Source organism: Marinobacter nauticus ATCC 49840 (assembly GCF_000284615.1).
GTDB classification, from domain to species: Bacteria; Pseudomonadota; Gammaproteobacteria; order Pseudomonadales; family Oleiphilaceae; genus Marinobacter; species Marinobacter nauticus.
In genome coordinates, this window is the sequence record NC_017067.1 from 2,645,901 (window position 1) to 2,761,243 (window position 115,343).

Here is a 115,343-nt window from a genome sequence, read left to right on the forward strand (position 1 = left end):
TGGAAGCAGTACCCCGACCATCGTGCGGAGCCAGAAGACGCTTATCAGCTTCTTCTACTCGCCAGGAAGCACCGGCAGATAACGTGGTATTGAACTGAGCCTCAACATCACCCATGTAGAACGAGTATGCTGCTGCCTGGCCGGACACACCGGCGGCTATGGCTACGGCAAGTGGTAACTTGGTCCAACGCTGCCACGGTTGAGTTTTTCTTGTCATTGGAAGGCTACTCCGTTGTTGTTCTGAGTCGCTGCTCGATTGTTCTGGTGTTAGGTGTCCTGACGGCTGTACACACAGTGCCGTGATGATTGCACTATAGCTAAGCCTTTCGGGGGCTTTGATCAGTCAAAAGTATGATTTTGCTGTCACTCTCTGTTCAGCCGGGGCTCGCACTCCCTCACTATAGACAAGATTCAGGAGTGCAACCACCTGTCGTCTTACAGCATTTCGATCGCCATTGCGGTGGCTTCACCACCTCCGATGCAGAGCGCGGCAACACCCTTCTTTTTGCCATAGCGCTTGAGGGCATGCATCAGGGTAACCAGAAGACGGGAACCGGTAGATCCAACCGGATGCCCCTGGGCACAGGCGCCACCGTGAATATTCACCTTGTCCGGATCCAGGCCCAGCTCTTTGATAGGCATCATGGCCACCATGGCGAAGGCTTCGTTGATCTCGTAAAGGTCAACATCGTCCTTGGTCCAGCCGGTTTTCTGGAAAAGTGTCTGGATCGCGCCCACTGGCGCACAGGTGAACTCGCTGGGATGCTGGGACTGAGTGCTATGGGCAACGATCCGCGCCAGGGGCTTGAGGCCACGTTTTTCAGCTTCGGATTCACGCATCAGTACCAGTGCTGAGGAGCCGTCAGAAATGGAAGACGCGTTTGCCGCAGTCACCGTACCGTCTTTGGCAAACGCCGGGCGCAGTGTCGGAATCTTCTCAATGTTGGCGTTGTGGGGCTGCTCATCATCCTCTACCACCACCTCGCCCTTACGGGTCTTGACGGTAACGGGGATGATCTCTTCTTTGAGCAGGCCTTCTTCAATCGCTTTCTTGGCACGATTCAGGGAGGAAATCGCGTAGTCGTCCATTTCTTCCCGGGTATAGCCTTTCTTGTCCGCCATTTCCTGGGCGAAAGATCCCATCAAACGGCCAGTCTCGGCGTCTTCGAGGCCATCCAGGAACATATGGTCCTGGGGCGCCTGCCCAGGCCCCATGCGGTAGCCCTGGCGGGCGCCCAGCAAAATGTGAGGCGCGTTGGACATACTCTCCATACCACCGGCTACCATAATGTCGTTTGAGCCGGCTTTGATCAGGTCATGGGCAAACATGGTGGCTTTCATGCCGGAGCCACAAAGTTTGTTAATGGTGGTGGCGCCAGTACTGTCTGGCAGTCCCGCCTTGCGCATGGCCTGGCGAGCGGGCCCCTGTTTCAGGCCAGCCGGCAGCACGTTACCCATAATGACTTCCTGAATATCGGCAGGCTGCAGGCCGGCGCGCTTCACCGCCTCAGCGATGGCAATTGCGCCCAGTTCCGGCGCGGAAACCGGGGCAAGACTACCCATAAAACCACCCATGGGGGTGCGAACACCGCTCACGATGACAACGTTGTCCTGACTCATGCTGTGACCTCTCTGTTGGTTCTTTATGATTCTGGTTATGGTTTGTGGGGCGCTTCGAGATACTCCTGGGATTGCATTTCCAGCAACCGGGATTCCGTGCGCTCGAATTCAAAGCTCAGGCGCCCGCCCGAATAGAGCTCGGTGATGGGCGCCGCAGCGGAGATAATGACCTTGACGTTGCGGTCGTAGAACTCATCGATCATGTTGATAAAACGGCGCGCCTGGTCGTCCTTGTCGCCACCAAGCACCGGTACATTGCTGACGATAATGGCGTGGAACTGGCGCGCCATTTCGATGTAATCGTTCTGACTCCGGGGGCCGTCACACACGTCTTTGAAGTCAAACCAGACCACATCGTCTGCGTGGGCCTGGGCCGGAATCTTGCGACCGTTGATTTCCATGGTTTTACTGTGCTTCGCCGCTTCGACGGCCAGGGCGTCGAAACTGTTCCGCAAGCTGATATCCGCCTCATCATCCAGCGGACAGTGATAAAGCTCTGCCTGCTCCAGGGTACGCAGGCGATAGTCTACGCCGCCATCCACATTCACCACATCGGTGTACTTCTTTACCAGCTCGATGGCTGGCAGGAACCGCGCGCGCTGGAGGCCATCTTTATAAAGGCCATCGGGGACGATGTTGGACGTACACACCAAGGTAACACCACGACCAAAAAGCCCATCCATCAGCGTGGCAAGGATCATGGCATCGCCAATATCGGAAACGAAGAACTCGTCGAAACAGATGACACGGGTCTCGTCCGCAAACTTTTTAGCCACCATCTCAAGGGGGTTTTTCTCCCCCTTCAAAGCCTTCAATTCGTTGTGAACGCGCTGCATAAAACGGTGGAAGTGCACCCGCATCTTGCGCTCGAATGGCAGCGACTCAAAAAAGGTGTCCATCAGATAGGTTTTACCCCGGCCAACGCCGCCCCAGAAATAGAGGCCTTTAACCGGCTCTTCCCGGCCCTTCTTGAGTTTGCGGCGCAGTTTGGCCAACCCTTTGTTGCGCTCGTTTTCAGCAGCCACCAATTTATCGTACAGTGCCTGCAGGCGTTGGACTGCATCTACCTGGGCGGGGTCCTTGTGAAAATCCGGGCGTTCAAGATCCTTTTGGTAACGCTCCCAAGGGGTCAGGTTCGCAACGGTATCGGAGGACGTAGCTGCAGTCATCAGGCTTCCTGAATAGTTGAGTCGAGTGAAAAATCGGCGCGGTATTGTCGCCTATTTCGCGTTTTTTCGCCACGCCGGGCGGCTCTCGGGGCAATACGACGATTGGCTCAGTGTTTCAGCATGGGCTCAATCGGTTTGGGGCGTTATACTCCGTTTACGGGGATTGGCTCACTTCCAGGCAATATAAGGACGATTTTCATATGACAAACCTGATTCTGGCGGCAGTTGCCGCGTTGGTAGTTGGCATTGTCATCGGGATTCTGGTTGGCCGTTCCGGCCAGGGAGCAACGTTACGGCAGCGCCGGGCGGAGCAGCAGATTGAAGAGCTGCGCAGCGAGTTTACGCGCTATCAGGCCCAGGTGAACGAACACTTTATGGAATCCGCGCACTTGTTGCGCCGGTTCAACGACGCCTACCGGGATGTGAACCAGCATATGGCTCGCGGCGCCAACCGTCTGTGCAATGACGAAGACTGGATGGAAGAGCTGGATCAGAAATCCAAGGGCAGACTGGAGCATGGCAGTGATGGCGAGCCTTCAGAACCCCCCAGGGATTATGCACCCAAGGCCGACCCTGAGGCCAAAGGCACGCTTGCCGAGGACTACGGCCTGGACAAGGGCGAGAAGCGCCCGGCTTGATTCGAAATCAGAGGCTGCGCCACGCGCAGCCTGACAACGATCTTCATACCGGATTATCACAATCGATGAAACGGTGTGTAACACCAAACGCCTCAGCAATCGCCGCCCCTAACGCCTGCACTCCATAACGCTCTGTCGCGTGATGGCCCGCCGCAAAGTAATGAATGCCGCATTCCCGGGCGGTATGAGTTGTCGGCTCCGAGATTTCACCACTGATGTAGGCGTCTACGCCCGCCTCCAAAGCAACGTTGATAAAGCCCTGAGCGGCGCCCGTACACCAGGCGACGGTTTTGATTTTGTCTGCCCCTGCACCAACGTGCAACGGCTGCCTGTGCAGAGCCCGAGCCATCTCTAACTCAAACTTTTCTACTGACAAGGGCTCCGGCAACTCACCCTGCCAGACCAGCCCCCCCAGCGGCCTCGGATTCTGGATTCCGAGCACTTCCGCCAGTTGCCGGTTGTTGCCATACTCTGGATGATCGTCCAGTGGCAGATGGTAGGCGACGAGGTTGATGTCGTTGTCCAGCAACTGCTTGATCCGGTTTTTCTTCATGCCGCGGATGGCCTGATCTTCGCCTTTCCAGAAGTAGCCGTGGTGGACAAGGATCATGTCTGCGTTCTGTTCGACTGCTGCGTCGATCAGTGCCTGCGATGCCGTCACTCCCGTCACGATAACGCCTACGCTCTCCTTACCCTCTACTTGCAGCCCATTGGGAGCATAGTCCTGAAAATTATCGGGCTGGAGCCATTCGGCTATTTTAACGAGGATTTCGTTTCTAAGGGCCATGACACCTCTCCTGCTCTATCTGACTCATGATCATCGTAAGCTGGCGTGCACTCAGTTCAGCGGTGACGGGCGGGAGGGGCTTTCCGGAAATTTCGGAGGCCATGGATGGCCGGAGAGAAGCGCACAGGGATGTGCTTGTAGCGGTTTCCGGGAAGCCCCTCCCGCCCGTCACTACCACCGAAGTTCTGCACGCCAGCTGGCTCAATGCTTAGCGAGCCCGCCCTTTGGGAGCAAGGCCTTACAGCACACCGAGACCTTTTATCAGAGCATTGTTCTGATCGCTCGTACCAATCGTGATGCGCAGAAAATCGCTGATTCTTGGCTTATTGAAATGCCGGACAATAATGCCCTGCTCCCGAAGCTTCGCCGCAATCGCAGCGCCTTCATGGCCGGGATGGCGGGCAAAAACAAAGTTTGCCTTGGATGGCAGCACCTCAAAACCAAGCGTTTCCAACTCCCTGGTCACCCGCTCGCGCTCGCGGATCACGCCACTGCAGGAATCCTCGAACCACTGTTTGTCCTCAAACGCAGCCACGGCACCAGCCAGAGCCAGACGGTCCAGCGGATAGGAATTGAAGCTGTCTTTGACACGGTTGAGAGCCTCGATCAGATCTTCATTACCAACCGCAAAGCCAACTCTCAGGCCAGCCAGTGAACGGGCCTTGGAGAGGGTCTGGCACACCAACAGGTTCGGGTACTGGTTCACCAGACGAATCGCCGTCTCGCCACCGAAATCAACATAGGCTTCATCAACCACTACCACGCTATCCGGGTTGGCCTGCAGGATATCCTCTACGTGCCCAAGTCCGAGGTAGCGTCCCGTCGGCGCATTCGGGTTCGGGAAGATAATGCCGCCGTTGTCACGCTTGTAGTCGTTCGGATCGATCTCAAAGCTGTCAGTCAATGGAATGACCGCACTTTCGATCTGGAACAAGCCACAATACACAGGGTAGAAGCTATAGCTGATGTCCGGAAACAGGATCGGCTTGTCGTGTTTCAGCAGCCCCTGAAAGATATGCGCCAGCACTTCATCGGAGCCGTTGCCAACAAACACCTGTTTGGGATTGATTCCAAAATCCACGTGGTATTCGGCAATGGCATCTTTCAGGGCCTGGCCTTCCGGGTCCGGATACAGGCGCAGGCTGTCATTTAACTCTCTCTGAATGGCTTCAATCACTTTTGGCGATGGGCCGAACGGGTTTTCATTGGTGTTCAGCTTCACCAGATTGGCCATTTTCGGCTGTTCACCCGGCACGTAGGGCTTGAGTTCACTGACCAGGTCGCTCCAGTACTTACTCATTGATCCGGTACTCCGCTGAACGTGCGTGTGCAGTCAGACCTTCGCCACGAGCCAGAACCGATGCCACCCGCCCCATACGATCGGCGCCCTGAGCGGTAAAGCCAATAAGGGAAGAGCGCTTCTGGAAATCGTACACACCCAGAGGTGAACTGAATCGTGCGGTGCCGCTCGTTGGCAAAACGTGATTCGGGCCTGCGCAATAGTCACCCAGGGCTTCGGCCGTGTGCCTGCCCATGAAAATCGCGCCGGCGTGGCGGATGTCGTCGAGCATGGCCTGCGGGTCTTCCACTGAGAGCTCCAGGTGCTCCGGCGCAATCCGATTACTCACTTCTGCGGCTTCTTTCAGATCTGCCACCTGAATCAGTGCACCCCGTCCCAGCATGGAGGTGCGGATAATTTCTTCTCGCTCCATGGTCGGCAGCAGCATATTGATACTGGCTTCCACCGCATCCAGGAAGTCTGCGTCCGGGCTGACCAGAATGCTCTGGGCCTGCTCGTCGTGTTCGGCCTGAGAAAACAGGTCCATGGCGATCCAGTCCGGGTCGGTCTTGCCGTCACAGATCACCAGTATCTCCGAAGGGCCGGCAATCATGTCGATACCGACAACTCCGAATACTTCGCGCTTGGCGGTGGCCACGAAAATGTTACCGGGGCCGACGATCTTGTCGACAGAGGGCACGGAGTCCGTGCCATAGGCCAGCGCAGCCACGGCCTGGGCGCCACCGATAGTAAACACGCGGTCTACCCCGGCAATGGCGGCCGCTGCCAGCACCATGTCATTCACCACACCATCCGGGGTCGGCACCACCATGATAACTTCAGAGACACCAGCGACTTTGGCCGGAATCGCATTCATCAGTACCGACGAAGGATAGGCCGCCTTGCCACCCGGCACGTACAGACCGGCGCGATCCAGCGGCGTTACCTTCTGGCCCAGCACGGTTCCGTCTTCGTCCTGGTATTGCCAGGATTGCTGATTCTGGCGTTCGTGGTAGTCACGGATGCGTTCCGCCGCTTTTTCCAGACCCTCACGCTGATCCTGGGGAATTCGGTCCAAAGCTGCCTGCAAACGGCTTTTATCCATTTCCAGCTCAGCCATGGAGCCAACGTCCAGGCGATCAAACTTGGCCGTAAACTCCAGCACCGCCGCATCGCCCCGGGTCTTCACCTCGTGCAGGATATGCCGAACCGACTCATTCACCTGATGATCCACACTGTCGTCCCAGGCCAGCAGCTGGGCCAGCGCACTGTCAAAGTCGCTCTGGGTGGTGTTCAGTCTGGTGATTCTGTCGGTCATTTTTCAGATCCTGTCTTGGAGTAACACTACGAATCGCGGCGTCGTTCAACGGCCGCGGACATCTTCTCGATTATGGGGTTTATCTGGCCGTGTTTCATCTTCATGGAGGCCCGGTTAACCACCAGTCGGCTACTGATGTGGTCAATCAGTTCTCTTGGCTCCAGCCCGTTGGCCTTAAGGGTATTGCCGGTATCCACGATATCAACAATCTCATCGGCCAGGTTCAGGATCGGTGCCAGTTCCATGGCCCCGTAGAGCTTGATGATATCGGCCTGCCGGCCCTGAGCCGCATAATAGCGCCGGGCCAGGTTGACGAATTTGGTGGCAACACGAATCCTGCCTGCCGGTGGCTGCTCGCCTTTTTTGCCTGCGGTCATCAACCGGCAACGGGAGATGTTCAGATCAAGCGGTTCGTAGAGGCCGTCGCCACCGTGCTCCATCAGAACATCCTTACCAGTAACGCCCAGATCCGCGCCACCATATTGAACATAGGTGGGCACATCGGTCGCCCGGATGATCAGAATCCGCACGTTCGGGTCGGTGGTGGGAAACACCAGTTTGCGGGACTTTTTCACGTCGTCGACAAGCTCAATGCCCGCTTCCGCCAGCAGCGGCAAGGTTTCTTCCAGAATGCGACCCTTCGACAAGGCGATGGTGATGGAATCTGTCATGTATCCTTCCGGGTTCCCGTTGGTCAAATTCAGGCTGGCAGACGGCGGATGCTGGCACCCAACAGCTGCAATTTCTCTTCAATGCATTCGTAACCGCGGTCAATGTGGTAAATGCGGTCGACAATGGTATCGCCGTCTGCCATCAGACCGGCGATCACGAGGCTGGCTGAGGCCCGCAGATCGGTTGCCATCACCGGAGCACCGGTCAGGTGTTCAACGCCCTTGATGATGGCCGCATTACCTTCAAGGGTAATGTCTGCACCCATCCGGATCAGTTCCTGCAAGTGCATGAAGCGGTTTTCAAATACGGTTTCGACGATGGTTCCGGAACCCTCGGCGACCGCATTCATGGCCGCAAACTGAGCCTGCATATCCGTTGGGAACGCCGGATACGGCGCGGTCCGCAGGCTGACAGCCTTGGGCCGCTTGCCTTTCATGTCCAGTTCAATCCAGTCCGGGCCGGTCGTGATGTGCGCCCCCGCCTCTTCCAGCTTGAGCAGCACCGCTTCCAGGATATCTTCCCGGGTATCTTTTACTTTCACCCGACCACCGGTCGCAGCCGCCGCCACCAGGTAGGTTCCGGTCTCGATCCGGTCCGGCAACACGTTGTAGTGGCATCCGTGCAGGCGCTCCACACCATTGATTTCAATGGTCGCGGTACCGTGGCCTTTGATATCGGCACCCATGGCGATCAGGCACTCGGCCAGATCCACCACTTCCGGCTCACGGGCCGCGTTTTCGAGGATGGTTTTACCCTCGGCGAGCGCAGCTGCCATCATCAGGTTTTCGGTACCCGTTACGGTGACCGTATCCAGGAAAATGTGGGCGCCCTTCAGCCGGCCATTGGTCTTGGCCTTGATGTAGCCATTCTCCACCTTTATGTCGGCACCCATCATTTCCAGACCGTGGATGTGCAGGTTAACCGGTCGGGTACCGATGGCACAGCCACCCGGCAGGGAGACTTCGGCTTCGCCAAAATGTGCCACCAGCGGGCCAAGCACCAGTATGGAGGCGCGCATGGTCTTTACCAGCTCGTACGGTGCATGGAAGTGCTTGATGGTGTTGGCGTGCACTTCAACACTCATCTTTTCGTCAATGAGCAGCTCCACCCCCATGCGACCGAGCAGCTCGATCATGGTGGTAATATCGTTCAGGTGCGGCAGGTTGCCGACGGTAACCGGCTCATCCGCCAGCAGTGTCGCCGCCAGAATGGGCAGGGCCGCGTTCTTGGCACCGGAAATGCGAATTTCGCCGTCCAGGGGCTTTCGACCCCTGATCAATAGTTTGTCCACGGTAATTATCCTGTTCGGTTCAGGCGCCGGCCTGCTGATCGGCCCACTCGCTCGGGGTAAAGGCTTTCGGGTGAAGGGCGTGAATGGTGCCGTCCATGACATGCTGGAATAGCACCTTGTTGATCATTTGCTGCCGTTTGATGGTGGGCAGTCCCTCAAATACGTCACCCACCACCACAACAAGATAGTGGTTGCCATCAACCTGTACCTGAACCTCGCAACCGGGCAGGGCTTCTTTGACAAGTTCGGTAACCTGGGCGGCGTCCATAAGGATTCCTCGACTAAGTTGAAATCAGGGGCGGAATTGTAACCAATTCCCGGGCGCCGGTCAGCTGTGCTCGGCAAATCCGGGAATCTGATCCTGAAGATTACTGAGTGCGGCCAGAGAACGAAGTCGCTCACTGGCGCCTGTGAAGGAGAGATGGCAATGTCGGCTTAACGCCAGACGCTGCCAACATAAAAGCATCGAAAGCACCACACTGTGGGCGGTGCCAAGCCCGGACAGATCAACCTCAAGCGTCCCATCGGCCTGTCGTATTTCCTGTTCCCCCTGCTTGCGCAGCGCCAGGACCGTGTCGGCATCGACATCGCCGGTTACGCGAAGAGTTTTGCCGTTCCGGACGATGCCCGGCAACCGATCACTCATGAACGATCCACCTGCTCGTCCAGATTCAGGGCCTCAACCGCGTCACCCCAGCCGTCAATGACCGCCTGAACCTGGCCGCGATTCTCTTCCATTTCCTGGGCAAAGCGATCCCGGAAGGCAAGGCCGATGTTCACGCCCTCTACGATGACGTTTTCCATCATCCAGCGGTCGTCACCTGTCCGGTACATTGAGTAAGTGACCGGATAACGGTTGCCGGAGGCACTGATCAACTCCATTTCTACCGAAGCGCGATCCTCATTCTGAGGAAGGATGGTGGCTTCCTTGACGATGATCTCGAAATCTTCCGCAGAAACCAGGGCCTGGGCATAACTATCAAACAGGCTGCGCTTGAACTTCTCGACAAAAGCATCCCGCTGCTCTGGCGTGGTCTGGCGGGCATATCGACCCATCACCCGGGCAGCAATCCGGCGAAAATCGACAAACTCCTGAAGGGTTTCATCCATGCTGGCATAAAACGCCTCAGGATCCTTTTCGTACAACCCTTTCTCGGCATTGAGCTTCTGCACCAGCTTCTGGGTATTCTCGTCCACGTAACGCTTCAGATCCTCCTCCGGGCCGGCCCAGACCTGGCCCACCATCAGGGCGACCATGGCAATCATCAACGTCAAACGGTGTTTCAGGACACTCATTAGTTTCTCCTGTGCATGGCTCTGGCTCAGCGGCCGGAGGCAAAGTTACTGATCAGCCGTTCCAGATTCATGGCGGACTGGGTGGAATAAAAGGTATCCCCCGCGTTCAGCGACTCCAGGTCCCCGCCAATCGATATATCAATGTACTGCTCACCCAGCAGTCCGGATGTACGTATTACTGCTGCACTGTCGGCCGGGATGTTATCAACCTCAGCATGGATAGACATGGTTACCCGCGCCTGGAAAGTGTCCCTGTCCAGGGTAATGGATTCGATGGTACCGACAGTGACACCAGCCATGGAAACCTTGCCTCGGGGCGTCAAGCCACCGGTATCGTTGAAATTGGCATACAGCGTATAGGTCTGCTCCGCGGATTTCGGCGACAGGCCACTCACCTGCAGCGCCAGAAACATGAGCGCGGCCAAACCGGCAATCATGAACAGCCCAACAATGATTTCTGTGCTTCTTTGTGCCATGAAAGGCTCCCTGAATCCTGTTAAAAATCACCGAACATGACGGCAGTCAGTACGAAATCGAGACCGAGCACTGCCAGCGATGAGTAGACCACGGTTTTGGTGGTCGCCGAACTGATACCAGCAGAGGTGGGCACGCAATCATAGCCCTGGTAGACCGCAATCCAGGCACACACGAACCCGAACACCACACTCTTGATAAAGCCGTTAAGCACGTCATCCACAAAATCGACGGAGGACTGCATGTTGCCCCAGAAGGAACCCTCAAACACGCCCAGCCATTCCACACCAACCAGCATGCCGCCCCAGATCCCCACTACCGAGAAAATCATGGCAAGTACCGGCATGGCGAGAAAACCGGCCCAAAGTCTCGGTGCAACGACCCGGCGCAACGGATCTACCCCCATCATTTCCATACTGGAGAGCTGTTCCGTCGCCTTCATCAGGCCGATCTCTGCCGTCAGGGCGGAGCCCGCGCGACCGGCGAACAGCAGGGCCGTCACTACCGGCCCCAGTTCGCGCACCAGCGTGAGCGCAATCATCTGACCAATCGCCGACTCCGAGCCGTAATCGCTGAGAATGGTATAGCCCTGAAGCCCCAACACCATCCCGATGAACAAGCCAGACACCACCACAATCGCCAGCGACAACACGCCGACTGCGTAAAGCTGTTTGACCAGCAGGGGAAAACCTGTTGCAGGCCTGGGGACGCCGGCCAGCACGCCGAAAAGAAACTGCCCGGAACGACCGAAGGAGGCAATGATCGCGATCCCGAGCCGCCCCAGGCCGGCAATACGATCCATCATGAAGACCGCCCTCCCACACCAAAATCAGCCGCCGCATCGCCACTCGGGTAATGGAACGGCACCGGGCCATCAGGCTGCCCTTCAAGAAACTGCTGAACCCGCTCAGACGGATGTGCCCGCAGCTCCTCGGGAGTGCCCTCACCGATCACCTTGCCGTCGGCAATAATGCAGGCGTAATGGCAAATACTCAGGGATTCAGGCACGTCGTGCGACACCAGAACGCTGGTCAGCCCCATGGAACTGTTGAGATCCCGGATCAGCTTGACCAGCACGCCCATGGCAATCGGATCCTGCCCGGCAAAGGGTTCGTCGTACATGATCAACTCCGGGTCGAGTGCGATACTGCGGGCCAGAGCGACGCGCCGGGTCATGCCACCGGACAACTCTGAGGGCATCAGCTCTCTGGCACCACGCAAGCCCACCGCCTCCAGCTTCATCAGAACAATGTCCCGAATCATATCTTCGGGTAACGACGTGTGCACACGCAGCGGGAAAGCGACATTCTCGTAGACACTGAGATCGGTAAACAGCGCGCCACTCTGGAACAGCATGCCCATTTTTTCGCGCAGCTGGTAAAGCGCCTTGCGCTTTAGCCGGGGCACGTCATGGCCTGCCACAATCACCTGGCCGGAATCCGGGCGAAGCTGACCCCCGATGAGCCTGAGGAGCGTGGTTTTACCGGTACCACTGGGCCCCATGATGGCAGTCACCTTCCCTTTGGGAATATCCAGACTGATTCCATCAAAAATCCGGCGCCCGGAACGGGAAAACACCACATCCCTAAGTGTTATGTACGCAGATGACTCCATAATCCATCCCTTTCAAGGAGCGCCTACATTATGACAAGCTCTCCCAGACCTCAATTAAAGCAACGTAAAATGTCTTGATGGCAATGATCAGAATCCCTGATGCAGGCGAGCCGGGGGCACCAGAAGTGATATACTTCGGCCTCAAATCCCAGATCGAGCAGACAGCCAGCCGACATGACCGAATCAAATACCTTCAACACCCAGGACTTTTGCAACTCGGCCCTACGGGCAATCCGCATCGAGCGCGAAGCCATTGAAGCGCTGGAAAGCCGTATAAACGGTGATTTCAGCCGCGCCTGCGAGGTCATCATGGCCTGCAAAGGCCGGGTTGTGGTGACAGGTATGGGCAAATCGGGGCACATCGGCAACAAGATTGCCGCCACGCTCGCCAGCACGGGCACGCCCGCCTTTTTTGTTCATCCCGGCGAAGCCAGCCATGGCGATCTGGGCATGATAACACCCCAGGATGTGGTCATCGCCATATCCAACAGCGGCAGCACCAGCGAAGTGGTCACCATTCTCCCTCTGATCAAGCGCATGGGCGCACCATTGATCAGCATGACAGGCAAACCCGATTCCGTACTGGCACAGGAGGCCGTTGCCAACCTGGATGTCAGCGTGGCCATTGAAGCCTGCCCGCTGGGCCTGGCCCCGACCTCCAGCACCACCGCCACCCTGGTCATGGGGGATGCCCTGGCCGTGGCGCTGCTTGAAGCCCGGGGATTCAGCGCCGAGGATTTCGCGTTCTCCCACCCCGGCGGCAGCCTTGGACGCCGCCTGCTGCTGCGGGTATCCGACATCATGCACACCGGTGACCAGATTCCTCAGGTTGCCGAGGGCACAACCCTGAGCGGGGCACTGCTGGAAATAACCCGCAAGGGTCTGGGTATGACCACGGTCGTTAATGCCGCCGGCACCCTGACGGGCATCTTCACAGACGGCGACCTGCGCCGGACCCTGGACAAATCCGTGGATGTGCACACTACTCCCATCCAGGACGTGATGACCCGCAACGGCAAAACCATCCGGGCAGACCACCTGGCGGCAGAAGCCTTGAATATCATGGAAGAAATGAAGATCAACGCCTTGCCGGTTACCGACGCAAACGGCACCCTGGTGGGCGCCATTAATATGCACGACCTGCTGCGGGCCGGAGTGATTTGATGACTCAGACAGCGCATCCGTTACAAACCCACTGGGACGCAGCCCTGAAGGCCAAAGCCTCGGACATTCGCCTGATCGCCCTGGACGTGGACGGCATCATGAGCGATGGCCGCCTCTATTTCAGTGCCAGCGGCGATGAACTCAAGGCCTTCAACATTCTTGACGGCCTGGGCCTGAAACAACTGATGCAGGCAGGCATCACCGTGGCGGTGATTACCGGACGACGCTCTCCGCTTACGGAAAGACGAATGTCGGACTTGGGCATCCCGCACCTGATGCAGGGTCGCGAAGACAAAAAAATTGCATTACTGGAATTGATCCGGGATATGAACCTTGCGCCGGAGCAGATTGCCTACATGGGCGACGACCTGCCCGACCTGCCCGCGCTGCGTTTTGCCGGCCTTGGCATCACGGTACCCAACGGCTACTGGCTGGTTCAGCAACACGCCGACTACTGTACCCGCAGCCCCGGTGGACAGGGCGCTGTGCGCGAGGCCTGCGATCTCCTGCTCTGGGCGCAAGGGCATCTGGACAACACTCTTGCCCCCTATCTGGACGAGCCAGCATGATCACCGAGCGGCTTTTCGGCGATCGTGGCAAACGGCGGATTACAGCCCTGGCCCTTGCCGCCACCGTAACAGCAACCGTTTTTCTGCTGTGGCAAAGTGACGAGCCTGTCAGTTCGCGGAATGCCGCCAGCGAACTACGGGGGCCCGCAGAGCCCGACGGCTTTGTGATCGGCGGCCAATACCGCGCCTGGGATGAGCAAGGGAACCTCCAGTTTGATCTCAAAAGCCCCAGAATTGAGCAGTTTGAAGCAACCGGCACGGCTCATCTGGATACGCCGAGAGCCCGACTTTTCAGTGAGGGCAGTCCCGAACCTTGGCTCATCGAGTCTAATGAAGGTAGCCTTCAGCAGAACAATGAAATGCTGGAACTGATGGGGAACGTCCGACTGACCCGACAGTCCAAAGGCCGCGAAGCCATTCTGGAGACCGGGGCGCTGACCTTGGACAACAGCAACGGCACCGTCTATACCGACCAGCCGGTGACCATCACCGAGCCTTTCGGCGTCACCCGCTCCACCGGCATGAAAGCCTGGATCAACGAACGCATTCTCGAACTCAACTCCCGGGTAGAGGGACAATATGAAACCGTCAGGTAAACGATCTTTCTGCCGGCCAGCGATTCTGGCCCTGGCATTGCTGGCCGGCCCGGCATCGGCATTCAACCTGGATTCCGATATCCCCATAAAGGTCAGTGCAGATTCGGCCCGCCTGGATGAAAGCGCCGGAACGGCCGTTTACACCGGCGCTGTCGAACTGATTCAGGGCGAAACCCGGCTGGACGCGGATCGGGTGGTACTTTACCGCAACCAACAGGGTGTCAGCCGGATTGAAGCCGCCGGCAACCCCGCCCATTACCGGCAACCCGGCCAGGAAGGCGAAGGCATGACCGATGCCAAGGCCCTGAACATCACCTGGTCTGGCGATGAAAACCTGGTCATTTTTGAACGCCAGGCCGTTATTGAACAAGACGGCAACGTATTCCGGGGCGATGTCATCCACTACGACACCGTTCGCCGCGTTGTTACTGCGGAAGGCGGCACGCCATCCGACGGCGGCTCCGGCCGGGTGGAAATGGTGATTCAGCCTCGTAATTCAGCTCAATCCAGTGACGGGAAAGATTCGGATGGCAGTTCTCAGGGCCAGTAATCTGGCAAAAAGCTACAAGCAGAAAAAAGTAGTACTGGACGTTTCTCTGGAAATTCGCTCCGGAGAGATTGTCGGCCTGCTCGGCCCCAACGGCGCCGGCAAGACGACTTGCTTCTACATGATCGTGGGCCTGGTGCCTGCGGATCACGGCCGGATCACCATCGACACCCAGGACATCACCCCACTGCCAATGCATGGGCGCGCCCGCAAGGGCATCGGTTACCTGCCCCAGGAAGCCTCCGTGTTTCGCAAACTGACCGTGCGGGACAACATCATGGCCATCCTCGAAACCCGCAAAGGCATGAGTCGGGCGGAACGGGAGGCCAAGCTGGAAGAGTTGCTGGAAGAGTTTCATATTACTCACATCCGAGACAGCGTGGGTATGGCGCTATCCGGAGGCGAACGCCGCAGGGTTGAAATCGCCCGGGCGCTGGCCATGGAGCCCGCGTTTATCCTGTTGGACGAACCCTTCGCGGGCGTAGACCCTATCTCCGTCAGTGACATCAAGCACATTATCCGGCACCTGCGGGATAAAGGTATAGGCGTGTTGATTACCGACCATAACGTTCGGGAAACCCTCGACATCTGCGAGAATGCCTACATCGTTTCCGGCGGCCACATCATCGCCTCCGGCAATGCCGAAGCCATTCTGGCAAACCAGCAAGTGAAAGAAGTGTATCTGGGTGATGAGTTCCGGCTCTGACCTGATAAAACAGGGTTTATCCGAGGTCTGATTGTTTTGATGATCTGTAGCAAGTAAACTCGGCAAAAAACTTGCTTATACTGTTCACAGACAATGGCAAGTAACCAGCGTACAACATTTTTTTCGGCCTGTGCGCCGGCAAAGCAACAACCGGGATGCCCATGAGTTATGGATCTTGAGCCATGGTTATGAAAGCCTCATTACAGCTTAAGCTGGGCCAGAGTCTGACCATGACGCCCCAGCTGCAGCAGGCCATACGCCTGCTACAGCTTTCTACCCTCGATCTCCAGCAGGAAATCCAGCAGGCGCTGGAATCCAACCCCATGCTGGAAACCTCAGAGGACGATGAGCACGCGGAAGGCGACGAGCGCGAAGAGCACGAGCACAGTGACGCTTCCAGCTCTGAGGCCAACCAGGACGACAGCCACCAGGACGCGAGCCCGGACTGGGACGAAACCGAGAACGGCCCGGACTGGTCGTCCGAGAACGATATTCCGGACAACATTCCCGATGATCTGCCAGTGGATACCGCCTGGGACGACATCTACCAGTCTGCCCCGGCTCCGGCCAGCAAAGGCGAAGACGAACACGAATCGGATTTCGAAACCCGGAACTCGCCTACCGAAACCCTGCAGGATCACCTCGAGTGGCAGCTGAACCTGACGCCTCTGAGCGAGCGGGATCAGGCCATTGCCCACGCGCTGCTGGATGCTGTGGATGAGCGCGGCTACCTGACGTCTGACATTGAGGACATTCACGCAGGCCTGCTGGACGAAACCGAAGAAGACCCGTTAGAACTGGACGAAGTGGAAGCGGTACTCCACCGCCTGCAACACTTCGACCCGCCCGGCGTGTTCGCTCGTGATCTCCAGGAATGCCTCCTTATTCAGCTCAATCAGCTGCCACCGGATACCCCCTGGCTGCGCCAGGCGAGACTGGTGGTTACCCAGTTCCTGCATCTGCTTGGCAACCGGGACTACGCGCAGCTGTTACGCCGCAGCCGGCTCAAGGAAGACCAGCTGAAACAGGTACTGGCCCTGATCACCAGCCTGAACCCGCGCCCTGGCGATGTCGTGGACCGGGCCGAACCAGATTACGTTATCCCGGACGTTATCGTACGCAAACACGAAGGCCGATGGCGGGTTGAACTCAACCCGGAAATCGCTCCGCGTATCCGGGTGAATGCCAGCTACGCGTCACTGATCCGCCGGGCTGACAGCAGTGCCGATAACACCTACCTGCGCGACCAGCTGCAAGAAGCGAAATGGTTTATCAAGAGCCTGCAAAGCCGGAATGAAACCCTGCTGAAAGTGGCCACCCGCATCGTTGAACACCAGCAAGGGTTCCTGGATCAGGGCGAAGAAGCCATGAAGCCTCTGATCCTGTCTGACATTGCCCAGGCGGTGGAAATGCACGAGTCCACGATTTCCCGGGTTACCACCCAGAAGTACATGCACACGCCCCGCGGTATTTTCGAGCTGAAGTACTTTTTCTCCAGCCACGTCAGCACCGCCGAGGGCGGCGAATGCTCGTCTACAGCCATCCGGGCGATGATCAAGAAGCTGATTGCCGAGGAAACCCCGAAAAAGCCATTGAGCGATAGCAAAATTGCAGCCATGCTAGGGGAACAGGGAATCAACGTGGCGCGGCGTACCGTCGCCAAATACCGGGAGGCCATGCATATTCCTCCCTCGAACGAACGAAAACGCCTGGTTTAAACTTTCGCCGGTGCAAGATGCACTGGCATGCAAGCCGGCAAGCACGCCGGCAGTATGACAACAGGAGACGCCTATGCAACTCAACATTTCAGGCCATCACGTAGAACTGACTCCCGCTCTGAAGGATTACGTCAACACCAAGTTCGAGAAGCTGGAGCGTCACTTCGACCATATCAGTAACTGCCAGGTCACCCTGGAGGTCGAGAAGGTGCGCCAGATGGCGGAAGCCACGCTGCACGTGATTGGTGGTGAGATTCACGCAAAGGCAGAAAATGAGGACATGTACGCCGCAATCGACGCTCTGGTCGACAAGCTGGACCGTCAGATCCTCAAGCACAAGGAAAAGAACGTAGACCGGATGCACGGTAACGGCGGTCGCTGAAGCGCGAACCTTACCGGGTGTTTCATGAAACGAGCTGCGGCGGGGCTAACCGGCCGCAGCCTTTTTTTTACGGACATGCAGTCGATCCATGAGCGAGCCATCCCTGACCATCGACAATATTCTTGCCCCTGAACTGACCCTCTGTAAGGTGCCGGCCTCAAGCAAGAAACGTGTGCTGGAGTTCATCGCTGAACGGATTCACTTTCAGGATGAAATCCTCAGCGACACCCAGATCTTCAACAATCTGGTCTCCCGCGAACGGCTGGGCAGCACCGGTATCGGTGAGGGTATTGCCATCCCCCACTGCCGACTGGAAGGCCTGGACCGGGTCATCGGCGTGCTGATGACTCTGGAGGAGCCGGTAGACTTTGATGCTATCGATAACCAGCCGGTAGATCTGGTGTTTGCACTGATCGTCCCCAAAGAAGCCACCAGTGAACACCTGGAATTACTGAGCCAGCTGGCGGAGCGCTTCAATGACAGCACTTTCTGCGCCCGGCTGCGCCAAAGTGAAGATCCCGCGACCCTTTACCAGCGTATGGCGGAGAATAATCACTGAGATCAGCCTGATATCTGGACAGGCTGCCAGGCAGATTGAAGGAGAAACAGTCCCATGAAGCTGATTATCGTCAGTGGCCGATCCGGTTCCGGCAAGAGTACGGCTCTGCATGTGCTGGAAGACCTGGGATTCTACTGCATCGACAACCTGCCCATTGGCTTGCTGTTCCCGCTGACCCGAGAGGCGGCCACCCAGGAAGCGCCCGGCCGGCTGAAAAAAATGGCCGTCAGTATTGATGCCCGTAACCTGTCCGCCGAGCTGGCCAATTTTGAAACCATTTACCAGCAACTGAAGCAGACCGGTGTCGAGGTTGAAATCATATTCCTGGATGCCGACGAACAGTCACTGCTGCAACGCTTTCACGCAACCCGCCGCAAGCATCCGCTGAGCGATGACAAGACGTCTCTGCGGGAGGCAATCACCAACGAAAAGCAATTACTGGAACCCCTGTCAAAGCTGGCCGATCTTTACGTCAACACGACCGGGCTCTCCATGTACGAGCTACGCGACATGATCAAGCAGCGCGTGGCCGGCCGCAAGGATCAGGAACTGGCACTGCTGTTCCAGTCCTTTGGCTTCAAACATGGCGTGCCGGTGGATTCAGACTATGTCTTCGACGTCCGCTGCCTGCCCAATCCATACTGGGACACCAGCCTGCGCAAGCACACCGGCGTTGATCAGCCGGTCATCGAATTTCTGGAACGGGAACCGCTGACACGTCAGATGGTGGATGACGTCACGGGCTTCCTGAATACCTGGCTGCCCTCGTTTGCCGACAGCAATCGTAGTTACATGACCATTTCCATCGGTTGCACCGGTGGCCAGCACCGCTCTGTTTATGTGTGTGAGCAGCTCGGGCGCTATTTCCGCGATAATTACCGCAATGTGCAGGTGCGCCACACCGAACTGCCACACCTTCAAACCCGGGGAGAAATCTGAGCGCCTATGATTTGCCGCCCCATCACCATCATCAACAAACTCGGCCTGCATGCGCGGGCCACGGCGAAGCTTGTGGCCACCGCATCAGACTTTGACAGCAAGGTGCGAATCCGCGGCAAAGGCCGGGACGTAGACGCCAAGAACATCATGCAGGTGATGATGCTGGCCGCCAGCCAGGGCACCGAAGTGGAACTGGTTGCCGATGGCCCGGACGAACAGGATGCCATCGACGCGCTGGCTGCCCTGATCAACGATTATTTTGGTGAAGGGGAATAACCTCCGGTTTCGTCATTCACCTACAATCCTTTCTCACGTGTGCCACCTAACTCCGCTATAATGCAAAGGTTTTCTGATCGCAGGTGGTTCAATGACCGACATTCTGGAAAAAAGCCAGGCCCGCCAACGCCTTCGCTCACTCAGTGAAGCGCTGGACAGTGGTGCCCTCAAGCAGGTGGCCCGCATTCTGAATGGCGGTCTGAGCCCCAGCGATATTGCTCACCTTCTGGAATCCTCGCCACCACGCCAACGGGCCCTGCTCTGGAACCTGGTCGACAAGCAGCTGGAAGGGGAAGTCCTCCAGTACCTTGGCGACGATATTCGTAGCTACTTCCTGAGCCAGCTGAACGCGCAGGAGCTTGCGGACATTCTGGAAGATTTCGAGTCGGATGACCTGGCCGACTTGCTTCAGCAATTGCCGGACACGGTGATCCAGGAAGTCCTGGACACCATGGATGAGCAAGACCGTCAGCGGGTCGAGGAAGTCCTCGCTTACCCGGAGGACACTGCCGGCGGCCTGATGAACACCGATACCATCACGGTACGGCCGGACATCAGCATCGACGTTGTGTTGCGCTACCTGCGCCGTCACCGCAGCCTGCCCCCGATGACCGACAGCCTGATTGTGGTCAGCCGTCGGGACGAGTTTATCGGCATGCTGCCCATTACCCGGATGCTGGTATCCAATCCCGCGGCTACCGTTCGGGAAGTGATGGACACGGACATTGAACCCATTCCCGTGTCCCTGTCCGACACCAAGGTCGCCACTCTGTTCGAACGCTACGACCTGATTTCTGCCCCTGTGGTGGATGAGACCAACAAGCTGCTGGGCCGGATCACCATCGATGACGTGGTCGACGTTATCCGTGAGGACGCAGACCATTCCCTGATGAGTATGGCTGGTCTGGATGAAGACGAGGACACCTTTGCCCCGGTGATGAAGACCACCCGCCGGCGCGCGGTCTGGCTGGGCATCAATCTGATCACGGCCTTTACCGCATCGGCCGTGATTGGACTGTTTGAAGACACTATTGCCAAAGTCGTTGCACTGGCCGTACTGATGCCAATTGTGGCCAGCATGGGCGGCATTGCCGGTAGCCAGACTCTGACCCTGGTGATCCGGGGTATGGCCGTTGGCCAGATCAGCGGTGCCAACGTGGGCTGGCTGCTGAACCGTGAGTTTCTGTCCGGGGTACTGAACGGCCTGCTGTGGGCGGTGGTGGTTGCCACCGCCGCGGTGGTCTGGTTCCAGGACTGGCTGATTGGTGCCATCATCGCGGCGGCACTGGTGATTAACCTGGTGGCGGCGGCGCTGGTGGGCACCGTCTTGCCGCTGTTCCTGAAATCCCGGAACATTGACCCGGCCCTGGCCGGCAGTGTGATACTCACCACCGTAACCGACGTTGTCGGCTTCATGGCCTTCCTGGGACTGGCCACCATTTTCTATGCCTGAGCAACCTGTGACCTACCATGACTGACCAATTTGACGACGAATTCCAGGACGACCTTGGCCCCAGCAAATCGCAGCTGAAGCGCGAAATGCACGCGCTTCAGGATCTGGGCAAACGCATGCTGGACCTGAACGACGAACAGCTGGCCACCCTGAGCATCAGCGAGACCCTGAAAGCGGCGATCATTGAATCACGCCGGATTCCCCAGCGTGAGGCCCGCCGGCGACACTTGCAGTACATTGGTAAGGTGTTGCGCCAGGAGGACGACCCCGAAGCTATTGGCCGTGCCATCGACGCCTTCCACGCTGGCAGCGAAGAGCATACCCGCCGACACCATCTGGCCGAGCGCTGGCGCGACCGGATGATTTCCGAAGGTGACAAGGTGGTAGGAGAGTTTATTGATTACTGCCCTTCGGCCGATGTACAGCACCTGCGCAATCTGGTGCGCAATGCCCGCAAGGAAGTCGAAAAAGGCAAGAATACCGGCCAGGCCCGAAAGCTGTTCCGGGCTCTGCGGGAATGGATCGACGACGCCGAGCAGTAATCAGAGCCGCCGGTGCTCCCACACGGGCATACGGCTTCGCAACTGATTCAGCTGCTCCAGGTCCAGATTGGCGCAAGCCATGCCCGGACCTTCGTCGAACTCACTGACGATCTTACCCCAGGGATCGCAGATCAGGCTGTGGCCATAGGTTCTTCGCCGGCTACTGTTCTGCCCCCCTTGCCCCGGCGCCACCACCCAGACCTGGTTTTCAATGGCGCGGGCGCGTATCAGGGCGTGCCAATGGGCATTGCCCGTCTGCCAGGTAAAGGCGCTGGGCAGGCAGACCCATTCGGCGCCCTGCTCTCTCAAGGCCCGGAACAGTTCTGGAAAGCGAAGGTCGTAACAGATCGCCAACCCCAGTCGTCCGGCCGGCGTATCCACCGTAATCGCCTGATCACCGGGCTCAAAGGTATCCGATTCCCGATACTGGCCGTGGGCGTCTTCAACCATGGCGTCAAACAGGTGAATCTTGTCGTAGCGGGCCACTTCTTCGCCATGATCGTTGTACACCAGACAGGTGGCGCGTACCCGGTCTGTTATCTCTGAACCATCTCGCCGACTGGCCAACGGCAGGGAACCGCCGACAATCCAGAGCCCCAATGACCGGGCCTGCTCGGCCAGAAAGCGACGGATAACAGGCTCGCTACTCGCCTCCCGGCGGCCGCACTCCAGCATCTGCGCGGTGGCCAGAACGGCGAAGTTCTCGGGCAACACAGCCACCTTCGCCCCTGCGCCTGCCGCTTCAGCCAGCAGTCTGCGGGCCTCTTCAAGGTTGGCATCGATGTCATGGGTACTGACCATTTGTATTGCCGCGACCTGAACCATCATGGCCTCCTTACTCACCGGTATCGAACACGCCCCGCAGATCCACTTCCGGATTGCTCCAGGTTCCTGTGACACTGTACGTGGCACTGGTCAGTTTGCTCAACGGGTCGCCCAGAATTTTATCGAGCACGAACAAGGCGCCGCCGATGGGGGCGCTCGCCCCCATCAGTATGGCAGCCAGGGGCAGATTCTGTGTCACGGGTAGCACTAGGACCAGGCGCATATCCAACGTTTCTTCGGCCATGTTGGTATTGCCACTGAGCTTGAACGCGCCGGACGGACCCACCAGTTGCAGTTCCGGATCCATGGTCACCAGGCCATTTATGATGTTGGCTTTACCGGAAATGGCGTCAAAGGCTACGCCCCGTTCGTACAGATCCGAGAAGTCCAGCCGCAACCTGCGCCAGAGCGTATCAGTGTTCAGCAGGTTGAAGATCCGGAACAATTGCGCCGAATTGCTCTGCTCCATGATCATGCCGTCGTCCAGGCGGGCACTGACCGTGCCGCTTATCTTGCTGAGAGCAATGTTGTTCGGGCTTCCCGGCCAATCCAGATCCAGTTCAACCGCCGTTTCTTCGTTGGTCATCGGAATGGTGCTGCCAGTCAGCGCTTCCAGATCCTTAAGGGCCCCGCCCTCCAGCTTACCAGTAAACCGGGTCGTTTCCCGGTCATCCACAATGCTCCAGGTCATATCGCCGGACAACACCAGGGATCCAAGCCGGCCTTCCACCTCCTGCACACGCAACCGATAGGGTTCAGGGCGCAGCTTGAAACGCCAGCTTCCCGCTGACTCGCCATCCAGCCGGAGATCCGAGATTCTGGCATCAATGTCGGGCCAATTTCCCATATCCAGCTCCCTGAACGCCTGCAACTGCTCCTCAAGAGTCAGAAATTCGTTGTCCTGCTCTGCGGCACTGGTCTCCCGTACCAGGCGCAGGGTTGCAAAGTCGGCCTCTACCGTGCCTCCTTCTCTGGGTAACACCACCCTGCCCCGGGCCCGATCCGAGTCGGTATGAACGACCCACCGGTCCTCCAGCTCAAGCGCATCAATGGCGATATTGGTCAGATGGTGAGCGCCCAGATTCAAATGTTCGAAGACCAGCTCGAAGCCCGTCTCTTTAAAACGAAGTTCAGCGTCCAGACGATCCTGCCATTGCGCAGCGATCGCCACGCCTTCGCTCTGGAACGGATCAACCCGGACCGACAGGGGGGTTCGCTCGCGCGCGGTCTTTGCCAGTGGTTTGGGCCAATCCACCTGCAGACCTTCAAGGTCTGAAAACAGGGAAATCACCGGTTCGCTGGCACCGCCTAATTCCAGCTCAGCGGTGTAGACAAGTTCTCCGGAAAGTCCGCGCGCCGCATCGTTAGCCAGGCCAAAGGCCGCCAGGGAGCCTGGCAGCTTCAGACCACCTTGCTGGCGTATCAGCATGGCGTCGCCGGCCTCCGCGGTGGAAAAAACAACACTGACCGGTTGATCGAAAAAACGAGCAGTGACCGGTGGCCCGGAAAATCCATCAACACTGTCGTAAGTCAGGTCAGCCCGAATATTCCGCCAGCGAAGTCCCGCATCCGGTAATTGGAATCCGGCATTATCGGTTTTTACCTGCGCCGTAACCCGGGTGTCCTGCCCTTGCGATAGCGGTAGCTCCAGCCCAAGACTCAGCTCAAACTCCCCGTCATAACGGGCACGGGTGGTACCGTATCCCAACAATTCCCCCAACGGAGTATTGGCCAGCCACCAGGGTATTCTCTCTGCCGGAACCGTCGACACTGCATCTACGCGCACCAGCGTGCCAGCTTCCCCATCTCCGGGAAGGACGTGAACACTGGCGTTTTCCAGCTCCAACCCACCAATCTCGCCCCGAGCGAGTGTTACCCGGGTGTCAGCATTCTGGATCTCAACCCGCCCGCTGGCCCGCTCCACAGATGGCCAGCGCTGGTCGTATCGAATCGTGGCGTTATCGAATTCATACCACATGGAGGAAACAAAGGATCCAGCCGGCGCGGAGGAATCAATACGACCGTGGCCGTAGTACTGCCCCCGGATACCGGCCTCCGGAATACTGTTGGTAAGCCATTCGTAAAGCCCTTCGCCCACAGCATTCGCCGGCACGAAATCCGCCAGCATATCGGCATTGCCGCCTTCTACGCCGACGCTCAAACCAAGATTGTCCTCCCCGTATCGATCCAGCCGCAGGTCAAACGCGCCGCTTAACCGGGTATCTGAACGATAGATAAACTCCAGATCATCGGAGAATACCCTGGTGATCCCTCCTTCCAGGGTCCAGGCGACAGTTCCGGATAGAGAGTCCAGCATCCAGTCAGTGTTGAACAACTGCGGAAAGCCCAGCATGGCGGGTTCTGGTGTATCCAGGGTCACCCTGCCGCTGTCTGGATTCATCTGAATAAAGCCATATAGCCCCTCGGCGCGGGGAGCGCCAGACCAGGCCCGCACCCCGAACTCCCGCAATCTGGCACTTAACGAGAACCGGGAGCCCTGCTCTGGCAGAGTAAACAACATATCGTCCAGAAAACCCGCAGGCTGATAATGCTCCAGCGCCTCGCTGGCGGCATCCGGCAGCAGCTCCAGGGCCTGAACCAATCGCCGCAAAGGCTTGAGCGGCAGTGAGTCTGCCACCAACTTGAGCTCATCCTGACCGTCTTCGATGCGAACACTGAACGGCAGAACCTGATCGCCGATCCAGTCCCAGCGAAGCTTCTGCAAACGTAGGGCCTCCCCCCGCCGCCAACCGAAGTGAGCCTGGATATCTTCAAGAGGCGCCAGCGATTCACGGTTAACACCTAACTGAAGATAGGGAGTGCGAACCTGGCCCTGAACCTGCTGCAGCTCGCCATCCTCAAAGCTTAGCCAGGCACTGCCCCCCAGATCGAAGCCTTCAACGCGTATGCCCCGCCAGTTCAGATCATCAATCAGGCCGTCGAACAGTCGACCGGAATCCACATCCAAGTAGAGTTGACCGGTAAACTCACCCCTGAAAAACCGCTGTCCTACCAGAGCAAAACTGGCCAGCTGTGTGGTTGTACCGCTCTGCATGGCCCGGCCTGAGGCCTGGAACAAGCCGCCCTGGTAGGACAGATCAAGCTGTGGAATATCCAGAAAACGCAGGTTCTGCCGGCTTGGGCCCAGCGCCAGGCTGACCCGTGTCACCCGGACTTCCGGATCCGACAACCAGCGGCCCGCCAGGCGAATCCACTCCTGAAGTTCCGGCGCACCCGGCTCGGCCAGCTCCACAATCTCTTCCACCGGATTGATAAATGGATCCTCGGTAGGGCGAACCACCGTTAACGCCAGACCGTCAGCGTCAAAATTGCGGAACACCAGGCGTAAGCGGAACAGGGAGGCAAAAAAATCGAGCCGCAATTCCAGGTGCTCAAGTTCTGCGGCTATGCGGTCTGAATCCGGGGAATTGATGGTGATATCTTTGGCGGTAATGGAGGGATCCAGCCAATACCATTGGGAGGATAAACTGCCAACAGACACATCCAGGCCAGTGGCTTCGGAGAGAGAAGCCGATAGTTTATCGGAAAAGCTGTTGATATCGGAGGTGAGCTGGCGACCGACACCAACATAGAGTGCGAATAACACCAGCAGCGTCAGAATGGACCACCAGACCACACTGGCAAAGACCGCCAACCCGCGGGCAACCAGACCTCGCTCATCCTCGGCTGGTTGCGAACTGTCCGGCTCGCGGATCGACATAAGACTCAGCTCCCTGCAACGCCCTGCTGCTCAGGTGTCAGAGCAAAACAACGTCGTACTGTTCCTGGCTGTAGAAAGGCTCAACCTGGAAGCGAATGGTTTTACTGATAAAGGTTTCAAGGTCTGCAACGTTGTCTGACTCTTCATCCAGCAGGCGATCCACCACCTTCTGGGACGCCATCACCAGATAATTCTCGGCCTCATAGGCACGGTTAACGCGCAGGATTTCCCGGAAGATTTCGTAGCATACGGTTTCGGCGGTTTTCAGGAATCCCCGGCCGTCACAGATCGGACACGGCTCGCACAGAACCTGGCCCAGGCTTTCGGTGGTGCGTTTTCGGGTCATCTCCACAAGGCCCAGCTCGGAAACGCCGGTGATCTTGGTTTTGGCGTGATCCCGTTCCAGCATTTTCTCCAGCATCCGGTGCACCTGGCGCTGGTGTTCGGGGTCTTCCATGTCGATAAAGTCGATGATGATGATCCCGCCCAGATTCCGCAGCCGAAGCTGACGACTGATCGCCCGGGCGGCTTCCAGATTGGTTTTGAAGATGGTCTCTTCCAGATTGCGGTGGCCCACAAAGGCACCGGTGTTGATGTCGATGGTCGTCATCGCTTCGGTCTGATCGATGATCACATAGCCACCGGATTTGAGCTGCACCTTGCGGCTCAGGGCTTTCTGGATTTCATCTTCAACCGAATACAGGTCAAAGATAGGCCGCTCACCCGGGTAGTACTCCACCTTGTCGGCAAACTCAGTGACGAACTCTTTGACAAACTCCATTACCCGCTGATAGCTCTCGCGACTATCAATACGCACTTTTTCCGTTTGCGGTCGGATCAGATCCCGGATGGTACGAATAAACAACGGCAAGTCCTGATAGACCACCGAGGGTGCCGGCGCCTTGGCAATGCGCTCCTGAATCGACTGGCTGAGCCGGTGCAGGTAGGTCATATCCGCAATCAGGTCTTCGGCTGAGGCAGCCTCCGCCGCGGTGCGGATGATATAGCCACCCTGCACATCATCGTGTTCCGCTGCGCCTTCCTCGATCAGGGATTTCAGCCGCGCGCGCTCATTATCATCTTCAATACGCTGGGAAATCCCGACATGGCAAACGCCTGGCATGAACACCAGATAACGGGAGGGAATGGAAAGCTGGGTGGTGAGTCGCGCACCCTTGGTACCAATCGGGTCCTTGGTTACCTGCACCACCAGGGACTGCCCCTCCCGCAACAGGGTACGGATATCGGGTACGGTCCTGGGGGCGTCTGACGGTTCGTCGCCAGATGTCTGGCCACTGACGACGTCGGACGCATGAATGAAAGCCGCCCGTTCCAGGCCGATGTCCACGAACGCGGCTTCCATGCCGGGCAGCACCCGAACGACCTTGCCCTTGTAAATGTTGCCGACAATCCCCTTGCGACTGGTGCGCTCGATATAGGCTTCCTGCAACATGCCGTTTTCAACGAGGGCGACCCGGGTTTCCACCGGAGTCACGTTGATCAGGATCTCTTCACTCATGCTTGGCTCTCCTTACTGCATGGCCAGTGGCGCCAGACAGGGTCGCCGGCATCTGCCAATAACTCTGCGGTTTCCTGCAGGGGCAAACCCACCACAGCGCTGTAGCTGCCCTTGAGTTCCCGAACAAAGATACCACCAAGTCCCTGAATTCCGTAGCTTCCCGCTTTGTCCATGGGTTCACCGGTGGCGACGTAGGCGACAATTTCGGCTTCTGAGAGCTCCCGAAAGCTGACATCGGTGACCACCACCAATGACCGACAATTCTGCTCCTGCGCCAGAGCGATCGCGGTCATCACCTGATGGGTTCTTCCAGATAACCGGCGCAACATCTCACAAGCCTGAGTATCGGACTCCGGTTTCCCAAGAATCTCTCCGTCTACAACAACAGAGGTGTCAGACCCCAGTACCCAGGCACCCGGGGCCTCACCGGCAACACAAGAGGCTTTCTCCCGGGCCAGGCGCTCAACATAGTGCTGAGCCGCTTCACCCTGTTGCGGAGTCTCGTCTATCTCGGCAGGCGCCACCTGAAAGTCAGCACCGATCTGTCTCAGCAACTCAGCGCGGCGCGGTGATGCCGAGGCCAGAATGAGGCAGCTCATACAGTTATCCCAGTTTACGGTTGATTGTGTCCAGTACGCCACTGACCACAGGCCAGGCCAGAGCGCTCGTCAAGGCTGGCCACAAGTAGCTGAAACCGGCGCTTTCAGCACCCAGTAACTGTTTCACGAAATGTACCAGCATCTGGTTGATGCCCAATAACAGAAACACCATCAGGCACTGCTGAGGCAGCGGATACATCCGCAACCGCTGGTGAATGGTCAGCACCAGAAAGGCGATCAGGGCCATGCCCATGGCATTCACGCCCAGCGGGGTGGACTCGAGAATATCCAGTAACAACCCCAGGCACCAGGCCATCAGAATGCCAAACTGGGCCGGGGCGCGGAAGGTCCAGTAGAAGACAATCAGTCCGAGCCACTCCGGGCGAAACTGAAACCAGTCCACCGGGAACAGGGAGATACTCAACACCAACGATAACACCACGGTGATGGCGAACAGCGGATAACTGATGACAGACAACATCAGTTTGCCTCCTCGTTATCCGGGGCCGCCTGCCCATTTTCGGGCACCGAACGCTCTTCCGGCTGAAACACGATCAGCACCAGCCGGCTCTGGTTGAGGCGGGCTTTCGGCGCGGCCTGAATGGTCACAAAAGGCTCCCCCGGCTCTTTGACGATGGAACTGACCTCTGCCACCGGGTAGCCTCTGGGGAATCGCCCGCCAAGACCGGAACTGACCAGCATGTCGCCCTCGCGGATGTCAGCAGTATCCGGTACGTGAACCAGATCCAGCTCATCGGTTTCGCCGTTACCCAGCAAAATCGAACGCAGACCATTACGCACTACCTCAACGGGAACGGCGTGACTGCTGTCGGACACCAGGAGGACACGGGAGGTGAACTGGCTGGTCTGGATCACCTGGCCCATCAGGCCCTCTGCGTCCAGTACCGCCTGACCAGTCGTGACACCATCACTCTCGCCCTTGTTAATGATGATCTCGTGGGAGAACGGATCCGGGGAGACCCCCACCACTTCGCCCACAATGACCCGGTCATCCAGTACTTCGGAAGAATTCAGCAGCCGGCGCAGCTCGTTATTCTCCGACGCCAGAGCCGCGTACTTGAGAGCACGACGCTCCAGAATCAGCAGGCGGGTTTTGAGCTCTTCGTTCTCCTGCTGCAGATCATCACGGCTAACAAACAGGCCGGAAAACCAGTCAGCAAAGGAATATGGGGCATTGCCAAGCCAGTACACCGGTGCCAGACCGGTGGCAAGAGTGCTGCGGACGGTGGTGAGCTTGTCAAAACGGGCATCGGCAGCGATTAACGCTGCCGATAACAGAACGACGAGAAACAGCCGGAAACCGGGTACCGGCCCCTGGACGAATATGGTCTTAATGGCTTAGCCCTCCCACGGGGTTACCCCTCCTGGGAGAACATTCCGATGCCACCGCGATCAATCACTTCCAGGGCTTTACCGCCGCCACGGGCTACGCAGGTCAGCGGATCTTCCGCAATAATGACCGGCAGGCCGGTCTCTTCGCTGATGAGCTTGTCCAGGCCGCGCAGCAGCGCACCGCCACCGGTCAGCACAATGCCGCGCTCAGCGATGTCGGAGGCCAGCTCAGGCGGAGACTGCTCCAAGGCGCTCTTCACGGTCTGGACGATCTGGGCCAGGGATTCCTGAAGCGCGTCGAGAATTTCTTCGCTGTTCAGGGTGAAGGCCCGGGGCACACCTTCAGCCAGGTTGCGACCACGAACGTCGATTTCTCGCACTTCCAGGCCTTCATAGGCACAGCCGATTTCATGCTTGATACGCTCGGCTGTGGAATCGCCGATCAGGCTGCCGTAGTTGCGACGGACGTAAGTAACGATGGCTTCGTCGAACTTGTCGCCACCAACCCGGACGGATTCGGCATAGACGATGCCATTCAAGGAGATAATCGCGATCTCGGTGGTACCGCCACCGATGTCGACAATCATGGAGCCGCTGGCTTCTTCCACCGGCAGGCCGGCACCAATGGCGGCCGCCATGGGTTCTTCGATCAGGAACACCTCGCGGGCGCCTGCACCCAGGGCCGATTCGCGGATGGCCTTGCGCTCTACCTGGGTAGATTTGCTGGGCACACACACGAGTACGCGGGGACTCGGGGTAATGAAACTGTTTTCGTGCACTTTGTGAATAAAGTGCTGGAGCATTTTTTCGGTCACGACGAAGTCGGCGATCACACCATCTTTCATGGGACGGATGGCGGTAATATTGCCCGGGGTGCGGCCCAACATGCGTTTGGCTTCGGACCCGACGGCAGCGACCATTTTCTGGGAGTTATTGGTGCGGATGGCCACGACAGAGGGTTCGTTAAGTACAATGCCGCGTTCGCGCACGTAGATAAGGGTGTTGGCGGTGCCCAGGTCGATGGACAGGTCGCTTGAGAATAAGCCTCGGAGTCTTTTGATTAACATTCGTGTTGTTTCAACCTGAGAGTTGCGGTTGCAGAAAAGAATGCGGCAACTTTAGCAGTGAGCACCTACTCAGGCAAGGCGCCATCGGGGCTTCGGGGCTTACCATTCTCACATTTTATGGCTTTAGACGGGGCCAATGTTGCGCGCGGTTCTGGTAATATGTCGGGCTTTGTTGTCGCCAGGGTTCCGCGCGCAGTTAACCGTGGAGCATGGCTGCTTGTGAGGATGGCTTTCCAAAACACGCTCCTTCGGCACATCCCTGTGTCGCTTGAGCTCCGCCATCCATGGCTTCGCACAGTTTTGGAAAGCCATCCTCACAAGCATCCCCATACGTTATTCCTGGCTTCTAACCTGACATTAAATTGTTTTCACACACGCTTTTTGGAGGCAACGTGAGCATTTCCCGCGAGGACATCGAGAAAGTTGCCGTGCTCGCCCGCATCAAAGTGGACGGCGAGCAGGTTTCGGCTCTGGAGAAGGATCTGGGCAATATCCTGGACCTGGTGGATCAGTTGAGTGCTGCAGATACCGATTCGGTGGAGCCTATGGCGCATCCGCTGGATGCCGTGCAAAAGCTGCGGCCGGATGTGGTTACCGAGACCAATCAGCGGGAGGCGTTCCAGGCGATTGCGCCGGCTACCGAGGATGGGTTGTATCTGGTGCCCAGGGTTATCGAGTGATTTGGTCGTCCATCAGAGATTTCGGGATTTATCATGCATAACAAGTCTGTAGCAGAGCTTTCCAGAGAGCTGGAGAGTGGCAGGATTTCGAGTGTGGAGCTGACGCAGCAGTTCCTGGACCGTCTGAAGACAGAAGACGGCAAGTACAACAGCTTTATTACCATCTCCGATGAGCAGGCATTGGCCGAGGCCAGGGCTGCAGACGAGATGCGAGCGGCGGGTAAGGCCACAGTGTGGACCGGGGTGCCCTTTGCTCACAAGGATATCTTCTGCACCAGCGGCATTCGCACCAGTTGCGGCTCGAAAATGCTGGATAATTTTGTGCCTCCCTACGACGCGACGGTAACGGCTAACTTCAAGGCGGCTGGCGCGGTGTGCCTTGGCAAGACCAACATGGACGAGTTCGCCATGGGCTCGTCTAACGAGTCCAGTTTTTATGGCGCCGTGACCAACCCCTGGGGCCTGTCCGGTGGTGACAAGCGGGTACCGGGTGGTTCATCTGGTGGTTCTGCGGCTGCGGTAGCGGCACGACTGGTGCCGGCGGCGACGGGCACGGATACCGGTGGCTCAATCCGTCAGCCAGCGGCATTGTGCGGCATCACCGGTTTGAAGCCGACCTATGGCCGGGTATCCCGGTACGGGATGATTGCCTTTGCCTCTTCCCTGGATCAGGGCGGGCCGATGGCGCGCACGGCAGAAGATGCCGCGCTGATGTTGAATGTGATGGCAGGGCACGATCCGAAGGACTCCACCTGCATTGACCGGGAAGTACCGGATTACACGGCCACCCTGAACGAGCCGCTGAAGGGCCTGAAGATTGGCCTGCCGAAGGAATACTTCAGTGACCAGCTGGCTCCGGCTATGGAAGAGCAGGTTCGTAACGCGATTCGCGAGTATGAAAAGCTGGGCGCGACGGTGAAGGAGGTTTCCTTGCCAAACGCGAAGCTGGCCATCGCAGCGTATTACGTGATCGCTCCGGCGGAGGCGTCCGCCAACCTGTCCCGGTTTGACGGCGTGCGCTATGGCTACCGCTGCGAAGACCCGAAAGACCTGATGGACATGTACACCCGCAGCCGGGCGGAAGGTTTCGGTAACGAGGTGAAGCGCCGGATCCTGGTGGGTTCCTATGCCCTGTCCGCCGGTTATTTCGATGCCTATTACCTGAAGGCCCAGAAGGTACGCCGCCTGATCCAGCAGGATTTCATCAATGCGTTCAAGGAAGTGGACGTGCTGATGAGCCCGGTGTCGCCAACGCCGGCGTTCAAGCAGGGCGAGAAGAACACCGATCCGGTGTCCATGTACCTGGAAGACGTGTTCACCATCGCCATTAACCTGGCGGGCATTCCGGCCATGTCAGTTCCGGCCGGGTTTGTCGACGGCTTGCCGGTGGGGCTGCAAATCATCGGGGATTACTTCTCCGAGGCCCGCCTGCTGAACGCCGCCCATCAGTTCCAGCAGGTGACCGACTGGCACCAGCGTGAACCTCAATAAGCCCGGATTAGGAGACGAACACATGCAGTGGGATATCGTGATCGGGCTGGAAATTCACGTTCAGCTCGCCACCCAGACCAAGATTTTCTCCGGCTCCAGCACCGCTTACGGTGCCGAGCCCAACACCCAGGCCAACGCGGTTGACCTGGCGATGCCCGGCACCCTGCCGGTACCCAACGAGCAGGCGTTCCGCTACGCAGTGATGTTCGGCCTGGCAACCAATGCCGAAATCGGCCGGCGCTCGGTCTTCGAGCGCAAGAACTACTTCTACCCGGACCTGCCCAAGGGCTACCAGACCACCCAGTTGGCCCAGCCCATCGTTGGCCCCGGCTATGTCGACATCGACCTGGCCGATGGCAGCACCAAGCGCGTGCGCATTCACCACGCCCACCTGGAAGAAGACGCCGGCAAATCCCTGCACGAGGATTATCATGGCATGACCGGCATCGACCTGAACCGCGCCGGCACGCCGCTGATTGAGGTGGTGACCGAGCCGGATATGACCAGCGCCGAGGAAGCCGTGGCTTTTGCCAAAAAGCTGCACAGCATTGTTACCTCGCTGGGTATCTGCGACGGCGATATGTCCCAGGGTTCCATGCGCTTTGACGTCAACATCTCTCTGAAGCCAAAAGGCTCCGACACCCTGGGCACCCGCACCGAGACCAAGAACCTGAACTCGTTCCGGTTCATGGAACAGGCCATCGCCCACGAGGTGGAGCGGCAGATGGATATCCTGGAAGACGGTGGCGTGATTGTGCAGGAAACCCGCCTGTACAACGGCGACCGTGACGAGTCCCGCTCCATGCGCACCAAGGAAGAAGCCAACGACTACCGCTACTTCCCCTGCCCGGACCTTCTGCCGGTGGAAATCGACGACGCCTTCATCGAAGACGCCCGCGCCCGCCTGCCGGAGCTACCCGACGCCCGCAAGGCCCGCTTCAAGGAACAACACGGCCTGAACGACTACGACGCCGGCATCCTGTCTGCGGATGCCAAACTGGCCGCGTTCTTCGAAGACACCGTGGAACACGGCAAAGATGCCAAGCTGGCCGCCAACTGGATTCAGGGCGAGTTCTCCGCTCGCCTGAATGCGGAGGAGAAGTCCGTCGCCGAGGCGCCGATTACCGGCGCACAACTGGGCGCCATGGTGACCCGCATCGCCGATAACACACTGTCCTCCGCCGGTGCCAAGAAAGTGTTCGAGGCGCTATGGATGGGCGAAAACAACGATGTCGATGCCATTATCGAAGCCAAGGGCCTGAAGCAGGTGTCGGATACCGGCGCCCTGGAATCCATGGTGGATGAGGTGCTGGCCGGCATGCCGGATCAGGTGGCTCAATACCAGAACGAGGAAGATCCGAAGAAGCGCAAGAAGATGCTTGGCGGCTTCATGGGCCCTCTGATGAAGGCTTCCAAGGGCCAGGGCAATCCCAAGCTGTTCAATGAGATTCTCGTTCGCAAGCTCGGCGGCTAGCATTGGCGTGGGCCATCTTGTTTTGGCCCTAGCCTTCGGATAGTGGGGAGGGGTGGATTTGGAGCCCCTTCCCAAAAACCGCTACAAGCACATCCCTGTGCGCTTCTCTCCGGCCATCCATGGCCTCCGACATTTTTGTGAAGGGGCTCCAAACCCACCCTCTCGAACCCCAGTGAAATAGTCTTTTCCAAACCCTCTGTCCTCAGAAAATACGACCACTACGACTCCAGTCTTCTAAACACCCTCTCAAATTGCGATATATTTTGCTGGATGTAGTCAATAAAGGCCTGCATGGCCGGCGTCGGGTGCCGGCCCTGAGGATAGACCACGCACCAGCTGCGGCGCAGGGGGAAGCCGGTTATGTTGAGGGCATGCAGCGAACCCAGTGCCAGTTCTGAAACAACACTGAGCTTCGGCACCACCGCCACCCCGAGCCCCGCCAATACCGCGTGTTTTACCGCATCGTTCGAACCCAGTTCCATGGCGGATTCCATTTTCAAACGGTGCTGCTGGCAATAAACCTCCAGCGCCAGCCGACTGCCGGAACCGGGCTCACGGGTCAGAAGCTGGTTCTTCAGAAACTCCCCGGCACTGACAGACTGCAGATTTAGCAGTGGGTGGCCACCAGGAACAATCGGAATCAACTCGTTATCCAGAAAGGGAAATGAGGTCAGCGGCCGGTCTGGAGGAACCATCCCCATAATGACCAGATCGCCGCTGTTATCGCTCAGCCGTTCCAGGGCAGCCGCCCGGTTGACCACTGCGACCGAAACATTCACTTGCGGGTTAATCTGCAGAAACGACCGCAAAAGATAAGGCACCACATACTGCGCGGTATTGACCGCCACCAGCTTGAGATCCCCCGCCACGCGACCTTCCAGCGCCGCCATCCGGTTCTGCATGTCCGTCAACTCGCGAAACACCGAGCCTACGCAAGCTGCCATCTCCTCGCCAGCGGCGGTGCAATACAGCTTCCTGCCCACGTACTCAAACATAGGCATCCCAACTGCCTGCTCCAGATGACGCATCTGGCTGGATACGGCGGGCTGGGTCAGTCCAAGCAGATCACCGGCCTTGCTGTAGCTTTTCAGATCGTAAACGGCCTTGAACACCTGCAGCTGCCGAAATGTAAGGCGGCTAGCCAGTTTCTGGACACTTAATGGCACAAGTTCTCCCGCCTCACCTATTCATAAGTCATTACTTATATATAACCCAAATAATATCAATTTTAACTCATCATTTGCCATCGTTAGGCTTTTAACACCTTCATTCGGGACGACGAAACGAGGAATCGCCCATGTTGAAGAAAGTACTGATCGCCAACCGAGGCGAAATTGCGGTGCGTATCGTGCGGGCCTGCGCCGAGGCCGGGATCCGGTCTGTGGCGATCTACACCGAGCCCGATCGCTACGGCTTGCACGTCAAGCGCGCTGATGAAGCCTACTCCCTGGGCGAGGATCCGATTGCCGGCTACCTGGATCCCGCCCGCATCGTCAATCTCGCCCTGGAGGTGGGCTGCGATGCCATCCATCCTGGTTATGGCTTCCTGTCGGAGAACGCCCGCTTCGCTCAGCTGTGCGAAGAAAAGGGTCTGACCTTTATTGGCCCGAAATCCGACGTTATTCACAAGATGGGTGACAAGACCCAGGCCCGCGACAGCATGCGGGCGGCCGGCGTGCCCATTACTCCCGGCTCCGAGGGCAATCTGGCCGATCTGGATGAGGCCCTGAAGCTGGCTAATGAGATTGGCTATCCGGTGATGCTGAAGGCCACCTCCGGCGGTGGCGGCCGGGGAATTCGCCGTTGCGATACACCGGAGGAGCTTAGAACCCAGTACCCACGGGTGATTTCGGAGGCCACCAAGGCTTTCGGCTCGGCCGAGGTGTTCATGGAAAAATGCATCGTCAATCCGCGCCATATCGAGGTGCAGATTCTAGCGGATAGCCGGGGCAACGCCATTCACCTGTATGAGCGCGATTGTTCCATTCAGCGTCGTAACCAGAAACTGATTGAGATCGCCCCCAGCCCGCAACTGACACCGGAACAGCGCCAGTACATCGGCAGCCTCGCCGTCAAGGCCGCAAAAGCAGTGGGCTACGAGAATGCCGGCACGGTGGAGTTTCTACTCTCGGGCAACGAGGTGTACTTCATGGAGATGAACACCCGGGTGCAGGTGGAGCACACCATCACCGAAGCCATTACCGGGGTGGATATTGTCCGGGAACAGTTGCGGGTCGCCGCGGGGGAATCCCTCAGCTACCGGCAGGAGGATATTTCGTACCGGGGCTATGCGCTGCAGTTCCGCATCAACGCCGAAGATCCCAAAAACGACTTCTTGCCCAGTTTCGGGCGCATTACCCACTACTACGCCCCCGGTGGCCCAGGTGTTCGAGTGGACACCGCCATCTACACGGGCTACGAGATTCCGCCCTACTACGACTCCATGTGCCTGAAACTGGTGGTCTGGGCACTGACCTGGGATGAAGTTATCGCGCGCGGCAAGCGGGCTCTGGATGACATGCGCCTGCATGGCATCACCACAACCGCCAACTATTACCAGCAAATACTGGATCATCCGGATTTCCAGGCTGGCGTGTTTGACACCAGTTTCGTGCCCAGCCATCCGGAGCTGTTGAACTATTCCACCAAACGCCACCCCAGCGAAATTGCGCTGGCCATCGCAGCCACGATCGCGGCCCACGCCGGCTGGTAATCCACAGGAGGATTGAATATGAGCAACGCCAAAAAAATTGAAGTTACCGATCTTATCCTTCGTGATGCCCACCAGTCCCTGATTGCGACCCGCATGCGCACCGAAGACATGCTGCCGATCTGTGACAAGTTGGACCAGGTGGGTTACTGGTCCCTGGAGGTCTGGGGCGGCGCCACTTTCGACGCCTGCGTGCGCTTTCTGAAAGAGGACCCCTGGGAACGCCTGCGCCAGTTGCGCAAGGCGCTGCCCAACACCCGCCTGCAAATGCTGCTGCGGGGGCAGAACCTGCTGGGTTACCGTCACTACGCTGACGATGTGGTGGAAGCGTTCGTGCAAAAAGCCGCCGACAACGGCATTGATGTGTTCCGCATCTTTGATGCCCTGAACGATCTGCGCAATCTGGAAACCGCCATGAAAGCGGTGAAGAAGGCGGGCAAGCACGCTCAGGGTACCATTTGCTATACCACCAGCCCGGTGCATACACCCGAGCTTTTCGTGAAGCAGGCCCAGGAACTCAAGGCCATGGGCGCCGACTCCATTGCCATCAAGGACATGGCCGGGCTGCTAACTCCTTACGCCACCTACGAGTTGACCAAAGCCATTAAATCGTCCGTGGATCTGCCTCTGGTCATCCATAGCCACGCAACCGCCGGCCTGGCCGCCATGTGCCAACTGAAAGCGGTGGAAGCCGGCGCAGACCGTATCGACACCGCCATTTCCGCCTTTGCCAACGGCACCAGCCATCCTGCAACAGAATCCCAGGTGGCCGCCCTGAAGGGCACGGACTATGACACCGGGCTGGATCTGGAGTTGTTAAGCGAGATTGCCGACTACTTCCGGGAAGTGCGCAAGAAGTACCACCAGTTTGAAAGCGAATTTACCCGCGAGGACATTTCGGTACAGATCAATCAGGTGCCGGGCGGCATGATGTCCAACCTGGCCAACCAGCTCAAAGAGCAGAACGCCCTGGACCGCATACGCGAGGTCTTCGACGAGATTCCCCGTGTGCGCAAGGATCTGGGCTACCCGCCACTGGTCACCCCCAGCTCCCAGATTGTGGGGACCCAGGCGGTCTATAACGTGCTGGCTGGTCAACGCTACAAGACCATCACCAACGAAGTGAAACGCTACCTTCAGGGAGGTTACGGCCAGCCACCTGCCGAGGTGAACGCCGAAATCCAGAAAAAGGCTATCGGCAACGAAACCGTCAATGACGGTCGCCCCGCCGACCTGCTTAGCCCGGAACTGAACAAGCTGCGAGAAGACATTGGCAGCCTGGCCACCAGCGAGGAAGACGTGCTGACTTACGCCATGTTTCCGGATCTTGGCCGGGAATATCTGCAACAACGGCAGGATGGCACACTGAAGCCCGAAGAGTTGCAACCGGCCGAGCACAAGGGCCGGGACCGCCTGGGCACCGCCATCGCCACCGAGTTCCGCATTGACGTACACGGCGAAAGCTACGAAGTGGCCGTTACCGGTGTTGGCGGCTCAGGACCGGGCAAGCGCAAGCTCTATCTGTCTCTGGACGGCATGCCCCAGGAAGTGGTGTTTGAATCCCTGAACGAATACGAAGCCGGCGCCGGCAGCGGTCGGAAACAGGCCACCGATCCCGGCCACGTCACCACGACCATGCCGGGCAATGTGGTGGACGTGCTGGTTAAGGAAGGTGACACCGTAAAAGCTGGCCAGGCGGTGCTGATTACCGAGGCCATGAAAATGGAAACCGAGGTACATACAAGTGTTGATGGCACGGTGAAAGGTGTGTATGTCGCCAAAGGCGATCGGGTCACGCCAGGCGAAGTGCTGATCGAAATCGCCTGACCCCAAACGCAAGCGGGGCAACCGATTGGCTGCCCCGCTTCGCCGACGCATTGATCAGGTCAAACCAGAACCGCCCAGAGATCATGCTCGTCGGCATGCTCAACCACGGCCTGAACGATCTGACCGGGAACCAGGTCGGTTTCGTCGTTCAGGTAGACCATCCCGTCAATCTCAGGCGCGTCGGCTTTTGATCTGCCAATCGCACCCTCCTCGTCCACTTCATCAATCAGCACATCAATGGTCTTGCCAATCTTTGCCTTAAGGCGGGCAGCCGAGATTTCTGCCTGTTTGGCCATAAAGCGAGCCAGGCGATCTTCCTTCACGTCCTCGGGGACCGCACCTTCGAGCTCGTTCGCCGGCGCCCCTTCCACCGCGCTATAAGTGAAGGCGCCGACTCGATCCAGCTGAGCCTCGTCCAGCCAGTCCAGCAGGTACTGGAAATCTTCTTCGGTTTCCCCCGGAAAACCCACGATGAAGGTGGAACGAATGGTCAGTTCCGGGCAGATTTCCCGCCACTTCCTGATGCGCTCCAGGGTCTTGCTGTCATGGGCCGGGCGCTTCATGGCTTTGAGTACTCTCGGACTGGCGTGCTGGAACGGGATGTCCAGGTACGGCAGGATCTTGCCTTCGGCCATCAGCGGAATGATGTCGTCCACATGGGGATAGGGATAGACATAGTGCAACCGAACCCACACGCCCATCTCACCCAGCGCTTCACAAAACGCCTGCATTTTGGTCTTTACCGGGCGCCCCTGCCAGAAACCGGTGCGGTATTTGATGTCGACGCCGTAGGCGGAGGTGTCCTGGGAAATCACCAGAATCTCTTTCACCCCCGCATCCACCAACCGTTTGGCCTCGTCCATCACGTCGCCAATCGGGCGACTGACAAGGTCGCCCCGCATTGAGGGAATGATGCAGAAGGTGCAACGGTGGTTACAGCCTTCCGAGATTTTCAGGTAGGCATAGTGGCGGGGCGTCAGCTTGACGCCCTGGGGCGGCACCAGGTCCACAAACGGGTCATGCTCTTTCCTGGGCGGCACATACTGGTGGACGGCGCCGACCACTTCTTCGTAGGCATGAGGACCGGACACTGCGAGCACGCCCGGATGGGTTTCACGGATCCGGTCGGCCTCAACCCCCATGCAACCGGTGACGATGACCTTGCCATTCTCACTGATTGCCTCACCAATGGCGTCCAGGGATTCCTGCTTGGCGGCATCTATAAAACCACAGGTGTTCACCACCACAATATCGGCGTCGTCGTAGGTGGGCACCACATCGTAGCCGTCCAGGCGCAACTGGGTCAGGATACGTTCAGAATCTACCAGCGCCTTCGGGCAACCAAGGCTGATAAAGCCTACTTTTCCGCTCTGGGGCGCGTTTTGCGTTTTCTCGGTCATAAAAGCCTGCAGGATGTCCGGAGCCATGCTCCCGATGAGTGTAGCGGGCAATTTTACCTCACGACCGGAAGAACTGCAGCAGTAGCACCACCTACTCCGCCACCACAAATCCGCTGACGCAGATCAACTTACCGACTAAAACTGTGACACCGTGTTCAGAAATTTGTAGTAAAAGTGCCACAATTACCGACAGGATTCTTGCTGTTCACTTTTTAAACAGCTAAACTTTCAATCGTTTATGCGTTTTTCTGGAAGGCGTTTATGGGAAAGGCAACTTCTTTTCAAACCACACATGCCAGAAGAGTGAACATGAAACCTCTTGCCGCCAAACCCAATCTGCGAAACCAGCAGCGGGTGGACGTTTCAACCGACATTACCATCGAAAAGCCGGATGGCTGCTGCCTTACCTGCCAGGTATCCAACCTGTCCCGCTCAGGCGTGATGCTCTCCTGTGATCAGGACACCGTCAAACAGCTGGTTCCGGGCCTGAAAACACCGGCCCCCGGCCACTGGATCGAAGTCAAAACCCGTTTTTCGGTGCCCGTCATTGCAAACCAGCCGGTCACGGTGCTTGCCGATGGGAACATCGTACACATGCGTCGCATTGCCCGAGACGAGTTCCAGATTGGTATCCAGTTCTGTGAATTCGAAGGTAACGGCTTTGACTATGTCGATCGTTACGTTGCCAAATTGCTTTCGGACGCACGTAATCCCTCCAGCGAAGCTCACTGACGGAAGCCAGTGGCGACGTCGCTGGCGTTTACACCCGCCTCCAGACACCGGCGAAGGCTATATTATTAGAACCTGAAATTCTTACAGCACTCCTTCTTATACCCTAAGCTGCTCTGATATAGTTGTTCATCTAAATTACAGCCATTACTTCGCCCTCCATGGCAACGGATGAACATGACCACATATAACCTCACCCATCTCAAACAGCTGGAAGCCGAAAGCATCCACATCATTCGGGAAGTGGCCGCCGAGTTCGACAACCCGGTCATGCTCTACTCCATCGGTAAAGATTCTGCCGTGATGCTGCATCTTGCCCTGAAAGCCTTCTACCCGGGCAAGCCACCGTTCCCGTTGCTTCACGTGGATACCACCTGGAAGTTCCGGGACATGATCTCGTTCCGGGATAATGTAGCGGAGAAGTTCGGGCTAGACCTGATCGTGCACATCAATGAAGAAGGCGTGAAGCAAGGCGTCGGCCCCTTTACTCATGGCAGCGCCAAGCACACGGACATCATGAAAACCCAATCCCTGAAGCAGGCCCTGAACAAGTACAAGTTCGACGCCGCCTTCGGGGGCGCCCGCCGGGACGAAGAAAAATCACGCGCCAAGGAGCGGGTATATTCCTTCCGTGACGAACACCACCGCTGGGACCCGAAGAACCAGCGCCCGGAGCTCTGGAATATTTACAACGGCAAAGTCAACAAGGGCGAAAGCATCCGGGTCTTCCCGCTGTCCAACTGGACTGAGCTGGACATCTGGCAATACATCTACCTTGAAAACATTGACATCGTTCCCCTCTATTACGCAGCCGTGCGGCCCGTGGTAGAGCGCGATGGCACCCTGATCATGGTGGACGACGACCGCATGCCCCTGAAAGAAGGTGAAAAGCCGATGATGAAATCGGTGCGCTTCCGCACCCTGGGCTGCTATCCGCTGACCGGCGCCATTGAATCCGAGGCCAACACCCTGCCCGACATCATTCAGGAAATGCTGCTGGCCACCAGTTCAGAGCGGCAAGGCCGGGTGATCGATCACGATTCAGCGGGCTCCATGGAACAGAAAAAGCGGGAAGGGTATTTCTAACATGTCACACCAGTCTGATCTGATTGCAGAAGATATTCAGGCTTACCTGAAGCAACACGAGAACAAGGAACTCCTGCGCCTGCTCACCTGCGGCAGTGTGGATGACGGCAAGAGCACGCTGATTGGCCGGCTGTTGCATGACACCAAGATGATCTATGAAGATCACATGGCCAGCCTGAAAACTGACAGCGCAAAAATGGGCACCACCGGCGAAAAACTGGACCTGGCACTGCTGGTGGACGGCCTTCAGGCCGAGCGGGAACAGGGCATTACTATTGATGTCGCTTACCGTTATTTCAGCACCGACAAACGCAAGTTCATCATCGCGGACACCCCGGGCCATGAGCAGTACACCCGCAACATGGCCACCGGCGCATCCACTGCGCAACTGGCCATCCTGATGATTGATGCCCGCCACGGCGTACTCACTCAGACCCGCCGGCATTCCTACATTGCTTCGCTACTGGGCATCCGGCACATCGTGGTCGCCGTGAACAAAATGGATCTGGTGGACTTCAGCGAAGAGCGCTTCAATGAAATCCGCGACGACTACCTGGCCTTCGCCTCACGACTAGGCCTTAAGGACATCCGTTTTGTTCCCATCTCGGCGCTGGATGGAGACAACGTCGTCAACAAGAGCGAGAACACCCCCTGGTTTACCGGCCAGCCGCTGATGGAAATTCTGGAAACGGTGGAAGTGTCCCGTGACAAGAACCTGGAGCATTTCCGCTTCCCGGTGCAGTACGTGACCCGTCCGAACCTGAACTTCCGCGGCTTCTGCGGCACCATCGCCTCCGGCGTGATTCGCCCTGGCGATGCAGTGATGGCCCTGCCCTCACGCCGTACCAGCAAAGTAAAGGAAGTCGTGACCTTCGACGGCAACCTGGACGAAGCCTACATCGACCAGGCGGTCACCCTGACCCTGGAAGACGAGATCGACATCAGCCGTGGCGACATGCTGGTGAAAGTGGAGGACGAACCGGAAGTCCACAACCGCTTCAACGCCAACATTGTCTGGATGACCGACGCACCGCTGGAAACCGGCCGGCTGTATGACATCAAGCTGGGCCCCACCTTTACTTCCGGTACCGTGAAGAAAATCCACCATCAGACCGATGTCAACACTCTGGATCAGCAAGCCAATCCCAGCCAACTGGCCCTGAATGAGATCGGCCTGTGCGAACTGACCCTGAACCAACCGGTCGCGTTTGACGCCTATCAGCGTAACCACGCCACCGGCAGCTTCATCGTCATTGACCGCCTGACCAACGTAACCATCGGGGCGGGCATGATCGCAGGCCTGGCCGATGGCCTGGAATCCCTGGACCCGGTCACCGCCGAGGAACGCGAACGACGCCTGGCCCAGAAGCCGGCCATCATCGCCTGTAACGGCAAACATGGCCCGGAACTGGCGCTGGCCGTTGAGCGAGCTCTGTTCGATCAGGGCAAGACCGCCGTCGTGGTATCCGAAGAAAATGCGGGCGACGCAGACGAACGCCGTCGGGTAGCGCAGTTGCTGACCGCTCACGGGCTGGTAGCCATTGCCGTGAACCTGGGTTCGGACATTGCCAACGCCAGTGCCAACGCAGAGAACGAAGCTGACATTCCCGGCGCCGTCTCGACACTGGTCCAGGAACTGATTCGCAGCAAGCGAATCTGATTTCCATACCCGCCCATTGAGAACCCCGGCCCGAACGAAGACGTCGGGACCGGGGTTTCTTTCTCTGCCAACCGTGGCACAATCACGCTCCGCCAAGCCGACTGAATCTGACAGGAGCTGACCCATGGCCATCAAACACCTGCGCACCGCCTTCGCAAGCCAATACCAGCCGGGCCAACCTGCCCGCCTCGTAGCGGGCGAGGCCCTGCAGGAACCGGGCGGCGACTACGAAGCCCTGCACAAGCAGATGAAGCGCCTGTTCAACAGCAAACCCGGCAAGAAATACGGCCGCTTCTCAGACGACATCGGCGAATGCCCCTTCAGCGCCTGGCTCAAAGACTACCTGGAAGACAAACAGACCTTCGCGGCCATGACTGACCGTCTTTTCGGCCAGTGGCAGGAACTGCTGACCGGCAGCCAGGAAGAATTCGACGGCCACCTGATGATCGTACACGACGCCCTGGCCGATGCCGAAGTGGTGTACCTGTTTATCCTGGAAACCGACAGCGCCATGCGCTTCGACGGCAGCCAGAAACTGGACGCCACCGACGTACTCAGCCTGTCGCGCCTGAACCTGGCCGTGCGAATTGAACTGGACGACTGGCGCAACGCCAACGGCAGCGAAAACTACATGACCCTGATCCACGGTCGAGGCACCGGCGACCCCGGCGAACTGTTCATCCGCCTGTGCGCCTTCACCAACAGCGTGGACGTGGAAAAGGAAACCATGACCTTCCTGGACGCAGTGGAAGCCTTCGCCAAAACCAGCGAACCGGAAAAAGCCGGCGAAGTGCGCGCCAAGGCCTACGAATTCTGCAAAGACCAGCACGCCCTGGGCGAGCCCGTGGAAATCGAAGCTCTGTCGAATTACCTGGACGAAAGCCAGCCCCAGCGCTTCAAGGAATTCGCCAGCCAGAACGCCGAACTACCGGAAACCGGCGTACTGCACCCGGACCACCGCAAGGTCAAAAAACTGGTGCGCATCGCGGGCTCCGGTGGAGGTATGAGCGTGTCTTTTTCCTCGGACCTGGTGAACCAGGCGGTGTACTACGACCGTGACAAAGATGCCCTCACCATCACCCGCCTGCCCAAGGCGCTGCGAGAACAACTGCAACGGTACCTGGAAGCCCGCGAGGACTGATCAAAACTCAGTCCTCTGCCACATTCTCCGGCTGATCGTCCCACCGGGGGCGATTGGCCCTGAGCTTCCTGACCTCCTGCATCCAGCCCACGCCATCGATCAACTCCCCGGTTTCATGATCAATAGGCGGATACGGCAGGTTGCGATCATCACAGTACCGCTTCACTGTTGGCTGGCACCAACAGAACAGCAGACGGTTGTACTCTTCATCTGGCATCCGTCGCTGGTCAAACATCCCCGCCAGCTTCCGCTGACGCTGGGCTTCGGAAAGGATAATCGAGCAGGCTGAAGACACATTCAGCGATTCCACCATTCCCATCATCGGAATCACAATATGCTCATCCGCCTGCTCGGCGGTCACCGGGTTCACACCGTCCACTTCGTTACCCATGATAATCGTGCACGGCACGGTGTAATCCACCTCCCGAAAATCCACCGCCCGGTCTGACAATTGCGCCGCATACAGCTTGTGCCCCTGGGCCTTCAGCTCCGTTACCGCGTTATCCATGGTCGGATGGGTATGCGTTGTTACCCAATGAAAGCTGCCACCGGCTGTCTTACGAAATGCCCGAAAACCCTCCTTGGGCCACACCACGTGCATATTGGCCAGGCCGAAGGCATCGCAGGACCGAATAATGGCCGACAGGTTTCTGGGTTTGTGCACCTGATCCGTCAGCACCCGCAGGTCGGGTTGACGGGTGTTGAGGACTTGCTTGATTCGGGCGAGGCGTTCGGGAGTCATAAGTAAATTGGCTAGCGATGATTTTCCGGCTCCCACAAACCAACAATCAAGCTTGTAGAATCCAGTACAGGTGTCTGGGAAGGGTTTTGGGGTGGGCTTTCCAAAAATTTCGAAGGCCATGGATGGCCTGAGAGAAGCGCACATGGATGTGCTCGTAGCGGTTTTTGGAAAGCCCACCCCAAAAGCCTTCATGCACATAAGCGGCGAATAATAGCACAGAGCCAAATGAGGAATACCGAGACAACGGTGGTTGAAGATTAAGCACCCCGTTATAATACGCAGTCCATTTTTGCCAGCGCCCCACTCCACCCCGGCGCCAACACACCAAACTACGTGAGACCCATGGCCAAGAAGCTGTACATCAAAACCCACGGCTGCCAAATGAACGAGTACGACTCTGCCCGCATGGCAGACCTGCTCAAAACCGGCGAAGCGGTCGAAGTCACCGACAACGCCGATGACGCCGACATCCTGCTGCTGAACACCTGCTCCATCCGCGAAAAAGCCCAGGAGAAAGTGTTTCACCAGCTTGGCCGCTGGAAAAGTCTCAAAACCAAAAAACCCGACCTGATCATCGGCGTCGGCGGCTGCGTCGCCAGCCAGGAAGGCCAGGCCATCATCGACCGGGCGCCCTACGTGGATATGGTATTCGGCCCGCAAACCCTGCATCGCCTGCCCGACATGATCACCGAAGTACGCACCAAGGGTAACGGCGTTGGCGTGGTCGACGTCAGCTTTCCGGAAATCGAGAAATTCGACAACCTGCCTGAGCCCGGCGCCGACGGCCCCTCTGCGTTTGTCTCCATTATGGAAGGCTGCAGCAAATACTGCACCTTCTGCGTGGTGCCCTACACCCGTGGCGAGGAAGTCAGCCGCCCGGTGGACGACGTCATCGCCGAAGTGGCCCATCTGGCTACCCAGGGAGTGCGGGAGGTGAATCTGCTTGGCCAGAACGTGAACGCTTACCGTGGCGAAACCCACGACGGCGACCAGATGGACCTTGCAGAACTGATCGAAGTCATCGCCACCATCGACGGCATTGACCGCATCCGCTACACCACCTCTCACCCGGTGGAATTCAGCGATGCGCTGATTGAAGTCTACGAGCGGGTTCCCGAACTGGTCAGCCACCTGCACCTGCCCGTGCAGAGCGGTTCTGATCGCATCCTCGCAGCGATGAAGCGAGGCCACACGGCGCTGGAGTACAAATCCAAGCTGCGCCGCCTGCGCAAGATCCGCCCGGACATCAGCTTTTCTTCGGATTTCATCATCGGCTTCCCGGGTGAAACCGACAAGGATTTCGAGGACACCATGAAGCTGATCAACGACATCGGCTTCGACATGTCCTTCAGCTTCATCTACAGCGCCCGCCCTGGCACGCCGGCGTCTGACTTGCCCGACGATACGCCGATGGAGGTGAAGAAGCAGCGGTTGAGCATTCTTCAGGATCGCCTGAATCAGAATGTGATGGATATCAGCCGGAAGATGGTGGGTTCTACTCAGCGTATTCTGGTGACTGGTTTGTCCAAGAAGGATCCGGGCGAGTATGCGGGGCGTACGGAGAACAACCGTATTGTGAATTTCCGCCACGAGAATCCTGAGGTGGTTGGTCATTTCATCGACGTAGAAATCGTCGAGGCCTACCCGAACTCTCTTCGTGGTGTGCCGGTTAGTTCCGAGTTGTTTTAGGCTTCGGCACCCATGTGCTCTTTGTGTGGCGTTGGGAGGCGGGCTGGATCAGCCTCCCAAAAACCGCTACGAGCACATCCATGTGCGCTTCTCTACGGCCATCCATGGCCTCCGACATTTTTGGGAGGCTGATCCAGCCCGCCTCCGCCTGACCACACGGTGGCATGCTAAAGAAGCCCCATCATTGCCTGGTTCACGAAGACGCTCGTTAATAAGAAAGCAGGCCCTGTAAAAACTCGTACTTGTTTTTCGTCTCGCGAACCTGCACATAGCAGGAAAGGCCGGTGCGTTGGTTCGCTTCCACAGGGTATCGTAGGCCATGGATGGCCGAAGCTAAGCGAACAGGACGTCTTGAGCGTCCCTGTGGAAGCGAACCCACGCATCGGCCATACTCCCAAAATTGGAAATGCCTACTCCAGCCATTAGCACCCAGTCTGGAGTTAAAACAGAACGGAGCAAGATTGAACACTCACGATACCAGACAATTTGACCTGCACCCGGTGGACCAGCGCCGCCTGGCAACCTTGTGCGGACAGTTTGATGAACACCTGAAAATGATCGAACAGCGCTTGCAAGTGAAAGTCGGCCGGCGCGGGCATCACTTTCGGGTGGAAGGCAGCACTGAAAACGTAGCGGCGGCAACCGAGGTTATCCGGCATCTGTACCGGGAAACCGAGGCCAGTGATGACATACCGCCCGATACCGTGCACCTGTTCATCCGCGAAACCGGCCTGGAACGGCTGCCGGATGATGTACCTTACGATGAAGGCCAGGTCACTGTTATCAAGACACCCAAGCTGACCGCCAAACCCCGTGGCCGGAATCAGCAGAAGTATGTACATAACATTCGCACCCACGACATCAACTTCGGCATCGGGCCCGCGGGTACCGGTAAGACGTGGTTGGCAGTGGCTTGTGCTGTCGAGGCTCTGAAAGACGAGCAGGTGAAGCGTATTCTGCTGGTTCGGCCGGCGGTGGAGGCCGGCGAGAAGCTGGGCTTTTTGCCTGGTGATCTGGCCCAGAAAGTGGACCCGTACCTGCGCCCGCTCTACGACGCACTATACGAAATGCTGGGATTCGATCAGGTAACCCGCCTGATCGAGAAAAGTGTGATCGAGATTGCCCCCCTGGCATTCATGCGCGGCCGTACCCTGAACAACTCGTTTATTATTCTGGACGAAAGCCAGAATACCACCCGGGAGCAGATGAAGATGTTCCTGACCCGGATAGGCTTTGGCTCTACCGCGGTCATTACCGGCGATACCACCCAGGTGGACCTGCCCCGCGGACAGAATTCCGGGCTGATTCATGCCGCCAGCGTGTTGAGCAAGGTCCCGGGTATTGGCTTTACCCGTTTCGACGCCAAGGATGTGGTGCGTCACCCCCTGGTTCAACGCATTGTTGAAGCCTACGATTCTTTCAACGACGGGAGTGCCACAGGCCAATGAGCAAGGTAACTGTGGACCTTCAGATGGCCTTTGACGGCACGGGCGTACCTACCGAGGCGTTGTTTGAAGCCTGGGCAGAGGCGGCGTGGCAGGATGAGAATCCAACCGAAGTTACCATCCGTATTGTCGATAACGACGAAAGCCGTGAGCTGAATCACCAGTACCGGGGCAAGGACAAGCCTACCAATGTTTTGTCCTTCCCATTTGAAGCACCAGCGGGTATAACGGTGCCATTGGCCGGAGATCTCGTGATTTGCGCGCCAGTTGTTGAACAGGAAGCGCGGGAGCAGAGCAAAGACGCTGTCGCCCACTGGGCCCATATGGTGGTGCACGGTATGTTGCATCTCCAGGGCTACGATCATATTGAAGATAATGAAGCCGAGGTCATGGAAGCCCTCGAGATCCGGCTGCTCGCGCAGCTCGGATTTGCTAACCCTTACGAAGCAGAGGAAACGGAACCAGACTCATGAGCGACGATCAGTCGAGTCGCAGTCAGGGCAACAAGTCCTGGCTGGAGCGTATATCACAGGCCTTTTCCAGCGGGCCTGAGTCCGTCGAGGACGTGCTGGAAATCCTGCGGGATGCTGAATCCCAGAGCATTATTGATGCTGACTCCATGAGCATCATTGAAGGCGCCATGCAAGTGATCGACATGCGGGTGGACGAGATCATGATCCCCCGCTCCCAGATGATCACCGTAAAGGCATCTCAGGAACCCAAAGAGTTCCTGCCCGAGATTATGTCTTCCGCCCATAGCCGCTTTCCGGTCATCGGCGAGAGCCAGGATGACGTCATCGGGGTATTGCTGGCGAAAGACCTGCTTCCTCTTGCCCTCAACAACGATCTGAACTGGAACCGCATCCGCGAAATCCTGCGGCCGCCCACCTTTGTTCCCGAAAGCAAGCGTTTGAACCAGCTGCTCAAGGAGTTCAAGGAAAATCGTAATCACATGGCGATTGTGGTGGATGAGTACGGCGGAACCGCTGGCCTTATCACCATCGAAGACGTGCTGGAACAGATCGTCGGTGAAATCGAAGACGAACATGACTTCGATGAGGAGACCCATATCAAGGCCCGGGGCGACGGGACCTTTGCGGTGAAGGCCGTGACGCCCATCGATGATTTCAACGAATTCTTCGAGACAGACATGGACGAAGAAGAGTTCGATACCATTGGCGGCCTGGTACTGAAAGAATTTGGACACCTGCCCAGACGGGGCGAAACGGTTGAATTCGGCGGCTTGCAGTTTACTATTGCCAACGCCGATAACCGAGTCATCCGTCTGTTGCAGGTAACCCGCAGTGAGTCATGATCCACAGCACCCGCCACTGAAACTCCCGTTCACCACCCGAAAATGGCTGGGCGCCGCAATCCTTGTGATTGCCGGCGCTCTGCAAACACTGACCTTCTCGCCATTCTATCTGTGGTGGCTGGGGCCCTTGTCGGTGTTTCTGATCCTGCTGGTCACCGTCCATCAGGCGCCGGACAAGCTGTTCCGCTCCGGCTGGCTGGCCGGGCTTGGTCTGTTCGCCTCCGGTGCCAGCTGGATTTACGTCAGCATCAGCGAGCACGGCAATACTTCGGTACCTCTGGCCATTGTACTCATGGTCCTGTTTATTGCCGGGCTGGCCCTGTTCCATGGGCTGGCGTTCTGGTTCTGGGGCAAACTCGCCAAAGACAGCGCACCACGCCGACTCTTGCTGTTCCCTGCCATCTGGATTCTGGGTGACTGGCTGCGCGGCTGGCTGCTGACCGGTTTTCCATGGCTTTATCTGGGCACCGCCCACACCGACGGCCCCCTGGCCGGGCTGGCGCCGCTGACTGGCGTGCATGGCATTACCTTCTGGATCACCGTTACCGCAGTGGCTGCTTACGGCGCCTGGTGGCTGTTCAAACTTGACAGGAAGGTCACTGCTGGCGCCGTTCTGGTAGCAGCTCTGCTGCCCTGGCTGATCGCCCCGGCCATGAACAAAGCTGACTGGACCGAGCTCAGCGAAGAGCCCGTCAGCTTTGCGGCGATGCAGGGCAACATACCGCAACAGATCAAGTGGGATCCTGATTTCCTGCGCGATCAGATTGTGGCTTATTTGGGCATGACCGAAGCGCACTGGCAAACCGACCTGATCCTCTGGCCAGAAACAGCCATCCCCATTCCGCAGGACCAGGCTGGCAAGGTCATTGATCATATCCGGGAACAGTTAGGAGAAAACAGCACGCTGATCACCGGCATCCCCTGGTATGGCTACAGCGGCCAGATTGAAGACTACACCTTCCACAACAGCATTATGGCCATCGGCAATGGCGACGGCATGTACCACAAACAGAAGCTGGTGCCCTTTGGCGAATATGTGCCACTTCAAGGTCTGCTGCGGGGGCTGATCGGTTTCTTTGACCTGCCCATGAGTAGCTTCACGCCTGGGCCAGAGCAGCAAGCGCCGCTGGTCGCCAATGGCATGAAAATCACCCCTTACATCTGCTATGAAGTGGCCTACCCCGATTTCGTGGCGTTTAATGCCCGCAACACCGATCTGCTGCTGACGATCAGTAACGACGGCTGGTTCGGTGATTCCATCGGGCCGCTGCAACATCTGCAGCTTGCCCGCATGAGAGCCCTGGAGACCGGCCGCTACATGCTGCGGGGTACCAACAACGGCGTCACTGCGATCATCAATCACAAGGGCAAGATTACCGAGCGCATCCCACAGTTCGAGCGCGCGGTGCTGACCGGTGAGGTATTTACGGCAACCGGGAGCACACCCTACATGCAAACAGGATCCTGGCCGGTGCTGACGTTGGCGATCATCCTGATTGTGTTCATTCGCGAGCGGGTAATCCCGAAAAACTGAGCGCCTTGAGCCTGCTGCTCAGATGGCTTGCAGGCTCGAGACGATGGCTTCAGCTTTCTTTCGGTGGCCAGCGGCTGGTTACCCGCTCAAAGTAATGGGAGCCGCAGGCCTCGCAGGGATGCAGGTGGCTGGTCTTGGTCAGACAAAGCATGTGGCTGCAGTTCATGCACCGGAACATACCCGCCGTGGCCACTTCACCGGAGATATAGTGACTGACGTCCTGATTCTCCAGCTTCTGCTTCAGTTCCAGAGTATCAACCAGGGTCTGATCGGCCACCGAGAGAAGCCGGTCTGCCAGGGTGTGTTCCAGTAATGCGATATCCAGTTGCAGCCATTCTCCCAGGCCTTCGCCGGTCTCCTCCACGAAATGCAACAGGTGCTCCAGATCCCGCTGAAGATACGCCCCGAGCAGATCCGCTTCTTCCCGGGTCATTTCCTCGATCTCGTATTCCACTTCTATCGCTTTCTGAACTTCTTCCTCCAGCGTCTGCAACGACGTTTCCTGTAGCTCATGCAGGCGTGTCTGTACCCGCTCAAGCATTCGGTCGTAAACCTCAAGGGCTTTTCCGGAGAGGTGACTGCGTTCTGGCTCGCTCATTTGGGCTCCTTATCTGCACCTTTCACCATACTCTCAGTCTGGCACAAACCCGCAGAATTGGCAGACTACCTGTTAAGCCGCGTGTGCGTTAGAATGTTCGGCCTTTTCTCGAACATCCTTTTCACACAGGGTACTTTTGGCAATGGCAGGAATGGACGAACAATACAACCCACGTGAAGTAGAACAGACCGCCCGCACTTTCTGGGAAACCAACGAGACCTTCAAGGTCAAGGAAGAGCCGGGCAAGCCCAAGTACTACTGCCTGTCCATGTTCCCCTACCCCAGCGGCAAGCTGCATATGGGCCACGTCCGCAACTACACCATCGGCGACGTGATTTCCCGCTACCAGCGTATGCAGGGCAAGAATGTAATGCAGCCTATGGGCTGGGACGCTTTCGGCCTGCCTGCCGAAAATGCCGCGATTGCCAACAAGTCTGCACCGGCCAAGTGGACTCGCTCCAACATTGATTACATGAAGAACCAGCTCAAGCAGCTGGGGTTTGGCTACGACTGGAGCCGCGAACTGGCCACCTGCGACCCGGAATACTACCGCTGGGAACAGTGGTTCTTCGCCCGCCTCTACGAGAAAGGCCTGGTGTACAAGAAGATGTCCACCGTGAACTGGGACCCGGTTGACCAGACCGTACTGGCCAACGAACAGGTGGTTGACGGTCGGGGCTGGCGCTCCGGTGCCCTGGTCGAGCAGAAAAAGATTCCGCAGTGGTTCATCCGCATTACCGACTACGCGGAAGAACTGCTAAACGATCTGGAAGACATGGAGGGCTGGCCCGAGCAGGTCAAGACCATGCAGCGCAACTGGATCGGCAAATCGGTAGGGACCGAGCTGACCTTCCCGCTGAAAGAGCAGGAAGGTGGTCTGACGGTTTACACCACCCGCCCGGACACGCTGATGGGCGTCAGCTACATGGCAGTCGCCGCTGAGCACCCTCTGGCCAAGGCGGCGGCCGAGCGCCACCGCGATGTGGCCGAGTTTGTCGACCAGTGCCGTAACAGCAAGGTGGCCGAAGCCGAGCTGGCGACCATGGAAAAGAAAGGTATAGATACCGGCTTCAAGGCCATTCACCCGCTGACCCAGGAAGAAATCCCGGTCTGGGTCGCCAACTTTGTACTCACGGACTACGGCACCGGAGCCCTGATGGCGGTTCCTGGCCATGATGAGCGGGATCACGAGTTTGCCGTCAAGTACAAGCTGCCCATCAAACAGGTGATTGCACCGAACGACAGCCGCGATATCGATATCCAGGAGCAGGCCTTCACCGAGAAAGGCGTTCTGGTGTCCTCCGGCAAATACAGCGGCCTGACCAGCGAAGAGGCGTTTGAGGAAATCGCGGATTACCTTGAAGCCCAGGGCATTGGCAAACGTACCGTGAACTACCGTCTGCGTGACTGGGGTGTGTCCCGGCAGCGCTACTGGGGTGCGCCCATCCCGATGATGACGCTGGAAGACGGCACCGAGATGCCGGTGCCGGATGACCAGCTACCGGTTCGTCTGCCCGAAGACGTTGAAATGGACGGCGTCCAGTCGCCGATCAAGGCCGACCCGGAGTGGTGCAAGACCGAATACAACGGCCAGCCAGCCACCCTGGAAACCGATACCTTCGATACCTTCATGGAGTCCTCCTGGTATTACGCCCGTTTCTGCAGCCCGAACTACGACAAGGGCATGCTGGACCCGGCTGCCGCCAATTACTGGCTGCCAGTCGACCAGTACATCGGCGGCATCGAGCACGCGATTCTGCACCTGCTGTATGCCCGGTTCTTCCACAAGCTGCTGCGCGACGTTGGTCTGGTGAACAGTTCCGAGCCATTCAAGCGCCTGCTGACCCAGGGCATGGTTCTGGCCGAGACCTACTACCGCAATGAAGCAAATGGCGGGAAAACCTGGTTCAACCCGGCCGATGTGACGGTTGAGCGCGATGGCAAGGGCCAGGTAGTGCGAGCGGTGCTGAAATCGGACGGCGAGCCTGTGGAAATCGGTGGCGTTACCAAGATGTCCAAATCCAAGAACAACGGCATCGATCCCCAGGCCATCATTGATCAGCACGGTGCCGACACTGTGCGGTTGTTCATGATGTTTGCGGCACCACCTGAGCAGTCGCTGGAGTGGTCCGACAGCGGCGTTGAGGGCGCCCATCGCTTCCTCAAACGCCTGTGGCGGATGGTCAATGAGCATACCGCCAGTGGCGAAGCTCCGGCGGTTGATCCTGCCAGCCTCAATGGTGCTCAGAAAGACCTGCGCCGCAAGACTCATGAAACCATCGCCAAAGTCAGCGATGACATCAGCCGCCGCCTGACCTTCAACACCGCCATCGCGGCTGTCATGGAACTGCTCAACGAAGTGGGCAGGCTCAGCGATGACGAGCCGCAAACCCGCGCAGTGCGTCAGGAAGCCCTGGATACCGCCGTGCTGGTGCTTTCCCCCATTGTGCCGCACATCTGTCACAACCTGTGGCAGGCCCTCGGTCACTCTGACACGGTGGTCGACGCCTCCTGGCCGGTTGCCGACGAAAGCGCCATGGTTCGTAGCGAAATCGAGGTGGTTCTGCAGGTGAACGGCAAGGTCCGGGCCAAGGAGAACGTACCGGCGGATATTGGCAAGGCAGATCTGGAGAAGCTTGCCCTGGAGAACGAAAACGTCATGCGTTTCACCGACGGCAAGACCGTACGAAAAGTGATCGTTGTGCCTGGCAAACTCGTGAACGTGGTGGCTAACTAAGATGCCCGGCCCTGCCCCTGAACTGAAAAAGCTGGGCCTTCTGGCACTGCTTGCCTCGCTGCTCACCCTGACCGGCTGTGGCTTTCAGTTACGGGGCAGCTCCCCCGTTCCGGCTGCCCTGCAACCCCTGGCTATTGACTGCCCGTCCTCCCTGCCCGGACAGTTCTGCCAGTCTCTGCGTGAGCAGCTGGAGCTCGGTGGCATCGAGCTGCGGAATCCAGGCCAGGCAGACTACCTGCTGCGCCTGTCGGACTACCGCCAGGACCGCCGGGCTTCAGCCATTACCGCACAGGCAGCGGCGGCTGAGTACATTCTGCGCCACACGGTCGCCATGGAGCTGGTGACCAAGGACCAGATCCCGCTGATTGCCACCACCGACCTGAACGCCAGTGAAACCTACCGCTACGACGAGACCAATGTACTCGCCAAACAGCGCGAGGAAGACGAATTGCGGCAACAATTGGGCGATCGCCTTGCCCAACAAGTTATCTTCCGGCTGGCGCCTATGTCCCGACAACGAATTGATGCCCTGGTTCAGGAACACACCGCCGATGGTGAGGAGCCTGAATCACCATGAAAACCCAGCCCGGCCAACTCCCACAACTTCTGAAGAAAGGCCTGGCTTCGGTTTACCTGATCTCCGGCGATGAACCCCTGCTGGTTCAGGAATGCTGTGACCAGATCCGCGCCGCCGCCCGTGAAGCTGGCTATCTGGACCGGCTCACCTTTCACGCAGACAATCAGTTCGACTGGAATACGGTTGCTGACGAATGCAACGCCCTGTCCCTGTTCGCTGAAAAACGTCGCATTGAGATTCATCTGCCCACCGGCAAACTTGGCGATGGCCGCCGGGTTCTGGAGCAGGTACTGCAATCCCCGCCAGAGGACGTCATTCTCCTGCTGATCAGCGCCAGACTGGATGCCGCCGAAACCAAACGCAAATGGTACAAGGAACTTCAGGGCCATGGCGTGCACGTTCCGCTCTGGCCGGTCGAGGGAGACAAGTTTCCTGGATGGTTGCAGCAACGGGCCACCGCAAAAGGCCTCAGCCTGACCCGTGGAGCACTCGGTATTCTTGCAGAGCGCCTGGAGGGCAATCTGCTGGCCGCCAGCCAGGAGCTGGACCGTCTGACGCTGCTCACCAACGGCAAAACCATCGATGAAGAGACGGTGGAGCAGGCCGTACAGGATAGTGCCAGGTTCAACGGCTTTGAACTGGTCACGGAACTGCTTTCCGGCAAGGCGGTTCATGCCTGCCGCATGATCGGGGTGCTGGAGCAGGAGGGCGAAAACCCTCTTGGACTACTCACTGTGCTCGTTCGTGACCTTCATCTGATTGTTGAGCTTAAAACCGCCTTGCCCGGTGGAGAAAACCCCGCGGGCTTTCTGAAAAAGCGCGGCGTTTTCCAGCCAAAGCGCTCGTCCGCCGTCCAGCAAGCGGCTCGAAGACTTTCACTGGCCCAGTTACACCAGGCAATCAACCTTTGTAGTCTGATTGATCGGGCTGCCAAGGGCTTCGATGATCTTTCCCCCTGGCATCACCTCCGGGATCTCTCCCTTATTCTGGCCGGCAAGCGGGCCAGCTGATCTGAATCAAAGCGGGATAACACCGGCCCGCTCAGGGACTTGACACTTTTTCACGTTCGGGCGCATTGTAGAACTCCCAACTCATCAGGGAAGGAGAAATACCATGAGTCTGCAAGACGATTTCAACAAGCTGTCCGACAAGATCAAGCAATATCGTGACGAGGCGCGCGTTCAGTTGCACCTTGCAAGGGAAGATGTAAAAGACGAATGGGACGATCTGGAGCAGGATTGGGATCGGTTCCGGTCAAAGCTGGATCAGATTTTCCATGATGCCGAGAATGCCAGCAATGAGGCGAGGGAAACTGCTCGCAAGCTGGGAGAGGATCTGAAAACCGGTTACCAGAACATCCGTAACAAACTGAAATAAAGCGTTAACTGGTTAACAAATAAACACATCTCTCCGTAAACAGGGGCTTTTGTCTCACTGCCTCTGTGCCATACTTCACAGTAAAGACTGAACAGTTCGTCATAATTTCGTCGAACTGTTCATTTTGCCACCAACCAGTCGTCTGGCTGGCCACGGCGTATGACACGTGCTGTGAGGTATAACGGTCATATGAAAAAAATAATCGCACTCTCCGTCACCCTGACTTTCTCACTTACCGCCGGCATGGTCGTGGGCCAGAACACCCGTTTCAGTGACCCGCAAACGGTCATTGATAATGAATTCTGGAGCAACCTGTATGCTGACGGCGGCTCGTCGTTTTTCTGTGATACTCCCTTCACTGGTAAGGGCTTTGTCATGACCGATGGCTACGTTTATCCACTTGCCGACATTCGCACTGCCCTGGACTGCGGAACAACCTCCCAGTGCCGCCAGGACAATCGCTATCGGCAAATCACGTCTGATCTTCATAACATGGTACCGGTACGAACCCGCGTTGAAATGCGGCGGCGTAACGCCCGGTATGAGAATCTTGGCGAGACCACGGGCGCCGATGATTGCGGGATTCGTGAAAGCGCCCAGTTCTTTGAACCGCCAGAGCGGGTTAAAGGCGACGTTGCCCGCACCATGGCCTATATGGTGGATACTTATGGCCTGCCCTGGCTGGGGGCCACGCCGGTGTTCAAAGGCTGGAGCAAACTGGACCCCCCGGATGACCGGGAGTTGAGCCGGCATAAGCGGATTGCCGAAATTCAGGGCAATGAGAACCCGTTTGTAGTGAATCCTGGGCTGATAGAACGTCTATAGACTGACGCAAGCCAGGAGGTGGGGTAGAGCTTTCCGAAACACGCTGTGAATACTTCCATGTACGCTCTGTTCCGCCATCCCTGGCTCCACAAGGTTTCGGAAAGCTCTACCCCACCTCCTGGCCCAAACCTGAGTTAATAGCATCCATAAAAAAGCAGGCCATCAAGGCCTGCTTTTTTCATTTCTGCTTCAGAAATCTGATCAGATTTCGTTAGCAGCCGGCGCCATCATGGCGTCGCTGCCACTGCGAATGCCTTCGGCCAGAGACACGGTCTTTGGCAACAGGCGGTCGAAGTAGAAGCGAGCGGTCTTGACCTTGCCGGTATAGAAGCCAGAGGTATCGCCCTCGGCTTTCGGAGCAGCAGCTTTGACCACTTTGGCCCACATATACGCCAGAGCGGTGTAGCCGAACATGTCGAGATAATCGACAGCAGCGGCACCAATGGCTTCCGGATTGTCAGCCGCCTGGTTCACCACGTGTTCGGTGACGTCTGACAGGCGCTCCAGGGAGGCCGCCAGCGGCTCAAGATAGGGGCGCAGGGCTTCGTCGCTGCTGTTGGCTTCGATGAAGGCAGCAACGTCCTGAGCGAACAGTTCGTACAGTTTGCCCTGGCTGCCCACCACTTTACGACCCATCAGGTCCATGGCCTGGATGCCATTGGTACCCTCATAGATCTGGGTGATGCGGCAGTCACGTACCAGCTGCTCCTGGCCCCACTCGCGGATGAAACCGTGGCCACCAAAGACCTGCTGGCCGATGATGGTGGTGTCCAGACCACGATCGGTCAGGAAAGCCTTGGCGACCGGCGTCAGCAGGGCAACCATGCCTTCGGCATGCTTGCGCTGTTCGTCGTTGTCGGAGTACTTGGAGATATCCAGCCACTGGGCAACGTAGGTAGAGAAGGCACGACCACCCTCTACGTAGCTCTTCATGGTCATCAGCATGCGGCGCACGTCCGGGTGCACCAGAATCGGGTCAGCGGCCTTTTCAGGCTGCTGGGCACCGGTCGGCGCGCGGCTCTGGATACGCTCGTTGGCGTATTCGCGGGCGCTCTGCAGGGACGCTTCGGCGGCACCAATGCCCTGGATGCCCACACCCAGGCGCTCGTAGTTCATCATGGTGAACATGGCGGCCAGGCCTTTGTTTTCTTCACCAACCAGCCAGCCTTTGGCACCATCAAAGTTCATCACGCAGGTGGCGGAGCCTTTGATACCCATCTTCTTCTCGATGGAACCACAGCTGAACTGGTTACGCTCGCCCAGGGAACCGTCGTCGTTCACCATGAACTTGGGCACCAGGAACAGGGAAATCCCCTTCGGGCCTTTCGGCGCGTCCGGCAGTTTGGCCAGCACCAGGTGGATAATATTCTCCGCCATGTCATGCTCGCCCCAAGTGATGAAAATCTTGGTGCCGGTGATGTTGAAGGAGCCGTCGTCGTTCGGTTCAGCTTTGGTCCGGATAATACCCAGATCGGTTCCGGCGTGAGGCTCAGTCAGGTCCATTGCACCAGACCAGACGCCGGAGTACATGTTCGGCAGGTACTTTTCTTTCAGCTCCTGGCTGCCGTGGGCGTCCAGGGCCAGGCAGGCGCCGGCGGTCAGCATCGGAGCCAGACCAAAGGCCATGTTGGCGCCCTGCATCATTTCTTCAAACTGGGCCACCAGCGTCTTGGGCATACCCATACCACCGAAGTCCGGGTTACCACCCAGACCATTCCATCCACCTTCCACGATGGTCTGGTAGGCTTCTTTGAACCCTTCCGGCGTGGAAACTTCGCCTTCGTTCCACTTACAGCCCTGTTCGTCGGCTTCACGGTTCAGGGGCGCCAGTACGCCACTGGTGATCTTGCCCGCTTCTTCAAGGATGGCGTCAGCGGTGTCGGGGTCTACGTTTTCTGCAATCTTTGGCAGTGACGCCCACAGGGAGGGTGCGTCAAACACTTCGTTCAGAACGAAACGCATGTCACGAAGGGGTGCCTGATAATCAGCCATGTAAAACTCTCCAGAAATTCAGTCAGTCACTTGGGGGGCGGTGTTGATGCCTCTTCTGTTGGAGGTCGGAGCCCACCCGCTCGGCTATGTGTCCGAAACAAGGTTGTTGTTCTATGGCGCGCTATTCTACCTCAAAACACGCCGGCAACTCATGAAAAAAGCCCGCCTCCTGCGGGAGAACGGGCTTTCTCAGTGCCATCAACCAGATAGCAACCCCGCCTTAGATAGCGAAGGCTTCTTCCGGCATATCCAGCAGGCTGTCTGCACCGGCCAGCATGGTTTCTGCGTGGGTCCGGGTGCGCGGCAGCAGACGCTTGAAGTAGAAGCGTGCAGACTGAACCTTGGCGTTGTAGAACATCTCCTCAGAGGTGCCTTCGGCCATCTTGTCCAGTGCTACCTTGGCCATGCGGGCCCACAGGTAAGCGAAGACCGCATAACCGGAGTACATCAGGTAGTCCACAGCAGCAGCACCGACTTCCTCGCGGTTCTTCATGGCGGTCATACCAACCTTCATGGTCAGATCGCCCCACTCCTTGTTGATCGCAGCCAGCGGCTCGATGAATTCTTTCAGCTGCTCGTTGTCTGCGTTCTCTTTGCAGAAGACGTGAACCTGCTTGGTGAACACTTTCAGAGCTTCACCCTGGGTCATCAGAACCTTACGGCCCAGCAGATCCAGCGCCTGGATACCGGTGGTACCCTCGTAGATCATGCCGATGCGGGAATCACGAACGTTCTGCTCCATGCCCCACTCGGTGATGAAGCCGTGACCACCGAATACCTGCATACCCAGGTTGGCAGACTCGTAACCGATCTCGGTCAGGAATGCCTTGGCGATCGGGGTCAGGAAGCCCAGCAGCGCGTCAGCGTGCTTGCGCTCTTCCTCAGTCTTGCCAGAGTGAACCACGTCCACTTGCTGGCCAGCCAGGTAGATCAGAGCTCGGGCGCCTTCGGCCACAACTTTCTGAGTCAGCAGCATGCGGCGTACGTCCGGGTGCACGATGATCGGGTCAGCGATGCCGTCCGGATTCTTCGGACCGCTCAGGGAACGCATAGCCAGACGCTCCTTGGCGTAGGCCAGGGAACCCTGGAAGCCCAGCTCGGCAGAACCCAGGCCCTGGATAGCAGTACCGATACGGGCAGTGTTCATGAAGGTGAACATGCAGTTCAGGCCTTTGTTCTCCGGCCCGATCAGCCAGCCCTTGGCACCGTCGAAGTTCATCACACAGGTCGCGTTACCGTGAATACCCATCTTGTGCTCCAGGGAGCCACAGGAAACCGCGTTGCGCTCACCGGCAGAACCGTCTTCGTTCGGCAACTGCTTGGGCACGATAAACAGGGAGATACCCTTGGTGCCTTCCGGAGCACCCGGCAGACGAGCCAGTACGATGTGAACGATGTTCTCAGCCATGTCGTGCTCGCCGGCAGAGATGAAGATCTTGGTACCGGTGATGCTGTAGCTGCCATCAGCGTTCGGCTCGGCCTTGGTGCGCAGGGTGCCCAGGTCAGAACCACAATGCGGCTCGGTCAGACACATGGTACCGGTCCACTCACCGCTGATCAGCTTGGTCAGGTAGGTCTGCTTCTGCTCTTCAGTGCCGTGGGCTTCGATCGTGTTGGTGGCACCGTGGCTCAGGCCCGGGTACATACCCCAGGACCAGTTAGAGGTGCCAACCATTTCGCTGATAACCAGGCCAATGGAATGCGGCAGGCCCTGGCCACCGTAGTTGGGATCGGCAGTCATGGACGGCCAGCCACCTTCAACGTACTGCTGGTACGCTTCTTTGAAGCCGGTCGGGGTTTTCACGCCGTCTTCGCTCCAGGTACAGCCTTCCTGATCACCCACCTGGTTCAGCGGAGACAGCACCTGCTCACAGAATTTCGCACCTTCCTGGATAATGGCATCAACCATATCCGGAGTTGCATCTTCGGCACCTTCCAGATTGGCGTAGTGCTGCTCGCTGTTCAGCAGCTCGTTCATTACGAATTTAATGTCACGCAGGGGCGCTTTGTATTCAGGCATGGAATCCACCTCGGTTCTGGGTCTCAGCTGAAACGGGTTTACAGCTTCTGGCCTCGGGTTTGCTCAGACACCATGATGCACCGCATCACGGCCTTAATTAAACACTTGTTTGAAACATACGTTTTGAGGCACAGAATTGTCAATAGCCTTGACGGAAATTTGTGTTGGTTTTGTGTTCGATCAGTAAATTTTCAGGGCAGAAAGGCCCGGAGAAAACGGGAAGACAAAGAGAAAGGCCAGACGAAGCGATCAGGCGAACAGGGAAGTCACAGACTCGGAATAGCGGGAGTCGCCAGCCATGGCAGAGACATTGCGGTAGCTCTCTTCTGCCTCGCGGGAACGGGCACTGCGAGCATCACCCTGGCTTCCCTCAACACGGGCAGAGGCTTCCGCCGTCCGGGATTCGCCCTCACCTGCCGCCAGCTCCGACTGTGCCTGCAACATGGTCTGCATGGCCTGGGCGGCAACAGCGCGATCCTGACCGGAGGGCTGGGCAGGAGCCATGGCAGCAGCCCGCACCACGCGCATTTTTTCAATGGTGGCCTGAGGATCCCCCGCCACCGGCGAAACATCAATGGGAACTTCACCGCCTACCGCATACTGGGCGCCATCCGGCCCTCGCTGGTAGGTAAACGACATAGCACCCGCGTACTGCCCACCGGCAGCCTGATGCGCCGCCTCGTGAGCACGCACTTCCCTGTCCCGGGCTTTGAGGTCAGTCAGCTGCTTCAGCTCTTCATCGGTCAGGCCTTGCGGATTCTCGCGCGCGTCGGAGCGTGATTCGGAAGACTGGTCGGATTTTCGTCCTTCGGAAGACTGCTCAACCGGTTTTGAGGTTGATGAAGTATCGCCACTGGCAGGCTTTTCACCGGAAGCCTCCGGTGTTCGGCCACTGCCTGCGACCGGCGTGGACGCACCGGTGGGAGAGCCGGAGAAGATGGGAGCGATTGAGGAGAATACGTTCACAGAAACCTGGCTCAGGCGCGAATATCCAGCAGGGTACCCAGCGTTTCATCGGCGGTTTTAACGACCTGAGAAGAGGCCTCGACGCTGCGCTCGTATAGCTTCAGGTCGATCATGGGTTCCACCAGATTTCCAGCGCCCTCCGCTGAGCCCTGAGGACCGTCAACGCCACCTCGGGCAATTTTCCGGGCCGCGTTCTCCATGCCCACCATGCCGTCCTGGATACCCTGAATCCCGATAGCAAGTGTGTTGTTGATCATGAGCAGCCATTCCTGTGACGAACCTTTGACCTGATTAACTCACATTTCTGGTCAATTTTCAATCAGCGGTGTGATATTCAGATACCGAGACAGGATCGCCGGCATCTCGGCGGTAACGGTATTTTCCAACCAGGGAAGCACACCGAGGCAAGGCGCGCCGAGGTGGGTGGACAGGTAGTTCAGGGTATCCTGTTCGCAACTCATCACCTGTTCTTCGGGATGGTTACCTACCCAGCCTGCAACAACCAGTCCGTCGGCGCGAATCGCTTCGGCGCTGAGCATGGCATGATTGATACAGCCCAGTTGCAGCGGCACAACCAGTATCACCGGCAGTTTCAACTCTCCCGGCACCGCTGCGTAGGTTTCCCGATCATTGAGTGGTACTCGCCAGCCACCGGCGCCTTCGATCAGCAGAAGATCGGCGGGGCGGATCTGCATGCCACGACAAAACCCGACGATTCGCTGGGCGGTGACCTGTTTTCCGGCCTGCTGGGCAGCTACGTGGGGGGCGATGGCTGGTTCCAGGGCGATGGGGTTGATGGTGTCGTACGGAAGTTTTTCGGTGATGGCGGCCTGCAACATCAGGGCGTCTTCGTTTCTCAGGCCTTCAGGTGTCTGGTCGCAGCCGGAAGCGATAGGCTTCATGGCCAGGGTACGTTTGCCGGCGGCTTTGGCTGCCTCGAGAATGGCGGCGGAGACAATGGTTTTGCCGACGCCGGTGTCGGTGCCTGTAACGAAGAAAGTATGTTTCGCCATGCTTTATATTCCTACTTTTGGCGCAAGCGAGGGTGCCACTTCTCCTTCCAGGACACGCTACAAGCACATCCATGTGCGCTTGTTTCGGGCCGTCCTTGGCCCTCAACAGTCCTGGAAGGAGAAATGGCACCCTCGCCCAAATGTTTCAGAGGAAGTCCAACCACTAAATACTAACAGCTCAACTAACCAACCCAATACGCCCAAGCCGCACAGTACCCAGCCTCAACGACGTTGTCAGCTCGCGTCGGATAGGCACGACACATCGCCCGAAAACGCCCCGGCGCTGTCACCGTCCGCCGGCGCTCTTCGCCTTTAAACACCGCACCGAGTTCTTTCAACTCACGATTGAGGTGCATGGGTGACTGGTACGGCAGTGAGATGGTTTCAGTAACCTGTTTTGCGTTTGACAGAACCGTCTCCACGAGCGCTTTCCACTGTGCTTCCGGAACAAACCGGTTTACGTGCGCCTGTCCTGGATCGGCCTCGGCCCAGGCCTGCTTCAATTCAGACAAGGTGCCGTCTAGCAGTGTCGATATGGCCAGTCGTCCGCCAGGCCTGAGAATTCTGCGGCACTCCCGAAGGATCAGTTCCGGCCGGGCGCTCCACTGAATCATCAGATTACTGAAGATCAGGTCAACGCTGTTATCCGCCAACGGAATCTGTTCGGCATCAGCGTGTAGCCAGTAGATTGCTCCCGGGCTCCGATTCGCAGCCTCAGCCAGCATGCCTGGTGAAAGGTCTGCGCCGGTAACTGCGGAATGGGGGTATTGCTCCGCTAACTTCCGGCTAAACCAGCCGGTTCCGCAGCCCAAATCAAGAACCGATTCGGGCACTGGCGTGTCTGCAAGCTCGGCGAGCATGGCGTCGCCCATGATTTTCTGTAGGCGGGATGCACCGTCGTAGGTGGCACTGGCGCCCCCGAACCCCCGGGCGATGGACTGCTTGGTTCCGGTTCCGCCTTCCGCCTGAGCCGCTGGTTCGATTCGGGTATAGATGGTCATAGTGCTGGCTCCCGGGCCACGGCCTCACTCAGGACGGAACGGCTCTTCGCCAGGGCCCGCAGCAACCGGTCAACATCCGCTTCCGTGTGGGCGGCGCTGAGCGTAACCCGCAAGCGGGCCTCGCCCTCCGGTACCGTGGGCGGCCGTATCGCCGTTACCAGCAGCCCCTCATCCTCCAGTGCACGGCTGAGGGCCAGCGCGGTCCAGTTATCTCCAATCATGATGGGCTGAATGGGCGTTCGGGATGACATCAGCTCATAACCCAGATCCTGAGCACCTGCCCTGAATCGCTGAATCAACGCGTCAAGATGAGCGCGTCGCTCATCGCCGCTCTCAACAGCATCCAGGCTGGCGCAGGTTGCCGCGGCCAGTGCCGGCGGCATGGCGGTGGTGTAGATATAGGTCCGGGCCTTCTGTACCAGGTAGTCAATCAACACGTCAGAGCCAGCGACAAAGGCCCCGGAGGTTCCCACGCCCTTGCCCAGAGTACCGATCAACACCGGCACATCCTCCTGGCACAACCCGGCTTCCAGCACGCTCCCCCGGCCCTGTGGCCCGAGAACACCAATGCCATGGGCATCGTCCACCACCAGAAGCGCATCGTGAGCCTTACAGACGCGAGCCAGTTCCGTGAGTGGCGCAATGTCTCCGTCCATGCTGAACACGCCATCGGTAACCACCAGTTTGTGGCCAGAGGTTGCTGAGAGCATGGCTTCCAACGCGGCCACATCACCGTGAGCATAGCGGCGCACGCGGGCACGGCTGAGAATGCAGCCGTCAATGATCGAAGCGTGATTCAGTCGATCCGAGAAGATGGTATCGCCACGGCCCGCCAGTGCGGAAATGACACCCATGTTTGCCATGTACCCGGTGGAAAAGAACAATGCCGCACTCCGCCGAGTGAACGCTGCCAGCCTCTGCTCAAGGCGATGATGGGCCTCGTGGTGGCCGCAAACCAGATGCGAAGCAGCTCCGCCCAGGCCAACCTCCGGCAGCGCCTGCTCCAGCGCCCGCATGTTTTCGCCATGACTGGCCAGGCCCAGATAGTCGTTACTGCAGAACGACAGCAACGACCGGCCATCCGCCGTCAGCGTCGGCTGCTGGGGGCCGGCGATCAGGCGGCGGGTTCTGTACAACCCGGCCTGCTTTCGTTCTTCTATCTCTTTGGCGAAGTCACGCATGCGGAATCACGCAGACTCCCGGGTCGCGTCGTAAAACATGTGCCGTGTGGCCTCATATTCCACCGCCTCGGCAATGGCCTCTTCCTCCTGCTCCTCGGTCGCGCACTGCTCCCGCTGCTCCGGCCGGATACCCAGCTTGCGGAACAACTGCATGTCCGCATCCGCCTCCGGGTTCGAGGTGGTCAGCAGTTTCTCACCGTAGAAAATGGAGTTGGCTCCCGCCATGAAACAGAGTGCCTGCATCTGCTCATTCATCTGCTCACGGCCCGCGGACAAACGTACATGGGAAGCCGGCATCATGATCCGGGCGACGGCGATAATGCGAATGAAATCAAATGGGTCCAGGTCTTCCACATCTTCCAGCGGCGTCCCCTTCACCTTCACCAGCATGTTCACCGGCACGCTCTCCGGGTGCTGGGGTAAATTGGCAAGCTGAACCAGCAGACCGACGCGGTCATCCTCATCCTCACCCATACCCATGATGCCGCCACAACAAACCTTCATACCGGCCTTGCGCACATTGTCGAGCGTATCCAGGCGGTCCTGGTAGGTACGGGTCGTGATGATGTGGTTATAGTATTTCTCGGAGGTATCCAGGTTGTGGTTGTAGTAATCCAGGCCAGCGTCTGCCAACTCCCTGGCTTCCTCTTCTTTGAGCATGCCCAGTGTCATACAGGTTTCCAGGCCCAGGGATTTCACCTGGCGGACCATATCCAGAACGTAGGGCATGTCTTTCTTTGACGGGCTACGCCAGGCGGCACCCATACAGAACCGGGATGCCCCTTTTTCTCTGGCAACGCGGGCCTCAGCCACCACCTTCTCGATTTCCAGCAGCTTCTCCTTTTCAAGCCCGGTGTTGTAATGACCACTCTGCGGGCAATACTTGCAGTCTTCAGGGCAGGCACCGGTCTTGATCGAGAGCAGCGTGCTCACCTGAACCTCATTCGGGTCAAAGTGCTCCCGGTGGATGCTCTGGGCGCGAAACAGAAGATCATTGAACGGAAGATTGAAAAGCTCGCGAGCTTCCTGAAGCGTCCAGTCGTGACGGGTAGCGGTGGCAGTCATGTGAGAGTCCTGTTAACCTTTCCGGGATTTTTGGTTTACGGATAAACCGCGATGATAAACGGACTGATCTCGCTGTCAACCTCGACAAAGGTTAAGGTTAACAGCTCAAGACGCGCCGGACGCTGCGTCATCTGCCTCGCTGGCGCTGCCCAGGATGGCCTTTGCCAGGACTGCCGGAACGACCTGCCCGCCAACCGCTGGTGCTGTCTGACCTGCGCTCTGCCCTTGCCCTTTCCAACCCCGGATGGACATTGCGGCGAATGCCTGGCTTCACCACCGCGTTACAGCCGCTCGCTGATCCCCTGGCGTTACCAGTTCCCGGTTGATGGCATGATCGGCCGCTACAAATACCACGGCCAGCACAAATTCGCGCGACCATTACTGGCGGGTTTTACCGACTACATTGAGCATCATCTGGCAACCGAGGGCCGGCCGCAGGTTCTGATCCCCGCCCCCATGCACTGGACCCGGCGCTGGCAACGGGGCTTCAATCAGGCCCAGGATATTGCCGAGGCCGTGGGAAGGCGGCTGGACCTGCCTGTCAACGCCCGTCTGGTGCGACGAACGCGACGAGTTCACGCACAACGGAAACTGAACCGGACAAGCCGACTGGCCAATCTTCAGGGGCTGTTTGAGGTTACCGGACCGGTGCCGGCAAACATCGCCATTGTTGATGACGTGGTCACTACCGGAGCCACCGTTCGCGAGCTGGCCTCGGTGCTCACCAGAGCGGGAGCGAAGGAAATCCAGGTCTGGGCACTGGCGCGTACACCCGGCTGATCAATTGGCGAGTTCTGCCAGTACGTGTCCGGCGATGGCCAGACACGAGGTGAGTCCTGGCGACTCAATCCCGAACAGATTGACCAGGCCGTCAATACCATGTTTCTCGGGGCCATCGATGCGGAAATCGGCAAAGCCGCCATCCGGGCCCGCCAGTTTAGGGCGAATGCCCGCATAAGCCGGCTGCAGACGGGCCTCGTCCAGGGACGGCCACCAGCGCCGGATACTGTCAGCAAATCCACGAACACGCTTCGGATCGACCCGATAGCTTTCTTCGTCAATCCATTCCACATCCGGCCCAAACCTGGCCTGGCCAGCCAGATCGAGAGTCAGATGAATGCCGAGCCCACCGGGTTCGGGTATGGGATAGATCAGAGTATTGAATGGATGGCGGCCACTGAAGCTGAAATACACACCACGGGCCAACCATTGTTCCGGCCGCGCACGCTCTGGCAACCCCGACCACAGCCCCGCAAGTGCCGGGGCACCAAGTCCAGCGGCGTTAATCACTTCCCGAGCCTTCAGGGTCAGATCTCCGGCCTCACCTACCTTCAGAACATGCCCCTCAGGACCGGATTCGGCAGACACCACCGGACTGTTCAACGCAATCTGGCCACCGGCGTCTTCCAGATCACCCTGCAGCGCCAGCATCAGGCCATGACTGTCTACGATCCCGGTTTGCGAAGACCAGAGCCCGGCAGTAGCCCGGATCGAGGGCACTTGGCACGCCATCGCGGCGCCTTCATATAACACCAGCGGTACACCATTTCGGCCCGCCTGCGCCTGAATGCCAACAAGACGTTCGGCCTGCGCGGCGTCACTGGCAATGATCCACTTCCCGCATTTTCGATGCACAACCTTATGGCTGACACAATATTCATAAAGCTGCTGCCGGCCTTCCACGCACAATCGAGCCTTGAGGGAATGCTCCGGGTAGTAGATACCGGCATGAATGACTTCGCTGTTGCGGGAGGATATGCCTTCACCAATGGCGGCACCGGCTTCCAGCACCAGCACCTCTCTCCCCGAACGGGCCAGCGCACGCGCAATGGCAAGTCCTACTACGCCGGCGCCGATTACTACGGTCTGTATACTGAACTGCTCCTGAGCCACTCCGCATTCCTCTACCCTGCTCTCTGGCAGGGAAATTACCGCAGATCAACGCTGGTTGCATTACCTGCCCGCCAAGAACCGTTATACTTGCCCCAAGACAGAATGAACGCATGGAGCCTGGCGATGTCTGATAGAAAACAGTTTATTACCGTTATGGTGGTTGCCGCGCTTTTTGTTGGCTGGATTGGCTGGCGTGGCTTTGAAGTGACCCACCTGAACGCGCAACTGAAGGAAGACAGAGTCGTCGCCGGTTACCCGTACCAGCACCGCGTATTGAGGGTTGAGGGAGATACTGCCGTCATCAGTTCTCTTCGGTCCCACTCGGTATCAACCCAGAAGGCCCTGACCGCCGTATTCCCCGGCATGCGCCATCTGGCAGACACCCATCGCGACTGGCAGAAAGCAGAACGGGAGCTTGCCCAGGTTCAGGCCAGAGCCGGGGATCTCGTCCTGGCCACGGGTCGGGTCAACCGCATTCGCTGGGAGCTGGACGAAAACTGGTACCATTTGCAATCCATGAAAACCCGATACGACACCACATTCTGAGCCCTATGCAGACTGAACCTCCGGCGATCACCCCATCCTCGCATCCCTACGATGCCCTCACCCCGGAAGTCATTCTGGATGCCATTGAGGCGCAGGGATTCGAGGTCAACGGCCGGCTGTTTGCCCTGAACAGCTATGAGAACCGCGTCTATCAGGTCGGCATTGAAGACAAGCCACCGGTAATTGCCAAATTCTACCGTCCAGGCCGCTGGCCAGATGCGGCGATTCTGGAAGAACACGAATTTACCCTGTCACTGCAGGAGGCCGGGGTGCCCGTGGTTGCCCCTTTGGTGCTGCCGGGCGGGCATTCCCTCGGCCAGTACGGGGATTTCAGATTCGCGGTATTTCCGCAACGCGGCGGCCAGGCCCCGGATACCAGTGTGACCGACACCCTGTATAGACTGGGCCAGTGGCTGGGGCAGATTCACAACATTGGTGCCTTGAAACCGTTTGAGCACAGACCTGGGTTTGATCTGTTGGCGGGGCTGGAACAGAACAACCAGCTGCTGGTGGAAGGTAACTGGATTCCGGATGATCTCAGACCGGCCTGGAATTCCCTGATTCCGGACCTGATCGCCAACTGCCGTGAACGGATAGCCGAAGCCGGCCCGGTAGACACCTTGCGCATTCACGGTGATTGTCACGCCGGCAACATTCTGTGCCGGGACGAAACCATGCTGTTTGTGGATCTGGACGACTGTCGCACAGGCCCGGCGGTACAGGACATGTGGCTGCTACTGAACGGAGACGCCAGCGAGCGGGGCGCCCAGCTTGGCGAATTGCTGGAAGGCTATGAAATGTTCCGGGATTTCAATCGTCGCGAACGCCACCTGATTGAACCCCTGCGATGCTACAGGCAAGTCGCCCACTGTGCGTGGCTGGCAAGGCGCTGGGAAGATCCGGCCTTCCCGAGATTCTTCCCCTGGTTTTCACAGCCGCGGTTCTGGTCAGACCAGATCCTGTCCTTACGGGAACAGCTGGCCGCACTACAGGAACCGGCTATCAGCGTGCCGGGCCAATTCTGATTTTCTGACACGAGGTACCCATGAGCGATAACGAACGGCGTTTCACAGCCAAAAGCCTGATTGTTACCGGAGTTGCCGCCATCGTCGGCACGGTACTGGTGCTGGAAGCGTCTGGCCGGATTGATCACTCCGACAACAAGGACCACGCTCCGGTGGGTGAATTTACCGCCATTCACGTCAAACCCGGCGAAACCTTCCGTATGTCCCGCAAATCCTCGGAGCTGCACGCCGTTTGTGAGAATGGCTACCTGGCCATTGCTGCCGATGTCGATCCATCTTTCCGGGGCATTCTGGTCGACTACAAAAACCGTGGGGTTCGCTGCGCACGGCCGTCCCCTACCGACAAGGATCTGGCGACACCTCGCCCCGATGAGCGCGAGGCCGGAGCGGGCGATGAGTAATCGCACGCCCCCGGAGCAATTGACCGACCGGTTATTTGCCACTGAGCGCAATCCCGAGGATTTCCGCTTTGACGCGTCCGTCGCCCGGGTGTTTCCGGACATGATCCGTCGCTCTGTCCCCGGCTACACCACCATCATCCCGATGATTGAGGTGATCACGGAACAGTACGTTCAGCCAGGCTCACATTGTTACGACCTGGGCTGCTCGCTCGGCGCGTCCACTCTGGCCATGCGCCATGGCATCCCCTACCCGGACTGCACTCTGGTGGGCGTGGACAATTCCGAGGCGATGATTGAGCGCTGCGAGCATTATGTCGCTCTGGATGATCACGACCTGCCGGTTACACTGCGCTGCGAGGACATCCTGAGCACCGAACTGAGCAATGCCTCAGTCACCACCCTGAACTTCACGCTGCAGTTCGTGCCGCCCGAGCAGCGGTTGGCCCTGCTGACCCGTATCGGCGACGCCACCCTGCCCGGCGGCGTGCTGGTTCTGTCCGAGAAGATCCGATTTGAATCCGACGCGGAACAGGCCATCCAGACCCGCCTTCATCACGAGTTCAAGCGGGCCAACGGCTATTCGGACCTGGAAATCAGCCAGAAGCGTGCCGCCATCGAGAAAGTACTGATCCCGGAAACCCTGGCAGACCACCGGGATCGATTGCAGCGCGCCGGCTTTGACCAGGTACTGGTGTGGTACCAGTGCTTCAACTTTGTCTCGATGCTGGCCATCAAGAACTCCTGACTTATCCACCGAAAGACATACCATGGCACTGTTTGACTGGCACAAGCACTTTGATCCCGTTCTTTCCTACCTGAACGAAACCGGTAACACCCGGTGGACCACAGCCCTGAAAGAACAACTCACTCGACGGTTTGAGGACAACCCCCACGGCGATATGGAACGCTGGCACAACGCACTGCAGTCCTTGCCAGATGTTGCCGATGCCAGGGTCGACCTGAATCGGTCTGCAATCACGTTGACCAGCCCCAGCGGCCTGGATCCAGACGCCATGACCCGCCTTGAGAACGGATTGCGGGGACTGATGCCCTGGCGTAAGGGCCCGTTCGATTTTTTCGGTACCTACATTGACACCGAATGGCGATCAGACTGGAAATGGGACCGGGTAGCGCCGCATCTGGCGGATCTGGCCGGGCGCACCATTCTGGATGTGGGCTGCGGCTCCGGCTACCATTGCTGGCGCATGGCTGGAGCGGGGGCCAGGCAGGTGATCGGCATCGACCCGGGGCTGTTGTTCATGTTTCAGTTCCTGGCAGTCAAAGGGTATCTGGGCCAGGCTCCGGTCGATCTGCTCCCGGTGCGCATGGAAGACCTCCCGGCCGACATGGAATGCTTTGACACCACCTTCTCCATGGGCGTGCTGTATCATCGTCGTTCACCGCTGGACCATCTGTTGGAACTCAAGGGCACGCTGCGTCGCGGCGGCGAACTGGTGCTGGAAACCCTGGTTGTAGACGGCCCGGAGGGCTACAGCCTGATGCCCGAAGACCGTTACGGCCAGATGCGCAACGTCTGGTTCTTGCCGAGCTGCCCGACCCTGCTCCGGTGGCTGGACAGAACCGGGTTCCGCAACGCCCGGGTGGTAGACGTCAGTGAGACCACCACCGATGAGCAGCGCCAGACCGACTGGATGCGTTTCAATTCACTGGCGGACTTTCTGGACCCAGACAACCCCTCGAAAACCATTGAAGGCTACCCGGGCCCCAAGCGGGCGACACTGATCGCAGAAAAGCCCTGACACCCTGCACCAGAAAACCGGCACAAAAAAACCGCCTGGGGCATCCACCACAGGCGGTTTTTATTAGCTTCTGAACTTACTCTCCGAACGGATGCCGCAGAGTAATGGTTTCCACACGATCCGGACCGGTGGAAATAATATCAATCGGCGCCTCAATCTGCTCTTCCAGGAAGTGGATATAGGCCTTGGCGTTCTCCGGCAGCTGATCCACGCTGGTCAGGCCAACCGTGCTCTCGCTCCAGCCCGGCAGCTCCTCATACACCGGCTCGATATCGCTGTAGCTGTCGCAGCCGATGGGGGGACGGGTGATTTCGCCGTTCGGAGTCTTGTAGCCAATACACACCTTCACCGTTTCCAGACCGTCCAGAACGTCCAGCTTGGTCAGGCAGATACCGGACACACTGTTGATCTGGATAGCATGGCGCAGGGCGACCGCATCAAACCAGCCACAACGGCGGGAACGACCGGTGGTAGTGCCCACTTCGTTGCCCTTGACGGCGAGGTGCTTGCCCATGTCGTCAAACAGTTCGGTCGGGAACGGGCCGGAACCTACCCGGGTAGTGTAGGCCTTGGTGATACCCAGCACATAGTCCAGATACAGCGGACCAAAACCGGAGCCGGTAGCGGTGCCGCCAGCGGTGGTATTGGAGGACGTCACGTACGGATAGGTACCCAGGTCGATATCCAGCAACGAGCCCTGAGCGCCTTCGAACAGGATGTGCTCTCCGCGCTTGCGGTAGTCGTGCAAAATATCGGTTACGTCTGCGGCCATGGGCAGGATTTCCTCGCCCATCTGCTTGAGCTCTTCCAGGGCCGCATCGATATCCTCGGCCTCTTCCTTGAAGTACTCGGTGAGAACGAAGTTGTGGTACGACATGATTTCCCGCAGCTTGATCTCGAAATCGGCGGGGTTGCACAGGTCACCCAACCGAACACCCCGGCGGGAAACCTTATCCTCATACGCAGGGCCAATTCCCCGGCCGGTGGTACCAATCTTGTCATTGCCACGGGCACGTTCGCGGGCCTGATCAATACGCACGTGGGTGCGCAGGATAATCGGGCACGCCAGGCTGATTTTCAGGCGGTCACGAACGGCAACACCGTTAGCCTCCAGCTCCCGCACTTCTTTCAGCAGGGCTTCCGGCGAGAGCACCACACCGTTACCGATGAGGCACTGGACATCCTGCCGCAGTATGCCGGACGGAATCAGGTGCAGAGCCGTCTTCTTACCTTCGATCACCAGTGTGTGACCGGCATTATGCCCGCCCTGAAAGCGGACAACGGCAGCCACCTTGTCTGTCAGAAGGTCAACAATCTTGCCCTTGCCTTCATCACCCCACTGGGTGCCCAGCACAACTACGTTTTTACCCATGATTCTCTCTCAATTCAGACGGGCCAGAAGCACACGCCCTGAAGATTTACCCCGGAAATTAAACAAAACGGCTCAGGCGATGGTTTCTACCACCCATTGGCCATCACGATTCACCAGTTGACGGTCACACCCCCGCTCCGAAGGATCCGTCTCACGATCATCCGGCAATGCCCGGATCACCGTTTCAGTCATTCTCAGGCCGGAAATCACGCCTTCCAGCCTGGCATCGTTGTCCGCTGGCGCCCATATGGCTCCGGCTTTACGGAACGGGCGTTCGCCCAGCGACACCAGTGCACGGATATCCAGACTGAACCCGGTAGCAGGCCGCGCGCGACCAAAGTCACTGCCAATAGCGTCATATCGGCCACCTTTCGCCACAGCATCGCCATGGCCCGGCACATAGGCCGCAAAGACCAAACCGGTGTGATAGTTGTATCCGCGCAATTCACAAAAGTCGAAGCCCAGGCTGACTTCCGGAAAATCGCGGTTCAACATGTCCGCCACTCGGGCAAGTTGATCCAGCGCCGCATCAATAGCACCGGAGGCGCCACTGAGAATTTCCCGGGCATCGGCCAGGGATTCTACCCCACCGCTGACCCTGGCCAACTGGCGCAACCTGAAACCGGCAGAGCCCGGCACACACTCACCCAGCAGGCGATCCAGCTCGGGTACGGACTTGCGTGCCATGGCATCAAACACCGCCGCTTCGGTATCACGATCAAATCCGGCGTCAGAAACCAGGCTTTCATAAATCGAAACGTGAGCCAGGTCCAGATGCAGTCTGGTCAAACCGGCCACCCGCAGGGTTTCCAGCATCAGACTGATCACTTCCATATCGGCAGCTTCGGAGCCACTGCCAAACAGCTCACAACCGGCCTGTATCGGTGTCCGTCCGGTCAGCATGTGGCGAGGCCGGGTATGCAGCACATGTCCGGCATAGCAGAGCCGGGTAATGCCGTCCTGGCCCAGGGTATGGGCGTCTATGCGGGCAGCCTGGGGCGTCATATCGGCGCGAACACCCATCATCCGACCGGTCAGCTGATCGGTCAGTTTGAACGTCTGCAGTTCCAGGTCGTGGCCTGTACCGGTAAAGAGGGATTCGAGATATTCAATCAGCGGAGGAATAACCAGCTGGTAGCCCCAGCGCTGGCAGGTATCCATAACATCCCGGCGCAGGGACTCGATCCGCCCGGCCAGCGGCGGCAGAATGTCCTCTACCCCGTCAGGCAGTAACCAGCGATCAGATACAGTCATGAGATTCTGTTGTCCGTTTCTCCCACGCTGGCCATAGGACCAGGGGGTAACTCAGGATTTAGGCGCTCGGGCTCAGAAAACCCGACACAAAACCGCCAGAATTTTACACGGTTGGCAGGCACAAAAAAACCGGAATCCAGGGGTTCAGTAAAAATTCCCCGCAGATTCCGGCTTGGCTGGTGTCAGCCGGCTCAGTTAGCGCCGGCAGGACTCTTCAGGAACTTCATAAAGTCACTGTCGGAATCAATCACCATGATGTCGTCCTTGCTGGAGAAGGTATTCTGGTACGCCTGCAGGCTGCGGTAGAAGCTGTAGAACTCCTCGTTGGCACCGTAGGCCTGAGCGTAAATGGCGGCCGCTTCCCCGTCACCTTCACCGCGTGTGGTTTCGGCTTCTGCAAAGGCGTTGGCCAGGATCACCGTTTGCTGACGGTCGGCATCAGCACGGATACCCTCGGCCAGCTCCTGCCCCCGGGAACGGAATTCCTGGGCCAGCTTCTGGCGCTCCGTGGCCATCCGCCGATAGACGTTCTCGCTCACCTGTCCGGGGAACTCGATGGCTTTCACCCGAATATCCAGGACTTCGATACCAAACTCTTTGATGGAGGTCTCGTTGACCCGGTCACGTAGCGTGTGCATCAGCTCGTCCCGCTGACCGGACACCACCTCATGCATGGTACGGATACCGAATTCATCCCGCAGACCGTTGTCCACGCGAGACAGGATCAGGGTCTGCGCACGGAACTCATCGCCACCCGTGGCACGATAGAACTGATCCACGTTAAGGATCTTCCAGGCAACATAGGAATCCACATCCAACGGCTTCTTCTCAACCGTCAGGTACTGGCGGGAAGGCAGATCCATCGTCAGCACCCGGATATCAAACTCCCTGATCTGATCAATAACCGGTACCTTGAAATGCAGGCCAGCCTGGATATTGGTTTCAACCAGTTCCCCGAAGCGAAGTTTCACGCCCCGATGGGTCTCAGGAATGATGTAAACACTGGACAGCACGAGCAGGACAACAATAAGGGCGCCTGCAAGGCCCACTACACCTTTAGGTCCCATAACTTATCTGCTCCTCCGGGTATTGGTGTCCTGGCGGGTGCGCAGCTCCTGCAACACCTGATCGGTCAGGGTCTGGATATCCACCTGCTGGCCATTGCTGCCGGACATCCGGCTGCCAGATGACGACAGGGAACCCTGCGTCAGACGATCCAGGGGCAGATACATCATGTTGCCGCTGCTCTCGGTATCGACAAGGATTTTGCTGCTGTTACCCAGCACCTGCTCCAGTGCCTGGATGTACATGCGCTCACGGGTAACGACCGGGGCCTGCTCATACACGGCCAGCAGCTGGTTAAAGCGTGCAGTTTCACCGCGTGCCCGCTCGATTACTTCCTGCTTGTAGGCGTTGGCTTCCTCAATCATGCGCTGTGCCTGACCTCGGGCCTCGGGAACAATCTTGTTGCGGTAGGTTTCCGCTTCTTCCTTCAGACGCTGCTCATCCTCGCGAGCACGCTGAACTTCACGGAACGCGTCCTGTACCGGCGCTGGAGGCTGGGTGCTCTCGACGTTGACCCGGACAATCTCGAGACCGGTTCCGTAATCTCTCAGGAAGCTCTGCAGGCGCTGCTCAACCCGCACGGCGAGCTCCGCCCGACCTTCAGTCAGTACGTCATCCAGGGACGAACTACCGACCTCATGCCGCAGGGCACTATCGGTGGCAAATGCCAGGGCCTGGTTGGAATCCCGTACATTCAGCACGTACGCCCGGGCATCACCCACGCGATACTGGACCTGAAGATCCACGGTCACCAGGTTTTCATCCTGGGTCAGCATCTGGCCGGAGGACTCAGCGGTACGGATACTGGTAACGCGAACCTTGTTGACGGTGTCAATCAAGGGCACCTTGAAGCGGAGACCCGGCTCCTCGGTACGGTTGTATTCACCGAAGCGCAGCACAACCGCCCGCTCCTGTTCATCAACCGTATAGAACGACTGGTAGATGACATAGCCCGCGACCAGGATGGCCGCAATGGCCAGAATGGCACCAAAACCACCTGCGCTGCCGCCGGAGCTGCTGCCACCACCAGAATTACCGCCTTTGCCGCCAAGCATGCGATTGAGCTTGTCGAGCCCTTTTTTCAGCGCTTCGTCGAGGTCTGGCGGCCCCTGATCATTGCCGCGACGACCACCACCGGTTCCCCAGGGATCATTGTCGTTGCGGTTTCCACCCGGTTCATTCCAGGCCATAGTTCTCTCCGTTCGTGTTTAATCGAATGGCTGCAAATACTAGGGATTTATCAAGGCCCCGGCAATAGCAGGGGCCGTTCAGACCGGCCGGCTTTCCAACCGGATCACGTCTTCACGCACACCCGCACGGCTCAAAAGCTGCAGCCAGTCCCGGTTCTGCAGCCGGACTTCCAGTACCTGATCGCCGTTGTCGCAATGCTCTTCGCTCAGAACCGAACCCGCCTCGTGCAGCAGCGCTCTGAGCTTGCCATCGGCCGGACCCAGACGCACAAAGTGGTGCACGACATCCTCTGCCAGACGCTCGACGATGGCGTCAAACAGCAGCGGCAGGCCTTCACCGCTTACGGCCGACACCCAGGCTCGCACCGGCAATCCTTCTTCGTTGCGATCAATGCGGGGCTCAAAACCATCAAGCAGGTCAATCTTGTTGAACACCTGTAGCATCGGAATCTCATCGGCTCCGATTTCGGCCAGCACATTTTCCACCTGCTCGATGTTTTCATCCCGGCGGCTGTCGTGACAGTCGATCACATGCAACAGCAACGTGGCCTGCGTGGTTTCTTCCAGCGTCGCCCGGAAGGCCTCCACCAGCTTGTGCGGCAAATGCCGGATGAAGCCCACGGTGTCGGCCATTACGACCGGCCCGATGTCGGGAAGTTCCAGACGGCGCAGGGTCGGATCCAGGGTCGCGAACAACTGGTCTGCTGCATATACGCTGGAAGTGGTAATTCGGTTGAACAGCGTGGACTTGCCCGCGTTGGTGTAACCCACCAGCGACAACGTGGGTATGTCGGCACGCTTGCGTGCGCGACGGCCCTGATCCCGTTGCTTGCGGACTTTTTCCAGGCGCCGGTGAATGGATTTGATGCGTTCGCGCAGCAGCCGGCGGTCGGTTTCGAGCTGGGTTTCACCCGGCCCCCGCAAGCCGATACCCCCTTTCTGGCGCTCCAGGTGAGTCCAGCCCCGCACCAGCCGGGTAGACATATGCTCCAGCTGCGCCAGTTCCACCTGCAGCTTGCCCTCGTGGGTCCGGGCCCGCTGCGCAAAGATATCCAGGATCACGCCCGTGCGATCAAGCACCCGGCACTTGAGCTCGCGCTCAATGTTACGTTCCTGGCTCGGGCTCAGGGCATGATTGAACAGTACCACATCGGCCTCGGAAGCGGCCACGGCATCCCGGATTTCCTCAAGCTTGCCCTCTCCCACAAAAAAACGCGGGCTGGGCTGCTTCCGGGTGCCGGTTACCGTAGCAACCGGCTCTACGCCGGCGGATGTCACCAGTTCCCGGAACTCTCCCGGATCTTCGGTATCGTCGTGGGCGGTAAAATCAATGTGAACGAGAACCGCCCGTTCTCCGACATCTGGACGCTCAAACAAGTTTCATCAACTCCATAAACACAAACACCCGCGACCATTCAAGCACATAGGCTGTCCTGGAGCGCGGGTGTGAAAGCGGGAAAAGCAGGCGTTATCAGTCTTCAGACTCACCTTCACCTGCCGGGTTCTGCTGCGGTAGCCGGACGTTACGAGCAGGAACCACAGTGGAAATAGCGTGCTTGTAAACCATCTGGCTCACCGTCTTCTTGAGAAGAATCACGAACTGGTCAAAAGACTCAATCTGGCCCTGAAGCTTGATACCATTGACCAGAAAGATGGAAACCGGAATGCGTTCCTTGCGCAATGCATTGAGGTAAGGGTCTTGTAAAGAGTGCCCTTTTGACATGTGTTTTCTCCTGTTTATAAGTAAATGCAGATCGTCATTATTCAACGTTAAATGTGGTGTGAAGCCCGGATTTTTTCAAGGTATCCAGCACCACTTGCGGGTCGGCGGAGTCCAGCCAGTGCACATCTCGCCATTTTCGCAACCAGGTAAGCTGCCGTTTCGCCAACTGACGGGTGGCGGCAACGCCCTTGGCAACAAAGCTGTCGTAATCCTCGTTGCCTGACAGGTAATCCCAGGCCTGTCGATAACCCACGCAACGCATCGAGGGAAGATCGGGGCTGAGATCACCCCGCGCCATCAAGGCACGGACTTCATCAAGGAAGCCTGCTTCCAGCATTGCCAGAAACCGTTTCTGTATCCGCGAATGCAGCACAGAGCGCTCGGCAGGCGCCAGGGCAAACTGAAAAACAGTATACGGCAGGCCAGCGCTTTCGTCTGCCTGCCAGCTGGTAAAATACGTGTAATCCTCAATACCAGACTGCGGATGTTGCCCGGAAGTTCCCGATTCTGACTGCCAGAACGAGGAGATCGGCTTATCTGTAAGCCGGATCACCTCAATGGCCCGCATCAGTCGCTGGCGATTGTTGGGATGAATCAGGCGCGCAGCGTCGGGATCTTTTTCTGCCAACTCCTCATGAAGGGCGCCCCAGCCATCGCGTTCGGCTTCCCGCTCAATTTCTGCCCGCAGCGCCTGATTTGCCGAAGGCAGATTCGACATGCCATGCAGCAACGCCTTGAAGTACATCATGGTGCCACCCACCAGCAACGGGATCCGGCCACGGCCAGATATCTCGCTCATGGCCGCCAACGCATCGCGGCGAAAATCCGCCGCGGAATAGGTCTCCGCCGGATCACAGATATCGATCAATCGATGTGGTGCCAGGGCGAGTTCTTCAGGCGAAGGTTTGGCAGTGCCAATGTCCATGCCACGATAAACCATCGCGGAATCCACACTGATGATTTCACAGGGCAACGTACGGCAGAGCTCAATGGCAAGATCGGTCTTGCCAGACGCAGTCGGCCCCATCAGAAAGATCGTTGGCGGCAATGAACCCTGCTGGGAGCGGTTATCGGGAATCACCGCTTAGCGCCCCCGCAGAAACAGCTTGTCCAGTTCAGACAGGGTGACCAGGGTCCAGGTGGGACGGCCATGGTTGCACTGTCCGCTGCGCTCCGTTGCTTCCATATCGCGAAGCAACGAATTCATTTCTGGAATCGTGAGCTGCCGGTTTGCCCGCACCGACCCATGGCAGGCCATGGTGCCGAGCAATTCATGGGTGACCGCTTCAACGCGATCACTCTGGCCGTGCTCAATCAGATCTGCCAGCACATCGCGCACCAGCTGCTCAGTGTCTGCCCCTCGGAGCAATGCCGGGATCTGCCGCACTGCCAACGTCTCTGGCCCGATACGCTCAATCTGCAGACCAAGGTGCTGCAGCTCTTCACCATGGCTCTCCGCAAGCGCCGCCTCTTTCTGGCTCACTGCCAGTGACAGGGGCACCAGCAAAGGCTGGCTCTTAAGATCCTGTTCGACCAGGGCCCGCTTCATGCGCTCATAAGTAATACGCTCATGGGCGGCATGCATATCCACCACGATCAGGCCGGCACGGCTCTGGGCCAGAATGTAGATTCCGTGCAGCTGGGCAATCGCATAACCCAGTGGCGGCTCTTCCGCATCATCCCTGGGCGGCGTAACCGAAGCTGACGCCGCTGGCATTTCTGCCCGGGCAACAGGGGTTGAAACACCGCCACCCTCATTCAACGACTGGTAAAACGCCATCTGATCACTGGCCCGCCACTCCTGCTGGGGTGACTGCCCGGGCGACGACGGATAAGCCTCAGTGCGTGACTGTGTGGGCCAGGGTCCCGATGTACCCGGGGCACTGAAACCGCCAGCCGAATGCTCGGGTTCAACAACCGCAGACTCACGACCAAAGGATTGGGCCGCCGCCCCACGGAGATGATCGTCCGGGCGTACATCCGCCAGGGCTCGATGCAGAGTCCGGAAAATAAAATCGTGAACCAGCCGGCCGTCGCGGAACCGAACCTCATGCTTGGTTGGGTGAACGTTGACATCCACCGTAGCCGGATCTACCTCCAGGTACAGCACAAATGCAGGGTGACGGTTGTTGTACAGAACGTCCCGGTAGGCCTGGCGAACTGCATGGGCGACCAGTTTGTCCCGGATCACCCGGCCATTCACAAAAAAGTACTGCAGATCTGCCTGACTGCGGGAAAAGGTCGGCAGCGCCACCCAACCCCAAAGGCGCAACCCGGTGGCCTCGGCATCAATAACCACCGCATTGTCGATAAACTGCTGGCCACACAGCGAACCAATCCGACGTTCCTTGTCCAGATCCGTCTCAGCAGGGCGCAGGCTTTGCACCACTCTCTGGTTATGACGCAGGGTAAAACCGGTATCGAACCGACTCAGAGCCTGACGGCGAACACACTCTTCAACGTGGTTGAATTCGGTTTTTTCCGTGCGCAGGAATTTGCGGCGGGCAGGAGTATTGAAGAACAGATCCCTCACTTCAACCGTGGTACCCACGGGATGGGCCGCCGGTGAGATGCGAGCATCCATGTCGCGGCCTTCCACCTCAACACGGGCCGCCGCTTCCTGCAACTCGGTACGGGAGGTGAGGGTCAGGCGTGACACGGAGCTGATACTGGCCAATGCCTCACCCCGGAATCCCAGAGAGGCCACAGCCTCAAGATCATCCAGGGTCAGGATTTTGCTGGTGGCATGCCGGCTCAGGGCCAGAGGCAGGTCCGCCTCTTCAATACCGGAGCCGTCGTCACGCACCCGGATCAGTTTTGCCCCACCCTGCTCGATCTCCACATCGACGCGCGAGGCCCCGGCATCCAGGGCATTTTCAACCAGCTCTTTAACAACAGAAGCAGGACGTTCTACCACCTCCCCGGCAGCAATCTGGTTGGCAAGCCGGGGGGACAGTAACTGGATGTGGGGCATATCCGGGGACTACCTCTTGATCAGGATGAGGGGATGCGAATGGTTTGCCCTACCATAACACGATCATCGTTCATCCCGTTAAAGCGCATCAGCTCGCTGACGGTGGTCTGATTCTCCCGGGCAACGCCCGAGAGAGTATCACCTCGCTGTATCCGGTACTGGCTGACGTCGGTGCCACCCCGGTTTTGCTGTTTTTCCCAGGCCAGCAAAGTGCCGGGAGGTGGTGTGCGACGAAAATACTGCTCGATGCCATCGAAAATGGCGTTGGCCAGCTTGTTGCGGTACCACTCGGACGCAAGATTCTTCTCTTCGGTCGGATTCGAGATGAAACCGGCCTCCACCAGAATCGAGGGGATGTCCGGCGACTTCAAAACCACAAATGCCGCCTGCTCCACCCCCTGTTTGTGAAGCTTGGCCACACGGCCCAACCGGCCCAGCACGGAATCTCCAACCCCCAGACTGGCGTTGATACTTGCGGTCATGGAGAGATCCAGCAATACCCCGGCCAGCATGTCATCACGGCCATCCAGAGAGACACCGCCGGCACCACCGATCAAATCTGAACGGTTCTCGCTCTGGGCGAGCCATCGAGCCGTTTCACTGGTGGCACCGCGCTGAGACAGCGCGAAGACGGATGCTCCCCGTGGCTGCGGCGTTCTGAAGGCATCGGCGTGCACCGACACGAACAGATCCGCGTTGTACTTGCGGGCCAGCAAGGTGCGGTTCCGCAAGCCCACGTAATAATCGCCTGTCCGAGTAAGCTTGGCAGTGAACCCTTTCTGCTGGTTGATCAGATCGGCCAGACGCTTTGCCATTCTCAGCACGACATCCTTTTCCCGGGTCCCCCGGGGCCCGATTGCGCCCGGATCTTCGCCGCCATGACCGGCGTCAATAACCACAATAATGTCACGCTTACCGGCAGAATCCTGGGTCACCGTCGGGCTCGTCGCCCGATCGAGACGGCTGCCCTGTTCGTCAATTAAATCGACCACCAGACGATGGCCATACTGCTGATTCGGCTCCAGCACAAAGCTGCGAGGCTTGATATCACTTTTCAGATCCAGCACCACCCGCAAATCGTTACCATTCCTTGGCGCGCTGCGAATACGCTGAATGGGGCTGCCGGAAAGGTCGACCTTGCTGAAATCCGTGCCGAGAGCAGCATCCTTCAGATCAATAACCAGCCGGGACGGTCCACTCAGAGAGAATACGTTGTGCTCAACCAGACCGGCAGTGTCCAGCACCAGGCGGGTATGATCCGGAGCCGGCCACAAACGCACCCCCTCGACACGGGTACCGGCCAAAACTGTACTGGCTGAAAGCAACAGCGCCATAATCACCAAGATTTTCATGAATCCGGCCCTATCAGTTCTATTTCATTAAGCAAGGAAGCCCCAAGCTCCGAACGGGCGCGCAATACCACAGAGCGCCCCTGACCTTCCCGTTCAAGATGGATTTCCAGATCCGGATCAGGCAAGACTCCCTGACCACGCTCCGGCCACTCAATAATCCGGATGCTCTGGCTGGCAAAATAATCCCGGATTCCCATGTATTCCAGTTCCTCGGGGTCACCCAGCCGGTACAGATCAAAATGGTACACCGGTGGTTCCAGGTGTTCGTAGGGTTCAACCAGTGTATAGGTCGGGCTCTTGACGGCACCCTCGTGGCCAAGCCCTCTCATAACACCACGGCTCAGGGTCGTCTTGCCCATCCCCAATTCGCCGTCGAGAAAAACGGTGAGGCCTTCCCGGGCATGACTGGCCAACCGGGCCAACTCACCACCAAGTTTTTCCGTCTCGGCCTCATCTTCCAGAAACAACCGGCGTTCATTACCAAAAATACTCATCGATTCCCCCGGTCACTAAAACATTCAGGCCGCTCCGACCTTACCAGCACCTGTGGCACGGCTTCGATCACATCAGCCGGGAGCAGCCCCATATAGCCTTTATTCTGCCCCGCCTCATCCGCGGCCGCCAGATGTAAAGCCGCTGAAGCCATTACCGCCTGACGGGCGGACGGAATTTGCCCGAGAAATGCCCCCAGGATGCCCGACAGCACATCGCCCATGCCCCCTGTCGCCATCCCCGGATTACCGCCCGGTATTATGCCGGGCACTCCGCTGCCGGTGGCAACAACCGTACCCGCACCTTTGAGCAGGACAATGCCATGCCACAGCTTCTGTATGCGTGCTGCCGCTCCCATCCTGTCCGCCTCGACTTCCTGAACACTGCAGCCCAGCAGCCTGGCCGCTTCTCCCGGGTGGGGCGTCAGCACATGGTTGTCCGCCGGCGCCGGGGCGCGGTCGGCCATGATGTTGAGTGCATCTGCGTCCAACACTCTGGGCTTGCCACTGGCAATAACCTGCTGCAGCATTTGCTGTCCCCAGGCGGACTGGCCGATCCCGGGTCCGCAGACCACGACATCGGGTTTCTCCAGTAAAGCCGGCAACTCAGACCCGTGGGTTACACCCCTGACCATCAACGACGGACAACGAGCCAGCGCAGCGGTAACGTATTCCGGCCGGGTGGCCAATGACACCAACCCGGCGCCGGCCCTGGAGGCCGCCTCTGCAGCCATGATACCCGCCCCGCCGAAACCGTGATCTCCCGCCACCACCAGGACATGACCGAACATGCCCTTGTGGGCGTTAGCGGGGCGTTCCGGCAACCAGGACTGGCATCGCGCCCAGGGATAAAGCTCGGCCAAGGGCATTTCCCCGCTCTGCTGACCGGCGTTAATCGCCCCCAGCGCTTCAAACATTACCTGACCACAGACACCCGCGCCTGCGCCGGTGAAGAGGCCAGTCTTGGCGCCGATAAAAGTGACCGTCACATCGGCATGCACCACATCCCCTGTCGCGGCACCGGTTGTGGCATCCAGGCCGGACGGCAAATCCACCGCCAATACAGGCTTTCCGGATTGGTTCAACTGACCAATAACATTGGCAAAGGGCTCCCTGGGCGCGCCGGTTACTCCGGTACCGAGCATGGCATCTACCACCACCGCAGCGCTATCCATCCGCGCTTGCAAATCGGCATCGGACAGGGCACTGCCTTCAAGAATCTCGACACCATCGGCCCGGGCTTTCTGGCACGCAGACCGGGCGTCGCCCGTGAGCTTTTCCGTCGGCGCCACGGCAACACACGCCACATCAATGCCATGACGCTTAGCGTTGGCGGCCACCAGGTAACCATCACCGCCATTATTGCCAGCTCCGCACAACACAAGCACAGGCTGCGCACCAAGCCAGAATGCCACCAGATGGCGGAACGCCGATCTAGCTGCCGTTTGCATCAATTCGAAGCCATCCACCCCCTGCTGTTCAATCAGATAGCGATCCATCGCCCGCACCGAGTCGGCGGAATAGAGCGCTTCTGGTAGACTGTGCTCGGAAACAGAGGGCATTTGCCGGGAACTCCCAGATACAGAAACCGGTTTAAGAAAATTGGCCAGATACCTGTAAAGCATAGCAAAACAGGAAAAAAGGTCATAACTTAATCAAATTAAATCTTCGCAGGGCCGCACCTGCCAGCAGTCCACTATGGCCGTTACTCCAGAACACCCAGCTTCAGAAACGCTCCATACAGAGCTCGCGGACCTGCCTGCACAGATCCGCCGTTGGGCACGGGAGCTGGGCTTTTCCGATGCCGGGATTACCCAGGCGGAGACGGGGCCTCACGCTGAACGCCTGCAGCGCTGGCTGGCAGCAGGTTACCACGGCCAGATGGCCTACATGGCCGACCATGGCGACAAACGTTACACACCCGACTCCCTGGTACCCGGGACCACCCGGGTCATTTCCGTCCGACTGGATTACCTGCCAGCACCTGACAACCCGAAACAAGTGCTTACTGACCGGGAACGGGCCTACGTTACTCGCTACGCCCTGGGGCGCGACTACCACAAACTGATGCGCAAACGCCTGGCCACGCTGGCAAAATGGATTGACGAGGCTGTCAACGGCTATGACTACCGGGCATTTGTCGACAGCGCGCCGGTACTTGAGCGCGGACTGGCGCAACGGGCCGGACTGGGTTGGATTGGCAAAAACAACATGCTGATTCACCCCAAAGCCGGTTCGTTCTTTTTTCTGGGTGAAATCTTCACCAATGCCCCTCTGCCCCTGGATGCACCGTTCGACAGCCAACACTGCGGCTCTTGCGCTGCTTGCCTGGACGTATGCCCGACCGACGCCTTTGTAGGCCCTCACCTACTGGATGCCCGGCGCTGCATCAGCTATCTCACTATTGAACTGAAAGGACCGATCCCGGAGGAGCTGCGTTCACAAATGGGCAACCGGGTATTCGGCTGCGACGATTGTCAGTTGGTCTGCCCCTGGAACAAGTTCAACAAGCCCACCGACGAGGAAGACTTCAAACCGAGGCATGGTCTGGACAATTCATCCCTGGCGGAGCTGTTCCTGTGGACCGAGCAGGAGTTTCTGAAGCGCACGGAAGGGTCAGCAATACGGCGCACCGGCTATGAAAACTGGCTCAGGAATCTGGCGGTGGGACTGGGCAACGCCCCCAGCACCATTCCGGTGGTGGAGGCACTCAAAGCCCGGGCCGACCACCCGTCGGAACTGGTCCGCGAGCACGTGGCCTGGGCCTTGAAACAGCACGGACTATAGCTTGAAGAAATGATCCCGGTAGTGACGCAGTTCATTGATGGAGTCACGGATATCGTCCAGAGCCAGATGACTGCCCTGTTTCTTGACTCCTTCCAGCACGTCCGGGCGCCAGCGGCGGGCCAGCTCCTTTACCGTTGAGACATCGAGATTGCGGTAGTGGAAGAAGGCTTCCAGTTTGGGCATGTATTTCACCAGAAACCGCCGATCCTGACCAATACTGTTGCCACAGAGCGGGGATTGTCCTGGCTCAAGATGTTTGCCCAGAAACTCGAGGGTTTGCTGCTCGGCCTCTGCCTCGCTGATGGTACTCTCTTTGACCCGTTGGGTCAGACCACTGGCACCATGGGTGCGGGTACACCATTCATCCATCTGCTCCAGCAGGCTGTCGGGTTGATGAATGGCAATCACCGGCCCCTCTGCCACGATATTCAGCTGGGAGTCGGTGATGATGCTGGCCATCTCGATAATGCGTTCTTGCTCGGGATCCAGACCGGTCATTTCCAGGTCAATCCAGATCAGGCGGTCGCCGTTACTCATCTCGCTGTTACCTATGCCGTTTTGTCGGGTGGATGAAGTTCTGTGTATTGTCCACGATTCACGTATGATGTGATACCCAAACGCCGGTTAACCGATTGAACGCAGATGGCAAAACGACGATTGAACAAACGCCAGCAATGGCGCATCGAAAAGATCCAGAAAGAACGGACGGTGAGAGCTGCACGCAAGGAAAAAGCGGTGGAAGAACAAGCCGCCGCCGGTGAGCTTGGTCCTGAGCAGAATGGACTGGTGATTGCTCACTACGGCCAGCAACTGGATATCGAGGCGCTTGAAGGCCCGGAATCCGGGCAGGTGTTCCGCTGTTTCGTCAGAGCCAACATTGACAGCCTGGTGACCGGAGACCGGGTGGTCTGGCGCCCGGGCAAAAGCAAAACCGGCGTGATTGTTGCCCGCTGTGAACGGGAAAACCTGCTGCAGCGCCCGGACAACTTTGGCGCGCTAAAACCGGTGGCCGCCAATATCGACCATATCATTCTGGTAATTGCCCCCGAGCCCGAGCCCCACGACAACCTGATCGATCGTTATCTGGTGGCGTCTGAAAGCTCTGACATTCCGGCGGTAATCCTGCTGAACAAGACAGATCTGATTAACGACGACAAACGGGATCAGATCGAAGCCCTGCTGGCCAGATATCAGGCGCTGGGCTATGAGGTGGCGCGCACTTCAGCCGCAGAAACCGCCGGCACGCCAGCCCCGGAAGTAGAAGCTCTGGTGCGGAATCAGACCAGTGTCTTTGTGGGTCAGTCCGGCGTGGGCAAGTCTTCCATCATTCAGACACTGTTACCGGATGAACTGCTACGGGTGGGCGCGGTCTCCGAGAGTACCGGCAAAGGCGTGCATACCACCACCACGGCAAAACTGTTCCACCTGCCCGGGGGGGGCGATCTGATCGATTCTCCGGGTATCCGGGAGTTCGGTCTCTGGCACATGACGCCCCAGGAAGTGGAATACGGCTTTCGGGAAATCCGGCCGCTGATCGGGCTCTGCAAGTTCCGCAATTGCCGGCACATGGGAGATCCGGGCTGCGCTCTGGACGCAGCAGCCGAGGCTGGCGAGATTTCAGCGGAACGCCTGAAGAGCTTTCATCGCATCCTTCAGGATATGACCGATCAGCAGGCTCGTGGTCTCAAGCTCACCTGAACCCACAGAACCAACGCTACCAATTCAGCTCACCCGGAGCGGGCTCTTCTTTCGGTTGGAACCAGTCGCCACCTTCCAGCTGTTCCAGAGCCTGCTGCTCCTGCTCCTCCGTCGGGCGAGTAAGATCAATCAGCGGCTGATCGGAGCGCCCTGCCCCGGTCTCGATACTGTCGGCGGTCTTTTTGTTCAGAACAATAATGGAAATGCGACGGTTTACCGGAGCCGTGGGGTTGCTCCTGTCGAACAGCACCGAATCACTCAATCCCACCACCCGGGCGATCTGTTCCAGCCGGACGCCGCCAGCCACCAACGCTCGACGCGCTGTGTTGGCGCGATCTGCCGACAACTCCCAGTTGGTGTAACCCGGTCGGCCACTAAACGGCGTGGCGTCGGTATGACCTGTGATGCTGAGCTTGTTGTTGACTGACCCCAGGGTCTTGGCCAACTCAAACAGAATGTCCTGAGAGTAGTACTTCAACTCTGCCCGGCCACTGTCGAACATGGGCCGACCGGACCGGTCTACAATCTGAATTCTCAGGCCTTCGTCAGTAATATCGATCAGCAACTGATCCTTGAACTCCTGCAGGGTCTGATTCTGCTCGATCCGTTCCTGCAACTCCTGGAAAAGCTCCTGCATTCGGCGCTGCTCCAGAGTGTCCGCCAGTTCATCCACCACCTCGTCTTCAATCTGAATGGTGCTGGCCTCCTGATCCTGGGTAGATTCCTCAATGACCGAGGCACTGCCCTCAAGGTCTACCGGGTTGGGCGAGCCGCCTTCGGTAAAGCCAACAGGATCCTTGAAGTAGCCTTCGACCGCCCTTTTCTGTTCGGGGCTCGCCGTGGCGGTGAGCCAGAGCACCAGAAAAAACGCCATCATCGCGGTCGCAAAATCGGCAAACGCAACTTTCCAGGAGCCGCCGTGATGCCCGCCGACAACCTTTTTCTTGCGTTTGATGATGATCGGCTGTTCTTCCAAGATACTCTCCGAGGCTAACCAGGCTTTTTGTTACTTTGAGCGAACGTGGTCATTGAGCTCCTGAAATCCCGGTCGCTTTTCGGTAGGGAGTGCCTTGCGCCCAAATTCGATTGCCATTTGGGGAGCCTGTCCTGACACCGTCGCGACAATGGCCGATTTAACACATTCGTAGGCTTTCAGCTCATATTTGGCGGCATGCTCAAGCGCAATCGAGGTTGGCCCGACAAAACCATACCCCATCCAGATGCCCAGAAAGGTACCAACAAGTGCGGCCGCAACGCTCAAGCCGATTTTCTCCGGCCCTTCCGTGAGGAACCCCATGGTGATAACGATCCCGAGCACGGCGGCAACAATACCCAGCCCTGGCAGAGCATCAGCAATCTTGTTGACCGCATGAGCAGGCTCTTCAAGCTCGTGCTGTCGATTTTCGATTTCGTTTTCCATCATGCCTTCCAGCTCATGCGGCGCCATATTGCCGGAGCTGATGATGCGCAGGTAATCGGTGATGAAATCCAACAGGTGTTTGGATTTCATAATCGCCGGATAACGACTGAAGATCTGGCTCGACTCCGGATTATCGATGTCCTCCTCAATGGCCATGACGCCCTGCTTGCGGGACTTGTCGAACACCTCATAGAGCAGACTTAACAAATCCATGTAATAGGATTTATTGAAAGGAGACCCGGTCAGCAACCGGATACACGCCTGAAACACCTCTTTTACCGTGTGTAACGGGTTGGCGATGATAAATGAACCAACGGCCGCTCCGCCGATAATCAGGATTTCTGTCGGCTGCCACAAAACCGCCAGATTGCCGCCGTGCAGAACGTACCCACCAAGAACGCACGCAACAACGACCACAGCTCCAATGATCAATAACATGGTGACTATGCACGCCTTTTGTCTGGTTAACGGCCGGGGCCGGTTACTACCCGAAGCTGGCTCAGCCGGGAACACCCAAAATGTGATCTGATAATAGCAAGCATCAACCGTAACAGCGAAGCTGTGAAACAATTTCTATACACTGCGCCGGGTTTGGTAGACTACCGCGCTTTATGATCGCAAGAGTCTCCCGGAATGCTTGATAAACTGTTTGTTCTTAGCCAATACGTCACACCCCAGCTGGCGGTTTCCCGCCTGGCAGGCCGTCTGGCCGACAGCGAGAGCACTCCAGCCCTGAAAAACCGTGTGATCAAATGGTTTATCGGCCGCTATGGCGTGAACATGAGCGAGGCCGCTGAGCCAGACTTTACCGCCTACCCCACGTTCAACGCGTTTTTTACCCGTGCACTCAAGCCGGGCGCTCGCACCATAGACCCCGCACCGGAAACCCTCACCAGCCCGGTGGACGGCGCCATCAGCCAGATTGGCCAGATCAGCACAGACCGTGTATTCCAGGCCAAGGGACAGTCATTCAGTCTCACTGAACTGCTCGGCGGCGATGACGAACGGGCCGAGCCCTTCCGGGAAGGCGAGTTCGCCACTATTTACCTGTCGCCCAAGGATTACCACCGTATTCACATGCCCATGGCTGGCACCCTGAAAGAAATGGTCTACGTACCCGGGAAGCTGTTCTCAGTCAACCCGGTAACCGCTGAAAATGTGCCGAACCTGTTCGCCCGAAACGAACGGGTGGCTTGCCTGTTCGACACCGACGCAGGCCCCATGGCCATGGTACTGGTCGGCGCGATGATTGTGGGCAGCGTGGAAACCACCTGGGCCGGCGTGGTAGCGCCCAATTCCGGCAAAGTTGCGCAATGGCAGTACCGTGGAGACGATGCCGTTCAGTTTGAAAAAGGTCAGGAAATGGGCCGTTTCCGCCTGGGCTCAACCGTCGTACTGGTGATGCCAAAGGGTGCTGTTAAATGGCAACCGAACCAGGTGGCAGAGAAAACCGTAAAGCTGGGTGAAGCCTTCGGCAAACTGAACGTCAAATAGCAGGGCTCAGGCCCGTTCAATCGGAAATGCAATGACGTCCTGAATATTGCGACTGCCCAGCTTGAGCATCAACAGCCGGTCCAGGCCCATGGCCACACCGGCGCATTCCGGCAGGCCTGTCTCCAGCGCAGCCAGAAAAGACTCGTCCAGCTCCATCTCCGGCTTGCCACTGGCACGCCGGAGATGGTTGTCGGCGGCAAAACGGGCTCGCTGGTCCGCCGGATCGGTCAACTCCCAATAACCATTACATAGCTCCAGGCCATGGATGTAGAGCTCAAACCGGTGCGCCACTCTAAAGCCCTGATGCTCAGAGATGCGCGCCAGAGCTGCCTGGGAGGCGGGATAGCGGGTAATGAAAACCGGTTGCTCACAGCCCAGCTTCGGCTCCACTACGAAACTCATGACCAGATCCAGGCAGCCATCGCGGCCGAGGCCGGCCAGCTGTTCCGGCTCCAGCCATTGCTCACAGTAGCGTTCAAGGTCCCGGTCGGTGATGGTCATCGGGTCGATACCCGCAATGGACTGCATCGCCTCACGGTAGCTCAGGGTTACCGGAGGCGAACACTCCAGCCAGCCACAGACCAGATCCGCGACTTCCCGCATCAGTTGTTGATCGTCAAAGCCAACGCGGTACCACTCCAGCATGGAGAATTCCGGATTGTGACGTTTGCCGCGCTCACCGTTACGAAACACCCGGGCAATCTGGAAGATTGATCCTGAACCTGCGGCCAGCAGCCGCTTCATGTGATACTCAGGGGAGGTCTGCAACCACCCCCCCTGAACGCCGCCAGCGTCGACCGCAGAGGGAATGCCGTCGAGATTGACGTCGGTTACGCCGTGGCGTCCCAGCACCGGGGTTTCTACCTCCAGCACCTGCCGCTCAGAAAAAAAGCCGCGCACGTGGGCCAGAAGCTGTGCGCGGCTTTCCAGAGCGGCCCGGGAGGCAGAGGGCTGCCAGACAGGGCGATCAGTCATGATCGATGATCAGCTGCTTTTGACACGGTTGACGTATTCACCGGAGCGGGTATCAACCTTCAACACCTCACCAATGGTGATGAACAGGGGCACGTTCACAACGGCACCTGTGGACAGGGTCGCTGGCTTGGAGCCACCCTGGGCAGTGTCGCCTTTCATGCCGGGATCGGTATCAACCACCTCCAGCTCGACAAAGTTCGGCGGGGTCACGGTCAGCGGCGCGCCGTTGTACAAGGTCACGGTGTATACGTCCTGCTCTTTCAGCCACTTGACGGTATCGCCAACCGCCTTGGCATCAGCCGCGTACTGCTCGAATGAGCCATCAGTCAGCATGAAGTGCCAGAACTCGCCATCGGTATACAGGTATTCCATATCCTGCTCGACCACGTCGGCCGCTTCCAGAGATTCTCCGGATTTGAAGGTACGCTCCCAGACCCGGTTGGTCATGAGGTTGCGCAGCTTGACCCGGTTGAATGCCTGGCCCTTGCCCGGCTTGACGAATTCATTCTCGAGCATGATACAAGGGTCGCCATCCAGCAAAACCTTGAGACCGCTGCGAAATTCGTTGGTAGAATATGAAGCCATGAAATGTCCACCTGACAGACTGTCGTTAAAATTTCAAAGGTCGCTATGATACAGCGAACCCCCGCCCGTATAGAAGCCCGCGATGCCAGCCATCCACCCGAGGTTCGGGTTGAACCAGGCAACACACCGGACTGGCAACAGATACTGAGTCAATCGGTCACGACGCCGGAACAACTGCTGGAACGTCTGGGGCTCGCTCCGGAGGACTGGTTAAGAGGCGCCGCCTGCGGCCACAGACTGTTTCCGATCCGGGTGCCCGAGCCCTACCTGGCACGGATTGAGCCAGGCAACCCGGATGACCCCTTGCTGCGGCAAGTACTTCCTATCACCCAAGAGGCGGAAGTTCATCCGGATTTCGTATCGGACCCGCTGGAAGAGGCGTCGGCCATCCAGACCACCGGCCTGATTCGCAAATACACCAGCCGTGCCTTGCTCATGATCACGGGACAATGCGCTATCAATTGCCGCTACTGTTTTCGTCGGCATTTTCCCTATGGCGATCACCGTCTTGGGCCGGAAGACCGGCGCCAGGTCATCGACAGCCTGTCCGCCAGCCCGGAAATCAACGAAGTGATTTTCAGTGGTGGCGACCCACTGGCAGTGAACGACCGCCTGCTCTCGCAATGGGCCGAACTGCTTGGTGACATCCCCCATCTTCGCCGGTTGCGCATTCATTCCCGCCTGCCCGTGGTGATACCACAGCGGGTATGCGACAGCCTGATTGACTGGCTGTCCCGAACCCGACTGCAAAAGGTCCTGGTGGTGCACGTGAATCACCCGGCAGAAATCGACCAGGCCACCCGCCAGGCATTCCGACGTCTGAGCGAGGCCGGGGTTACCCTGCTGAACCAGAGCGTAATCCTCAGAGGTGTCAACAATAGCAGCGCCACACTCTCAGCCTTGAGCGAGACGCTGTTCGAAGCGGGGGTTATGCCCTATTACCTGCACGCCTTTGATCCCGTCTCCGGTGCCCGGCACTTCTCCGTGAGTGACACCGACGCCATCCGGATAGTTAACGAAATGCTGGAAAATCTGCCCGGCTTCCTGGTTCCAAAGCTGGTTCGGGAGCTTCCCGGCCGCGCCAGCAAGACCCCGCTGGACCTGGGCTCGTGAGACCTGTCGCAAAAGATGGCCCATTTTCACTTGTCAAAGATTGTCAACTCGTGATTTTCTCGCTTTTTGTCGTTGCTTTGCTATCTTAAAGTGCAAGATCCATAAACAATAACGACCTGTATTTTCGGCGTTTTCGCTGAGTTACAACTACCGCGGTCCCGACATTGGCGTGAGAACATGGATGGTAAGATCCTGAAACCAGAGCTCAAGGTTCCTGAACAGAAAACAGCCAGCCTGTCGTTTTGCGACACCAGCCCCAAGGCCTTTCGCGCCTGGGCGGATCAGTTGCCGATGGCCAATACCGGTGAGGCATCTCGTCAGCTATATCACGCGATCATTGAGCTGAACCATCTGTTCCTGTCGCCGCTCCAGCGCCTGCAATTTCTGGAAATCGTGCGGGACAAGATTCATTTTGTCTGTAATGAGCTATCGCGACACTTCCTCGGGCTCGCCATCGCGCTGCCTGAAAAGCAGCGAAAGATTGCCAATCTGACCCAGGCACTTCAGCTGCATCTGGCCGCCGGGTACAAGCTTTGTCTGCTGGAATACGTCGACAATGGCGGAGTAGATAAACACCGGCGCCAAATTGCCACGGCAATCCATAGGGCAATGTCGGAGCTGGCCGCCACCATACTTCGGTCCCATCAACTGTATTGTCCGAGCCCGGCCAGCAGCTGGCTGGAATGCCATCGCATGTTCCGTTTTGCGCACCGGAACAAACTGGCCAACATGGAGGTGGATGACGACACCCTCACGCACCGACGAGCCAGTACGGTTGTCGACAGCTACAAACGTATTCTTCTGCTTGGCTGTGCGCGGCCTAACCAACTGCGTCAGGCCGAATTGACACAGGTATATGACCTGTTCGAATCCTGGACCGAGCACTGCCAGTGTGCCCCGGATCTGGGCCCCGACAGCCTGTTCGTCATCAATATGGAAAAAGACAATCCGCCGGTCTACCGCAGCCTGCTCGAAAATACACCGGGCAATGAAAGCTTCAGCTTCGACACCCGCGATCTATCCACCCTGCTGGCAGAGACCCTGCACGCCAGGCGCCAAGACGGCCATGGAGGCGAAGCCCTCAAGATTCCCTCCACGGTGAGCGATACCTTACTTACGCACCTGAGCCAGGCACTCGGCATTCTGGCCAAGCGCAATTTTAACCGCATCGCCAGCCAGGGCACGCTGGAAGTGTGCGTAGGTCTCACCGCTGCGCACTACTTCGTAGCCGGCCAGAAAGCGTTCTCGGAGTTCCTGGATGGCAACGAAAGCAGTCATCTCGAATCCGATAACCTGTTTATCCGGAATGCCAATCGCAAGGCAGATGCCTGGTCCGGCGCACACGATGCCGGCCCGAACGAAGACCGGCTGCATTCTGCCGATGCCCCGATCAACTTCCGTACCAGTGGTGGCAGTCATCAGCCCTCCGGCAGCCAGGACAAAAACCGGCCGCGATCGCACCATGCGCTACTGGTCAATACCAGCCCGGGCGGCTACTGCGTAGCTTGGGAGAGCAATGTCCCGGCGTCACTCCAGGCCGGTGAAATTCTGGGTGTACGAGAACAGAGCTCGCACCCCTGGAGCATTGCCGTTGTGCGCTGGCTGCGCCAGATCCGCAACCAGGGCACTCAGGTGGGCATTGAGCTACTGGCGCCGAGCGCCGCGCCCTGTGCCGTGCGACTTATTCAGAAAGTCGGCAACAGCAGCGAGTACCTCAGGGGCCTGCTGCTGCCCGAAATCAGCGTGGTGAATCAGGCCGCGACACTGATTACCCCGCGACTGCCGTTCCAGACCGGCAGCCGGATCTCGCTGCTGCAAGATGGCCGGGAAGACCAGGGACAGCTACTGAAAAAGGTCTCGGCCACTGGCAGCATCAGCCAGTTCGAACTGAAACTCCAGAATCCCATCACCCCAACTGCCGGCCGTGGTGCTCCCCCATCAACGCCAGGCACTACGGAAGACGAATTTGACTCACTGTGGCCGTCGCTTTAAATAGTGCGGCCCGTCAACTGCCGGCATGGCCAGGGTTGTTATTGCTGGCCAACCCCTGCATCATTCATCCGTGAATATCCGGCACCACGAGACGTCTGACGAATGCAGAAGAAAAACACGACCGTACACCTGCTGATTCTTGACCCATCACAAAACGATGCGGAATCCATGGTCAGCTTGCTCCGCAACTCCGGCAAGGCTACCCGCGCTCACCGGATTACCTCGGAAGAAGATCTGGAAGAAGCGCTCAAGACCTCCAACTGGGACTTGCTGCTGGCACGCGACCTGGAACAGGAATTCGCGGCAGACGATGCTCTGGCCATGGTCAAGCGCATGGACAAGGACATCCCCTTCGTTCTGCTGACCGAGGAATACAGCCGCGAGCGTACCGTCAACATCATCCGTGCCGGTGCCCAGGATGCCGTACCCTTTCAGTACACCGACCAGCTCGTTCTGGTGGTCAAGCGGGAGCTGGCAGCTCTTGATGAGCGCCGCAAACGCCGGGTACTGGAATCTCATCTGCGTGAGGCCGAGCAGCGTTGCCAGTTGCTGCTGGAAAGTTCCAAGGATGCCATTGCCTACATCAACGATGGCATGCACATCTATGCCAACCAGTCCTATATGGAATTCCTGGGCTACGACGACATCGACGAACTGATTTGTATTCCGGTGCTCGATACCCTTACGCCGGAAAGCCAGGAGAAGTACAAGGAGTTCATGAAAGCGTTCGCCGAAGAGCGCAAAGATGGCATGACTCTGAACTGCACCGCGCGCCGCAGTGACGACCACGAATTGAATGTCACCATGTCGGTGTCCGCAGCCACCTACGACGGAGAGGCCTGCACCCAGATCGTTCTGCAACCGGAACACAGTGATGCAGAGCTGGAGGAAAAGCTGAAACAGATCAGCAGCCAGGATTTGCTGACCGGCCTGTACAATCGTCAGTACCTGATGGATGCCCTGGCCCAGGCTATCGCCACGGCTGGCAAAGACAACAAGACCGGCGCCCTTGCCTACATTGCCCTGGATAATTTCCTGAGCATGAAGAGCCAGGTCGGCATCTCCGGCGCGGATCTGTTGTTGGGCGATCTCGCCACCCTGCTTCGGGAACAGGCCGGCGACGAGGTCACCCTGGCCCGCCTGAGCGACGATGCCTTCTGCGTCATGTGTCTGCCCTGTGATGAAGCCAGCATGGAAAGTCTGTGCGAGCGCATCCGCAAAGCGGTCGAGGACCACTTGTTCGACATCAACGGCCGGACAGTTCCGCTGACCGTGTCCATCGGTATCGCCGCGATCACGGAAAACTCACCAAAGGCCGAAGAACTCATGGGCCGGGCCCATACTGCCTCGGCCGATGTGAAAAAACAGGAAGGCCACGAGCGTGGCAACGGCATCCTGGTCTATAACCCGGCTGAATACGAGAGCCTTGATGAAACCAACTCGGTAGAGGCCATTCTCAAGGCTCTGGACGATAACCGTTTCCGGCTGCTGTTCCAGCCCATCATCAACCTGCGCGGTGAGGGTGAGGAGCATTACGAGGCCTTTGTCCGGATGCTCAACAAAGACAACGAAGAAGTCTCGCCCTATGACTTCCTGCCGCCGATGGGACCCAGCGATACCGCCATCAAGATCGACCGCTGGGTTATCCTGCAAACCATCAAGCAGCTATCGAGCCACCGCTCAAGGGGCCACGACACTCGCCTGTTCCTGAACATCACAGCCGAGACGCTGCAGGACAAGACCTTCACGCCCTGGCTCAGCGTTGCCCTCAAAGCTGCCCGCTTGCCGGGAGATTCGCTGATCTTCCAGATCCGCGAAGGCGATGCCAACAACTACATGAAGCAGGCCAAGGACTTCACCAAGGCGGTGCACGAACTGCACAGCAAGGTATCCATTTCCCAGTTCGGCTGCGCACTCAATCCGTTCAACACCCTCAAGCACATTGAGGCGGATTACGTGAAGATTGATGGTTCGTTCACGGAAGAGATCCAGAAGAGTGACGAGGCCAAAGAGCAGGTCAAGGAAATGGTCAAGAGCCTGCAGAATGCCGGCAAGCTGACCATCATCCCGCTGGTGGAAAACGCCGGCGTTCTTGCGACGCTCTGGCAGGCAGGCGTGAACTACATTCAGGGCTACTACCTGCAGGCGCCGGTACCGGAGATGAACTACGACTTCGGCGACAACTGATCAACGGCCGCTTAACCAAAAAAGGGCGAGATCATTCTCGCCCTTTTTTGGTTTCAGAGGTGGGTATTCTGAAGCGTTTGATTGGTCTCGCTTTCCCGGAACCCGATCAGATACAGGATGGCATCCAGCCCTAAGGTGGAGATGGAGTGGCGTGCCGACTCCTTGACCAGCGGCTTGGCCCGGAAAGCAACTCCCAGGCCCGCCTGACTGAGCATTGGCAGATCATTGGCGCCGTCCCCAACGGCAATCACCTGCTCCCGGGAAATGTGCTCTTTCTCAGCTATTTCCAGCAACAACTCCGCCTTTCGCTTACCATCTACAATCTGACCTTTCACCTCACCGGTTACTTTGCCGTCGATAATCTCCAGCTCGTTGGCGTAGATATAGTCAATACCCAGCTTACTCTGAAGATGACGAGCAAAATAGGTGAAGCCGCCAGACAGGATGGCGGTCCGATAGCCCAGCGCCTTCAGACTGCGAATCAGGTGCTCGGCCCCTTCGGTCATGCGCAGCCTGTTGGCGATCCCTTCAAGCACCGACTCGTCCAGCCCCTTCAACAGGGCCAGGCGCTCGGCAAAGCTCTGACTGAAATCCAGCTCACCCTGCATGGCACGCTCGGTGATCTCAGCGACCTGCTCACCGACTCCCGCTTCATGGGCCAGCTCATCGATCACCTCAGCTTCAATCAGCGTGGAGTCCATATCGAACACCACCAGCCTGCGGTTGCGTCGGAAGATCGAATCTTCCTGGAAGGCGATATCCACATTCATCTCGCCGGCAATGTGCAGGAAATCGGCCCGAAGCTGTTCAAGATCCGAGGGCGTTCCCCGTACCGAGAACTCGACACAGGCAATACGGTTTTCCGAGGTGTTCAGCGACGGCCTTGCCGACAGCCGGGTAATATTGTCAATGTTCAGGCCATGGCGGGCCGTAATCGCCGACACCCTGGCGATCTGCTCAGCCTTGATGTCTCGGGACAGCAGAGTCACGATGTAACAGGCCCGGTTGCGGCCCTCAGCCCAGGCCTGATATTCCTGCTCGGTAATCGGCGCAAAATGCACCTGCAGATCCAGCGCGTGCAGCCGGAACAGCAAATCCCGGATCACCGGAGAGGATTTTGACTCATCCGGGATCTCGATCAGAATGCCCCAGGTCAGATGGTCATGAATGACCGCCTGGCCTATATCCAGAATGCGGACATCGTAACGCCCCATGATTCCAGTGATTTCCGAGGTCAGGCCGGGTTTGTCCCGGCCCGATACGTTTACCAGCACCAGCTCACTCACTGTCTGTATTCTCCCCGCTCTGGGCTTCTTCCTCGGCCCGCGCAGCCGAAGGAATCACATCAATACCATCCACACGCTGCAGGCCCCGTGGCAGCTTGTGACCACGACGGCCCCGCTCACCCAGGTAGTGCTCAAGATCGCCAAACCGCAGGCCGAGCTTGCGCTTGCCCGCTTTCACTTCCAGCTGATCCTCTTCACCAAACACGGCGACAGCAACCACGTATTCTTCGCGATTCTGCACCCGGGCGGAGGGAATACTGATGATCTTGTTACCTTTACCCTTGGCCAGCTCCGGCAGCTCGCTGAGCGGGAACACCAGCATGCGGCCCTCATTGGATATGGCCGCCAGGTACAGGGTCGATGCCGTTTCCGGAATCATTACCGGTGGCATGATTCTGGCGCCTTTGGGTACGCTGACCACGGCCTTGCCCGCGCGATTCTTGCTGATCATGTCGTTCAGCGACGTGACGAAACCATAGCCACCGTCGGTGACCAGCAGTGTCTTACGTTCGGGATTACCCATCAACAAACCGGAGAAAGTAGCTCCGGAGGGGGGATTGATCCGCCCGGTCAGGGGCTCGCCCTGCCCCCTGGCAGACGGCAGACTGTGGGCCATTAATGAATAGGCCCGGCCGGTGGAATCCAGGAAAATCGCCTGCTGGTTGTTGCGCCCCTTCGCCGCCAGGGCAAAACGGTCGCCAGACTTGTAGCTGAGACCAGCGGGGTCAATGTCGTGACCCTTGGCCGCGCGAACCCAACCCTTATCGGACAGCACCACCGTCACCGGATCGTTGGATACCAGATCGGTTTCGCTGAAGGCGCGGGCTTCCTCCCGCTCGACAATCGGCGAACGGCGGTCATCACCAAAGGTCTCGGCATCCTGCTCGAGTTCGGTCTTGATCAGTTCGCGAAGCCGATCTTCTGAGCCCAGAATGGCCTGCAGCTCATCGCGCTCGGCGGAGAGCTCATCCTGTTCGCCGCGAATTTTCATTTCTTCGAGCTTGGCCAAATGCCGGAGTTTCAGCTCCAGAATGGCCTCGGCCTGCTCCGCCGACAAACCAAAGCGCGCCATCAGTTCGGCCTTGGGCTTGTCTTCGGTGCGGATAATCTCGATTACCTCATCAATATTGAGGTAGGCAATCAACAAGCCTTCCAGAAGATGCAGCCGGGCCAGCACCTTGTCCAGGCGATGCTGCAAACGGCGTGTTACCGTTGTTTTCCGGAATGCCAGCCACTCGGTCAGAATGGTGTACAAGCCTTTTACGCCTGGCCGGCCATCGTTGCCAATCACGTTGATGTTGACCCGATAGGTCTTCTCCAGATCGGTACTGGCAAACAAGTGAGCCATCAGCCCGTCCAGATCAACCCGATTGGAGCGGGGCACAATCACCAGACGGGTCGGATTTTCATGATCCGATTCATCGCGCAGGTCTGCCACCATGGGCAGCTTCTTGGTCTGCATCTGCTGGGCAATCTGCTCCAGCACCCGGTTTCCGGAGACCTGGTGGGGCAAATCAGTGATCACCACTTCGCCATTCTCGCGAATCCAGCGTGCGCGCATCCGCAGCGAACCCCGCCCGGTCTCGTACATCTGGCGCAAGTCTTTGCGGGGAGTGATGATTTCAGCCCTGGTCGGGAAGTCCGGTCCTTTGATGTGTTCGCACAACTCATCCACGGACGCATCGGGCTGATCCAGCAAACGAATACAGGCGGCTGTGACTTCCCGAACATTATGGGGTGGAATATCCGTCGCCATACCAACGGCAATACCCGTGGTACCGTTGAGCAGCACGTGCGGAAGCCGGGCCGGAAGCACCGAGGGTTCTTCCATGGTGCCATCAAAGTTTGGCACCCAATCCACGGTTCCCTGCCCGAGCTCACTGAGCAGCACTTCCGCAAAGGGTGCCAGCCGCGATTCGGTATATCGCATGGCGGCAAAGGATTTGGGATCATCCGGAGACCCCCAGTTACCCTGCCCGTCTACCAGCGGGTAGCGGTAAGAAAACGGCTGGGCCATGAGCACCATGGCCTCGTAACAGGCACTGTCGCCGTGCGGGTGGAACTTACCAAGCACATCACCCACGGTACGAGCCGATTTCTTGTACTTGGAGGTGGACTTCAGCCCCAGCTCCGACATGGCGTATACAATCCGCCGCTGTACGGGCTTGAGCCCGTCCCCTACGTTGGGCAGAGCCCGGTCCAGAATGACATACATGGAATAGTCCAGGTACGCCTTCTCGGTGTAGTCCCGGAGTGATACCCGCTCGAAACCTTCATCCGTTGTCTGAAACTCTGGCATGGACGCCTCTTTGCCTTGGATGCCTATCAATGTTGTGGCGCACATTATATGGACGCCAGCCCCGATACACCAATTTCCAATAGCGGAATTCCCGCATGGAGACTCTGTAAGGTGAGCCGTATTCTCGCCACAGTGATTAGAACGCCGTTTACTCTCTGAACAAGCGGAAACCTATGAAACCCAATCTCAAAGCCTGCGGGCAAGCCATGGTTACGGCCATGGTCAATGCGGTTCTGGCCGTTGCCCTGATGCTCCTGGTGGAGTTTGCCATCAGTGGTACCTTCCAGGTTCCCGAGCCCTATATCTGGGCGGGGGTACTGATATGGGCCGTTATTTTCGCCGCCCAGTTCCTCCGTCAACGGCATCTTTGCCGTGCCTGTGAACAGACTGACGAACCGTCATCCGCCGAAACCGTCGGCAAATCCTGACCCATATCAAGGGCCTGGCATCTCAAATGTGACAAATCTGCCCCCCCTGCTACGCTTTGGATAAGACATTAACGTCGAAGCCTGGGGGGTTAGATGACCGCTCTGAAGAAACTCGGATTACGCACCAAAATCGCACTTCCTTTTGCCATCACGGCGCTTGCCCTGGTCATCGTCGGTGTCTTCAGCGTTCTGACGGCACGTAATCTGGTTTCCGATACCGACGACATAGCCGCCACCTACCTGCCTTCGGTCAGCCAGATCCTCAATGGTGACCGCGATCTCTATCAGGCACTGGTGGCCCAAATGACACTGCTGGACCAGGCCTTCAACAATGAAGACACCTCCGGAGCTCTGGAGGATTTCAATGAAAACACCGAGCAAGCCAGGCAGCGCTTCCTGGAAAGCTCTCAACGCCTTGCAGGAACGGGCATTTCGGATGTCAGCGACGGATTCGAAGGGGCATTTGATCGCTGGGAACAATCCGCTCGGAGGGTGATGGAGCTGGCCTCAAACGGCAATCCGGAACAAGCCCGGAGTCTCGCTGCCACAGAAACAGCCCCATTGTTTGACCAACTCCGGGATTATTACGACAACGCCGGTGCTCACGCTGACGAGCAGGCTCAACAACGTTCCGCTGAAGCCTCCGCCGAAGGCACTTCCAGTTCGGCCACCGTTCTTGCGATCACCGTGATTGCCATCATTATCGCCATTGCGTTGTTCTTTGTATTCATGAAACTGATCATCTCTTCGATCAGCGCCCTCCGGGATCAGCTCGACAACATTGCCCAGGGCGAAGGCGACCTGACTCAGCGGGTTCCGGTAACGGTCGAGGATGATCTCGGCAAACTGGCCAGAAGTTTCAACCAGGTACTGGAAAACCTGCAGGGCATGATCGGGTCCATTCAGAATCTGAGTCGCGATCTCGGTGCGGGTGCCACCGAGCTGGCCACTGCCGCCCGGGACAACAACGATGGTGTGACCCGCCAGACCGACTCCATTTCCATGGTGGCCACCGCTATCAACGAAATGCAGAGTGCGATTGAAGAAGTAGCCGGGAACGCCTCCCGCGCCGCAGAGATCACTCGCGAAGCGGAAACCAAGGGGAACAACAGCGCCCAGATCATCCGCAACTCGTCGAAACAGGTGCACCGCCTGGCCGCCCAGATTTCCAAAGCGGTTGAGGTTATCCGCAAACTTTCTGCGGATTCCGACAACATTACTTCGGTGCTGGATGTCATTCGCGGCATTGCCGAGCAGACCAACCTGCTGGCTCTGAACGCCGCCATTGAGGCTGCCCGGGCCGGTGAGCAAGGCCGTGGGTTCGCCGTGGTGGCGGATGAAGTCCGTACTCTGGCGCAACGCACCGGCCAGTCGACAGAAGATATTCAGACCATGATAACCGCGCTGCAGACCGGTGTTTCGGACGTCGTGAGCGTGATGGAGACCGGCAGCAAGGAGGCCACCGAAACCGAACGGCTGGCAACGGAAGCGGAACAGGAACTCCAGGCCATTCTGGAAGCGATCTCCAGTATCACCGACGTCAACACCAGTGTGGCGTCCGCCACCGAAGAGCAGACTCAGGTGGTAGATGAAATTAACCGGAGCATTACTGATATCAATGATCTGGCTGCGGCCAGTGCCGATCGGTCCAAAGCCATCGATGGCATTGCCAAATCGCTGGAGAGCTATGTCAGGGAGCTGGAACAACAGACAGGGCGGTTCCGGGTTTAACCGGACCGCCGCGTCATCGCCGGAAGGATCCGATTACTGGCGAATGCCTTCTACCGAGATTTCGATTTCCACGGTTTCGGAGGCTTTGCCAAGATCCATGGGAATGCCGAAATCCTTCAGGCGCAACTCGGTTTCAGCCTCAAAACCCATGCGATAGCCTCCCCAGGGGTCTTCACCGTGGCCAACCAGCTCAGCATCCAGGGTGATTTCCCGGGTAACGCCACGCAGAGTCAGATCACCAATGATGTCCGCCTCACCGGCCTCGTCAACCACCACACGCTTGCTCTTGAACGTCGCTTCCGGGAACTCACTCACGTACAGGAAGTCTTCGCTGCGCAAATGCTTGTCGCGCTCGGCATGGTTGCTGTCAACGCTGGAGGTATCGATCGTTACTGATACAGAGCTGTTTTCGGGATTGTCCGCATCGTAGGTGAACTCACCATCAAAATCGTTGAATCGACCGTACAGCCAGCTGTAGCCCAGATGGGAAATCTTGAAGGTTACGAACTGGTGCGTGCCCTGGGTATCGAAGGCGTAAGTACCGCTGTGCTCGTTTGCCTGCACAGAGGCAACCATCGCGGCTGAAATGGCTGAAGCCAGAAGAATCTTCTTCATTATTCACTCCTTTTGAGTCTGTTTTGCGTTGAGTTAAGAGAGTTAGCTGTCCCGGAACTATCAGGCCAACCCAAGCATTCTGCGAAGCGTACTGTCCCGGTCGATCAAGTGATGCTTCAACGCCCCCAGCGCATGAACGCCGGCCAGGACGACAATCGCCCAGGTGCTCCAGTAATGGATGGCTCCCGCCGTATCTTCGAGGCCTTTCACCTGGCCTGTCACCGATGGCACCTGAAACCAGCCGAACACATGGATCGCAGAGCCGTCAGCCGTTGAAATCAGATAGCCACTGATCATGGCGACAAAGATCAACAGATACAGCGCCACATGCGCCAGGTGAGCAGAAACCACCTCCCAGCGCTGGTGATTGGGCAAAGGCCTGGGCGGCGGGCTTAACAGCCGCCAGACCAGTCTGAGCACCATCGCCATGAACAGGAGAATACCCACGCTGCGGTGGATGTCCGGCCCCTGTCGGTACCAGGGATCATAATAAGAGAGATCGACCATCCAGAAGCCCAGGGCAAACAGCCCGATAATGGTGGCGGCCACCAGCCAATGCAGCAGGATTGCCACCCACCCGTATGCGTCTTCTGAATTCTTTGCCTGCATAAAAACAATCGCCTCCGTTGCTGATGTGGACCCAAACGGCTTTTCCACGTCCTCCAGATAAGATCAGCATAGTCTAGAAGGACAGAGAGCTGACCAAAATCAAAATGTTTTGCTGGCCTGCATCAGATTTTCTGACCATAGCATCCACGATCCGCAAACACTTGACAGCAACCACTTTGGTCGTATGCGGTTTTACGGATTGTTGAAAATTATGACAGCGATAAACTTTAACCATACTTTTAATCCGCCCCGTCCGGGGCCTCAGTGACCGAGAGGAAACGACATGGAACTTGAATTTGACGAGTCTGTGGTAGTACCCAGCAACAACTGATTTGATACAGACCCGGCTACTGCCGGGTTTTCTTTACCACCGTTTTAATGCCTGAAAGATACAAACTGTTTCGTCTTTTATGCATTAAGTAGTGGTAATGGTTCTTGTTTTTTGGCAACCTTCGACGAATTGATGAGGTAACGCCTGAATTTCAGGCGTCCGTGCCAGGGACACAGGCACAGTGGCTAACAGATTGGCGTGTACTTCAGTACTGCGCCAATGTATTCGTTGAAGGGTACAGACCTGCCTATGTCCCACAATCTTCCCGATTCGCTACCCGCGCCGGAAGTAGACCTGCTTTCCCCCATGCTTAATCAGCAGGGTCAGGTGTGGACAGCGGATTTTCGCGGGCTCAAACTGCGCACCGCCCTTCAGCCGATTTACAGCATTTCCCACAAACGTACCGTCGGTTATGAAGCCCTGATCCGGGCCTTCGATAACGACAATTCAGCTGTTCTGCCTTTGCACCTGTTCGAGCTGCCCGCATCCGAAGCCGAAAATCTGTTGCTGGACAGACTCTGCCGGTACCTGCACATTCGCAACTACAGCGAGATCAAGGATCAGGTCAACTGGCTGTTCCTGAACGTCTCCCCGAGGGTGGTCACCTCTGGCTCTCAATCCGATTCCTTTTTTGGACAATTGCTTGAGAAAACCGGGCTGCCGCCACATCGAATCGTAATGGAAATCGTTGAACAGCCAACCGACGATGCTGAACGGCTACGGGATACCGTTGCCTACTACCGCAAACTGGGGTGTCTGACCGCCATTGACGATTTTGGTGCCGGGCACTCCAATTTCGAGCGCATCTGGAATCTGTCACCGGACATCGTCAAGCTGGACCGTACCCTGCTGACCCGGGCAACCGAAGATCGCCGCGCCAGGCAGATACTGAACGGCATGGTATCCCTGCTGCATCAATCTGGCTGCCTGGTGTTGCTGGAAGGAGTGGAAACCCGGGATCAGGCCATGATTGCCATTGATGCCGGTGTCGACTTTGTACAGGGCTTCTACTTTCGCCGACCCTGCCTGGAACTGGACGAACTGCCCCAAAGCACAATGAATTTCGAGGATTTGCTCGAAGAGTACAAAAGCAGCAAGCAGATTAGCCACGACCCGACCCAACTGGTCGTCAACCATTTCAGCGGGCCTTTCCGGCGGGTGATCGAACGCCTGCAGAAGGGTCTGTCCATGGATCAGGCCTGCTTTGAGCTGCTCAGCCACCACACGGTTTCCCGCTGCTATCTGGTGGACGATCAGGGCGTTCAGCTGGAAGACACTCTGGTTTCCGAGTCCGCCGTTAAAAAGCAGGACCCAAGATTCCGACCACTGGAAAACACCAGCAGTGCAGACTGGTTTCGCCAGCAGTATCTCCGCCAGGCGCTGGCCCAGCCAGAGAACATTCATGTGACCACTCCCTATCTGTGCGTCACTGGCGCCTACATGTGCGTGACCCTGTCACTGGCCTTCCGTCAGGACGGCAAACTCCGGGTACTCTGCTGCGATATTCTTGCCAACGCGGATCACAACCCGTAAACCACCGCAATCACCGCGACCGTTACCAACCCCACCAGCACATTCATGGGCAACCCCACTTTCACGAAATCGGAAAACCGGTAGCCACCAGGACCAAACACCATCATATTGGTCTGATACCCCAATGGCGTGGCGAAGCTGGCGGAGGCTGCCATCATCACTGCAATAACAAAGGGTTCTGCAGGCACCCCCATGCTCCCGGTCATCGACAGCACAACCGGAATCACCAGTACAGCTGCGGCATTGTTCGTGATGACCTCGGTCAGAAACGACACAGCGCAGTATACGAGAAACAGTGTTAGCAGCACCTGGCCTGCACTGAAAGCCAGAATACCCTCGGCCATAAACGCCGCTGCTCCGGTTTCCTCCAATGCCGCTCCCAGCGCAAAGGACGCTGCGATGGTGAGGATGACCGGCACATCCACCGATTTCTGAGCCTGCCCCACCGAGCAGCAGCCGGACAGGATCATCAGAGCGGCTCCCAGTAAGGCGGCGTTGAGCATACTCATCACCCCGCAGGCCGCCAGGCTCACCAACACAAGCAGGATACCCCAGGAAAGCCAGGCCCGGTCATGTCGGGGCGTTTCCGTTTCCAGGTCGTTGATGAGCAGAAAATCCTTGTTGTAGCGCTGACGGCTGACGAAGGCCGGACGCGCCTCCAGCAGCAGGACATCGCCGGGTTTCAGGCGAATGTTGCCGAGGTTGCCTGACACACGCTCGCCGCCCCGGGCCACCGCCAGCACCACGGCGCCGTAACGGTCCCGGAACCTTGCGTCCCGGATGGTCAGGCCCAGCACATCCGATTGCGGAGACAAAGCGGCTTCCACCAACCGCCGCTCGGCACGATCCTGACTGAGACTGGGTTCATCGTCGTGCACCGACGGCACGATGCCATTGATGCGCAACAGGTCTGAGATCGCCTGGGTATCGCCCGCAAACACCAGCCGATCACCGCCACGCAGCCGTTCTTCCGAGGGGACGGCAGTGACCACACTGCCATCCCGCTCGATTTCCACCAGATACAATCGCTCCAGTTCCCGTAAGCCGGCTTCACCCACGGTCCGGCCCACCAGCGGACCTTCAAAGGACACCGCCACTTCCAGCGTGAACTCCCTCATGGAGCCAAACTTCTGCTGATCCTTACGGTCTGGCAGCACCCGCGGCATGACCAGAAGCATGACCGCCAGACCGATAATGGCCACCGGTAAACCAACCGCCGTAATGGAAAAGATCGAGAACCCGGCCTCACCGGTCAGTTGCTGATACTGACCATTAACAACCAGATTGGTGCTGGTGCCAATCAGTGTCAGTGTGCCGCCCAGAATCGCTGAGTAACTCAGCGGAATCATCAACTTGGAGGGTGAAATACCGATCTTCCGGGACCAGGCATGGACGGCGGGAATCATGGTGGCAACCACCGGTGTATTGTTGAGGAAGCCACTCAGCAGGGAAACCGGCAGAGCTATGCGAGCCTGCGCGGAACGGACCGATTTGGGATTGCGAAGCAGATGGTTAACCAGCAGATCGACGCCGCCGGAATGATGAATGCCGGCGGCCACCACAAACATAGCCACCACGGTGATCAAGCCGCTGTTACTGAATCCGGCCAGCGCCTGATCGGCGGAGATGATGCCACTGGCACTGAGCACCACAAGCACCGCCATCATCACCAGATGCGGTGCAAAGCGGCCTGAACTCATCAATAGCAGGGCGGTAAGCGCCAACCCCAGGGAAAACCATCCTTGCCAGTCCATAACTCGGTCTTTTCCGGTTTGAAAACTGGCAGGATAGCGAGGCAAAGCAATTCTGAGAAAGAATAACTATCGATTTTTATAGCTGATTATGGAATATCAAACCGCCACGTCGGCCATGTTTCCGTAAGCTTCCAGCCAGGCCCGGCGATCGGAAGCACGCTTCTTGCCCAGCAGCATGTCCATCCGCTCGTCGGTGTCATCCCCTTCTTCCAGAGTGAGCATAACCAGGCGTCGGGTGTCCGGTGCCATGGTGGTTTCTCTCAACTGTAACGGGTTCATCTCGCCCAGTCCCTTGAAGCGCGTTACCTGAATCTTGCCTTTGCGATTTTCCGCGGCCAGGCGGTCGATGATGCCCTGTTTCTCGTGTTCGTCGAGGGCATAGAAGGTTTCCTTGCCGAGATCCACGCGGTACAGCGGGGGCATTGCCACGAACACGTGCCCGGCCGCCACCAGCGGCCGGAAGTGTTTCACAAACAAAGCGCACAGCAGCGTGGCGATGTGCAGGCCGTCCGAATCCGCATCGGCCAGGATGCAGATCTTGTTATAGCGCAGGCCGGCAAGGTCGTCAGAGCCAGGATCCACACCAATAGCAACGGCAATATCGTGTACTTCCTGGGACGCCAGAATTTCACCCGAGTCCACTTCCCAGGTGTTCAGAATTTTACCCCGCAACGGCATGACTGCCTGGAATTCCCGATCCCTGGCCTGCTTGGCGGAACCTCCGGCGGAATCACCTTCCACCAGGAACAACTCCGATCTCGCGGTATCACCGCCGGAACAGTCCGCCAGCTTGCCGGGCAACGCCGGGCCAGAGGTCACCTTCTTTCTGGCCACTTTTTTGCTCGCCCTCAACCGGCGCTGGGCATTACTGATAAACAGTTCCGCCAGGGCTTCGGCAATGTCGGTGTGCTGGTTCAGCCACAGACTGAAAGCATCTTTCACCACCCCGGAGACGAAGGCAGCGGCTTCCCTTGAAGACAGCCTCTCCTTGGTCTGGCCGGAAAACTGGGGCTCCTGCATCTTGAACGACAGTACATAGGCTACCCGTTCCCAGATGTCCTCGGGCGACAACTTTACCCCCCGGGGCAGCAGGTTTCTGAATTCACAAAACTCCCGCATGGCTTCCAGCAGGCCGGTGCGCAAACCATTGACGTGGGTACCACCCTGGGCAGTGGGAATAAGGTTGACATAACTCTCCAGTACCGCATCACCACCCTCTGGCAGCCACTGGATAGCCCAGTCCACGGCTTCCTTGTTGCCGGAGAAACTGCCGGTGAAGGGTTCAAGCGGCACCGCTTCAATATCGGCCAGAGCCGTTCTCAGGTAATCCCGAAGACCGTCCTCGTAGAACCACTCGTCTTTCTCGCCGGTCTTCTCCTGCAGAAAGGTCACCGTCAGTCCCGGGCAAAGAACCGCCTTGGCACGAAGGTTGTGGCGCAAGCGGCTGACCGAAAAATTGGGACTGTCAAAATATTTGGGGTCGGGCGTGAACTTCAGGCGGGTACCGGTGTTGCGCTTGCCTACGGTATCAACCACTTCCAGCTCGGAGGCTTTGTCACCGTTGGCGAACGTCATCCGATGCACCTGGCCATCCCGCTTGATGGTCACTTCCAGATGCGTGGACAGGGCATTGACCACGGAAACACCTACACCGTGCAGACCACCGGAGAAGTTGTAGTTGCCCTGGGAGAATTTACCACCGGCGTGCAACCGGGAAAGGATAAGCTCCACCCCGGGAAGTCCTTCTTCCTTGTGCAGATCGACCGGCATGCCCCGGCCGTCGTCCTCCACACTCAGGGAATTGTCGCTGTGCAGCACCACATCAATCCGCCGGGCGTGGCCGGCGAGGGCCTCGTCAACGCTGTTATCAATGACTTCCTGAGCCAGGTGGTTGGGCCGCGACGTGTCGGTATACATCCCCGGGCGCTTGCGCACCGGATCAAGACCGCTCAGGACTTCAATGGCATCGGCGTTGTACTGTTGCTCGCTCATAGGAATGGCACGGCTCCGCAAATGATCGTTGCGCCATAGCTTAGGGATTCAGGCTGAAAGATCAACGGTTGTTTTGTGGCGGCGCCAAGTGGTTTCAGTTTTCAAACGTCCGAACCAGTGGCTGCTCAGCCAGGCCCTGCACACGAATCTGCTGCCAGCCCCGAGGCTCAACCGCAAGTACCGCACAGGGCGAGGTGATCACCTGGGCCACCATCATGTCCGGCGCCGGTTCATTCACCCGCATGTCGAGCACCAGACTCTCGCCTTGCGCCAGCGCAGACTGGAGCCCGACGCTGTAACCGGCGGTTGGTTTCTGGCCGAGCGTGACCATCACCAGTGCCTCCCGGCTCAGATCAACCTTGCGCACCACATCCGTGGCCATATTCTGGCCACTCACATCCAGGAGTGCTTCGCGATCGGCCTCCGAACGCACAAACGCCACCCCCGGCCCCGTCAGGCCGCAATAAGCGGACTGGGTAATCTGCCGCACCATGACACCCTCACCCTCGCCGGGACCGCCCGTGGCGCTGCACGCCGCCAGAAGCAGCATCGCAGCGGAGATGATAAATGGTCGAACCAGAGTCCTTTTCATTGAACTGCTTTTACTCCGTCGTTGGTCGAGGGCGCCTGGTCAGGCTGCAGTAATCTGTAACCTTTAAACCCGGGCCTAGGAAGGATATCAGGGTTGGAGGTAGAAATGGTTGGACGCGAGAAACTGGTGGTCATGCGGATATCAGACAGGCTTGACTCATCCGTAATGGAAACGATCTCACGCAAACCCGCAACCGGGTATTCTGCACAGGCTTCTCCAGGCTGGCAGATGAGGCCATCTCCGTCATGGTCTGTTCCGGCCACCAGATAGTAGTCACCCGGACGAACCTCACTCAAACGCCGCGGCTCCTCGCCATCATCAAACTCGAAACGGAAGGGATATTGGCCGGACTCAGCATCCACTACCACCTGGGATTCCGCCAGATAAAACCCGCGTGAATCAGGCTCGGTATTCACCAGCAACACAAAGTGCCGACCGGCATTTCTCGCCTCCTGATCGCTGACTAGTTGGCCAATCGCAGGAATGGACAGAGTCTCCGATGAACTGTTCACCGAATAGGAAATTTCAATAGTGCCCTTTGCCGCCTCTCCAGCCACAAGCCGGTCTCTGAGTAATGCCAGGGTCAGTGAATAGGGTCTCGAATCCAGGTTATCCGTAGTCACCGAAAGCCAGTCCGGGAGAGAACTGACCGAAACACCGGAAATCGCATCATTGCCGAAAACATTGAGATCAACCCTCTGCTGGTCCTGGCCCTCACTGCTCAACGACACCACGGCCGGGGAAGCTGAGAGTACGGTCTGCTCAAAAGTGCTGGAGGCGGCAGAGACTGCTTTGGCAGCGTCAATCACTCCGTAACCCAGAGCATCACTTCGGCTACCGTTATAATCAGTAAGCTGGCCATTTCTAAGCGCCCGGATTACCTGGGCATGGTTAAGATCGGGACTCTCCTCCTTCATCAGGGCCAAAACGCCTGCCACATGGGGCGACGCCATGGAGGTCCCCTGAAGACCAAGATAACCCGCTCGCGGGCCAGTCGCCGTTAGTTCACCGCTGGAGCTCCAGACCACATCCGAGCTGCCATCCAGGTTCCCATCACGACTAGCATCGCCGCCCGGCGCAGCGAGATCAATCCAACTGCCAAAGTTCGAGTAGCCCGCCAGATTGCCGGCGCCATCCACAGCACTGACAGCCAATACGTAGGGCGAAGCCGCTGGATAAGATTTTACTGAGGTTGATGAATTACCTGCGGCGGCAACGAAAAGTACATCCCTCTCAACGCCTTTTTGTAGCGCAGACTCCAACTGGGGAATCTCTGGCAATCCCCCCAGGCTCATATTGACGACATCGACCAGCCCCTCATTAACCACCCAGTTGATTGCCTCAATTAGATCGGAGGCTGAGCCAGTGCCGCCCTCACCCAGCACACGCACCGGGACAATACCTGAGCCAAAGGCGACGCCGCCGATACCGTCTCCATTTATAACAGCGCCGATGGTGCCAGCCACATGGGTGCCATGAAACACGTCACCGCCAATGCTGTTACCGGGATCTGCGGGATTATTGTCATTATCCACGAAGTCCCAACCGGCAACGATGTTGGCATCCAGATCCGGGTGCCATTGGCCAGAATTCAGCCGAAGGATACCCGTATCCAAAACGGCCACATTGACCCCTGCGCCACCTCCATGAACCAGTTGCCATGCCGCCGGCCCGTTGATCAAGCCATAGTGCCACTGACGAGGATAGAAAGGTTCGTTGATGGGGGTGCCTGCCTGCTGACTGCTGAACAGGTAATCCGGCTGCACCTGCGCAAAACCCGGCTTTTGCCGGAGGTTCCGGATCCAGTTCAGGGTTTCATGCTTACGTTGGTTGGCATTGGTAATACGGGATGCCGGGGCCGTTCGGGTTAACAGCCAGCTCTCGCCGCCGAGATGCCTGGGGGCAATGCCCTGCATGGATGCCAGCGCCATCTGCGCGCCCTGATCACCCTCCACTGTGATCAACGCCCGGTCCTCGGCAAATTCGTAATCAGGCCATTGAAAGGAGAGGCCATTCGACGTCATGCTGACAGTCTTGGCGAGGATGTACCTCGCCGGTACAGCGCTTCGGTTCGTAATGCTGACCCTGTAATCGCGAGCCTCCGTAAAGTTCGAAAGAACGACGGAACTGCCAATTGTCGCCGTTTTCACGGGCAGTGAGTCAAGCTGCAGCTCTAGTTCTGGATCGCCCAGGCAGCTACCAAAACTCTGCAATACAAGCGTTTCGCCCGGGGCCAGCGGGACGGTGTAGGTATCGTTGGAATCGGCCGAGTAGAACAACGGCTGGCAAGCGGATTGATTGGCGGGATAGGTTCCACCACTCCCACTGACATAGCCAGCCAGCACGAAGTTTTCGGGGAGTCTCTGAGTCCCAGGTGCAGGGATTGCCCCATCCAGCCCCAGCTGGTCCATCGTGTCCTGATCAACCCGGCTGTTGGCTTCAATACTGATAACCCCGGAAAGCGGACTGGGCGGCGCTATCGGTGAAACGGCATCGGAGCCGCCCGAACCACCGCCACAACCGGTGAGCAATGCCATCCCTGGCACCAGAACAAAAGCAAGAATCGACAATCTCACGGCGTCTCTCTTATTCTTTGTTGAAACTGTTCACAGAGTATACGGCCAGACATCCCTGATCGACCTGTGTCAGACCTTTAAGGGCCCCATGAAAAAACCCGCGGGCCTTGGCATCGCGGGTTCTTTCATAGTACTTCGCTTCTCCTGGCCTTACAAAGCGTAGAAAAGCATGGGCACAAAGGCCACCAGCAGAAGCGTGGGAATCATCACAACCAGCGGCAGCAACAATCTCTCATAGCGGTGCCAGAAGGTGCCGGTACGTTCCGCTGCCAGCACTTCGGTTTCACCCACCACCTGCCGGGTCAGCAGGTGATTCAGGGCAACCGGCGGGCTGAGATAGCCAAGTTCAAATGCCACCAGGCAGACGATCCAGAAATGCAGTGGATCAATGCCAATCTGCAGGGCCGGTTGGGCAATAGTGGCGGAAACCAGTATGACGGCACCGAACGGATCCATCACCATCCCGATCACCGTCAGCATGACCACGATGACCAGCATGGCAATCCAGGGGCTGGTCAGATCCTCCGGGAACAGCGCATGAACAATATCAGAACGCTCAAGAATACCGCCCAGGCAGATCGAGAAACCAATCAGCGCCAGTAGTGCGCCAATGTGCACAGCAGAATCGCTGGCAGCCGCTGTGCTTCGGGAGAAAAACGCACTGGTACGGCTCTGGCCATCGTCACGGCTATTCCGGCCGGCGTCCAGGGCTACCAGCGCCAGCATAACCAGCGGCAGAATCAAAGGCGCACTGTACTCGTTGAATTGAAGCCCCAGGATCGCCCAGATGGCCAGGATCACTGCCGTTGCCGTCAGTGCATAAGGCAACAACGGTCGCAGCTCCATGACGGCCGCGCGGAATGCACCCGGGACCGGCCTTGGTCTCCAGTTGCCTTCGGTCTTACACACCACAAAGGAGAACAGGGTGGCCGACATGATGAACACCCAGAACCCCCATCCATACATTTCGGTGGTGGTCACTTCCTTGTTCAGTGCGGCAACCACCACAATCAGCAGGCAGGGATTGAGCACCACCCCAAGGCTGCCCGACATGGCGGTCGTGGCCAGTGACAATTGACGACCTGCCCCGGCCCGCCGAAGCTCGTCGTAGACAACCCCGCCCACGGCCAGAATGAAAATGCCTGAGGCTCCGGTAAATGCTGTCGGGAAGGCAGTGGCAAAGATAATCACCGAAGCCAGCAAGGGTGCAGGCAGATTGAAGGGCTTCACCAAGTTCAGCAACAGCTCTGGAACCCGGGTCTGTTTGAGCATCATGCCCACCAGCACGTACAGTCCGATGTTGATGAACATGGAGGAAAGGTTCGACATCAT

General features: G+C 58.0%; 106 protein-coding genes (2 of these 106 cut by a window edge). 47 read left to right on the top strand and 59 right to left on the bottom strand.

The genetic code is table 11. The annotated features are described in order from the left end of the window. From MARHY_RS12295 to zapE, 3 genes are all read right to left on the bottom strand, one after another. On the bottom strand, window positions 1–217 hold the start of the coding sequence (locus tag MARHY_RS12295; protein ID WP_014422095.1) for a DUF1302 domain-containing protein. The gene continues 1,631 nt to the left of window position 1, outside the view; only the first 217 of its 1,848 coding nucleotides appear in the window; the start codon lies at window positions 215–217; its stop codon lies beyond the left edge, outside the window. A gap of 218 nt (window positions 218–435) precedes the next feature. Beyond that, window positions 436–1,620: a thiolase family protein gene (locus MARHY_RS12300; RefSeq protein ID WP_014422096.1), complete on the bottom strand. Its 1,185-nt coding sequence runs from the start codon at window positions 1,618–1,620 to the stop codon at window positions 436–438. Window positions 1,621–1,655: 35 nt separating this feature from the next. Next, window positions 1,656–2,753 carry a cell division protein ZapE gene (gene zapE, locus MARHY_RS12305; RefSeq protein ID WP_031210185.1) on the bottom strand — a complete coding sequence of 366 codons (1,098 nt, stop codon included), beginning with the start codon at window positions 2,751–2,753 and terminating at the stop codon, window positions 1,656–1,658. Between the two features lie 236 nt (window positions 2,754–2,989). Between zapE and MARHY_RS12310 the strand changes: the two genes are divergently transcribed. Next, window positions 2,990–3,427: a Z-ring associated ZapG family protein gene (locus tag MARHY_RS12310; RefSeq protein ID WP_011786143.1), complete on the top strand. Its 438-nt coding sequence runs from the start codon at window positions 2,990–2,992 to the stop codon at window positions 3,425–3,427. 43 nt (window positions 3,428–3,470) lie between these two features. Here the strand turns inward: MARHY_RS12310 and MARHY_RS12315 are convergent, their stop codons facing one another. The 11 genes from MARHY_RS12315 to MARHY_RS12365 all read right to left on the bottom strand — a co-directional run bounded on the left by MARHY_RS12315 (window position 3,471) and on the right by MARHY_RS12365 (window position 12,158). Further along, complete coding sequence (locus MARHY_RS12315; protein ID WP_014422097.1) at window positions 3,471–4,214, bottom strand: Nif3-like dinuclear metal center hexameric protein; 744 nt, start codon at window positions 4,212–4,214, stop codon at window positions 3,471–3,473. A 238-nt stretch (window positions 4,215–4,452) separates the two neighbouring features. Continuing rightward, window positions 4,453–5,514 carry a histidinol-phosphate transaminase gene (gene hisC / locus MARHY_RS12320; protein ID WP_014422098.1) on the bottom strand — a complete coding sequence of 354 codons (1,062 nt, stop codon included), beginning with the start codon at window positions 5,512–5,514 and terminating at the stop codon, window positions 4,453–4,455. Further along, window positions 5,507–6,811, bottom strand: a complete 1,305-nt coding sequence (hisD, locus tag MARHY_RS12325; RefSeq protein WP_014422099.1) for a histidinol dehydrogenase — start codon at window positions 6,809–6,811, stop codon at window positions 5,507–5,509. Before hisD ends, hisC begins: the two co-directional genes overlap by 8 nt. Before the next feature lie 26 nt (window positions 6,812–6,837). Next, window positions 6,838–7,482, bottom strand: a complete 645-nt coding sequence (gene hisG / locus MARHY_RS12330; RefSeq protein WP_011786147.1) for an ATP phosphoribosyltransferase — start codon at window positions 7,480–7,482, stop codon at window positions 6,838–6,840. 29 nt (window positions 7,483–7,511) lie between these two features. Beyond that, window positions 7,512–8,774 (bottom strand): UDP-N-acetylglucosamine 1-carboxyvinyltransferase, encoded by a 1,263-nt coding sequence (gene murA / locus MARHY_RS12335; RefSeq protein WP_011786148.1) that lies wholly within the window; start codon window positions 8,772–8,774, stop codon window positions 7,512–7,514. Between the two features lie 19 nt (window positions 8,775–8,793). Further along, window positions 8,794–9,042: a BolA family protein gene (locus tag MARHY_RS12340; protein WP_014422100.1), complete on the bottom strand. Its 249-nt coding sequence runs from the start codon at window positions 9,040–9,042 to the stop codon at window positions 8,794–8,796. A 60-nt stretch (window positions 9,043–9,102) separates the two neighbouring features. Next, window positions 9,103–9,420 carry an STAS domain-containing protein gene (locus MARHY_RS12345; RefSeq protein WP_014422101.1) on the bottom strand — a complete coding sequence of 106 codons (318 nt, stop codon included), beginning with the start codon at window positions 9,418–9,420 and terminating at the stop codon, window positions 9,103–9,105. After that, window positions 9,417–10,070: an MlaC/ttg2D family ABC transporter substrate-binding protein gene (locus MARHY_RS12350; RefSeq protein ID WP_014422102.1), complete on the bottom strand. Its 654-nt coding sequence runs from the start codon at window positions 10,068–10,070 to the stop codon at window positions 9,417–9,419. The genes MARHY_RS12345 and MARHY_RS12350 overlap by 4 nt, the downstream gene beginning before the upstream one ends. Window positions 10,071–10,096: 26 nt before the next feature. Then, window positions 10,097–10,546 (bottom strand): outer membrane lipid asymmetry maintenance protein MlaD, encoded by a 450-nt coding sequence (gene mlaD, locus MARHY_RS12355; protein WP_011786152.1) that lies wholly within the window; start codon window positions 10,544–10,546, stop codon window positions 10,097–10,099. Between the two features lie 20 nt (window positions 10,547–10,566). Beyond that, window positions 10,567–11,349, bottom strand: coding sequence for a lipid asymmetry maintenance ABC transporter permease subunit MlaE (mlaE, locus tag MARHY_RS12360; protein WP_011786153.1), 783 nt, complete (start codon window positions 11,347–11,349; stop codon window positions 10,567–10,569). Next, window positions 11,346–12,158, bottom strand: a complete 813-nt coding sequence (locus tag MARHY_RS12365) for an ATP-binding cassette domain-containing protein (RefSeq protein ID WP_014422103.1) — start codon at window positions 12,156–12,158, stop codon at window positions 11,346–11,348. The genes mlaE and MARHY_RS12365 overlap by 4 nt, the downstream gene beginning before the upstream one ends. Before the next feature lie 174 nt (window positions 12,159–12,332). Here MARHY_RS12365 and MARHY_RS12370 point away from each other — a divergent pair, with 174 nt between their 5' ends. The 12 genes from MARHY_RS12370 to yjgA all read left to right on the top strand — a co-directional run bounded on the left by MARHY_RS12370 (window position 12,333) and on the right by yjgA (window position 21,609). After that, window positions 12,333–13,322 carry a KpsF/GutQ family sugar-phosphate isomerase gene (locus MARHY_RS12370; protein WP_011786155.1) on the top strand — a complete coding sequence of 330 codons (990 nt, stop codon included), beginning with the start codon at window positions 12,333–12,335 and terminating at the stop codon, window positions 13,320–13,322. Further along, window positions 13,322–13,891 carry a KdsC family phosphatase gene (locus MARHY_RS12375; RefSeq protein ID WP_014422104.1) on the top strand — a complete coding sequence of 190 codons (570 nt, stop codon included), beginning with the start codon at window positions 13,322–13,324 and terminating at the stop codon, window positions 13,889–13,891. The genes MARHY_RS12370 and MARHY_RS12375 overlap by 1 nt, the downstream gene beginning before the upstream one ends. Then, the gene (lptC, locus tag MARHY_RS12380) at window positions 13,888–14,487 is read left to right on the top strand and encodes an LPS export ABC transporter periplasmic protein LptC (RefSeq protein WP_014422105.1); all 600 of its coding nucleotides are present in this window, start codon (window positions 13,888–13,890) and stop codon (window positions 14,485–14,487) included. Before MARHY_RS12375 ends, lptC begins: the two co-directional genes overlap by 4 nt. Continuing rightward, window positions 14,471–15,037 (top strand): lipopolysaccharide transport periplasmic protein LptA, encoded by a 567-nt coding sequence (lptA, locus tag MARHY_RS12385; protein ID WP_014422106.1) that lies wholly within the window; start codon window positions 14,471–14,473, stop codon window positions 15,035–15,037. Before lptC ends, lptA begins: the two co-directional genes overlap by 17 nt. Next, entirely contained in the window at window positions 15,015–15,740 is a 726-nt protein-coding gene (gene lptB / locus MARHY_RS12390) for an LPS export ABC transporter ATP-binding protein (RefSeq protein WP_014422107.1), read from the top strand. The genes lptA and lptB overlap by 23 nt, the downstream gene beginning before the upstream one ends. 188 nt (window positions 15,741–15,928) lie before the next feature. Continuing rightward, window positions 15,929–17,458, top strand: a complete 1,530-nt coding sequence (locus tag MARHY_RS12395; RefSeq protein ID WP_041655572.1) for an RNA polymerase factor sigma-54 — start codon at window positions 15,929–15,931, stop codon at window positions 17,456–17,458. 73 nt (window positions 17,459–17,531) lie between these two features. Continuing rightward, window positions 17,532–17,840 (top strand): ribosome hibernation promoting factor, encoded by a 309-nt coding sequence (gene hpf, locus MARHY_RS12400; protein WP_011786161.1) that lies wholly within the window; start codon window positions 17,532–17,534, stop codon window positions 17,838–17,840. Window positions 17,841–17,928: 88 nt separating this feature from the next. Further along, window positions 17,929–18,399 carry a PTS IIA-like nitrogen regulatory protein PtsN gene (gene ptsN / locus MARHY_RS12405; protein WP_014422109.1) on the top strand — a complete coding sequence of 157 codons (471 nt, stop codon included), beginning with the start codon at window positions 17,929–17,931 and terminating at the stop codon, window positions 18,397–18,399. Window positions 18,400–18,453: 54 nt separating this feature from the next. Continuing rightward, window positions 18,454–19,338, top strand: a complete 885-nt coding sequence (rapZ, locus tag MARHY_RS12410) for an RNase adapter RapZ (protein ID WP_014422110.1) — start codon at window positions 18,454–18,456, stop codon at window positions 19,336–19,338. A 6-nt stretch (window positions 19,339–19,344) separates the two neighbouring features. Then, complete coding sequence (locus tag MARHY_RS12415; protein WP_011786164.1) at window positions 19,345–19,614, top strand: HPr family phosphocarrier protein; 270 nt, start codon at window positions 19,345–19,347, stop codon at window positions 19,612–19,614. A gap of 91 nt (window positions 19,615–19,705) precedes the next feature. Next, a complete protein-coding gene (gene mgtE / locus MARHY_RS12420) occupies window positions 19,706–21,067 on the top strand; it encodes a magnesium transporter (RefSeq protein WP_011786165.1) in 1,362 nt (453 codons plus the stop codon). Between the two features lie 17 nt (window positions 21,068–21,084). Next, window positions 21,085–21,609: a ribosome biogenesis factor YjgA gene (yjgA, locus tag MARHY_RS12425; protein WP_011786166.1), complete on the top strand. Its 525-nt coding sequence runs from the start codon at window positions 21,085–21,087 to the stop codon at window positions 21,607–21,609. Here yjgA and MARHY_RS12430 read toward each other — a convergent pair whose 3' ends face one another. From MARHY_RS12430 to MARHY_RS12460, 7 genes are read right to left on the bottom strand one after another with little or no spacing between them, the layout of a single operon-like run. After that, window positions 21,610–22,434 carry a carbon-nitrogen hydrolase family protein gene (locus tag MARHY_RS12430; RefSeq protein ID WP_041654869.1) on the bottom strand — a complete coding sequence of 275 codons (825 nt, stop codon included), beginning with the start codon at window positions 22,432–22,434 and terminating at the stop codon, window positions 21,610–21,612. It lies immediately after the preceding gene. A 10-nt stretch (window positions 22,435–22,444) separates the two neighbouring features. Then, the gene (locus MARHY_RS12435; protein ID WP_014422112.1) at window positions 22,445–26,155 is read right to left on the bottom strand and encodes a YhdP family phospholipid transporter; all 3,711 of its coding nucleotides are present in this window, start codon (window positions 26,153–26,155) and stop codon (window positions 22,445–22,447) included. Between the two features lie 37 nt (window positions 26,156–26,192). Continuing rightward, on the bottom strand, window positions 26,193–27,674 hold the full coding sequence (gene rng / locus MARHY_RS12440; protein ID WP_011786169.1) for a ribonuclease G: 1,482 nt from the start codon (window positions 27,672–27,674) through the stop codon (window positions 26,193–26,195). Continuing rightward, on the bottom strand, window positions 27,671–28,273 hold the full coding sequence (locus MARHY_RS12445; protein ID WP_041654871.1) for a Maf family protein: 603 nt from the start codon (window positions 28,271–28,273) through the stop codon (window positions 27,671–27,673). The genes rng and MARHY_RS12445 overlap by 4 nt, the downstream gene beginning before the upstream one ends. Before the next feature lie 4 nt (window positions 28,274–28,277). Next, on the bottom strand, window positions 28,278–28,754 hold the full coding sequence (gene mreD, locus MARHY_RS12450) for a rod shape-determining protein MreD (RefSeq protein WP_011786171.1): 477 nt from the start codon (window positions 28,752–28,754) through the stop codon (window positions 28,278–28,280). Then, the gene (mreC, locus tag MARHY_RS12455) at window positions 28,754–29,620 is read right to left on the bottom strand and encodes a rod shape-determining protein MreC (protein ID WP_081432089.1); all 867 of its coding nucleotides are present in this window, start codon (window positions 29,618–29,620) and stop codon (window positions 28,754–28,756) included. The genes mreD and mreC overlap by 1 nt, the downstream gene beginning before the upstream one ends. Window positions 29,621–29,649: 29 nt before the next feature. Next, a complete protein-coding gene (locus tag MARHY_RS12460; RefSeq protein ID WP_011786173.1) occupies window positions 29,650–30,693 on the bottom strand; it encodes a rod shape-determining protein in 1,044 nt (347 codons plus the stop codon). Between the two features lie 392 nt (window positions 30,694–31,085). On the opposite strand from MARHY_RS12460, the gene gatC reads away from it, so the two are divergent. Genes gatC through gatB form a run of 3 tightly spaced genes read left to right on the top strand, consistent with a single transcriptional unit; the run spans window position 31,086 to window position 34,338 of the window. Further along, the gene (gene gatC, locus MARHY_RS12470; protein WP_014422114.1) at window positions 31,086–31,373 is read left to right on the top strand and encodes an Asp-tRNA(Asn)/Glu-tRNA(Gln) amidotransferase subunit GatC; all 288 of its coding nucleotides are present in this window, start codon (window positions 31,086–31,088) and stop codon (window positions 31,371–31,373) included. A gap of 33 nt (window positions 31,374–31,406) precedes the next feature. Next, window positions 31,407–32,864, top strand: coding sequence for an Asp-tRNA(Asn)/Glu-tRNA(Gln) amidotransferase subunit GatA (gene gatA / locus MARHY_RS12475; protein WP_014422115.1), 1,458 nt, complete (start codon window positions 31,407–31,409; stop codon window positions 32,862–32,864). Window positions 32,865–32,886: 22 nt separating this feature from the next. After that, complete coding sequence (gene gatB, locus MARHY_RS12480; RefSeq protein ID WP_014422116.1) at window positions 32,887–34,338, top strand: Asp-tRNA(Asn)/Glu-tRNA(Gln) amidotransferase subunit GatB; 1,452 nt, start codon at window positions 32,887–32,889, stop codon at window positions 34,336–34,338. A gap of 218 nt (window positions 34,339–34,556) precedes the next feature. On the opposite strand, the gene MARHY_RS12485 is transcribed toward gatB, so the two are convergent. After that, the gene (locus tag MARHY_RS12485) at window positions 34,557–35,504 is read right to left on the bottom strand and encodes a LysR family transcriptional regulator (RefSeq protein ID WP_014422117.1); all 948 of its coding nucleotides are present in this window, start codon (window positions 35,502–35,504) and stop codon (window positions 34,557–34,559) included. A gap of 131 nt (window positions 35,505–35,635) precedes the next feature. Between MARHY_RS12485 and MARHY_RS12490 the strand changes: the two genes are divergently transcribed. Together MARHY_RS12490 and oadA are read left to right on the top strand one after the other, a co-directional pair. Next, entirely contained in the window at window positions 35,636–37,051 is a 1,416-nt protein-coding gene (locus MARHY_RS12490) for an acetyl-CoA carboxylase biotin carboxylase subunit (protein WP_014422118.1), read from the top strand. 18 nt (window positions 37,052–37,069) lie between these two features. Further along, the gene (oadA, locus tag MARHY_RS12495; RefSeq protein WP_014422119.1) at window positions 37,070–38,875 is read left to right on the top strand and encodes a sodium-extruding oxaloacetate decarboxylase subunit alpha; all 1,806 of its coding nucleotides are present in this window, start codon (window positions 37,070–37,072) and stop codon (window positions 38,873–38,875) included. A 59-nt stretch (window positions 38,876–38,934) separates the two neighbouring features. On the opposite strand, the gene rimO is transcribed toward oadA, so the two are convergent. Further along, on the bottom strand, window positions 38,935–40,275 hold the full coding sequence (gene rimO, locus MARHY_RS12500; RefSeq protein WP_041655574.1) for a 30S ribosomal protein S12 methylthiotransferase RimO: 1,341 nt from the start codon (window positions 40,273–40,275) through the stop codon (window positions 38,935–38,937). 309 nt (window positions 40,276–40,584) lie between these two features. Between rimO and MARHY_RS12505 the strand changes: the two genes are divergently transcribed. The 4 genes from MARHY_RS12505 to MARHY_RS12520 all read left to right on the top strand — a co-directional run bounded on the left by MARHY_RS12505 (window position 40,585) and on the right by MARHY_RS12520 (window position 44,891). Further along, window positions 40,585–41,007, top strand: coding sequence for a PilZ domain-containing protein (locus MARHY_RS12505; RefSeq protein ID WP_014422121.1), 423 nt, complete (start codon window positions 40,585–40,587; stop codon window positions 41,005–41,007). A 168-nt stretch (window positions 41,008–41,175) separates the two neighbouring features. Beyond that, window positions 41,176–42,090, top strand: a complete 915-nt coding sequence (gene cysD, locus MARHY_RS12510; RefSeq protein ID WP_014422122.1) for a sulfate adenylyltransferase subunit CysD — start codon at window positions 41,176–41,178, stop codon at window positions 42,088–42,090. Between the two features lies 1 nt (window position 42,091). Beyond that, the gene (gene cysN / locus MARHY_RS12515) at window positions 42,092–43,750 is read left to right on the top strand and encodes a sulfate adenylyltransferase subunit CysN (protein WP_014422123.1); all 1,659 of its coding nucleotides are present in this window, start codon (window positions 42,092–42,094) and stop codon (window positions 43,748–43,750) included. Window positions 43,751–43,874: 124 nt separating this feature from the next. After that, complete coding sequence (locus MARHY_RS12520) at window positions 43,875–44,891, top strand: nucleoid-associated protein (RefSeq protein ID WP_011786181.1); 1,017 nt, start codon at window positions 43,875–43,877, stop codon at window positions 44,889–44,891. Between the two features lie 7 nt (window positions 44,892–44,898). On the opposite strand, the gene trmH is transcribed toward MARHY_RS12520, so the two are convergent. After that, window positions 44,899–45,633 (bottom strand): tRNA (guanosine(18)-2'-O)-methyltransferase TrmH, encoded by a 735-nt coding sequence (gene trmH / locus MARHY_RS12525; RefSeq protein ID WP_014422124.1) that lies wholly within the window; start codon window positions 45,631–45,633, stop codon window positions 44,899–44,901. A gap of 342 nt (window positions 45,634–45,975) precedes the next feature. Here trmH and miaB point away from each other — a divergent pair, with 342 nt between their 5' ends. From miaB to lnt, 5 genes are all read left to right on the top strand, one after another. Continuing rightward, window positions 45,976–47,322, top strand: coding sequence for a tRNA (N6-isopentenyl adenosine(37)-C2)-methylthiotransferase MiaB (miaB, locus tag MARHY_RS12530; RefSeq protein WP_014422125.1), 1,347 nt, complete (start codon window positions 45,976–45,978; stop codon window positions 47,320–47,322). A 461-nt stretch (window positions 47,323–47,783) separates the two neighbouring features. After that, the gene (locus MARHY_RS12535) at window positions 47,784–48,770 is read left to right on the top strand and encodes a PhoH family protein (protein WP_011786184.1); all 987 of its coding nucleotides are present in this window, start codon (window positions 47,784–47,786) and stop codon (window positions 48,768–48,770) included. Further along, window positions 48,767–49,240: an rRNA maturation RNase YbeY gene (gene ybeY, locus MARHY_RS12540; RefSeq protein ID WP_014422126.1), complete on the top strand. Its 474-nt coding sequence runs from the start codon at window positions 48,767–48,769 to the stop codon at window positions 49,238–49,240. The genes MARHY_RS12535 and ybeY overlap by 4 nt, the downstream gene beginning before the upstream one ends. Beyond that, the gene (locus MARHY_RS12545) at window positions 49,237–50,082 is read left to right on the top strand and encodes a CorC family transporter (RefSeq protein ID WP_011786186.1); all 846 of its coding nucleotides are present in this window, start codon (window positions 49,237–49,239) and stop codon (window positions 50,080–50,082) included. Before ybeY ends, MARHY_RS12545 begins: the two co-directional genes overlap by 4 nt. Continuing rightward, window positions 50,072–51,616, top strand: a complete 1,545-nt coding sequence (gene lnt / locus MARHY_RS12550; protein ID WP_014422127.1) for an apolipoprotein N-acyltransferase — start codon at window positions 50,072–50,074, stop codon at window positions 51,614–51,616. Before MARHY_RS12545 ends, lnt begins: the two co-directional genes overlap by 11 nt. Window positions 51,617–51,665: 49 nt before the next feature. Here lnt and MARHY_RS12555 read toward each other — a convergent pair whose 3' ends face one another. Then, window positions 51,666–52,214, bottom strand: a complete 549-nt coding sequence (locus MARHY_RS12555; protein ID WP_014422128.1) for a zinc ribbon-containing protein — start codon at window positions 52,212–52,214, stop codon at window positions 51,666–51,668. A 151-nt stretch (window positions 52,215–52,365) separates the two neighbouring features. On the opposite strand from MARHY_RS12555, the gene leuS reads away from it, so the two are divergent. The 5 genes from leuS to MARHY_RS12580 all read left to right on the top strand — a co-directional run bounded on the left by leuS (window position 52,366) and on the right by MARHY_RS12580 (window position 57,730). Next, window positions 52,366–54,951 (top strand): leucine--tRNA ligase, encoded by a 2,586-nt coding sequence (gene leuS, locus MARHY_RS12560; protein ID WP_041655576.1) that lies wholly within the window; start codon window positions 52,366–52,368, stop codon window positions 54,949–54,951. Window position 54,952: 1 nt separating this feature from the next. Beyond that, on the top strand, window positions 54,953–55,528 hold the full coding sequence (locus MARHY_RS12565) for an LPS-assembly lipoprotein LptE (RefSeq protein ID WP_014422131.1): 576 nt from the start codon (window positions 54,953–54,955) through the stop codon (window positions 55,526–55,528). Then, entirely contained in the window at window positions 55,525–56,538 is a 1,014-nt protein-coding gene (gene holA, locus MARHY_RS12570) for a DNA polymerase III subunit delta (RefSeq protein WP_014422132.1), read from the top strand. Before MARHY_RS12565 ends, holA begins: the two co-directional genes overlap by 4 nt. 103 nt (window positions 56,539–56,641) lie before the next feature. Next, window positions 56,642–56,905 (top strand): hypothetical protein, encoded by a 264-nt coding sequence (locus MARHY_RS12575; RefSeq protein WP_014422133.1) that lies wholly within the window; start codon window positions 56,642–56,644, stop codon window positions 56,903–56,905. A gap of 189 nt (window positions 56,906–57,094) precedes the next feature. Further along, the gene (locus MARHY_RS12580; protein WP_022991403.1) at window positions 57,095–57,730 is read left to right on the top strand and encodes an endonuclease; all 636 of its coding nucleotides are present in this window, start codon (window positions 57,095–57,097) and stop codon (window positions 57,728–57,730) included. A gap of 201 nt (window positions 57,731–57,931) precedes the next feature. On the opposite strand, the gene MARHY_RS12585 is transcribed toward MARHY_RS12580, so the two are convergent. The 8 genes from MARHY_RS12585 to bioB form a co-directional block, all read right to left on the bottom strand. Further along, a complete protein-coding gene (locus MARHY_RS12585; RefSeq protein ID WP_014422135.1) occupies window positions 57,932–59,722 on the bottom strand; it encodes an acyl-CoA dehydrogenase C-terminal domain-containing protein in 1,791 nt (596 codons plus the stop codon). A gap of 220 nt (window positions 59,723–59,942) precedes the next feature. Then, entirely contained in the window at window positions 59,943–61,742 is a 1,800-nt protein-coding gene (locus MARHY_RS12590) for an acyl-CoA dehydrogenase C-terminal domain-containing protein (RefSeq protein WP_014422136.1), read from the bottom strand. Window positions 61,743–61,991: 249 nt separating this feature from the next. Beyond that, on the bottom strand, window positions 61,992–62,708 hold the full coding sequence (locus MARHY_RS12595) for a putative metalloprotease CJM1_0395 family protein (RefSeq protein WP_014422137.1): 717 nt from the start codon (window positions 62,706–62,708) through the stop codon (window positions 61,992–61,994). 11 nt (window positions 62,709–62,719) lie between these two features. Then, window positions 62,720–62,965: a flagellar basal body rod C-terminal domain-containing protein gene (locus MARHY_RS12600; RefSeq protein ID WP_014422138.1), complete on the bottom strand. Its 246-nt coding sequence runs from the start codon at window positions 62,963–62,965 to the stop codon at window positions 62,720–62,722. A 51-nt stretch (window positions 62,966–63,016) separates the two neighbouring features. Beyond that, window positions 63,017–63,721, bottom strand: coding sequence for a dethiobiotin synthase (bioD, locus tag MARHY_RS12605; protein ID WP_014422139.1), 705 nt, complete (start codon window positions 63,719–63,721; stop codon window positions 63,017–63,019). A gap of 182 nt (window positions 63,722–63,903) precedes the next feature. Next, entirely contained in the window at window positions 63,904–64,722 is an 819-nt protein-coding gene (gene bioC, locus MARHY_RS12610; RefSeq protein ID WP_014422140.1) for a malonyl-ACP O-methyltransferase BioC, read from the bottom strand. Continuing rightward, window positions 64,719–65,903 carry an 8-amino-7-oxononanoate synthase gene (bioF, locus tag MARHY_RS12615; protein ID WP_014422141.1) on the bottom strand — a complete coding sequence of 395 codons (1,185 nt, stop codon included), beginning with the start codon at window positions 65,901–65,903 and terminating at the stop codon, window positions 64,719–64,721. The genes bioC and bioF overlap by 4 nt, the downstream gene beginning before the upstream one ends. Window positions 65,904–65,909: 6 nt before the next feature. Continuing rightward, on the bottom strand, window positions 65,910–66,968 hold the full coding sequence (bioB, locus tag MARHY_RS12620; RefSeq protein WP_014422142.1) for a biotin synthase BioB: 1,059 nt from the start codon (window positions 66,966–66,968) through the stop codon (window positions 65,910–65,912). A 51-nt stretch (window positions 66,969–67,019) separates the two neighbouring features. Between bioB and MARHY_RS12625 the strand changes: the two genes are divergently transcribed. Beyond that, a complete protein-coding gene (locus tag MARHY_RS12625) occupies window positions 67,020–67,748 on the top strand; it encodes a ComFC family protein (protein ID WP_014422143.1) in 729 nt (242 codons plus the stop codon). Here MARHY_RS12625 and MARHY_RS12630 read toward each other — a convergent pair whose 3' ends face one another. Next, the gene (locus tag MARHY_RS12630; RefSeq protein WP_014422144.1) at window positions 67,749–68,861 is read right to left on the bottom strand and encodes an NAD(P)/FAD-dependent oxidoreductase; all 1,113 of its coding nucleotides are present in this window, start codon (window positions 68,859–68,861) and stop codon (window positions 67,749–67,751) included. It abuts the gene before it with no gap. A 123-nt stretch (window positions 68,862–68,984) separates the two neighbouring features. Here MARHY_RS12630 and MARHY_RS12635 point away from each other — a divergent pair, with 123 nt between their 5' ends. From MARHY_RS12635 to cmoB, 5 genes are read left to right on the top strand one after another with little or no spacing between them, the layout of a single operon-like run. Then, window positions 68,985–69,407 (top strand): hypothetical protein, encoded by a 423-nt coding sequence (locus MARHY_RS12635; protein WP_022991410.1) that lies wholly within the window; start codon window positions 68,985–68,987, stop codon window positions 69,405–69,407. A gap of 5 nt (window positions 69,408–69,412) precedes the next feature. After that, on the top strand, window positions 69,413–70,432 hold the full coding sequence (locus MARHY_RS12640) for a serine/threonine protein kinase (protein ID WP_011786205.1): 1,020 nt from the start codon (window positions 69,413–69,415) through the stop codon (window positions 70,430–70,432). Between the two features lie 20 nt (window positions 70,433–70,452). Further along, window positions 70,453–70,833 carry a PA3694 family proteiin gene (locus MARHY_RS12645; protein ID WP_011786206.1) on the top strand — a complete coding sequence of 127 codons (381 nt, stop codon included), beginning with the start codon at window positions 70,453–70,455 and terminating at the stop codon, window positions 70,831–70,833. Further along, entirely contained in the window at window positions 70,826–71,578 is a 753-nt protein-coding gene (gene cmoA, locus MARHY_RS12650) for a carboxy-S-adenosyl-L-methionine synthase CmoA (protein WP_011786207.1), read from the top strand. Before MARHY_RS12645 ends, cmoA begins: the two co-directional genes overlap by 8 nt. Window positions 71,579–71,600: 22 nt before the next feature. Continuing rightward, window positions 71,601–72,593, top strand: coding sequence for a tRNA 5-methoxyuridine(34)/uridine 5-oxyacetic acid(34) synthase CmoB (cmoB, locus tag MARHY_RS12655; protein WP_011786208.1), 993 nt, complete (start codon window positions 71,601–71,603; stop codon window positions 72,591–72,593). Between the two features lie 76 nt (window positions 72,594–72,669). Here cmoB and MARHY_RS12660 read toward each other — a convergent pair whose 3' ends face one another. From MARHY_RS12660 to MARHY_RS12710, 11 genes are all read right to left on the bottom strand, one after another. Next, on the bottom strand, window positions 72,670–73,965 hold the full coding sequence (locus MARHY_RS12660) for an adenylosuccinate synthase (protein WP_014422146.1): 1,296 nt from the start codon (window positions 73,963–73,965) through the stop codon (window positions 72,670–72,672). A gap of 72 nt (window positions 73,966–74,037) precedes the next feature. Continuing rightward, window positions 74,038–75,219, bottom strand: coding sequence for an ATP phosphoribosyltransferase regulatory subunit (locus tag MARHY_RS12665; RefSeq protein WP_014422147.1), 1,182 nt, complete (start codon window positions 75,217–75,219; stop codon window positions 74,038–74,040). A gap of 191 nt (window positions 75,220–75,410) precedes the next feature. Continuing rightward, window positions 75,411–76,286 (bottom strand): protease modulator HflC, encoded by an 876-nt coding sequence (gene hflC, locus MARHY_RS12670; RefSeq protein ID WP_011786211.1) that lies wholly within the window; start codon window positions 76,284–76,286, stop codon window positions 75,411–75,413. 3 nt (window positions 76,287–76,289) lie between these two features. Further along, window positions 76,290–77,474 (bottom strand): FtsH protease activity modulator HflK, encoded by a 1,185-nt coding sequence (gene hflK, locus MARHY_RS12675; protein ID WP_014422148.1) that lies wholly within the window; start codon window positions 77,472–77,474, stop codon window positions 76,290–76,292. 78 nt (window positions 77,475–77,552) lie between these two features. Further along, complete coding sequence (gene hflX / locus MARHY_RS12680) at window positions 77,553–78,851, bottom strand: ribosome rescue GTPase HflX (RefSeq protein WP_014422149.1); 1,299 nt, start codon at window positions 78,849–78,851, stop codon at window positions 77,553–77,555. Window positions 78,852–78,945: 94 nt separating this feature from the next. Further along, a complete protein-coding gene (gene hfq, locus MARHY_RS12685) occupies window positions 78,946–79,197 on the bottom strand; it encodes an RNA chaperone Hfq (RefSeq protein ID WP_014422150.1) in 252 nt (83 codons plus the stop codon). Between the two features lie 37 nt (window positions 79,198–79,234). Continuing rightward, the gene (gene miaA, locus MARHY_RS12690; protein ID WP_221277519.1) at window positions 79,235–80,224 is read right to left on the bottom strand and encodes a tRNA (adenosine(37)-N6)-dimethylallyltransferase MiaA; all 990 of its coding nucleotides are present in this window, start codon (window positions 80,222–80,224) and stop codon (window positions 79,235–79,237) included. Window positions 80,225–80,281: 57 nt separating this feature from the next. Then, window positions 80,282–82,171, bottom strand: coding sequence for a DNA mismatch repair endonuclease MutL (gene mutL, locus MARHY_RS12695; protein WP_014422152.1), 1,890 nt, complete (start codon window positions 82,169–82,171; stop codon window positions 80,282–80,284). A 20-nt stretch (window positions 82,172–82,191) separates the two neighbouring features. Next, complete coding sequence (locus tag MARHY_RS12700) at window positions 82,192–83,523, bottom strand: N-acetylmuramoyl-L-alanine amidase (protein ID WP_014422153.1); 1,332 nt, start codon at window positions 83,521–83,523, stop codon at window positions 82,192–82,194. After that, window positions 83,520–84,017, bottom strand: a complete 498-nt coding sequence (gene tsaE, locus MARHY_RS12705) for a tRNA (adenosine(37)-N6)-threonylcarbamoyltransferase complex ATPase subunit type 1 TsaE (protein ID WP_011786218.1) — start codon at window positions 84,015–84,017, stop codon at window positions 83,520–83,522. The genes MARHY_RS12700 and tsaE overlap by 4 nt, the downstream gene beginning before the upstream one ends. Continuing rightward, a complete protein-coding gene (locus MARHY_RS12710; protein WP_014422154.1) occupies window positions 84,014–85,576 on the bottom strand; it encodes a bifunctional ADP-dependent NAD(P)H-hydrate dehydratase/NAD(P)H-hydrate epimerase in 1,563 nt (520 codons plus the stop codon). Before MARHY_RS12710 ends, tsaE begins: the two co-directional genes overlap by 4 nt. Before the next feature lie 136 nt (window positions 85,577–85,712). Between MARHY_RS12710 and queG the strand changes: the two genes are divergently transcribed. Next, window positions 85,713–86,801, top strand: coding sequence for a tRNA epoxyqueuosine(34) reductase QueG (queG, locus tag MARHY_RS12715; protein WP_014422155.1), 1,089 nt, complete (start codon window positions 85,713–85,715; stop codon window positions 86,799–86,801). On the opposite strand, the gene orn is transcribed toward queG, so the two are convergent. Beyond that, entirely contained in the window at window positions 86,796–87,338 is a 543-nt protein-coding gene (gene orn, locus MARHY_RS12720; RefSeq protein ID WP_011786221.1) for an oligoribonuclease, read from the bottom strand. The two genes, queG and orn, sit on opposite strands and share 6 nt — an antisense overlap. 105 nt (window positions 87,339–87,443) lie before the next feature. On the opposite strand from orn, the gene rsgA reads away from it, so the two are divergent. Beyond that, a complete protein-coding gene (rsgA, locus tag MARHY_RS12725) occupies window positions 87,444–88,499 on the top strand; it encodes a small ribosomal subunit biogenesis GTPase RsgA (protein ID WP_041654876.1) in 1,056 nt (351 codons plus the stop codon). Between the two features lie 16 nt (window positions 88,500–88,515). Here the strand turns inward: rsgA and motB are convergent, their stop codons facing one another. Beyond that, window positions 88,516–89,475, bottom strand: a complete 960-nt coding sequence (gene motB, locus MARHY_RS12730) for a flagellar motor protein MotB (protein ID WP_014422157.1) — start codon at window positions 89,473–89,475, stop codon at window positions 88,516–88,518. A 30-nt stretch (window positions 89,476–89,505) separates the two neighbouring features. Continuing rightward, on the bottom strand, window positions 89,506–90,357 hold the full coding sequence (gene motA / locus MARHY_RS12735; RefSeq protein ID WP_011786224.1) for a flagellar motor stator protein MotA: 852 nt from the start codon (window positions 90,355–90,357) through the stop codon (window positions 89,506–89,508). Between the two features lie 195 nt (window positions 90,358–90,552). Here motA and asd point away from each other — a divergent pair, with 195 nt between their 5' ends. Next, entirely contained in the window at window positions 90,553–91,413 is an 861-nt protein-coding gene (gene asd / locus MARHY_RS12740; RefSeq protein ID WP_014422158.1) for an archaetidylserine decarboxylase, read from the top strand. Window positions 91,414–91,419: 6 nt separating this feature from the next. On the opposite strand, the gene epmA is transcribed toward asd, so the two are convergent. Together epmA and efp are read right to left on the bottom strand one after the other, a co-directional pair. After that, window positions 91,420–92,388, bottom strand: a complete 969-nt coding sequence (gene epmA, locus MARHY_RS12745) for an EF-P lysine aminoacylase EpmA (RefSeq protein ID WP_014422159.1) — start codon at window positions 92,386–92,388, stop codon at window positions 91,420–91,422. Window positions 92,389–92,397: 9 nt separating this feature from the next. Beyond that, complete coding sequence (gene efp, locus MARHY_RS12750; protein WP_011786227.1) at window positions 92,398–92,973, bottom strand: elongation factor P; 576 nt, start codon at window positions 92,971–92,973, stop codon at window positions 92,398–92,400. A 45-nt stretch (window positions 92,974–93,018) separates the two neighbouring features. Between efp and epmB the strand changes: the two genes are divergently transcribed. The 3 genes from epmB to MARHY_RS12765 all read left to right on the top strand — a co-directional run bounded on the left by epmB (window position 93,019) and on the right by MARHY_RS12765 (window position 98,265). Further along, window positions 93,019–94,086, top strand: a complete 1,068-nt coding sequence (gene epmB, locus MARHY_RS12755) for an EF-P beta-lysylation protein EpmB (RefSeq protein WP_014422160.1) — start codon at window positions 93,019–93,021, stop codon at window positions 94,084–94,086. Window positions 94,087–94,263: 177 nt separating this feature from the next. Next, on the top strand, window positions 94,264–96,078 hold the full coding sequence (locus MARHY_RS12760) for a cyclic-di-GMP receptor FimW-related protein (RefSeq protein ID WP_011786229.1): 1,815 nt from the start codon (window positions 94,264–94,266) through the stop codon (window positions 96,076–96,078). A gap of 102 nt (window positions 96,079–96,180) precedes the next feature. Continuing rightward, a complete protein-coding gene (locus MARHY_RS12765; RefSeq protein WP_014422161.1) occupies window positions 96,181–98,265 on the top strand; it encodes an EAL domain-containing response regulator in 2,085 nt (694 codons plus the stop codon). A gap of 53 nt (window positions 98,266–98,318) precedes the next feature. Here the strand turns inward: MARHY_RS12765 and serB are convergent, their stop codons facing one another. Together serB and parC are read right to left on the bottom strand one after the other, a co-directional pair. Next, window positions 98,319–99,551: a phosphoserine phosphatase SerB gene (gene serB / locus MARHY_RS12770; RefSeq protein ID WP_014422162.1), complete on the bottom strand. Its 1,233-nt coding sequence runs from the start codon at window positions 99,549–99,551 to the stop codon at window positions 98,319–98,321. Then, window positions 99,544–101,850: a DNA topoisomerase IV subunit A gene (gene parC, locus MARHY_RS12775; protein ID WP_011786232.1), complete on the bottom strand. Its 2,307-nt coding sequence runs from the start codon at window positions 101,848–101,850 to the stop codon at window positions 99,544–99,546. The genes serB and parC overlap by 8 nt, the downstream gene beginning before the upstream one ends. Before the next feature lie 173 nt (window positions 101,851–102,023). On the opposite strand from parC, the gene MARHY_RS12780 reads away from it, so the two are divergent. Beyond that, a complete protein-coding gene (locus tag MARHY_RS12780; protein ID WP_011786233.1) occupies window positions 102,024–102,278 on the top strand; it encodes a hypothetical protein in 255 nt (84 codons plus the stop codon). A gap of 93 nt (window positions 102,279–102,371) precedes the next feature. After that, window positions 102,372–104,009: a methyl-accepting chemotaxis protein gene (locus MARHY_RS12785; protein WP_014422163.1), complete on the top strand. Its 1,638-nt coding sequence runs from the start codon at window positions 102,372–102,374 to the stop codon at window positions 104,007–104,009. Between the two features lie 33 nt (window positions 104,010–104,042). Here the strand turns inward: MARHY_RS12785 and MARHY_RS12790 are convergent, their stop codons facing one another. Together MARHY_RS12790 and MARHY_RS12795 are read right to left on the bottom strand one after the other, a co-directional pair. Next, entirely contained in the window at window positions 104,043–104,624 is a 582-nt protein-coding gene (locus MARHY_RS12790; RefSeq protein ID WP_011786235.1) for a YceI family protein, read from the bottom strand. 60 nt (window positions 104,625–104,684) lie between these two features. Beyond that, window positions 104,685–105,233 (bottom strand): cytochrome b, encoded by a 549-nt coding sequence (locus MARHY_RS12795; RefSeq protein ID WP_014422164.1) that lies wholly within the window; start codon window positions 105,231–105,233, stop codon window positions 104,685–104,687. Window positions 105,234–105,813: 580 nt separating this feature from the next. Between MARHY_RS12795 and MARHY_RS12800 the strand changes: the two genes are divergently transcribed. Beyond that, the gene (locus MARHY_RS12800; protein WP_011786237.1) at window positions 105,814–107,097 is read left to right on the top strand and encodes an EAL domain-containing protein; all 1,284 of its coding nucleotides are present in this window, start codon (window positions 105,814–105,816) and stop codon (window positions 107,095–107,097) included. On the opposite strand, the gene MARHY_RS12805 is transcribed toward MARHY_RS12800, so the two are convergent. From MARHY_RS12805 to MARHY_RS12825, 5 genes are all read right to left on the bottom strand, one after another. Continuing rightward, a complete protein-coding gene (locus tag MARHY_RS12805; RefSeq protein WP_011786238.1) occupies window positions 107,085–108,851 on the bottom strand; it encodes an SLC13 family permease in 1,767 nt (588 codons plus the stop codon). The two genes, MARHY_RS12800 and MARHY_RS12805, sit on opposite strands and share 13 nt — an antisense overlap. Before the next feature lie 96 nt (window positions 108,852–108,947). Next, complete coding sequence (gene parE, locus MARHY_RS12810; protein WP_011786239.1) at window positions 108,948–110,843, bottom strand: DNA topoisomerase IV subunit B; 1,896 nt, start codon at window positions 110,841–110,843, stop codon at window positions 108,948–108,950. Between the two features lie 94 nt (window positions 110,844–110,937). Further along, on the bottom strand, window positions 110,938–111,435 hold the full coding sequence (locus MARHY_RS12815) for a protease complex subunit PrcB family protein (RefSeq protein WP_014422165.1): 498 nt from the start codon (window positions 111,433–111,435) through the stop codon (window positions 110,938–110,940). After that, the gene (locus MARHY_RS12820) at window positions 111,432–114,011 is read right to left on the bottom strand and encodes a S8 family serine peptidase (RefSeq protein WP_014422166.1); all 2,580 of its coding nucleotides are present in this window, start codon (window positions 114,009–114,011) and stop codon (window positions 111,432–111,434) included. Before MARHY_RS12820 ends, MARHY_RS12815 begins: the two co-directional genes overlap by 4 nt. Window positions 114,012–114,161: 150 nt before the next feature. Next, window positions 114,162–115,343 carry the 3' portion of a TRAP transporter large permease subunit gene (locus MARHY_RS12825; RefSeq protein ID WP_041654880.1) on the bottom strand. The gene runs 870 nt beyond the window's last position, so only the last 1,182 of its 2,052 coding nucleotides appear in the window; its start codon lies beyond the right edge, outside the window; it ends in the stop codon at window positions 114,162–114,164.

What these genes read in the sequence shown, in the direction of transcription:
- MARHY_RS12300 (WP_014422096.1), bottom strand. Translation starts at nt 1,620, where the DNA reads ATGAGTCAGGACAACGTTGTCATCGTGAGCGGTGTTCGCACCCCCATG.
- MARHY_RS12310 (WP_011786143.1), top strand. Translation starts at nt 2,990, where the DNA reads ATGACAAACCTGATTCTGGCGGCAGTTGCCGCGTTGGTAGTTGGCATT.
- MARHY_RS12315 (WP_014422097.1), bottom strand. Translation starts at nt 4,214, where the DNA reads ATGGCCCTTAGAAACGAAATCCTCGTTAAAATAGCCGAATGGCTCCAG.
- hisC (WP_014422098.1), bottom strand. Translation starts at nt 5,514, where the DNA reads ATGAGTAAGTACTGGAGCGACCTGGTCAGTGAACTCAAGCCCTACGTG.
- hisD (WP_014422099.1), bottom strand. Translation starts at nt 6,811, where the DNA reads ATGACCGACAGAATCACCAGACTGAACACCACCCAGAGCGACTTTGAC.
- hisG (WP_011786147.1), bottom strand. Translation starts at nt 7,482, where the DNA reads ATGACAGATTCCATCACCATCGCCTTGTCGAAGGGTCGCATTCTGGAA.
- MARHY_RS12340 (WP_014422100.1), bottom strand. Translation starts at nt 9,042, where the DNA reads ATGGACGCCGCCCAGGTTACCGAACTTGTCAAAGAAGCCCTGCCCGGT.
- MARHY_RS12345 (WP_014422101.1), bottom strand. Translation starts at nt 9,420, where the DNA reads ATGAGTGATCGGTTGCCGGGCATCGTCCGGAACGGCAAAACTCTTCGC.
- MARHY_RS12350 (WP_014422102.1), bottom strand. Translation starts at nt 10,070, where the DNA reads ATGAGTGTCCTGAAACACCGTTTGACGTTGATGATTGCCATGGTCGCC.
- mlaD (WP_011786152.1), bottom strand. Translation starts at nt 10,546, where the DNA reads ATGGCACAAAGAAGCACAGAAATCATTGTTGGGCTGTTCATGATTGCC.
- mlaE (WP_011786153.1), bottom strand. Translation starts at nt 11,349, where the DNA reads ATGATGGATCGTATTGCCGGCCTGGGGCGGCTCGGGATCGCGATCATT.
- MARHY_RS12365 (WP_014422103.1), bottom strand. Translation starts at nt 12,158, where the DNA reads ATGGAGTCATCTGCGTACATAACACTTAGGGATGTGGTGTTTTCCCGT.
- MARHY_RS12370 (WP_011786155.1), top strand. Translation starts at nt 12,333, where the DNA reads ATGACCGAATCAAATACCTTCAACACCCAGGACTTTTGCAACTCGGCC.
- MARHY_RS12375 (WP_014422104.1), top strand. Translation starts at nt 13,322, where the DNA reads ATGACTCAGACAGCGCATCCGTTACAAACCCACTGGGACGCAGCCCTG.
- lptC (WP_014422105.1), top strand. Translation starts at nt 13,888, where the DNA reads ATGATCACCGAGCGGCTTTTCGGCGATCGTGGCAAACGGCGGATTACA.
- lptA (WP_014422106.1), top strand. Translation starts at nt 14,471, where the DNA reads ATGAAACCGTCAGGTAAACGATCTTTCTGCCGGCCAGCGATTCTGGCC.
- lptB (WP_014422107.1), top strand. Translation starts at nt 15,015, where the DNA reads ATGGCAGTTCTCAGGGCCAGTAATCTGGCAAAAAGCTACAAGCAGAAA.
- MARHY_RS12395 (WP_041655572.1), top strand. Translation starts at nt 15,929, where the DNA reads ATGAAAGCCTCATTACAGCTTAAGCTGGGCCAGAGTCTGACCATGACG.
- hpf (WP_011786161.1), top strand. Translation starts at nt 17,532, where the DNA reads ATGCAACTCAACATTTCAGGCCATCACGTAGAACTGACTCCCGCTCTG.
- ptsN (WP_014422109.1), top strand. Translation starts at nt 17,929, where the DNA reads ATGAGCGAGCCATCCCTGACCATCGACAATATTCTTGCCCCTGAACTG.
- rapZ (WP_014422110.1), top strand. Translation starts at nt 18,454, where the DNA reads ATGAAGCTGATTATCGTCAGTGGCCGATCCGGTTCCGGCAAGAGTACG.
- MARHY_RS12415 (WP_011786164.1), top strand. Translation starts at nt 19,345, where the DNA reads ATGATTTGCCGCCCCATCACCATCATCAACAAACTCGGCCTGCATGCG.
- mgtE (WP_011786165.1), top strand. Translation starts at nt 19,706, where the DNA reads ATGACCGACATTCTGGAAAAAAGCCAGGCCCGCCAACGCCTTCGCTCA.
- yjgA (WP_011786166.1), top strand. Translation starts at nt 21,085, where the DNA reads ATGACTGACCAATTTGACGACGAATTCCAGGACGACCTTGGCCCCAGC.
- MARHY_RS12430 (WP_041654869.1), bottom strand. Translation starts at nt 22,434, where the DNA reads ATGGTTCAGGTCGCGGCAATACAAATGGTCAGTACCCATGACATCGAT.
- MARHY_RS12435 (WP_014422112.1), bottom strand. Translation starts at nt 26,155, where the DNA reads ATGTCGATCCGCGAGCCGGACAGTTCGCAACCAGCCGAGGATGAGCGA.
- rng (WP_011786169.1), bottom strand. Translation starts at nt 27,674, where the DNA reads ATGAGTGAAGAGATCCTGATCAACGTGACTCCGGTGGAAACCCGGGTC.
- MARHY_RS12445 (WP_041654871.1), bottom strand. Translation starts at nt 28,273, where the DNA reads ATGAGCTGCCTCATTCTGGCCTCGGCATCACCGCGCCGCGCTGAGTTG.
- mreD (WP_011786171.1), bottom strand. Translation starts at nt 28,754, where the DNA reads ATGTTGTCTGTCATCAGTTATCCGCTGTTCGCCATCACCGTGGTGTTA.
- MARHY_RS12460 (WP_011786173.1), bottom strand. Translation starts at nt 30,693, where the DNA reads ATGTTAATCAAAAGACTCCGAGGCTTATTCTCAAGCGACCTGTCCATC.
- gatA (WP_014422115.1), top strand. Translation starts at nt 31,407, where the DNA reads ATGCATAACAAGTCTGTAGCAGAGCTTTCCAGAGAGCTGGAGAGTGGC.
- gatB (WP_014422116.1), top strand. Translation starts at nt 32,887, where the DNA reads ATGCAGTGGGATATCGTGATCGGGCTGGAAATTCACGTTCAGCTCGCC.
- MARHY_RS12490 (WP_014422118.1), top strand. Translation starts at nt 35,636, where the DNA reads ATGTTGAAGAAAGTACTGATCGCCAACCGAGGCGAAATTGCGGTGCGT.
- oadA (WP_014422119.1), top strand. Translation starts at nt 37,070, where the DNA reads ATGAGCAACGCCAAAAAAATTGAAGTTACCGATCTTATCCTTCGTGAT.
- rimO (WP_041655574.1), bottom strand. Translation starts at nt 40,275, where the DNA reads ATGACCGAGAAAACGCAAAACGCGCCCCAGAGCGGAAAAGTAGGCTTT.
- MARHY_RS12505 (WP_014422121.1), top strand. Translation starts at nt 40,585, where the DNA reads ATGAAACCTCTTGCCGCCAAACCCAATCTGCGAAACCAGCAGCGGGTG.
- cysD (WP_014422122.1), top strand. Translation starts at nt 41,176, where the DNA reads ATGAACATGACCACATATAACCTCACCCATCTCAAACAGCTGGAAGCC.
- cysN (WP_014422123.1), top strand. Translation starts at nt 42,092, where the DNA reads ATGTCACACCAGTCTGATCTGATTGCAGAAGATATTCAGGCTTACCTG.
- MARHY_RS12520 (WP_011786181.1), top strand. Translation starts at nt 43,875, where the DNA reads ATGGCCATCAAACACCTGCGCACCGCCTTCGCAAGCCAATACCAGCCG.
- trmH (WP_014422124.1), bottom strand. Translation starts at nt 45,633, where the DNA reads ATGACTCCCGAACGCCTCGCCCGAATCAAGCAAGTCCTCAACACCCGT.
- miaB (WP_014422125.1), top strand. Translation starts at nt 45,976, where the DNA reads ATGGCCAAGAAGCTGTACATCAAAACCCACGGCTGCCAAATGAACGAG.
- ybeY (WP_014422126.1), top strand. Translation starts at nt 48,767, where the DNA reads ATGAGCAAGGTAACTGTGGACCTTCAGATGGCCTTTGACGGCACGGGC.
- MARHY_RS12545 (WP_011786186.1), top strand. Translation starts at nt 49,237, where the DNA reads ATGAGCGACGATCAGTCGAGTCGCAGTCAGGGCAACAAGTCCTGGCTG.
- MARHY_RS12555 (WP_014422128.1), bottom strand. Translation starts at nt 52,214, where the DNA reads ATGAGCGAGCCAGAACGCAGTCACCTCTCCGGAAAAGCCCTTGAGGTT.
- leuS (WP_041655576.1), top strand. Translation starts at nt 52,366, where the DNA reads ATGGACGAACAATACAACCCACGTGAAGTAGAACAGACCGCCCGCACT.
- MARHY_RS12565 (WP_014422131.1), top strand. Translation starts at nt 54,953, where the DNA reads ATGCCCGGCCCTGCCCCTGAACTGAAAAAGCTGGGCCTTCTGGCACTG.
- holA (WP_014422132.1), top strand. Translation starts at nt 55,525, where the DNA reads ATGAAAACCCAGCCCGGCCAACTCCCACAACTTCTGAAGAAAGGCCTG.
- MARHY_RS12575 (WP_014422133.1), top strand. Translation starts at nt 56,642, where the DNA reads ATGAGTCTGCAAGACGATTTCAACAAGCTGTCCGACAAGATCAAGCAA.
- MARHY_RS12580 (WP_022991403.1), top strand. Translation starts at nt 57,095, where the DNA reads ATGAAAAAAATAATCGCACTCTCCGTCACCCTGACTTTCTCACTTACC.
- MARHY_RS12585 (WP_014422135.1), bottom strand. Translation starts at nt 59,722, where the DNA reads ATGGCTGATTATCAGGCACCCCTTCGTGACATGCGTTTCGTTCTGAAC.
- MARHY_RS12590 (WP_014422136.1), bottom strand. Translation starts at nt 61,742, where the DNA reads ATGCCTGAATACAAAGCGCCCCTGCGTGACATTAAATTCGTAATGAAC.
- MARHY_RS12600 (WP_014422138.1), bottom strand. Translation starts at nt 62,965, where the DNA reads ATGATCAACAACACACTTGCTATCGGGATTCAGGGTATCCAGGACGGC.
- bioD (WP_014422139.1), bottom strand. Translation starts at nt 63,721, where the DNA reads ATGGCGAAACATACTTTCTTCGTTACAGGCACCGACACCGGCGTCGGC.
- bioC (WP_014422140.1), bottom strand. Translation starts at nt 64,722, where the DNA reads ATGACCATCTATACCCGAATCGAACCAGCGGCTCAGGCGGAAGGCGGA.
- bioF (WP_014422141.1), bottom strand. Translation starts at nt 65,903, where the DNA reads ATGCGTGACTTCGCCAAAGAGATAGAAGAACGAAAGCAGGCCGGGTTG.
- bioB (WP_014422142.1), bottom strand. Translation starts at nt 66,968, where the DNA reads ATGACTGCCACCGCTACCCGTCACGACTGGACGCTTCAGGAAGCTCGC.
- MARHY_RS12625 (WP_014422143.1), top strand. Translation starts at nt 67,020, where the DNA reads ATGATAAACGGACTGATCTCGCTGTCAACCTCGACAAAGGTTAAGGTT.
- MARHY_RS12635 (WP_022991410.1), top strand. Translation starts at nt 68,985, where the DNA reads ATGTCTGATAGAAAACAGTTTATTACCGTTATGGTGGTTGCCGCGCTT.
- MARHY_RS12640 (WP_011786205.1), top strand. Translation starts at nt 69,413, where the DNA reads ATGCAGACTGAACCTCCGGCGATCACCCCATCCTCGCATCCCTACGAT.
- MARHY_RS12645 (WP_011786206.1), top strand. Translation starts at nt 70,453, where the DNA reads ATGAGCGATAACGAACGGCGTTTCACAGCCAAAAGCCTGATTGTTACC.
- cmoA (WP_011786207.1), top strand. Translation starts at nt 70,826, where the DNA reads ATGAGTAATCGCACGCCCCCGGAGCAATTGACCGACCGGTTATTTGCC.
- cmoB (WP_011786208.1), top strand. Translation starts at nt 71,601, where the DNA reads ATGGCACTGTTTGACTGGCACAAGCACTTTGATCCCGTTCTTTCCTAC.
- MARHY_RS12660 (WP_014422146.1), bottom strand. Translation starts at nt 73,965, where the DNA reads ATGGGTAAAAACGTAGTTGTGCTGGGCACCCAGTGGGGTGATGAAGGC.
- MARHY_RS12665 (WP_014422147.1), bottom strand. Translation starts at nt 75,219, where the DNA reads ATGACTGTATCTGATCGCTGGTTACTGCCTGACGGGGTAGAGGACATT.
- hflC (WP_011786211.1), bottom strand. Translation starts at nt 76,286, where the DNA reads ATGGGACCTAAAGGTGTAGTGGGCCTTGCAGGCGCCCTTATTGTTGTC.
- hflK (WP_014422148.1), bottom strand. Translation starts at nt 77,474, where the DNA reads ATGGCCTGGAATGAACCGGGTGGAAACCGCAACGACAATGATCCCTGG.
- hfq (WP_014422150.1), bottom strand. Translation starts at nt 79,197, where the DNA reads ATGTCAAAAGGGCACTCTTTACAAGACCCTTACCTCAATGCATTGCGC.
- miaA (WP_221277519.1), bottom strand. Translation starts at nt 80,224, where the DNA reads ATGGGGCCGACTGCGTCTGGCAAGACCGATCTTGCCATTGAGCTCTGC.
- mutL (WP_014422152.1), bottom strand. Translation starts at nt 82,171, where the DNA reads ATGCCCCACATCCAGTTACTGTCCCCCCGGCTTGCCAACCAGATTGCT.
- MARHY_RS12700 (WP_014422153.1), bottom strand. Translation starts at nt 83,523, where the DNA reads ATGAAAATCTTGGTGATTATGGCGCTGTTGCTTTCAGCCAGTACAGTT.
- tsaE (WP_011786218.1), bottom strand. Translation starts at nt 84,017, where the DNA reads ATGAGTATTTTTGGTAATGAACGCCGGTTGTTTCTGGAAGATGAGGCC.
- MARHY_RS12710 (WP_014422154.1), bottom strand. Translation starts at nt 85,576, where the DNA reads ATGCCCTCTGTTTCCGAGCACAGTCTACCAGAAGCGCTCTATTCCGCC.
- queG (WP_014422155.1), top strand. Translation starts at nt 85,713, where the DNA reads ATGGCCGTTACTCCAGAACACCCAGCTTCAGAAACGCTCCATACAGAG.
- orn (WP_011786221.1), bottom strand. Translation starts at nt 87,338, where the DNA reads ATGAGTAACGGCGACCGCCTGATCTGGATTGACCTGGAAATGACCGGT.
- rsgA (WP_041654876.1), top strand. Translation starts at nt 87,444, where the DNA reads ATGGCAAAACGACGATTGAACAAACGCCAGCAATGGCGCATCGAAAAG.
- motA (WP_011786224.1), bottom strand. Translation starts at nt 90,357, where the DNA reads ATGTTATTGATCATTGGAGCTGTGGTCGTTGTTGCGTGCGTTCTTGGT.
- asd (WP_014422158.1), top strand. Translation starts at nt 90,553, where the DNA reads ATGCTTGATAAACTGTTTGTTCTTAGCCAATACGTCACACCCCAGCTG.
- epmA (WP_014422159.1), bottom strand. Translation starts at nt 92,388, where the DNA reads ATGACTGATCGCCCTGTCTGGCAGCCCTCTGCCTCCCGGGCCGCTCTG.
- efp (WP_011786227.1), bottom strand. Translation starts at nt 92,973, where the DNA reads ATGGCTTCATATTCTACCAACGAATTTCGCAGCGGTCTCAAGGTTTTG.
- epmB (WP_014422160.1), top strand. Translation starts at nt 93,019, where the DNA reads ATGATACAGCGAACCCCCGCCCGTATAGAAGCCCGCGATGCCAGCCAT.
- MARHY_RS12760 (WP_011786229.1), top strand. Translation starts at nt 94,264, where the DNA reads ATGGATGGTAAGATCCTGAAACCAGAGCTCAAGGTTCCTGAACAGAAA.
- MARHY_RS12765 (WP_014422161.1), top strand. Translation starts at nt 96,181, where the DNA reads ATGCAGAAGAAAAACACGACCGTACACCTGCTGATTCTTGACCCATCA.
- parC (WP_011786232.1), bottom strand. Translation starts at nt 101,850, where the DNA reads ATGCCAGAGTTTCAGACAACGGATGAAGGTTTCGAGCGGGTATCACTC.
- MARHY_RS12780 (WP_011786233.1), top strand. Translation starts at nt 102,024, where the DNA reads ATGAAACCCAATCTCAAAGCCTGCGGGCAAGCCATGGTTACGGCCATG.
- MARHY_RS12785 (WP_014422163.1), top strand. Translation starts at nt 102,372, where the DNA reads ATGACCGCTCTGAAGAAACTCGGATTACGCACCAAAATCGCACTTCCT.
- MARHY_RS12790 (WP_011786235.1), bottom strand. Translation starts at nt 104,624, where the DNA reads ATGAAGAAGATTCTTCTGGCTTCAGCCATTTCAGCCGCGATGGTTGCC.
- MARHY_RS12795 (WP_014422164.1), bottom strand. Translation starts at nt 105,233, where the DNA reads ATGCAGGCAAAGAATTCAGAAGACGCATACGGGTGGGTGGCAATCCTG.
- MARHY_RS12800 (WP_011786237.1), top strand. Translation starts at nt 105,814, where the DNA reads ATGTCCCACAATCTTCCCGATTCGCTACCCGCGCCGGAAGTAGACCTG.
- MARHY_RS12805 (WP_011786238.1), bottom strand. Translation starts at nt 108,851, where the DNA reads ATGGACTGGCAAGGATGGTTTTCCCTGGGGTTGGCGCTTACCGCCCTG.
- parE (WP_011786239.1), bottom strand. Translation starts at nt 110,843, where the DNA reads ATGAGCGAGCAACAGTACAACGCCGATGCCATTGAAGTCCTGAGCGGT.
- MARHY_RS12815 (WP_014422165.1), bottom strand. Translation starts at nt 111,435, where the DNA reads ATGAAAAGGACTCTGGTTCGACCATTTATCATCTCCGCTGCGATGCTG.